109 protein-coding genes and 2 tRNA genes (2 of these 111 running past the window's edge) are annotated in these 112,680 nt (G+C 65.7%); 40 read left to right on the top strand and 71 right to left on the bottom strand.

From position 1 onward, the window contains the following. The 9 genes from ACQR1D_RS13195 to ACQR1D_RS13155 all read right to left on the bottom strand — a co-directional run. Positions 1–507 carry the 5' portion of a class I SAM-dependent methyltransferase gene (locus tag ACQR1D_RS13195; RefSeq protein WP_434838221.1) on the bottom strand. The gene continues 366 nt to the left of window position 1, outside the view, so 507 of the gene's 873 nt are visible here — the first part of the coding sequence; it begins with the start codon at positions 505–507; its stop codon lies beyond the left edge, outside the window. Positions 508–995: 488 nt separating this feature from the next. After that, positions 996–2,273, bottom strand: coding sequence for a hypothetical protein (locus ACQR1D_RS13190; RefSeq protein WP_315805815.1), 1,278 nt, complete (start codon positions 2,271–2,273; stop codon positions 996–998). Between the two features lie 185 nt (positions 2,274–2,458). Further along, a tRNA-Pro gene (locus ACQR1D_RS13185) sits at positions 2,459–2,536 on the bottom strand. Between the two features lie 106 nt (positions 2,537–2,642). Then, positions 2,643–3,206, bottom strand: a complete 564-nt coding sequence (locus ACQR1D_RS13180; RefSeq protein WP_315805816.1) for a MerR family transcriptional regulator — start codon at positions 3,204–3,206, stop codon at positions 2,643–2,645. Between the two features lie 132 nt (positions 3,207–3,338). After that, positions 3,339–3,695, bottom strand: coding sequence for an integration host factor subunit alpha (locus tag ACQR1D_RS13175; RefSeq protein WP_315740211.1), 357 nt, complete (start codon positions 3,693–3,695; stop codon positions 3,339–3,341). A 132-nt stretch (positions 3,696–3,827) separates the two neighbouring features. Further along, positions 3,828–4,802, bottom strand: coding sequence for a beta-ketoacyl-ACP synthase III (locus ACQR1D_RS13170; RefSeq protein ID WP_315805817.1), 975 nt, complete (start codon positions 4,800–4,802; stop codon positions 3,828–3,830). Further along, positions 4,799–5,860, bottom strand: a complete 1,062-nt coding sequence (gene plsX, locus ACQR1D_RS13165) for a phosphate acyltransferase PlsX (protein ID WP_316181524.1) — start codon at positions 5,858–5,860, stop codon at positions 4,799–4,801. Before plsX ends, ACQR1D_RS13170 begins: the two co-directional genes overlap by 4 nt. A gap of 319 nt (positions 5,861–6,179) precedes the next feature. Next, complete coding sequence (locus ACQR1D_RS13160) at positions 6,180–6,803, bottom strand: YceD family protein (RefSeq protein ID WP_316237433.1); 624 nt, start codon at positions 6,801–6,803, stop codon at positions 6,180–6,182. A gap of 4 nt (positions 6,804–6,807) precedes the next feature. Then, positions 6,808–7,344 (bottom strand): ubiquinol-cytochrome C chaperone family protein, encoded by a 537-nt coding sequence (locus tag ACQR1D_RS13155; RefSeq protein WP_315805820.1) that lies wholly within the window; start codon positions 7,342–7,344, stop codon positions 6,808–6,810. A 129-nt stretch (positions 7,345–7,473) separates the two neighbouring features. Between ACQR1D_RS13155 and ACQR1D_RS13150 the strand changes: the two genes are divergently transcribed. The 3 genes from ACQR1D_RS13150 (at position 7,474) to ACQR1D_RS13140 (ending at position 10,403) form a co-directional block, all read left to right on the top strand. Further along, positions 7,474–7,935 carry an outer membrane protein assembly factor BamE gene (locus ACQR1D_RS13150; RefSeq protein WP_315805821.1) on the top strand — a complete coding sequence of 154 codons (462 nt, stop codon included), beginning with the start codon at positions 7,474–7,476 and terminating at the stop codon, positions 7,933–7,935. Between the two features lie 156 nt (positions 7,936–8,091). After that, on the top strand, positions 8,092–9,099 hold the full coding sequence (locus tag ACQR1D_RS13145) for a Bug family tripartite tricarboxylate transporter substrate binding protein (protein WP_316217822.1): 1,008 nt from the start codon (positions 8,092–8,094) through the stop codon (positions 9,097–9,099). 221 nt (positions 9,100–9,320) lie between these two features. Further along, complete coding sequence (locus ACQR1D_RS13140; RefSeq protein WP_434838448.1) at positions 9,321–10,403, top strand: DUF2336 domain-containing protein; 1,083 nt, start codon at positions 9,321–9,323, stop codon at positions 10,401–10,403. 74 nt (positions 10,404–10,477) lie between these two features. On the opposite strand, the gene ACQR1D_RS13135 is transcribed toward ACQR1D_RS13140, so the two are convergent. The 13 genes from ACQR1D_RS13135 to ACQR1D_RS13075 form a co-directional block, all read right to left on the bottom strand. After that, positions 10,478–12,598: a sodium-translocating pyrophosphatase gene (locus ACQR1D_RS13135; RefSeq protein ID WP_316181531.1), complete on the bottom strand. Its 2,121-nt coding sequence runs from the start codon at positions 12,596–12,598 to the stop codon at positions 10,478–10,480. Between the two features lie 202 nt (positions 12,599–12,800). Then, positions 12,801–13,793 (bottom strand): thiamine-phosphate kinase, encoded by a 993-nt coding sequence (thiL, locus tag ACQR1D_RS13130; protein WP_316181533.1) that lies wholly within the window; start codon positions 13,791–13,793, stop codon positions 12,801–12,803. 238 nt (positions 13,794–14,031) lie between these two features. After that, positions 14,032–14,544, bottom strand: coding sequence for a transcription antitermination factor NusB (nusB, locus tag ACQR1D_RS13125; protein ID WP_316181535.1), 513 nt, complete (start codon positions 14,542–14,544; stop codon positions 14,032–14,034). 1 nt (position 14,545) lies between these two features. Further along, the gene (gene ribH / locus ACQR1D_RS13120) at positions 14,546–15,037 is read right to left on the bottom strand and encodes a 6,7-dimethyl-8-ribityllumazine synthase (RefSeq protein ID WP_316181537.1); all 492 of its coding nucleotides are present in this window, start codon (positions 15,035–15,037) and stop codon (positions 14,546–14,548) included. Between the two features lie 182 nt (positions 15,038–15,219). Next, entirely contained in the window at positions 15,220–15,828 is a 609-nt protein-coding gene (locus ACQR1D_RS13115; RefSeq protein ID WP_316237436.1) for a riboflavin synthase, read from the bottom strand. Beyond that, positions 15,828–16,979 (bottom strand): bifunctional diaminohydroxyphosphoribosylaminopyrimidine deaminase/5-amino-6-(5-phosphoribosylamino)uracil reductase RibD, encoded by a 1,152-nt coding sequence (gene ribD / locus ACQR1D_RS13110; protein ID WP_434838222.1) that lies wholly within the window; start codon positions 16,977–16,979, stop codon positions 15,828–15,830. Before ribD ends, ACQR1D_RS13115 begins: the two co-directional genes overlap by 1 nt. Then, positions 16,976–17,461 (bottom strand): transcriptional regulator NrdR, encoded by a 486-nt coding sequence (gene nrdR, locus ACQR1D_RS13105; RefSeq protein WP_011927287.1) that lies wholly within the window; start codon positions 17,459–17,461, stop codon positions 16,976–16,978. Before nrdR ends, ribD begins: the two co-directional genes overlap by 4 nt. A gap of 14 nt (positions 17,462–17,475) precedes the next feature. Continuing rightward, on the bottom strand, positions 17,476–18,780 hold the full coding sequence (glyA, locus tag ACQR1D_RS13100) for a serine hydroxymethyltransferase (protein WP_316181541.1): 1,305 nt from the start codon (positions 18,778–18,780) through the stop codon (positions 17,476–17,478). Positions 18,781–18,966: 186 nt separating this feature from the next. Beyond that, on the bottom strand, positions 18,967–19,371 hold the full coding sequence (locus ACQR1D_RS13095) for a hypothetical protein (protein ID WP_434838223.1): 405 nt from the start codon (positions 19,369–19,371) through the stop codon (positions 18,967–18,969). Positions 19,372–19,553: 182 nt separating this feature from the next. After that, positions 19,554–19,775, bottom strand: coding sequence for a hypothetical protein (locus tag ACQR1D_RS13090; RefSeq protein ID WP_006612770.1), 222 nt, complete (start codon positions 19,773–19,775; stop codon positions 19,554–19,556). Between the two features lie 18 nt (positions 19,776–19,793). After that, complete coding sequence (locus ACQR1D_RS13085) at positions 19,794–20,018, bottom strand: hypothetical protein (protein WP_315805831.1); 225 nt, start codon at positions 20,016–20,018, stop codon at positions 19,794–19,796. 213 nt (positions 20,019–20,231) lie between these two features. After that, entirely contained in the window at positions 20,232–20,744 is a 513-nt protein-coding gene (gene ldtR / locus ACQR1D_RS13080) for a transcriptional regulator LdtR (RefSeq protein ID WP_008962376.1), read from the bottom strand. A 360-nt stretch (positions 20,745–21,104) separates the two neighbouring features. Next, the gene (locus tag ACQR1D_RS13075; protein ID WP_315711435.1) at positions 21,105–21,572 is read right to left on the bottom strand and encodes a DUF6163 family protein; all 468 of its coding nucleotides are present in this window, start codon (positions 21,570–21,572) and stop codon (positions 21,105–21,107) included. Positions 21,573–21,793: 221 nt separating this feature from the next. Here ACQR1D_RS13075 and hemB point away from each other — a divergent pair, with 221 nt between their 5' ends. The 3 genes from hemB (at position 21,794) to ACQR1D_RS13060 (ending at position 24,443) form a co-directional block, all read left to right on the top strand. Then, a complete protein-coding gene (gene hemB, locus ACQR1D_RS13070; RefSeq protein ID WP_315805832.1) occupies positions 21,794–22,855 on the top strand; it encodes a porphobilinogen synthase in 1,062 nt (353 codons plus the stop codon). A gap of 186 nt (positions 22,856–23,041) precedes the next feature. Next, on the top strand, positions 23,042–23,575 hold the full coding sequence (locus ACQR1D_RS13065) for an RDD family protein (protein ID WP_434838224.1): 534 nt from the start codon (positions 23,042–23,044) through the stop codon (positions 23,573–23,575). Positions 23,576–23,666: 91 nt separating this feature from the next. Then, entirely contained in the window at positions 23,667–24,443 is a 777-nt protein-coding gene (locus tag ACQR1D_RS13060) for an arginyltransferase (protein ID WP_315720511.1), read from the top strand. Positions 24,444–24,525: 82 nt separating this feature from the next. Here ACQR1D_RS13060 and ACQR1D_RS13055 read toward each other — a convergent pair whose 3' ends face one another. Continuing rightward, the gene (locus ACQR1D_RS13055; protein ID WP_316181545.1) at positions 24,526–25,908 is read right to left on the bottom strand and encodes an Nramp family divalent metal transporter; all 1,383 of its coding nucleotides are present in this window, start codon (positions 25,906–25,908) and stop codon (positions 24,526–24,528) included. A 200-nt stretch (positions 25,909–26,108) separates the two neighbouring features. Here ACQR1D_RS13055 and ACQR1D_RS13050 point away from each other — a divergent pair, with 200 nt between their 5' ends. Beyond that, positions 26,109–26,900, top strand: coding sequence for a class I SAM-dependent methyltransferase (locus ACQR1D_RS13050; RefSeq protein WP_315805835.1), 792 nt, complete (start codon positions 26,109–26,111; stop codon positions 26,898–26,900). A 102-nt stretch (positions 26,901–27,002) separates the two neighbouring features. Then, positions 27,003–28,226: an MFS transporter gene (locus tag ACQR1D_RS13045; RefSeq protein WP_434838225.1), complete on the top strand. Its 1,224-nt coding sequence runs from the start codon at positions 27,003–27,005 to the stop codon at positions 28,224–28,226. On the opposite strand, the gene ACQR1D_RS13040 is transcribed toward ACQR1D_RS13045, so the two are convergent. The 5 genes from ACQR1D_RS13040 to parC all read right to left on the bottom strand — a co-directional run bounded on the left by ACQR1D_RS13040 (position 28,223) and on the right by parC (position 33,779). Further along, positions 28,223–28,657 (bottom strand): universal stress protein, encoded by a 435-nt coding sequence (locus ACQR1D_RS13040; RefSeq protein WP_315805837.1) that lies wholly within the window; start codon positions 28,655–28,657, stop codon positions 28,223–28,225. The two genes, ACQR1D_RS13045 and ACQR1D_RS13040, sit on opposite strands and share 4 nt — an antisense overlap. A gap of 62 nt (positions 28,658–28,719) precedes the next feature. Beyond that, a complete protein-coding gene (locus ACQR1D_RS13035; protein ID WP_316181550.1) occupies positions 28,720–29,994 on the bottom strand; it encodes an adenylate/guanylate cyclase domain-containing protein in 1,275 nt (424 codons plus the stop codon). 37 nt (positions 29,995–30,031) lie between these two features. Next, on the bottom strand, positions 30,032–30,436 hold the full coding sequence (arsC, locus tag ACQR1D_RS13030; RefSeq protein WP_315805839.1) for an arsenate reductase (glutaredoxin): 405 nt from the start codon (positions 30,434–30,436) through the stop codon (positions 30,032–30,034). A gap of 44 nt (positions 30,437–30,480) precedes the next feature. Continuing rightward, complete coding sequence (locus tag ACQR1D_RS13025; protein ID WP_315805840.1) at positions 30,481–31,443, bottom strand: cation diffusion facilitator family transporter; 963 nt, start codon at positions 31,441–31,443, stop codon at positions 30,481–30,483. Between the two features lie 83 nt (positions 31,444–31,526). After that, positions 31,527–33,779: a DNA topoisomerase IV subunit A gene (gene parC, locus ACQR1D_RS13020; protein ID WP_315805841.1), complete on the bottom strand. Its 2,253-nt coding sequence runs from the start codon at positions 33,777–33,779 to the stop codon at positions 31,527–31,529. A 395-nt stretch (positions 33,780–34,174) separates the two neighbouring features. Between parC and ACQR1D_RS13015 the strand changes: the two genes are divergently transcribed. From ACQR1D_RS13015 to ACQR1D_RS12990, 6 genes are all read left to right on the top strand, one after another. Then, positions 34,175–35,005 carry an alpha/beta fold hydrolase gene (locus ACQR1D_RS13015; protein ID WP_434838226.1) on the top strand — a complete coding sequence of 277 codons (831 nt, stop codon included), beginning with the start codon at positions 34,175–34,177 and terminating at the stop codon, positions 35,003–35,005. 834 nt (positions 35,006–35,839) lie between these two features. Then, the gene (locus ACQR1D_RS13010; protein WP_315803983.1) at positions 35,840–36,058 is read left to right on the top strand and encodes a hypothetical protein; all 219 of its coding nucleotides are present in this window, start codon (positions 35,840–35,842) and stop codon (positions 36,056–36,058) included. 154 nt (positions 36,059–36,212) lie between these two features. Further along, complete coding sequence (locus tag ACQR1D_RS13005; protein ID WP_434838227.1) at positions 36,213–37,424, top strand: ABC transporter substrate-binding protein; 1,212 nt, start codon at positions 36,213–36,215, stop codon at positions 37,422–37,424. Between the two features lie 10 nt (positions 37,425–37,434). After that, a complete protein-coding gene (locus ACQR1D_RS13000; RefSeq protein WP_434838228.1) occupies positions 37,435–39,168 on the top strand; it encodes an FAD-dependent oxidoreductase in 1,734 nt (577 codons plus the stop codon). Continuing rightward, a complete protein-coding gene (locus ACQR1D_RS12995) occupies positions 39,165–39,926 on the top strand; it encodes an SDR family NAD(P)-dependent oxidoreductase (RefSeq protein WP_434838229.1) in 762 nt (253 codons plus the stop codon). The genes ACQR1D_RS13000 and ACQR1D_RS12995 overlap by 4 nt, the downstream gene beginning before the upstream one ends. Before the next feature lie 31 nt (positions 39,927–39,957). After that, entirely contained in the window at positions 39,958–40,746 is a 789-nt protein-coding gene (locus tag ACQR1D_RS12990; RefSeq protein ID WP_315803987.1) for an IclR family transcriptional regulator, read from the top strand. Positions 40,747–40,749: 3 nt separating this feature from the next. Here the strand turns inward: ACQR1D_RS12990 and ACQR1D_RS12985 are convergent, their stop codons facing one another. From ACQR1D_RS12985 to ACQR1D_RS12975, 3 genes are all read right to left on the bottom strand, one after another. Continuing rightward, the gene (locus ACQR1D_RS12985) at positions 40,750–41,373 is read right to left on the bottom strand and encodes a glutathione S-transferase family protein (RefSeq protein ID WP_434838230.1); all 624 of its coding nucleotides are present in this window, start codon (positions 41,371–41,373) and stop codon (positions 40,750–40,752) included. Between the two features lie 111 nt (positions 41,374–41,484). Next, positions 41,485–43,086, bottom strand: a complete 1,602-nt coding sequence (locus tag ACQR1D_RS12980; RefSeq protein ID WP_434838231.1) for an FAD-binding protein — start codon at positions 43,084–43,086, stop codon at positions 41,485–41,487. 1 nt (position 43,087) lies between these two features. Next, entirely contained in the window at positions 43,088–44,749 is a 1,662-nt protein-coding gene (locus ACQR1D_RS12975; protein ID WP_434838232.1) for an acetolactate synthase large subunit, read from the bottom strand. 155 nt (positions 44,750–44,904) lie between these two features. Here ACQR1D_RS12975 and ACQR1D_RS12970 point away from each other — a divergent pair, with 155 nt between their 5' ends. Next, positions 44,905–45,963 (top strand): LysR family transcriptional regulator, encoded by a 1,059-nt coding sequence (locus tag ACQR1D_RS12970; protein WP_316181916.1) that lies wholly within the window; start codon positions 44,905–44,907, stop codon positions 45,961–45,963. Between the two features lie 21 nt (positions 45,964–45,984). On the opposite strand, the gene ACQR1D_RS12965 is transcribed toward ACQR1D_RS12970, so the two are convergent. From ACQR1D_RS12965 to rpoZ, 13 genes are all read right to left on the bottom strand, one after another. Next, a complete protein-coding gene (locus ACQR1D_RS12965; protein ID WP_434838233.1) occupies positions 45,985–46,392 on the bottom strand; it encodes an ACT domain-containing protein in 408 nt (135 codons plus the stop codon). A gap of 9 nt (positions 46,393–46,401) precedes the next feature. Beyond that, positions 46,402–47,388, bottom strand: coding sequence for a glutathione S-transferase family protein (locus ACQR1D_RS12960; RefSeq protein ID WP_434838234.1), 987 nt, complete (start codon positions 47,386–47,388; stop codon positions 46,402–46,404). Positions 47,389–47,541: 153 nt separating this feature from the next. Then, a complete protein-coding gene (locus ACQR1D_RS12955; protein ID WP_315803994.1) occupies positions 47,542–48,588 on the bottom strand; it encodes a DUF2278 family protein in 1,047 nt (348 codons plus the stop codon). A gap of 30 nt (positions 48,589–48,618) precedes the next feature. Beyond that, complete coding sequence (locus tag ACQR1D_RS12950) at positions 48,619–50,367, bottom strand: phospholipase D-like domain-containing protein (protein ID WP_434838235.1); 1,749 nt, start codon at positions 50,365–50,367, stop codon at positions 48,619–48,621. 290 nt (positions 50,368–50,657) lie between these two features. Beyond that, positions 50,658–51,398 (bottom strand): DNA repair protein RecO, encoded by a 741-nt coding sequence (gene recO, locus ACQR1D_RS12945; protein WP_434838236.1) that lies wholly within the window; start codon positions 51,396–51,398, stop codon positions 50,658–50,660. Positions 51,399–51,644: 246 nt separating this feature from the next. Continuing rightward, positions 51,645–52,025, bottom strand: a complete 381-nt coding sequence (locus ACQR1D_RS12940) for a hypothetical protein (protein ID WP_315803997.1) — start codon at positions 52,023–52,025, stop codon at positions 51,645–51,647. A 2-nt stretch (positions 52,026–52,027) separates the two neighbouring features. Then, entirely contained in the window at positions 52,028–52,954 is a 927-nt protein-coding gene (gene era / locus ACQR1D_RS12935; RefSeq protein WP_315803998.1) for a GTPase Era, read from the bottom strand. Continuing rightward, positions 52,944–54,017: a ribonuclease III gene (gene rnc / locus ACQR1D_RS12930; RefSeq protein WP_434838237.1), complete on the bottom strand. Its 1,074-nt coding sequence runs from the start codon at positions 54,015–54,017 to the stop codon at positions 52,944–52,946. The genes era and rnc overlap by 11 nt, the downstream gene beginning before the upstream one ends. Then, entirely contained in the window at positions 54,014–54,775 is a 762-nt protein-coding gene (gene lepB, locus ACQR1D_RS12925) for a signal peptidase I (protein ID WP_315804000.1), read from the bottom strand. Before lepB ends, rnc begins: the two co-directional genes overlap by 4 nt. Before the next feature lie 287 nt (positions 54,776–55,062). Next, positions 55,063–55,482: a holo-ACP synthase gene (gene acpS / locus ACQR1D_RS12920; protein WP_315804001.1), complete on the bottom strand. Its 420-nt coding sequence runs from the start codon at positions 55,480–55,482 to the stop codon at positions 55,063–55,065. Continuing rightward, entirely contained in the window at positions 55,479–56,261 is a 783-nt protein-coding gene (locus ACQR1D_RS12915) for a pyridoxine 5'-phosphate synthase (protein ID WP_434838238.1), read from the bottom strand. Before ACQR1D_RS12915 ends, acpS begins: the two co-directional genes overlap by 4 nt. A gap of 81 nt (positions 56,262–56,342) precedes the next feature. After that, positions 56,343–58,643, bottom strand: coding sequence for a RelA/SpoT family protein (locus tag ACQR1D_RS12910; protein ID WP_315804002.1), 2,301 nt, complete (start codon positions 58,641–58,643; stop codon positions 56,343–56,345). Positions 58,644–58,812: 169 nt separating this feature from the next. Beyond that, entirely contained in the window at positions 58,813–59,205 is a 393-nt protein-coding gene (gene rpoZ / locus ACQR1D_RS12905) for a DNA-directed RNA polymerase subunit omega (protein WP_006612728.1), read from the bottom strand. Between the two features lie 347 nt (positions 59,206–59,552). On the opposite strand from rpoZ, the gene ACQR1D_RS12900 reads away from it, so the two are divergent. Next, positions 59,553–60,206, top strand: a complete 654-nt coding sequence (locus tag ACQR1D_RS12900) for an NYN domain-containing protein (protein WP_315804003.1) — start codon at positions 59,553–59,555, stop codon at positions 60,204–60,206. Beyond that, positions 60,187–60,870 (top strand): uracil-DNA glycosylase, encoded by a 684-nt coding sequence (locus tag ACQR1D_RS12895; protein WP_315804004.1) that lies wholly within the window; start codon positions 60,187–60,189, stop codon positions 60,868–60,870. Before ACQR1D_RS12900 ends, ACQR1D_RS12895 begins: the two co-directional genes overlap by 20 nt. 17 nt (positions 60,871–60,887) lie before the next feature. Here ACQR1D_RS12895 and ACQR1D_RS12890 read toward each other — a convergent pair whose 3' ends face one another. Genes ACQR1D_RS12890 through dapA form a run of 4 tightly spaced genes read right to left on the bottom strand, consistent with a single transcriptional unit; the run spans position 60,888 to position 63,336 of the window. Continuing rightward, positions 60,888–61,469, bottom strand: a complete 582-nt coding sequence (locus tag ACQR1D_RS12890) for a peroxiredoxin (RefSeq protein WP_434838239.1) — start codon at positions 61,467–61,469, stop codon at positions 60,888–60,890. Positions 61,470–61,525: 56 nt separating this feature from the next. Beyond that, on the bottom strand, positions 61,526–61,999 hold the full coding sequence (gene smpB / locus ACQR1D_RS12885) for an SsrA-binding protein SmpB (RefSeq protein ID WP_315804006.1): 474 nt from the start codon (positions 61,997–61,999) through the stop codon (positions 61,526–61,528). A gap of 1 nt (position 62,000) precedes the next feature. Further along, positions 62,001–62,417: a large conductance mechanosensitive channel protein MscL gene (gene mscL / locus ACQR1D_RS12880; RefSeq protein ID WP_316181903.1), complete on the bottom strand. Its 417-nt coding sequence runs from the start codon at positions 62,415–62,417 to the stop codon at positions 62,001–62,003. Positions 62,418–62,445: 28 nt separating this feature from the next. Next, a complete protein-coding gene (dapA, locus tag ACQR1D_RS12875) occupies positions 62,446–63,336 on the bottom strand; it encodes a 4-hydroxy-tetrahydrodipicolinate synthase (protein ID WP_434838240.1) in 891 nt (296 codons plus the stop codon). A gap of 332 nt (positions 63,337–63,668) precedes the next feature. Between dapA and ACQR1D_RS12870 the strand changes: the two genes are divergently transcribed. Then, positions 63,669–66,035, top strand: coding sequence for a transglycosylase SLT domain-containing protein (locus tag ACQR1D_RS12870; RefSeq protein WP_434838241.1), 2,367 nt, complete (start codon positions 63,669–63,671; stop codon positions 66,033–66,035). A 64-nt stretch (positions 66,036–66,099) separates the two neighbouring features. Here ACQR1D_RS12870 and ACQR1D_RS12865 read toward each other — a convergent pair whose 3' ends face one another. Both ACQR1D_RS12865 and ACQR1D_RS12860 read right to left on the bottom strand, forming a co-directional pair. Next, complete coding sequence (locus ACQR1D_RS12865) at positions 66,100–67,629, bottom strand: porin (protein WP_316218310.1); 1,530 nt, start codon at positions 67,627–67,629, stop codon at positions 66,100–66,102. A gap of 672 nt (positions 67,630–68,301) precedes the next feature. Then, on the bottom strand, positions 68,302–69,831 hold the full coding sequence (locus ACQR1D_RS12860; RefSeq protein WP_315804010.1) for a porin: 1,530 nt from the start codon (positions 69,829–69,831) through the stop codon (positions 68,302–68,304). Positions 69,832–70,231: 400 nt separating this feature from the next. Here ACQR1D_RS12860 and ACQR1D_RS12855 point away from each other — a divergent pair, with 400 nt between their 5' ends. Beyond that, positions 70,232–70,753 (top strand): MarR family winged helix-turn-helix transcriptional regulator, encoded by a 522-nt coding sequence (locus ACQR1D_RS12855; RefSeq protein WP_315804011.1) that lies wholly within the window; start codon positions 70,232–70,234, stop codon positions 70,751–70,753. Between the two features lie 64 nt (positions 70,754–70,817). On the opposite strand, the gene ACQR1D_RS12850 is transcribed toward ACQR1D_RS12855, so the two are convergent. Then, the gene (locus ACQR1D_RS12850) at positions 70,818–71,912 is read right to left on the bottom strand and encodes an alpha/beta hydrolase family protein (protein WP_434894134.1); all 1,095 of its coding nucleotides are present in this window, start codon (positions 71,910–71,912) and stop codon (positions 70,818–70,820) included. A 586-nt stretch (positions 71,913–72,498) separates the two neighbouring features. Further along, positions 72,499–74,028 (bottom strand): porin, encoded by a 1,530-nt coding sequence (locus ACQR1D_RS12845; protein ID WP_315804013.1) that lies wholly within the window; start codon positions 74,026–74,028, stop codon positions 72,499–72,501. 743 nt (positions 74,029–74,771) lie between these two features. Here ACQR1D_RS12845 and ACQR1D_RS12840 point away from each other — a divergent pair. The 3 genes from ACQR1D_RS12840 to ACQR1D_RS12830 all read left to right on the top strand — a co-directional run bounded on the left by ACQR1D_RS12840 (position 74,772) and on the right by ACQR1D_RS12830 (position 76,605). Then, a tRNA-Ser gene (locus ACQR1D_RS12840) sits at positions 74,772–74,865 on the top strand. A gap of 404 nt (positions 74,866–75,269) precedes the next feature. Beyond that, positions 75,270–76,004 carry a hypothetical protein gene (locus ACQR1D_RS12835; RefSeq protein WP_316218307.1) on the top strand — a complete coding sequence of 245 codons (735 nt, stop codon included), beginning with the start codon at positions 75,270–75,272 and terminating at the stop codon, positions 76,002–76,004. A gap of 85 nt (positions 76,005–76,089) precedes the next feature. After that, the gene (locus tag ACQR1D_RS12830; RefSeq protein WP_316218306.1) at positions 76,090–76,605 is read left to right on the top strand and encodes a hypothetical protein; all 516 of its coding nucleotides are present in this window, start codon (positions 76,090–76,092) and stop codon (positions 76,603–76,605) included. Positions 76,606–76,626: 21 nt separating this feature from the next. Here ACQR1D_RS12830 and ACQR1D_RS12825 read toward each other — a convergent pair whose 3' ends face one another. The 11 genes from ACQR1D_RS12825 to ACQR1D_RS12775 form a co-directional block, all read right to left on the bottom strand. Next, positions 76,627–77,022: a tyrosine-type recombinase/integrase gene (locus ACQR1D_RS12825; protein ID WP_410051457.1), complete on the bottom strand. Its 396-nt coding sequence runs from the start codon at positions 77,020–77,022 to the stop codon at positions 76,627–76,629. Between the two features lie 297 nt (positions 77,023–77,319). Continuing rightward, positions 77,320–77,673 carry a hypothetical protein gene (locus ACQR1D_RS12820; RefSeq protein WP_315804076.1) on the bottom strand — a complete coding sequence of 118 codons (354 nt, stop codon included), beginning with the start codon at positions 77,671–77,673 and terminating at the stop codon, positions 77,320–77,322. A 126-nt stretch (positions 77,674–77,799) separates the two neighbouring features. After that, entirely contained in the window at positions 77,800–78,066 is a 267-nt protein-coding gene (locus tag ACQR1D_RS12815) for a hypothetical protein (protein WP_315740271.1), read from the bottom strand. A 61-nt stretch (positions 78,067–78,127) separates the two neighbouring features. Further along, the gene (locus tag ACQR1D_RS12810) at positions 78,128–78,388 is read right to left on the bottom strand and encodes a hypothetical protein (protein ID WP_434838243.1); all 261 of its coding nucleotides are present in this window, start codon (positions 78,386–78,388) and stop codon (positions 78,128–78,130) included. A gap of 1,069 nt (positions 78,389–79,457) precedes the next feature. Beyond that, entirely contained in the window at positions 79,458–80,936 is a 1,479-nt protein-coding gene (gene gatB, locus ACQR1D_RS12805; RefSeq protein ID WP_434838245.1) for an Asp-tRNA(Asn)/Glu-tRNA(Gln) amidotransferase subunit GatB, read from the bottom strand. Positions 80,937–80,940: 4 nt separating this feature from the next. Next, the gene (locus ACQR1D_RS12800) at positions 80,941–81,237 is read right to left on the bottom strand and encodes a hypothetical protein (protein ID WP_434894133.1); all 297 of its coding nucleotides are present in this window, start codon (positions 81,235–81,237) and stop codon (positions 80,941–80,943) included. Further along, the gene (gene gatA / locus ACQR1D_RS12795) at positions 81,228–82,703 is read right to left on the bottom strand and encodes an Asp-tRNA(Asn)/Glu-tRNA(Gln) amidotransferase subunit GatA (protein ID WP_434847085.1); all 1,476 of its coding nucleotides are present in this window, start codon (positions 82,701–82,703) and stop codon (positions 81,228–81,230) included. Before gatA ends, ACQR1D_RS12800 begins: the two co-directional genes overlap by 10 nt. Continuing rightward, the gene (locus ACQR1D_RS12790) at positions 82,700–82,936 is read right to left on the bottom strand and encodes a hypothetical protein (protein WP_434894132.1); all 237 of its coding nucleotides are present in this window, start codon (positions 82,934–82,936) and stop codon (positions 82,700–82,702) included. The genes gatA and ACQR1D_RS12790 overlap by 4 nt, the downstream gene beginning before the upstream one ends. Before the next feature lie 80 nt (positions 82,937–83,016). Then, on the bottom strand, positions 83,017–83,304 hold the full coding sequence (gatC, locus tag ACQR1D_RS12785; protein WP_315804081.1) for an Asp-tRNA(Asn)/Glu-tRNA(Gln) amidotransferase subunit GatC: 288 nt from the start codon (positions 83,302–83,304) through the stop codon (positions 83,017–83,019). A 120-nt stretch (positions 83,305–83,424) separates the two neighbouring features. Beyond that, complete coding sequence (locus tag ACQR1D_RS12780; RefSeq protein WP_315804082.1) at positions 83,425–84,501, bottom strand: NAD(P)H-dependent flavin oxidoreductase; 1,077 nt, start codon at positions 84,499–84,501, stop codon at positions 83,425–83,427. Between the two features lie 9 nt (positions 84,502–84,510). After that, complete coding sequence (locus ACQR1D_RS12775; RefSeq protein WP_434894131.1) at positions 84,511–85,497, bottom strand: NAD(P)H-dependent flavin oxidoreductase; 987 nt, start codon at positions 85,495–85,497, stop codon at positions 84,511–84,513. A gap of 105 nt (positions 85,498–85,602) precedes the next feature. Here ACQR1D_RS12775 and ACQR1D_RS12770 point away from each other — a divergent pair, with 105 nt between their 5' ends. Next, entirely contained in the window at positions 85,603–86,493 is an 891-nt protein-coding gene (locus ACQR1D_RS12770) for a LysR substrate-binding domain-containing protein (protein ID WP_434838247.1), read from the top strand. A 226-nt stretch (positions 86,494–86,719) separates the two neighbouring features. After that, a complete protein-coding gene (locus tag ACQR1D_RS12765) occupies positions 86,720–87,655 on the top strand; it encodes a cyclase family protein (RefSeq protein ID WP_434838248.1) in 936 nt (311 codons plus the stop codon). 46 nt (positions 87,656–87,701) lie between these two features. Here ACQR1D_RS12765 and ACQR1D_RS12760 read toward each other — a convergent pair whose 3' ends face one another. Beyond that, the gene (locus ACQR1D_RS12760) at positions 87,702–89,291 is read right to left on the bottom strand and encodes an ABC-F family ATP-binding cassette domain-containing protein (protein WP_434838249.1); all 1,590 of its coding nucleotides are present in this window, start codon (positions 89,289–89,291) and stop codon (positions 87,702–87,704) included. 171 nt (positions 89,292–89,462) lie between these two features. Here ACQR1D_RS12760 and ruvX point away from each other — a divergent pair, with 171 nt between their 5' ends. Further along, positions 89,463–89,948: a Holliday junction resolvase RuvX gene (gene ruvX / locus ACQR1D_RS12755; protein WP_434894130.1), complete on the top strand. Its 486-nt coding sequence runs from the start codon at positions 89,463–89,465 to the stop codon at positions 89,946–89,948. Positions 89,949–89,951: 3 nt separating this feature from the next. After that, positions 89,952–90,875 (top strand): AEC family transporter, encoded by a 924-nt coding sequence (locus ACQR1D_RS12750; protein WP_316218301.1) that lies wholly within the window; start codon positions 89,952–89,954, stop codon positions 90,873–90,875. Positions 90,876–90,884: 9 nt separating this feature from the next. Here the strand turns inward: ACQR1D_RS12750 and ACQR1D_RS12745 are convergent, their stop codons facing one another. The 3 genes from ACQR1D_RS12745 to ACQR1D_RS12735 are packed head-to-tail and all read right to left on the bottom strand — an operon-like array spanning position 90,885 to position 94,097. Then, positions 90,885–91,709: a CPBP family intramembrane glutamic endopeptidase gene (locus ACQR1D_RS12745; RefSeq protein WP_434838251.1), complete on the bottom strand. Its 825-nt coding sequence runs from the start codon at positions 91,707–91,709 to the stop codon at positions 90,885–90,887. Next, positions 91,706–93,349 carry an acyl-CoA dehydrogenase family protein gene (locus ACQR1D_RS12740; protein WP_434887046.1) on the bottom strand — a complete coding sequence of 548 codons (1,644 nt, stop codon included), beginning with the start codon at positions 93,347–93,349 and terminating at the stop codon, positions 91,706–91,708. Before ACQR1D_RS12740 ends, ACQR1D_RS12745 begins: the two co-directional genes overlap by 4 nt. Positions 93,350–93,371: 22 nt before the next feature. After that, positions 93,372–94,097 (bottom strand): M15 family metallopeptidase, encoded by a 726-nt coding sequence (locus tag ACQR1D_RS12735; RefSeq protein WP_316218297.1) that lies wholly within the window; start codon positions 94,095–94,097, stop codon positions 93,372–93,374. Positions 94,098–94,248: 151 nt separating this feature from the next. Between ACQR1D_RS12735 and ACQR1D_RS12730 the strand changes: the two genes are divergently transcribed. From ACQR1D_RS12730 to dprA, 5 genes are all read left to right on the top strand, one after another. After that, positions 94,249–95,202, top strand: coding sequence for an aspartate carbamoyltransferase catalytic subunit (locus ACQR1D_RS12730; RefSeq protein WP_434884870.1), 954 nt, complete (start codon positions 94,249–94,251; stop codon positions 95,200–95,202). Between the two features lie 23 nt (positions 95,203–95,225). Beyond that, entirely contained in the window at positions 95,226–96,527 is a 1,302-nt protein-coding gene (locus ACQR1D_RS12725) for a dihydroorotase (RefSeq protein ID WP_434894129.1), read from the top strand. 30 nt (positions 96,528–96,557) lie between these two features. Continuing rightward, positions 96,558–97,154: a glycerol-3-phosphate 1-O-acyltransferase PlsY gene (plsY, locus tag ACQR1D_RS12720; RefSeq protein ID WP_434838254.1), complete on the top strand. Its 597-nt coding sequence runs from the start codon at positions 96,558–96,560 to the stop codon at positions 97,152–97,154. A 213-nt stretch (positions 97,155–97,367) separates the two neighbouring features. After that, on the top strand, positions 97,368–98,711 hold the full coding sequence (locus tag ACQR1D_RS12715) for a patatin-like phospholipase family protein (protein ID WP_434894128.1): 1,344 nt from the start codon (positions 97,368–97,370) through the stop codon (positions 98,709–98,711). A 63-nt stretch (positions 98,712–98,774) separates the two neighbouring features. Beyond that, complete coding sequence (dprA, locus tag ACQR1D_RS12710; RefSeq protein ID WP_434838256.1) at positions 98,775–99,893, top strand: DNA-processing protein DprA; 1,119 nt, start codon at positions 98,775–98,777, stop codon at positions 99,891–99,893. A gap of 3 nt (positions 99,894–99,896) precedes the next feature. Here the strand turns inward: dprA and ACQR1D_RS12705 are convergent, their stop codons facing one another. Beyond that, a complete protein-coding gene (locus tag ACQR1D_RS12705; RefSeq protein WP_434838257.1) occupies positions 99,897–100,295 on the bottom strand; it encodes a winged helix-turn-helix transcriptional regulator in 399 nt (132 codons plus the stop codon). 97 nt (positions 100,296–100,392) lie between these two features. On the opposite strand from ACQR1D_RS12705, the gene ACQR1D_RS12700 reads away from it, so the two are divergent. After that, positions 100,393–101,004: an FMN-dependent NADH-azoreductase gene (locus tag ACQR1D_RS12700; protein ID WP_316181865.1), complete on the top strand. Its 612-nt coding sequence runs from the start codon at positions 100,393–100,395 to the stop codon at positions 101,002–101,004. Between the two features lie 77 nt (positions 101,005–101,081). Here ACQR1D_RS12700 and ACQR1D_RS12695 read toward each other — a convergent pair whose 3' ends face one another. Continuing rightward, positions 101,082–101,855 (bottom strand): SDR family NAD(P)-dependent oxidoreductase, encoded by a 774-nt coding sequence (locus tag ACQR1D_RS12695; protein ID WP_434838258.1) that lies wholly within the window; start codon positions 101,853–101,855, stop codon positions 101,082–101,084. A gap of 141 nt (positions 101,856–101,996) precedes the next feature. Between ACQR1D_RS12695 and ACQR1D_RS12690 the strand changes: the two genes are divergently transcribed. Beyond that, the gene (locus tag ACQR1D_RS12690; protein WP_316181862.1) at positions 101,997–102,440 is read left to right on the top strand and encodes a winged helix-turn-helix transcriptional regulator; all 444 of its coding nucleotides are present in this window, start codon (positions 101,997–101,999) and stop codon (positions 102,438–102,440) included. Positions 102,441–102,453: 13 nt separating this feature from the next. Here the strand turns inward: ACQR1D_RS12690 and ACQR1D_RS12685 are convergent, their stop codons facing one another. Continuing rightward, positions 102,454–102,663: a hypothetical protein gene (locus ACQR1D_RS12685; protein ID WP_315712655.1), complete on the bottom strand. Its 210-nt coding sequence runs from the start codon at positions 102,661–102,663 to the stop codon at positions 102,454–102,456. Between the two features lie 225 nt (positions 102,664–102,888). Here ACQR1D_RS12685 and topA point away from each other — a divergent pair, with 225 nt between their 5' ends. The 4 genes from topA to ACQR1D_RS12665 are packed head-to-tail and all read left to right on the top strand — an operon-like array spanning position 102,889 to position 109,282. Continuing rightward, positions 102,889–105,660, top strand: coding sequence for a type I DNA topoisomerase (gene topA / locus ACQR1D_RS12680; RefSeq protein ID WP_434838259.1), 2,772 nt, complete (start codon positions 102,889–102,891; stop codon positions 105,658–105,660). Positions 105,661–105,664: 4 nt separating this feature from the next. Further along, the gene (gene rnr / locus ACQR1D_RS12675) at positions 105,665–108,040 is read left to right on the top strand and encodes a ribonuclease R (RefSeq protein WP_434838260.1); all 2,376 of its coding nucleotides are present in this window, start codon (positions 105,665–105,667) and stop codon (positions 108,038–108,040) included. Then, positions 108,037–108,483, top strand: coding sequence for a DUF983 domain-containing protein (locus tag ACQR1D_RS12670; protein WP_434838261.1), 447 nt, complete (start codon positions 108,037–108,039; stop codon positions 108,481–108,483). Before rnr ends, ACQR1D_RS12670 begins: the two co-directional genes overlap by 4 nt. 40 nt (positions 108,484–108,523) lie before the next feature. Then, positions 108,524–109,282: an NUDIX hydrolase gene (locus ACQR1D_RS12665; protein WP_434838262.1), complete on the top strand. Its 759-nt coding sequence runs from the start codon at positions 108,524–108,526 to the stop codon at positions 109,280–109,282. Between the two features lie 15 nt (positions 109,283–109,297). Here the strand turns inward: ACQR1D_RS12665 and ACQR1D_RS12660 are convergent, their stop codons facing one another. Continuing rightward, entirely contained in the window at positions 109,298–109,651 is a 354-nt protein-coding gene (locus ACQR1D_RS12660; RefSeq protein ID WP_434894135.1) for a Rid family hydrolase, read from the bottom strand. A 382-nt stretch (positions 109,652–110,033) separates the two neighbouring features. On the opposite strand from ACQR1D_RS12660, the gene ACQR1D_RS12655 reads away from it, so the two are divergent. The 3 genes from ACQR1D_RS12655 to ACQR1D_RS12645 all read left to right on the top strand — a co-directional run. Continuing rightward, a complete protein-coding gene (locus ACQR1D_RS12655; protein ID WP_316237474.1) occupies positions 110,034–111,359 on the top strand; it encodes an LLM class flavin-dependent oxidoreductase in 1,326 nt (441 codons plus the stop codon). Positions 111,360–111,478: 119 nt separating this feature from the next. Then, positions 111,479–111,646 (top strand): 50S ribosomal protein L33, encoded by a 168-nt coding sequence (gene rpmG, locus ACQR1D_RS12650; RefSeq protein ID WP_006611239.1) that lies wholly within the window; start codon positions 111,479–111,481, stop codon positions 111,644–111,646. Positions 111,647–111,868: 222 nt separating this feature from the next. Next, on the top strand, positions 111,869–112,680 hold the 5' portion of the coding sequence (locus ACQR1D_RS12645; RefSeq protein ID WP_434838263.1) for a protoglobin domain-containing protein. Its footprint extends 541 nt past the window's final position; 812 of the gene's 1,353 nt are visible here — the first part of the coding sequence; its start codon is at positions 111,869–111,871; its stop codon lies off the right edge, out of view.

Below are 112,680 nucleotides of genomic sequence, written 5' to 3'. Positions count from 1 at the left end.
CGCCCACGGGTTGTCGCGCAGCTCGCCCCAGCAGGCGAACGCGACGCGCCCTTCCGAATGCAGCGCATTGCGGATGTTGAGCACGGCGCGCACCGGATTGGCGAAGTACATGACGCCGAGCCGCGAGATCACGAGATCGGCGCTGGCGGCCTTGAAGTGGTGCACCATGGCGTCGCCCTGCACGAAGCTCACCGGCGCCTCGGCCGGGGCGAGTTCGTGGGCCGCGGTCAGCATGGCCGCGGAGACGTCGAGGCCGAGCACGCTGCCGCCTGGGCCGACCTTCTCGGCCGCCGCGATCAAGGTCGCGCCGCAGCCGCAGCCGATGTCCAGCACCCGCTCGCCCGCCTGGATCGCCGCGCGCTCCAGCAACGCCTCCTGCACCGGCACCAGCATCGCATCGATCTCGGCGCGGCGTGCGACCCAGCGCCCGCCGCCGGCGCCATTCCAGAAGGCGATCTGCTCGGCATTCTCGAAATGCCCAAAGGAGGCGTCAAAAGTATCCGTCATCTCGGTCAGCCGACTCGCCCCGATCTCGAATTGATGACGCAGATGCGCCCAGGCACCACACTGCGCTGCATGATAGTAGAAAGCGGTCGTCGGATTTGGAAGTCATAGGCAGGGACGAGTTCGCCCTGTGCCGAAACACGAACTCTATGAGACTGGGCGCCAGCCGCACGACCAGGTTGCTCGCCACGCGTTCGCTGCATCGCGAAGTATAGAGCAGGACTAGGATTTCACCGATACTCGGATCTCAACATGCAAAAGCCTCCGCTCGTTGCGGAGGCCTTCTTGCGCCGGGCATCAATAATACCATACCTGCTCAGCCAGCAGAACGCCGTTTGCGCCGAATCTCTTCCCGAGCGCTCTCGCGCTCCTTTTGCAGCTTGCCAATGATCCGCCCCGACGCCTTGTCAGCTTCTTCCTCGGGGCTGCCCACGGCCCGTGTGCCACGCAAATAGTCAAGCACGGTGCGGCGGATGCGAATGGCTCTGTGCTCAGACCGATGTTCCATCAGAATTCACCTTCTGAAGCTGGAGTGCCTTACGGATACCAAAGTCGGGATTCAACGACGAGTCGAAATAATGTTTCCGCTTTGCCCAGACGAGACCATCACCTTTCGAGATCACCGCAACATCGGTTGGCCCTCCGACTGATTCCAACGGTGAATCAACGCGTCGTCGAAGGGACGTTAGTTCCACGAGAGCCTCGGCCATATCAGCCATCTCTTCTTTTGGAAGAGTCGCAACCACTTTCATAACCGGCTGAACCAAGCTCTTGTCGCGATACTCTTCAAACTCTTTATCGAGATCCCGTACGATTTTAGAATTTTCTCTTCTTTGCAAGCCGCGCTCCACGGTTTTTTCATCCTGATCCGATACGTATGTCCCGATCAGAGTGTCGGATTTGTCGTCCAGGAGACGCTTCAGGGCTCGACGCAACCAGCGCGTGTGTTGCGACAATACGCCTTCGAGAAAAAGGATGGCTATGTCATCTTGCCCGAAGGGAATGATTACCCCGTTAGACTCATCTTCACCGTTACAGTTGTGGCTATTGGTTTCATCTTGCCAAGCCCTGAGTTGCCCTTTGTGTTTGCCATCGACAACGTAAGACACGAGTGATGGAAAGAATTCGCTTGAGCCGAAACCAGCAACGACCACGCCTGTATAGAAGTCAGAGCTAAACCTCCGTCGAAACCCCGCGTAGAAGAGTTCAACTAGATTGTTTATTATCTTCTTCGGTACATGTTCGTGGATTTCCTGTTTCACCAAGCCCGCTATCGTCGCCTGATATTGAGCGCGAAAGTCCTTCAAACTTAGATCAACAGCGATCTCCGGAAGGCTTTGCATCTGCTCCTTGCCTCTCGCTATTCTGGCCGAAAGCGCCTCTCGAAATTCCTTTCTGGTTTTGCATTCCGGCATCTGTTTCTTGATGAGTTCAAGATGCTTCACGAACCCGATTACAATGCTGATCTCTTCTTCGGCACTCGCGGAGAATCTTGGATCCCTCAAGTAGCCGATGAAGTCGTCCGCACATTCCTGAACAGTATTGAACGTTTTTTGTCCCACCGCGAGACGATACGTTTTTACGATTGTTTCCCAAGGGTAGCCGATCAAATCACCGGCGCCGTAGGCCATGATTGCAATGTCATTGTAGGGGGATAGAGAAAAAAGCTTATTTGCGGTTTTCCAAACCTTGCGGCGACCGACCGTAACCGCGCTGTCGGCCGCGAGAACAAGCGCCTGCTTGTTCATGATGGCTATCTCGGTGGTCATTGGAGGACCTTCAGCAGCGGTGCAGCGCTATAGTCCGAATCTTCAACGATTCTCCCCGATCCTAGGGAGATTTGGGCAATCATGGATTGATAGCAACACCAAAATCACTTGAAGCGCCAGCATCAGCGCTCGGATTCAAAGAACATACAACAAATCCGGGCCCCTCAAACACCCGGTCAAAAAAATGGTCGGAGCGGCGGGATTCGAACCCACGACCCCTAGTCCCCCAGACTAGTGCGCTAACCGGGCTGCGCCACGCTCCGATGGCCGTTCCTGTAGCCGTGATCAGAGCGCGATGCAAGGCACGCTGGGAGGGTTTCATGGGGGCGATGGCCCCGAATCCGCCCCTGATCGCCGGGGTGTCCCGCCTCAGACGTCCTTCATCGCGCGGTCGAGCAGCGCGCGGCAGTCGAGCAGGTCCTTGAGCACGCCCTGGAGCTTGTCGCGCTCCTCCGGCTTCATGCCGGCGCGGGTGGGCGGGCCGACGCGGAAGGTGTCGAGGATGTCGTCCTCGGTGTCGACGAAGCGGAAGTCGATGCCCTCCTCGTCGGACGCCTCCTCCTCCTCGTCCTCCGATTCGACCTCGGCCTCGCCGATCGGCTCCTCTTCCATCATCGCCTGGCCGAGGGTCTCCTCCATCGCGCCGAACGAGACCGCGGCGGAGCTGTCGGCCAGTCCCTGGACCGACTTGACGCCGTGCTCCTTGAGGATCCGCTGCACACCCTTGATGGTGTAGCCTTCGCCGTACAGCAGGCGGCGGATGCCCTTGAGCAAATCGACGTCGTCGGGCCGGTAATAGCGCCGGCCGCCGCTCCGCTTCATCGGCTTGATCTGGGCGAACCGCGTCTCCCAAAACCGCAGCACGTGCTGCGGGATGTCGAGCTCCTGCGCGACCTCGCTGATCGTCCGAAACGCATCCGGCGCCTTGTCCAAATGCCCGTTCCCCTTCGACCGTGCTGCCAAGAAAGTGGGAGACTACGCTGATTCGACTGGACGAACTGCACGCGGGACGAAGATAACGCGTCGATACCGCCTCGCCGGACGATGCGGCGGGCCAGCCCGGCCCTATTCCGGCTCGGCGCCGAACTCGGCGCTGGCCTCGCCGTTCATCTTGCCGTTGCCCTGCTGGCCGTTGATGCGCTGCTTGAGGATCGCGGACGGCTTGAACACCATGACCCGCCGCGGCGAGATCGGCACTTCCGTGCCCGTCTTCGGGTTACGTCCGATGCGCTGACCCTTCTTGCGCACCATGAACGACCCGAACGACGATAGCTTGACCGTCTCGCCGCGCTCGAGGCAGTCGGTGATCTCCTTCAAGACCAGCTCGACGAACGCAGACGACTCCGTCCGCGACAGCCCCACCTTCTGGTAGACTGCCTCGCAGAGATCGACGCGTGTGACTGTTTTTCCGGTTCCCGCCATCGCCTGCCCCAAACTCTCGGCGAATAATTCGCTCCGGAAATTAAGAGGTTAAGCGGCGGTGGTCAACAGCAGCGTGAATAGAAGTACGGGCCCTCATGCCGATCTAAGGCGTAATCCCGCCGCGCGGCAGGCTCACCAGCGCACCAAAGCCGAGCCCCAGGTGAAGCCGCCACCCATCGCCTCCAGCAGAACCACGTCGCCCTTCTTGATGCGACCGTCCTTGACGGCCACGTCGAGCGCCAGAGGGATCGAGGCAGCGGAGGTATTTCCATGCCGATCGACCGTCAACACCACCTTCTCCGGCGCGATGTGCAGCTTGTGCGCCGAAGCATCGATGATTCGCTTGTTGGCCTGGTGCGGCACGAACCAGTCGATGGTCTCGGCCGACAGGCCGGTGGCATCGAAGGCGTCGACGATCACGTCGGTGATCATGCCGACCGCGTGCTTGAACACCTCGCGGCCTTCCATCCGCAGATGCCCGACGGTCTGGGTCGAGGACGGTCCGCCATCGACATAGAGCTTGGCCTTGTGGCGACCATCGGACCGCAGGTGAGTCGTGAGCACGCCGCGATCGGCCGAGGTCCCCCCCTGCTCCTGAGCGTCGAGGACCAGCGCGCCGGCGCCGTCGCCGAACAGCACGCAAGTGGTGCGGTCGTTCCAGTCGAGGATGCGCGAGAAGGTCTCGGCGCCGATCACCAGCGCGCGCTTGAACTGGCGGCTGCGCAGGAAATTATCCGCGGTCGCGAGCGCATAGACGAAGCCCGAGCACACCGCCTGCAGGTCGAACGCCGCGCCATGATGGATGCCGAGGCCGTTCTGCACCGCCACGGCCGTCGCCGGAAAGGTGTTGTCCGGGGTCGAGGTGCCCAACACGATCAGATCGATCGACTGCGGATCGACATCGGCCGCGGCCAACGCGGCACGAGCCGCGTTGATCGCGAGATGCGAGGTGAATTCGCCGTCGGCTGCGACGTGGCGCTCACGAATGCCGGTGCGCTGCACGATCCACTCATCCGAGGTCTCGATGCGGCTTGCCAGCTCGGCATTGGTCACGACCCGCTGCGGGAGGTAGGAGCCACAGCCGAGCACGACCGAACGAATTGTCACGAGACAGCCTCCTGGGCGACGGGTTCGGACGCCGGTGCGCCGCCGTCGGGATTGAGTGTTTGATTGATCTTGGTCAGGAGATCGTAGCGGGCCATCTCATAGCCAACCCTGACCGCCGAGGCAAAGCCCTCGGCATCGGTTCCGCCGTGGCTCTTGACCACCATCCCCTTGAGCCCGAGCACCACGCTGCCGTTGGATTTGCGCGGGTCGAGCCGGGCCCGCAGGGCGGCGAACGCGCCGCGTGCCAACACGTAGCCGACCCGGGCCAGCAGACTGGCCTGGATCGCGCCGCGCAGGAAATCCGTGACCTGGCGCACCGTGCCCTCGGCCGTCTTCAGCGCGATGTTGCCGCTGAAGCCCTCGGTCACGACCACGTCGGCGGCGCCCTTGCCGATGCCGTCGCCCTCGACGAAGCCGATATAGTCGAGCTGCGGCAGGTTCATCGCACGGAGCTGCTCGGCCGCCTCGCGGATCTCCTCATGGCCCTTGATCTCCTCGACACCGATGTTGAGGAGGCCGACGGTCGGCCTGGGCTTGTTGAACAGCACGCTCGCCAGCGCGCCGCCCATCACTGCCAGCGCGACGAGGTGGTGGGCGTCGCCGCCGATCGTCGCGCCGAGGTCGAGCACCACCGATTCGCCGCGCGCAGTCGGCCAGATCGCGGCCAGAGCCGGCCGGTCGATCCCGTCCAGCGTGCGCAGGCAGAAGCGCGCCATCGCCACCAGCGCGCCGGTGTTGCCTGCGGACACGGCGACGTCGGCCTCTCCCTTCTTCACCGCCTCGAGCGCGAGCCACATCGACGACGTCTTGCGGCCGCGCCGGAGCGCCTGGCTCGGCTTGTCCTCCATGCTGACGGCGACATCGGTGTGAACGACGCGCGAGACTGCCTTCAGCCGCGGATGCCGGTCGAGTTCGGGAACGATCTTGGCACTGTCGCCGAACAGCAGAAACTCCGCATCCGGATGGCGGCTCAGCGCGATCGCGGCACCGGGGATGACGACGGCCGCGCCGAAATCCCCGCCCATGGCGTCCAGCGCGATTCGAACCTTTTGAGGCATGACGTCCCGGAAACCTGATCTCGAGCTTTGTCTCGTCTTGGCCGTGATTTGGTTGGCCGTGTTTGGCGGTCGTTCAGAGGCATTGCGCGGCCGATGGACAGGCCAGAGGCCGTCCGGGCCTTTTCGTCGCACCCCGACCCGGGCGCGACAATAGCGTCTCTCCGTGTCGAAACAACCTCCCGGGAGCGATGCATTTTGCAACCGCCGCGCCGGTCCGGGACCGGTAGCGCCCCGTCTTTTCGTTCGAAATCAGCGGCTTGAGAGAATTTTGACAAGCTTTGTGACAGGATCGCGCGGCAGCGGCCTGCACAATTGCGCGTCAATCCTCACCCGTTTTCTTCGCTTTGACCGCGCCCGGCCCGACGGCATCTGCCGGCTTCAGCGCCTTCAGCGCGGCGAAGGGATGGTCCGCCGGATCGGAGGCCTCGGCGGGCTGCTCGAACACCGCGCCCGGTTTGCGCGGATACGGATCGATCCCCAGGAACAGCGCGTCGGCGGCGAGGCGGCCGAGGTCGATCTGCCCACCGACGATCGGCTCGGGCGGATCGGCCGTCTCGACCTCGCTGTTCGGGTCGTCCTCGACCAGGTCGGCAAGCTCCGGAATCTGCTCCGGCGGGGCAAACATCTGGTCGATCGGCTCGTCGATCTCGGTCTCGATCGGATCGAGCGTGACGACGCAGGTCTGGCCGATCCGGGCGCGCACCCGGCCCTCGACATGCACCTTGCCGTCACGCTTCAGGGCCACGTCGAACGAGGCTTTGGCCGAAAGCACCTCGCGCAGATCGGCGATCTCTGCCAACGCCCGGCGCGTGGCCGGATCGGCCTCGATCTCGCGATGCAGGCCGGCGTCCGGGATTTGCGCCACGATCACCGGCGGCGCGCGCCAGGGGTCCTTGGAAGGGTCTCGCGCCGTTTCGCGCGACGTGTCTCTGTCTCTGGTCATGTCGCTAGTCCTGCTGAACCGGCCGCGGGAAGCTCCAGCCGGCGCCGAGCAGCCTGTTGTCGTCGAGGGCGGCGAGGTCGGCCGCCACCCGGGCCGCATAGGCGGCAAGTCCGGCCGCGCTGTCGGGATGCTCGCCGTTCAAGATATTCTTCTGCAGCGCCTCCGCCAGCCGGGCCTCGCTCTCCGACCAGGCCAGATCATAGGCGGCGGTGCGGCCATAGAACGCCTCGCCGAACTTCTGCATGCGCTTCGGAACGGTCAGATCACCCACCCCCATCTCGCGGAGATTGTCGTCCATGTCGTCGCAGAACCGGTCGAACAGGGCCTGCGACAGCGCCGACCCCACCCCGCGCAGCCGCCGCAGCACCAGCCAGAGGTGCAGAATCAGCAGATCGAACCGTCCTTCCACCGTGTCAGGGACATTCAAGTGTCTATAAAACAACGGGTCTCGGGTTTGTGCCACGATCGCGCCATAGATCGGCTCGATGGTCCCGCGCGGGGACGGTCGGGATTTCCTGAGATGGTTGAATGGCCAGAGCATGACGGTTCCGCGGTCGAGTTTCCCTGACCCTGTTCAGGGGCATGTTGCAATCCGCAAGTTTGCCCGGTACGTCAACGCCCTGCCCGACGCAAGGGGACGGGATCCGATCTGAAGAAGATGACCCAGACAATGCGAACGACTGCCCGCCTGCTCACCCGTGGCCTGAGCCCCCGTCTGCGCACCCTTGGTGCGATCGCGCTGACCTGTCTGGCGCTCGGCGCCTGCACCGGCGAGCAGTTCCAGAAGGGCTACATCATGCCGCCGGGCGCGCTGGAGCAGATCCCGATCGGCGCCAGCCAGGACCAGGTGCTGATCGTGATGGGCACGCCATCGACGGTGGCGACGCTCGACGGCGAGGTGTTCTACTACATCTCGCAGCGCGCCGAGCGCCCGGTCGCCTTCATGAACCAGAAGGTGGTCGATCAGCGCGTCATCGCGATCTATTTCGACAAGAACCGCCAGGTCCGCCGCCTCGCCAATTACGGCATGAAGGACGGCAAGATCTTCGACTTCGTCAGCCGCACCACGCCGACCTCCGGCCAGGAGCTCAGCTACCTGACGCCGCTGTTCAAGCTGCTCAGCTTCAACTGATCCCGACCCGATCGCCGCAGTCCGGAATATGATTCCGGGCGACGGCACAAAGCCCGTGAACTGCGCTGATTGGCGCAGCTCGCGTGCAATTCGCCGGCTTGCTCTGGCGCTGCAATCTTCCCTACCCTGCCGCAAAACAAGAGCAGGGAGGAATCATTGGCTCATCGCATCGCGCTGTCGCGCCGCAAGCTGTTGTCGGGCGCCGCGGCGCTCTCGACCGCCGCCATCCTGCCGCGCGCGAGTCTCGCCGACTGGCGCCCGACCGAGACGATCAAGCTGATCGTGCCGGCCGCGCCCGGCGGCAGCACCGACGTCATGGGCCGGCTGCTCGCGGCGCATCTGCAGACCGCCTGGGGACAGTCGGCCGTGGTCGAGAATCGCTCCGGCGGTGGCGGCACGATCGGCGCCGCCGAGGTCGCGCGCAACACCAAGGGCGACGGCCATACGGTCCTGATCGGCAACCCCGGTCCGAACGCGATCGCCTATTCGATCTTCCGCAACCTCGCCTACAAGCCGGATCAGTTGCAGGCGGTCTCCAACATGATCCGCATCCCGAACATCGTCTCGGCGCATCCCTCCACCGGCATCAAGTCGATTCCCGAGCTGATCGCCTATCTCAAGGCCAATCCCGATAAGCTCAACTACGCCTCGTCCGGCGTCGGCCAGAGCCCGCATCTGACGGGCGCCTGGTTCCTGCAGCTCACCGGGCTGAAGATGACGCACATCCCGTTCCGCGGCGCCGGCCCGGCGCTGCAGGCTGCCCTGGCGGGCGACGTCCAGATCCTGTTCGACAATCTGTTTCCATCGCTGCCGCAGGTCCAGGAGGGCAAGCTCACCGGCCTTTGCGTAACCACACCGGAGCGCAGCGCCAATGCGCCGGAGCTGCCGACGATGCGCGAGAGCGCGCCGGAGCTCGCCAAGTTCGACGTGTCGTCCTGGTTCGGCGTATTCCTGCCCAAGGCCTGCCCGCCGGAGATCGTCAGCGCGCTCAACCTGCAGGTCAAGGCGATGCTGGAGCGCGAGGACATCGCCAAGAACATCGCGGCCATGGGCGCGCGGGCGGACTACGGCACGCCGCAGCAGTTCGGCGACTTCGTCCAGGCCGAGACAGCCAAATTCGCCTCGATCATCCAGAAGGAAGGCCTGCAGATGGATGTGCAGTAGCCCTCGGAGCCCGGCCGGCCACGTCGCAGCGGAGTATTGCAACAGGGCTCGTGGTGTAACGGCACCTTAAGCGGGATGGTGCGATAGATGGTGGCCGCGCGCCTTTGATCTGGTCCTGAGATACCGTCAAGCGGATGCCTGGCCGACCACCTTCGCGTGGATGCGGTCCGAGCACCGTCCGAGGGGCAGGCGCCGGCGATGTCCATCGCATGAGCCGTGCCTTGCCCAACGACGTCCTCCACCAACTCGAAGACATTCTCGCCAGCCGCTACGTCTCGCGGCGCGCGGAGATTCTGGAGCGCGTCACCGACCTGTTCGTCTTCGGTTCGGGCAAGTTCAACGAAGAGCATGTCGATCTGTTCGACCACGTGCTGTTCAAGCTGCTCGACAACGTCGCCATTGCGGCGCGGGCGCAGCTCGGCAGCCGGCTCGCGGGGCTGCCCGACGCACCGCTACGCCTGCTCCGGCTGCTCGCGAGCGACGAGACGATCGCGGTGGCAGGTCCCGTGCTGCGCCAGAGCGATCGGCTCGACGAGGAGACCCTGGTCGCGACCGCGCAGACCCGGGGCCAGGAGCATCTGCTCGCGATCTCCGACCGCAAGATCCTGACCGAGTCCGTCACCGATGTTCTGGTCGATCGCGGCAATCAGGCCGTGGTGTCGAACACCGCCAACAATGGCGGCGCGCGCTTCTCCGATCACGGCTTCTCCGGCCTGGTGACGAAGGCGTCCGACGATCCCAACCTCGCCTTGAAACTCTGGAGCCGGCCCGACAGTCCGCGCGAGGTGCTGGTGCGGCTGTTCGTCGAAGCCTCCGACGCGGTGCGCAGCCAGCTCGCCAGCGCCGACGCGGCGCGCGCCGAGATCGTCGAACGCGCCGTTGCGCAGGCGTCGGACCAACTGCAGGCGGCAGCGCGGACGCGCTCGGCCGATTTCGTCACCGCCAAGGACTATGTCGAGCTGCTGCACGCGACCGGCCAGCTCCACGAGGCGCAACTGCACGGTTTCGCCAAGGAAGGCAGCTTCGACAAGGTCACGCTGGCGCTGGCGCTGATGTGCAAGCTGCCGCTCGACGTGGTCGAGCGCGCCTTCGTGCGCAAGCAGCCGGACCAGCTCCTGGTGCTCGCCAAGGCGCTGGACCTGTCCTGGGTCACGACCACGACGCTACTGTTCATGCAGGCCAACGCGAGCGGCAGCGCGCGCCCGCAGCTCGATCAGCATCTGGCGAGCTTCTCGCAGATGCAGCCGCGAACCGCTCAGAGCACGTTGCAGTCGTATCGCACGCGGCAGCGCGCAGCCGAGTAGCAAACAACACAGTCTCATGAAAAACCCCGCGGCTCACGCCGCGGGGTCTTTATTCGTCAGGACAATTGCTCCGCTCAGTGCGCGAGGATCGCCAGCAGCAGCAGGGCCACGATGTTGGTGATCTTGATCATCGGGTTCACGGCAGGGCCGGCCGTGTCCTTGTAGGGGTCGCCGACGGTGTCACCCGTCACCGCCGCCTTGTGGGCATCCGAGCCCTTGCCGCCGAAGTGGCCGTCCTCGATGTACTTCTTGGCGTTGTCCCAGGCGCCGCCGCCCGAGGTCATCGAGATCGCCACGAACAGGCCGGTGACGATGACGCCGAGCAGCATGGCGCCGACGGCGGAGAACGCCGCCGACTTACCGGCCGCGCCGCCGCCCGCGATCGCGTAGATCAGGAAGTAGACGACGATCGGCGACAGCACCGGCAGCAGCGAGGGGATGATCATCTCCTTGATCGCCGCCTTGGTCAGCAGGTCGACAGCCTTGCCGTAGTCCGGCTTGTCGGTGCCCTGCATGATGCCCGGCTTCTCGCGGAACTGCCGGCGCACCTCCTCGACGATCGCGCCGGCGGCACGGCCGACCGCGGTCATGCCCATCGCGCCGAACAGATATGGCAGCAGGCCGCCGAACAGCAGGCCAACCACGACGTAGGGGTTGTTCAGCGAGAAGTCCGGCTTGATGCCGGCGAAGTAAGGATGCTTCGCGGAGTCGGCGATGAAGAACTGCAGGTCTTGGTTATAGGCCGCAAACAGCACCAGCGCGCCGAGACCGGCGGAGCCGATCGCGTAGCCCTTGGTGACCGCCTTGGTGGTGTTGCCGACCGCGTCGAGCGCGTCGGTCGACTTGCGGACCTCCTTCGGCAGGCCGGCCATTTCGGCAATGCCGCCGGCATTGTCCGTGACTGGACCGAAGGCGTCGAGCGCGACGATCATGCCGGCCAGCGCCAGCATCGTCGTGGTCGCGATCGCGATGCCGAACAGGCCGGCGAGGCTGTAGGTGACCAGGATGCCGGCGATGATCACGATCGCGGGCAGCGCGGTCGATTCCATCGAGATCGCGAGGCCCTGGATCACGTTGGTGCCGTGACCCGTGACCGAGGCCGAAGCGATCGACTTCACCGGGCGGAAGTCGGTGCCGGTGTAGTATTCGGTGATCCAGATGATCAGGCCGGTCACGACGAGGCCGACGACACCACAGACGAACAGCGCGGTGCCGGTGTAGTCGACGCCATCGAGCTTGCCGAAGCCGATCAGCCACGCAATGGCAATCGCGACGCCGGCGAGCGAGAGCACGCCGGTCGCGATCAGGCCCTTGTACAGCGCGCCCATGATCGACTGGCTGGCGCCGAGCTTGACGAAGAAGGTGCCGGCGATCGAGGTGATGATGCAGATGCCGCCGATGGCGAGCGGCAGGGTCATCATGTTGGCGAGCAGCGATGACTTGGCGAAGAAGATCGCAGCCAGCACCATGGTGGCGACCGCGGTCACCGCGTAGGTCTCGAACAGGTCGGCGGCCATGCCGGCGCAGTCACCGACGTTGTCGCCGACGTTGTCGGCGATGGTCGCGGGGTTGCGCGGATCGTCCTCAGGAATGCCGGCTTCGACCTTGCCGACGAGGTCACCGCCGACGTCGGCGCCCTTGGTGAAGATGCCGCCGCCGAGACGGGCGAAGATCGAGATCAGCGATGCGCCGAAGCCGAGCGCGACCAGCGCGTCGATCACGGTGCGGCTGTCGGGCGCGAGCTTCATGAAGCCGGTGAGAACGCCGAAGTAGATCGTGACGCCGAGCAGCGCCAGACCCGCGACGAGCAGACCGGTGATGGCGCCGGCCTTGAAGGCGAGCTCGAGGCCGCCTGCGAGCGAGGTGGTCGCAGCCTGCGCGGTGCGGACGTTGGCGCGCACCGACACGTTCATGCCGATGAAGCCGGCGGCGCCGGAGAGGATCGCGCCGATCGCAAAGCCGACCGCCACGAGCATGCCGAGGAAATACGCAAGGAGCACGAAGATCACGACGCCGACGATTCCGATCGTCGTATATTGGCGGCGGAGATAGGCCTGCGCGCCCTCACGCACGGCCGCCGCAATTTCCTGCATGCGCGCATTGCCGGCGTCCGCACCCAGGACCGATGAAGTGGCCCAGATCGCATAGACGATCGACAGCGCTCCGCAGAGCACGATCACCCATAAAGCTGACATTTAGTTTCCTCGGCTCTTTGCTTTTTTGAACTACGTCACGCCGCGATGGTGCGACGCACGCCCCCTATCAGGCCGCTCCGGGCGGAGCCGCCTCGAACATCATGAAGCTTGCCAAAATCGCCATGATGACGCAACGCCGCGACGCCTGAACCGCTCCAAATTCAGACGCTTCTTTGGTCGCATTGTGCGGTGCAAATAGGTGTCAGAAGTGGCTGAAGGACAAACGCGTCAGTGTGACGGGACGGCCCTGCCCGTCCAGGAAGCGCGGGGCTCGCGCCCCTTCGACGATGGCGCCGATGTCCGTGACGGCAACGCCCGCCGTCTCGGCTGCAGCACGGAACGCTGCGCATCGCGCTGCGGGAACAGTGCAGAGGATCTCGTAATCGTCGCCGCCCGAGATCATGCTTTCAAGCTGCGCGGCCCCGACAGCAAGCAGCTTCGCCGCTGCCGGCGATCGTGGAATGTGGGACAGCGCGATGTCGGCGCTCACGGAAGAGGCGGCGCAGAGCTTGGTCAGGTCGCCTGCGAGGCCATCAGAGACGTCCATCGAGGCGGTCGCACAGTCTCTCACGGCCGCCGCCAGTGCATTGCGCGGCTGCGGCGTGCGATAACGACCGATCAGCATATCCCGCGCGGCGGGATCGTCGGCCAGCGCCGTAGCCTCGGCTGTGCCCGTCAGCATGCGCAGACCGAGCGCGGCATCACCGATCGTCCCGGTGACCATGACCCGGTCGCCGGGACGCGCGCCGAAGCGATGCACCATCCGGCCCCTGGGCACCCGCCCCCAGGCCGCAATCGAGATCATCACGGGACCGGGCGTCGACACGGTGTCGCCGCCGAGCAGCGGACAGCCGAACGCGGCGGCGTCCTCGCCGAGGCCACGCGCGAACTGCGTCAGCCAGGCGTCGTCCTTCTCGCGCAGCGCGAGCGTCAGGACGAAGCCAGCGGGCACGGCGCCCTTGGCGGCGAGATCGGACAGGTTCACCCGCAGCGCCTTGCGCGCGATGGTGTCGGGGGGATCGTCGGCGAGATAATGGACGCCTTCGACGATGGCGTCGGTCTTGACGACGATGTCGTCCCCATCGGCGGGAATGATCGCAGCGTCGTCGACGAGACCGAACGCGCCGGGGTCGGTCGCCAGCGGCTTGAAATAGCGGGCAATGAGGGAGTCTTCGCCGGAGGGGTTTTGGGTCACAGCCCCCCTCCCCGCTCTCCGCTGTCATCGCCCGGCTTGCCGCCTTCGCTAAAGCTTCGGCGCGCCCTTGCATTCGTCGCCGCGCCGGAGCCGATAGACGAAGGCGGGACCGGGCGATCCAGTACGCCGCGCTCGTCTCTGGAATGCTGGATCACCCGCTTTCGCGGGTGATGACAGTCGAGGAAAGACACTGGCATCGCACCGGTTCGCAGCGATCGTGCTCCGGCGCCCCCCATCGCTACTTCGGCCCCATCTCGTCGCCGCGGTATTGCCGGGCGAGTTGCTCCAGCACGGCGTTGACCATGCCGGTCTCGTCGCGCTCGACGAAGGCATGGGCGATGTCGACATATTCGGACACGACGACCTTGGCCGGCACGTCCTTGCGCCGCTCCAGCTCATAGGCGCCGGCGCGCAGCACGGCGCGCAGGATCGCCTCGATCCGCTGCAGCGGCCAGCCGCGCTCCAGCGCCGCGTCGAGCACCGGATCGATCTTGGTCTGGTCGCGCACCACGCCGGAGACGATGTCACGGAAGAAGGCAGCCTCCGCCGGCAGATACTGCTCGCCCTCGACCTCGTTGCCGAGCCAATGGCTCTCGAACTCGGCCAGCACGTCGTTGATGCCGGCGCCAGCAATGTCCATCTGGTAGAGCGCCTGGACGGCGGCGAGCCGCGCCGCGCCACGGCGGTTGGCCTTGCGGTCGTTGTTGGCGCGGACCGGGCCCTTGAACGGTCTGTTGCTGCTCTCGGCCATGTCAGCCTCGCGCCAGACGGCGTTTGATGCGCAGCACGGCAAGCGCGGCGCGGGCGGCATCACCGCCCTTGTTCATCTCGGAGAGGCGGGCGCGCGCCCACGCCTGGTCCTCGTTGTTGACGGTGAGGATGCCGTTGCCGAGCGGCAGGCCGCGCGCCACCGACAGATCCATCAGGGCTCGCGAGGACTCCTGCGACACGATCTCGAAATGGATGGTGTCGCCGCGGATGACGCAGCCGAGCGCGATCGCCGCATCATAAGGCTTGCCGTTCTTGGCGGCAGCATCGAGCGCAATGGCAATAGTCGCCGGAATCTCCAACGAGCCGGTGACGGTGAGAACATCATAGCCCACGCCCGCCGCCTTCAGCTCGGCGGTGGCGCCCTCCAGCAGGGCGTCCTGAAGGTCGTCGTAGAAGCGGGCCTCGACGATCAGCGCCCGGGCGCCGGAGATGTCGGTCTGGTCTTTGAGCGGCGCGCGCCGTGCGTCTGCCATGGTTCTGTTTCCATTGTCTCCAGGTGCCTCGCCCCAAGGGAGCGGCGATCCGGCCGCGTCGCGAAGGGCGAGATGAAATCGGCCTCATGCCGCGAGACGACACATCGGCGCCTCCTCGCCACGAGGGCTGGCCTTGTAGGCGCGGGCGCCCGCAAAGCCAAGACGGAAAGCCCCCTTCGAGGCTACTTCATTTCCGTGAGGCGCGCGGCATAGCGCGCCATCAGGTCGACCTCGAGATTGACCTCGCTGCCGGCCTGCCAGGACGACAGCGTCGTGACCGACAGCGTATGCGGAATGATCAGCACCGAGAAGGCCAGTTCGTCGACGGTGTTGACCGTGAGCGAGACGCCGTCGAGGGTGACTGAGCCCTTGGTGGCGATGAAGCGCGCCAGATCCCGCGTTGTCTTCAGCACGAACCGCGCCATATCCGGCAGGTCGTCGCGGCTGACGATGGTCGCGATGCCATCGACATGGCCTGCGACGATGTGGCCACCGAGCTCGTCGCCGATCTTCAGGGCCCGCTCGAGGTTCAGCTTTGTGCCGACGCGCCAGTGCTTGGCCGTGGTCAGTGCCAGCGTCTCTGCTGCGGCGTCGACCTCGAACCAGGTCTTCCCATCGGTGACGCCGGACTGCACGACCGTGAGGCAGACGCCATTGTTGGCGATGGATGCGCCATCGGCGATGCTGGCCTGGTCATAATGGCAGGCAATGCGCAGCCGGTGCAGCTTGCCCTCGGTCCGCGGCGTCAGGCTGGCGATCTCGCCGATGTCGGTGACGATGCCGGTAAACATTACGCGCGCTCGTAAATCGTAAGGGTGTCGGGATCGAGCGTTTCGCTAGCACGAACGCGATAGGCCGGCGACTGCGTGATTGCGGTCAGCGGCAATGCGTCCAGCGCAGCGATGCCGTCGGCCCCGATCTCGCCGGGACCGCGCAGCAGCCAGATTTCATCGACCAGGCCACTCGCCATGAAGGATGAGGCGACGCGGCTGCCGCCCTCGATCATCAGGCGGGTGATGCCCTTCTCAGCCAGCGCCTTGAGCACGGCGGGGAGCTCCAGCGCCGAGGGCTCGGCCTGCGGCGGCACGCCGATCACCTGGGCACCGGCAGCACCGAGCTTAGTCGCCGCCGCGGGCTCGGCAAGCGCTGACGCGACCATCCAGAGCGGCGTGGTTCGCGCTGATTGCACCAAACGGCTGGTCATGGGCAGCCGCAACATCGGATCGAGCACCACCCGGACCGGCGAGCGGGGCTCCATGCCGGGCAGCCGGCAGGTCAGCAGCGGATCGTCGGCGATCGCGGTGCGCACGCCGATCAGGATCGCGTCGCTTTGGGCACGCAACAGATGCACGCGCGTCCGCGCCGCCTCGCCGGTGATGGCGACCGGCTTGTTGCCGCTGGCCGCGATCTTGTCGTCGGCCGAGACGGCAAGCTTCAGGATCACATGCGGCCGGCCATCGCGGATGCGGCGGAAATGGCCGGCATGGTCACGCCTCGCGTCCGCAGAGCAGAGGCCGACTTCGACCTGGATGCCGGCAGCGCGGAGCTTCGCATGCCCCTGCCCTGCGACCTCGGGATTGGGATCCTCGATCGCGGACACGACGCGGCTGATTCCGGCTGCGATGACGGCATCGACGCAAGGCGGCGACTTCCCGAAATGCGAGCATGGCTCCAGCGTCACATAGAGTGTGGCGCCCTTCGCGGCCTTGCCGGCGCGATTCAAGGCCTCGGGCTCGCCATGAGGGCGTCCACCGGGCTGGGTCCAGCCGCGGCCGATGATGACGCCGTCCTTGACCACGACGGCGCCGACCGCCGGGTTAGGCCAGGTCCGCCCCTGCCCGCGACGGCCGAGCGACAGCGCGAGCTGCATGAAGCGGCGGTCGGCGTCCTTCTGCGCCTTCAGCTTCTCGCCGACCTGATCGACCAGGACCCGGAAGATCATTTGCGGACCGGCGCCAGCCGCGGCGTCTCGTCCTCGGCCGAGAGCTCGCCGAGCACGGCCTCGAAGTCCTTGGCCTCCCGGAAATTGCGGTACACCGAGGCGAAGCGGACATAGGCGACGTCGTCGAGATCGCGCAGATGCTCCATCACGATCTCGCCGATCGCCTCCGAGGACACCTCGGACTCGCCGCCGCTCTCGAGCTCGCGCACGATCGCCGAGACCATCTTCTCGACCCTTTCAGGATCGACCGAACGCTTGCGCAGCGAGATCTGCACCGAGCGCATCAGCTTGTCACGGTCGAACGGAACGCGGCGGCCATTGCGCTTGATGACGGTGAGTTCGCGCAGCTGCACCCGCTCGAAGGTCGTGAAGCGGAAGTTGCAGGTGACGCAGACCCGCCGCCGCCGGATCACCGAGGAATCCTCGGTGGGGCGGGAGTCCTTCACCTGCGTATCGAGGCTGTTGCAGCTCGGGCAGCGCATTGTGGCTTCAAGCCTTACTGATAGATCGGGAACCGGTCGGTCAGCGCCTTCACCTTCGCCTTGACCGCAGCTTCCACCAGCGGCGCGCTGCCGTCCGGCGCCTGCGCGATCGCGTTCAGCACCTCGGCGATCAGGCTGCCGACCTGCTGGAATTCAGCGACGCCGAAGCCACGGGTGGTCGCGGCAGGCGTACCGAGTCGCAGGCCGGAGGTGACGAACGGCTTCTCGGGGTCGAACGGAATGCCGTTCTTGTTGCAGGTGATGCCGGCGCGGACCAGCGCCTTCTCCGAGACGTTCCCCTTCAGGCTCTTCGGCCGGAGGTCGACCAGCATCAGATGGTTGTCGGTGCCGCCGGAGACGATGTCGAAGCCCTGGGCGCGCAGCGATTCCGCCAGCGCCTTCGCGTTCTCGACGATGTTCTTCGCGTAGACCTTGAACTCGGGCCGCAGCGCCTCGGCAAAGGCCACCGCCTTGGCCGCGATCACGTGCATCAGCGGGCCGCCCTGCAGGCCCGGGAAGATCGCCGAGTTGAACTTCTTGGTGAACTGCTCGTCGTTCCACAGAATCAGGCCGCCGCGCGGACCACGCAGCGACTTGTGCGTGGTGGTCGTGGTGACGTGAGCGTAGGGCACCGGGGAGGCATGGACGCCACCCGCAACGAGACCGGCGAAGTGCGCCATGTCGACCAGCAGATAGGCGCCGACGCTGTCGGCGATCTCGCGGAAGCGCTTGAAATCCCACGGGCGCGAATAGGCGCTGCCGCCAGCGATGATCAGCTTCGGCTTGACCTCCTCGGCCTGCCTGGCGACCGCATCCATGTCGATCAGGTGGTCGTCGCGGCGCACGGTGTAGTGCGCGGCCTTGAACCACTTGCCGGACATGTTGACCGGCGAGCCGTGGGTCAGATGGCCGCCGGCGGCGAGGTCGAGGCCCATGAAGGTGTCGCCGGGCTGCAGGAGCGCCAGGAACACCGCCTGGTTCATCTGGCTGCCCGAGTTCGGCTGGACGTTGGCGAAATTGGCGCCGAACAGCTTCTTGGCGCGGTCGATCGCGAGGTTCTCGGCGACGTCGACCCATTCGCAGCCGCCATAATAGCGCGCGCCCGGGTAGCCCTCGGCATACTTGTTGGTCATCACCGAGCCCTGGGCTTCCAGGACCGCGCGGCTGACGATGTTCTCCGAAGCGATCAGCTCGATCTCGTGTCGTTGCCGACCGAGTTCACCCTTGATGGCGGCAGCGATCTCGGGATCGGCCTCGGCCAGGGTGGCGGAGAAGAAGGAATCGACTGACGAGGCGGGCTTGGCGCTGGAAGCGGTCATCGGCGGAATATCTCCACGTCCGCAAGGCCTTGGGCGGCCGGCGGTCGGTTCAGTGAAGGCGGTCGGAAAAGACCCCTGCCCTTACCATACGGGCGGCGGCAGGCCAAGGGACAGACCAAGCGGTTGCGGGTCAAACCGGATATTTGCGCCAGATATGGTGGACGGCCGCTGGAGCAAGCCCCCTGCTCAGGCCCCGCCACAGGAGTGCCAGCTTTCCGACATCTGCCAGGTTTTCTTGGTCCGGAGATTGGTCGCCTTGTAGATTCGTCCCCGGTCATCGCCGGGCGGGCATTTCTTCGGCTTCCAGACGGTGCAGAGCCGCACGGGATCGCCCAGTTTGGAATGCGCGACGGCGGCATTCCATGCCGAGTCGATCTGCTCGGCGCCGTTCTGGTACAGCACGTGGACGCCCTGATCCATTATGGGCTCACCATACTCGTCGAGCTTCTCGCCGAGCTTGAACGGGGTCGGCGACAGCGGCTCATCGAACCGACCAGCAATTTTCGTGATCGTCGTCTCCGCGCAGGCTCCAACTCGGGCCAGTGCTTCTCGACTGTTCGGTCCCTTCTGGGGCCAGACCGTCTCAGCCATGCTCCTCGTGGGCAGACTCAGCTCTCCCACGCGAAGGCCAAGAGTCCCGCCGTGGCAATAACTCGGGACACCAAACGCATCGATTCCCCAAAAACAAACAACCTGCATGAAACCGGACGGTCTCATACAGGTTGTCGGTATCATGAGGCAAGCGTCGCGCGAGCCATCGCGCGCCGACGACATCAGAGGCCGGTGTAGCCGGCCTTCACCGGATCGACGCGGCCGTCGAGCTGGCGCAGGTAGGTCAGGCCGCACACCGTGAGACGATGCGGGTCACGCTCGCCGGCTTCGAACAAGGTCTGGATGTAGGCGCTGACCTTGCGCCGCGCTTCCTCGCTGGCCGCCGCGGTGCGGTTCGCCAGCAGGTCGTAGGTATGCATGATCCGATCGATGGCAGCTTCCATATCATCCCCTCTTGATGGTCAGGCCGCAGAGGCCATCTCGAACATCGAGATCGCCTTGTTCGCGAGTCTGAGCTTGTTGAATTCTCCGCGGTGAATCAGCTGTACGATCATGTCGACGAGCTGCTCGTTCGGCGTGATGGTATCCGTCATCGCCCCCGACAGCCGCAGGTAGTTGGCCGCGATCGCATAGGCGTCGCTCACCAGCTCCACGTTCATGACCTGCATTCCGTAATCGTGCAGCATCACCCGACCTCCGCGGGAGACAAGTCCGAGAGGCGATATTGGTTCCAGTTCGGAGTGGATGTTTTTCGCAACAGCGAACGAAGTGAGCCACGACAAAAGAAAAAAGCGCCGGCCCAGCAGGGGCCGACGCAAGGTCGAACTCAGAGGATCGAGGGCTGTCCGGTCTTGGCTCTCGATGTCTGAGGCCGGATCAGCCGAAACGATGAAGCCGGCTCAGAGACGATACAGGATCTGGTCGGTCCAGAACCGCTCGAGGCGGTGCAGCGACTTGTTGAGCGTTGAGAACTCCTCGCTCGAAATGCCGCCGACCTGCTCCACGGTCTTGACGTGCTTCTGATACAGCGAGTCGACGATGCGGCGGATCTCCTGGCCCTGGGGGGTCAGGCGGATGCGGACCGAGCGGCGATCGACGCGCGAGCGCTGGTGATCGAGGAAGCCGAGCTCGACGAGCTTCTTCAGGTTGTAGGAGACGTTGGAGCCGAGATAGTAGCCGCGCGTGCGCAGCTCGCCCGCGGTCAGCTCCTTGTCGCCGATGTTATAGAGCAGCAGCGCCTGGACCGAATTGATGTCGGAACGACCACGGCGGTCGAACTCGTCCTTGATGACGTCGAGCAGGCGGCGATGCAGCCGCTCCACCAGCGTCAGAGCTTCCAGATAGAGCGACTGGACGGTGCCGCCCTGGCCCGGCGCAGCAGTCTCCACGGCCGTCGCAACGGCTTTCATCATGACACTTCCCCTGTCGTCGTTTTTGTCGACTTATTCGACGAAACTTTTGTCCCGTCTGATAGAACGAACTTAAGGGGCGTGCTTTGAAGATCGCCTTAAATAAGAGCATAAAGAGAGAATGAATCGCGGAGAGTGAATCCTCTTTTAATTCAGTAATTACAGAGGCTTTTGCAATAGTCCGTTGACGGTCGAGGCGCGATGTTCGCGCTCTGTTTCACCCACCTGTCGCATTACAAAACACGCTTGGGTAGCGCCGCTAAGGTCTCTGTAACAGCTGTGGCAGGCGCTCTTAAGGTGTTCGAAACATTACTTGCATGGCGCTGAAAAGATTTACAGCGTGCAACGAATTTTCCTCACCACCTACGGTGGCCGCTCGCGGGCCGCCATCCAGGCCAGCACGAGGTAGGCGGCGAGCATGATCGCCTCGCCCGCGACCACCAGCAGATTGCCGCCATAGATGCCGGGGAACATCAGCTCGATGACCGCCATCGACACGACCGTGGTGAGCCACACCACCGCGCCCCACGGCGTCGCCAGCCACAGGCCGACCGCGGCGACGAGTTCGATCACCGCGAAATAGACCGTCGCCGCCTGCCAGGCCATCGCCTGGTTCTCGAACGCGTCGTCCTCGCCGCCGATGAAGCCGGTCACCTGGGCCCAATGATAAAGGCCCTTGGCGATCGAGAGCATGGCCATGACCCGCAGGAACAGCACCAGCCGCCGCGTCCAGACATTATCGTCGCTCTCGCGCCGATCCGAGGACATGGCGGCAATCGACATGGCGGCGTTGTCACGCGCCAGATCTCGCGCCGAGGGAATCTCAGCCATGGCAGCTCGAGCAGAACAGGCAGGTCGTCATTGGGGCCTCTCAAGACCAGGAGCATGGCGATTCTTGGCCGGCCGGCACCGTGAAATCAACCGGGCCGGAAATCAACCGGGCCGCTTGCGTCAGGTCAAGTGACGGGCGGCGGCCGAAGTGCTACAGATTGTTGGAATTACAACAAATCAAATCCTCCGGCTCGCCGGCCAGCTCAAGGAGCCAGCACCCCATGGCGATCAAATTCGGGCGCCCGATCGACCTGCGCGACACCGCGCGCAACCCGGCCACTGCACCGACACCGGCGCTCGATCTCACCATCCGCCCCCGCCGCAACCGCAAGGCCGAGTGGGCTCGCCGGCTGGTGCGGGAGAACGTGCTCACGACGGACGATCTGATCTGGCCCCTGTTCGTGGTGCAGGGCGACCGGACCCGCAGCACCGTCGCCTCGATGCCGGGCGTGGAACGGCTCAGCGTCGACGAGATCGTCCGCGATGCCGAACGCGCCGCCAAGCTCGACATCCCCTGCATCGCGCTGTTCCCCTACACCGAGCCGTCGCTGCGCGACGAGCACGGCTCCGAGGCCTGCAACCCGGACAACCTGGTCTGCCAGGCGGTGCGCGCGATCAAGAAGGAGTTTCCGGAGATCGGCGTGCTCTGCGACGTCGCGCTCGATCCGTTCACCAGCCACGGCCATGACGGCTTGATCCGGGACGGCCGCATCCTCAACGACGAGACGGTCGCGGTGCTGGTGCGCCAGGCCCTCGTGCAGGCCGAGGCCGGTTGCGACATCATCGCGCCGTCGGACATGATGGACGGCCGGGTCGGCGCGATCCGCCAGGCGCTGGATCAGGCCGGCTTCCTCGACGTGCAGATCATGGCCTATGCGGCCAAATATGCCTCCGCCTTCTACGGCCCGTTCCGCGACGCGATCGGCTCGGCCAAGACGCTCACCGGCGACAAGCGGACCTACCAGATGGACAGCGCCAACTCCGACGAGGCGTTGCGCGAGGTCGAGCTCGACATCGCCGAGGGCGCCGACATGGTGATGGTGAAGCCGGGCATGCCCTATCTCGACGTCGTCAGGCGCGTGAAGGACACCTTCAGCATGCCGACCTTCGCCTATCAGGTGTCGGGCGAATACGCGATGATCGCGGCGGCCGCCAACAATGGCTGGATCGACGGCGACCGGGCGATGATGGAGAGCCTGCTCGCCTTCAAGCGCGCCGGCGCCGACGGTGTGCTCACCTATTTCGCCCCGCAGGCTGCCGAGCGGCTGCGGCAGCAGCGCTGAGCGGGCGCCTCGGGATCTGGGTCTGCGGCGGTCTTCCGGGCGCGCCGACTATGTGCGCGCGCCGGCTTACAAGCGGGCTTGCAAATCGCGAAATCGCCGGAAATTTGCCGCGCCCCATGCACGAACGGCTCTTGCAAGCGGAAGTGGGGTTCCCATGTCCTCTGAGCCAATCCGGAGGGCAGATTCATGGCGTATACGGGTTCAAGCGATAGCAATGGCGGTGCCGGTGCCCGGCCGCACGCCTACGACCCCTATCAGCAGCCGGAATTGTTTCGCGGTGTGCTGACGCGGCGGATGATTGCATTCCTGATCGATCTCCTGGTGCTCTCCGTCCCGGTGATCCTGGCGGTGATCTTCATCGCCGTGTTCGGCCTGGTCACGCTGGGGCTCGGCTGGGCGTTGTTCTGGCTGGTGTCGCCGGCCGCGGTGATCTGGGCGATCGTCTACTACGGCGCCACGATCGGCGGCCCGAGCTCGGCGACGATCGGCATGCGGGTGATGGATCTGGAGCTCCGGACCTGGTACGACGCGCCGGGCTACTTTGTGCTCGGTGCCGTGCATGCGGTCTGCTTCTGGATCTCCGTCTCGGTGTTGTCGCCGCTCGTGCTGCTGATCGGACTGTTCAACGGCCGCCGCCGGCTGCTGCACGACTTCGTGCTCGGCACCGTCGTGATCAACACGTCGGTGCGCTCGCAGCTGGTTGAACCGGCTCGCACGTGATGAGACGTCAGGTGGCGCAGCAAAAGCGATTGACCGGCCGCCTCCGGAGCGCAATTCTGTTGATGATCGCCTCGGAGGCTCACGACGTTCCTTGACCCAGCATTCGCGTGACACCCCGCAATTCTACCTGACCGCGCCATCGCCCTGCCCGTATCTGCCGGGCCGGCAGGAGCGCAAGGTGTTCACGCATCTGGTCGGCGACAAGGCGACCGATCTCAACGACCTCCTGACCCATGGCGGCTTCCGCCGCAGCCAGTCGATCGCCTACCGGCCGGCCTGCGACCAGTGCCGCGCCTGCGTGTCCGTCCGCGTGATCGCCAACGAATTCCGCCCCTCGCGCAACTTCCGCAAGGTGCTCGCGCGCAATTCCGATCTGGTCGGCGAGCAGCGCAGCGCGGTGCCGACGTCGGAGCAATATTCGATCTTCCGCGGCTATCTCGATCAGCGCCATCGCCATGGCGGCATGGCCGACATGACGGTGCTCGATTACGCAATGATGGTCGAGGACAGCCATGTCGAGACGCGAATCATCGAGTACCGCCGCCGCAATCTGAGCAACGGTCCGAACGCCCGCGGTGGCGAGCTGGTCGCGGTGGCACTGACGGACGTGCTCAGCGACGGCCTGTCGATGGTGTACTCGTTCTTCGACCCGTCGGAGACCACGCGCTCGCTCGGCACCTTCATGATCCTCGACCACATCGCCCGGGCGCGGCGCCAGGGCCTGCCCTACGTCTATCTCGGCTACTGGATCGAGGGCTCGAAAAAGATGGACTACAAGAGCCGCTATCTGCCGCAGCAGCGGCTCGCGGCGGCCGGATGGCTCCGCGTGGATGCCGAGGGCGACACCGCGCCGGAGCCGCAGGAATGAAGAAGCGAATGGCGAATAGGGAGTAGCGAATAGGGATTTGAACGACCGCTATTCGCTACTCCCTATTCGCTACTCGCCTCCATCAACCTATCGCCAGATCCCACACCAGCTTGGCATTGAGCGCGATGATCACCACCGCGATCAGGCTCGCAATCGCCGTCAGCCAGCGCGGCGCCACGAACTGCCCCATCTTGGCGCGGCTCGCGGTGAGCAGCACCAGCGGCACGATGGCGAACGGCAGTTGCAGGCTGAGCACGACCTGACTGAGGATCAGGAGCTGCCCGGTCGCCTTCTCGCCGGCCCAGATCGTCACCACCACCGCCGGCACGATCGCGATCATGCGCGTGATCAGCCGGCGCAGCCAGGGCGCGATCCGCCAGTGGAGGAAGCCTTCCATCACGATCTGGCCGGACAGGGTCGCGGTGATCGTCGAGTTCAGGCCGCAACACAACAGCGCGATTGCAAACAGCGTCGGTGCCAGCGTCGATCCCAGGAGCGGCGCCAGGAAGGAATGCGCCTGGTCGAGCTCGGCCACGTCGCGCTGTCCGGTACGGTGGAACGTTGCCGCCGCCAGGATCAGGATCGAGGCGTTGATCGTCAGCGCCAGGCACAGCGCGATGGTGGAATCGATCGTGGAAAGCGTGATCGCCTCGCGCTTGTCCTCCGGGCTGTCGCCGTAGCCGCGCGTCTGGACCAGGCCCGAATGGAGATACAAATTGTGCGGCATCACGGTCGCGCCGAGAATGCCGAGCGCCAGATAGAGCATCTCCGGATTGGCGATCAGCTGACCGCTGGGCACGAAGCCCTTCACCACCTCGGCCCAGTCGGGCTCGGCCATCGCGATCTGGATCGCGAAGCACAGCGCGATGATGCCGAGCAGCGCGACCACGAAGGCCTCGATCCAGCGAAAGCCGAACGCCTGCAGCGCCAGGATCAGGAAGACATCGAGCGCGGTGACGCAGACGCCGATCGACAGCGGCAGCCCGAACAGCAGGCTGAGACCGATCGCCGTGCCGATCACCTCGGCGAGATCGGTGGCGGTGATCGCGATCTCCGCCGACAGCCACAGCGGCACCGAGACCCAGCGCGGGGTGGAGTCGCGACAGGCCTGGGCGAGGTCGCGGCCGGTGGCGACGCCGAGCCGCGTGCAGAGCGACTGCAGCACGATCGCCATCAGGTTGGACAGCAGCGCGACCGAGAGCAGGACGTAGCCGAATTTGGAACCGCCGGCGAGCGACGTCGCCCAATTGCCGGGGTCCATATAGCCGACGGCGACAAGGTAACCGGGTCCGAGAAAGGCCAGCAGCTTCCGCCAGAGCGACCCTTTTGTTGCGGTTCGTACCGTCGCGAACATGTCGCCGAGCGACGGATCGCCGCGCTCGCCGCGCCAGCCTGCGTTCATCAGGCGGTCGCTCGGCGGAACCATGGCGTGCAGTTGCGAAAGGTCTGACGATTTTGCGTCCATGACATCATCCTGGACGAAACCGAGCTTTAATGCAACTTATTTGCAAGTGCGTCTCCCGCCTATGGCTGCGCCTCGCAGAGAGGCTAGAAATCCTCCGATACCGCTTCATCATCGCGAGAGCCTGTTGCTGCCGATTCGCGCGCGGCCCTCGCGGCGTGCCGCCGGCGACGGGTGCCACTGCCCCACTGACGGGATCCAACATGCTCTCCCCCCAACTCGGTCTCCGACCGGTCACGAACGCGCCCGTGCCCTGCAAGATCTGTGACGGTCCTGCCTCTCTCTACGGCGTGGTCGACATGAACCGCCCCTGCCAGACGGCCCATGCACATCGCCCGCCGCTGGCCGGCGTGCCGATCTACTACCGGCGCTGCTCGGATTGCGGCTTCCTGTTTACGGACGCCTTCGACGACTGGGGCATCGAGCAGTTCAAGACCCACATTTACAACGACGGCTACGAAGCCGTGGATCCAGACTATCGGATCAAGCGGCCAACCGACAATGCGGCGGCCGTGGCCCGCTTCTGGGCGCCGCACAAGGCCGGGATGCGGGTGCTCGACTTCGGCGGCGGCAACGACCTGTTCTGCACCGGCCTGCGCGCTCAAGGCTTTGCCGAAGCGGTCACCTATGATCCGATGGTGGCCGAGCACGCGACCCGCCCCGATCGCAAGTTCGATCTCGTGACCTGCTTCGAGACCCTCGAGCACGTGCCCGATCCGCTGGCGACGATCGGAGCCATGGCGGCCTGCGTGGCCGAGCCCGGCGCGGTGTTCTACTCCACATTGACCCAGCCGGACGATTTCGACAGCCAGGGCATGTCCTGGTGGTACGTCGCGCCGCGCAACGGCCACATCTCGATCTACACCCAGCATGCGCTGGCGCTGGCCTGGCACCGGTTCGGCTTCAAGACGGCGCCGCTGAATGCGGGCACGCATCTGGCGTTCCGCACGCTGCCTCCGGAATGGGGATTGGCCGAGGCACCGACCGCGGCATAGGCCGTCCGCCGCGCGAGGGGCGATGCAGGAGATCAGGAAGCGGGTGGGCGCAAGGAGGCGGCGTAGTGATGATGGCCGCATCATCACAACAGGTTCCTGTTCATGTCTCCCTCCGCCCTGCCCGCCGCCTTCCACCGCCTCGCCTGGTCGAACTTCACCGCGCAATCGGCCGAGCAGATCGCGCTCGCCGCAGCACCGATCGTCGCGGTGCTCGCGCTCGGTGTCGGCGAGGGCGAGACCGGGTTGCTGCAGACGGCGCTGACCGCGCCCTTCGTGCTGTTCGCGATCCCTGCGGGGCTGCTCGCCGACCGGATGCCGAGACGGCTGCTGATGGCCATGGCCGAGACGCTTCGCGCGCTGGCGCTGCTCGCGATCCTCATCGCCTTGGCGGCCGGCGTGCTCACGCTGCCGCTGCTGGCGGCGCTCGGATTCGCAGCGGTGTGCGGCACGGTCGTGTTCAGCGTCGCCGCGCCGGCCGTGGTGCCGAGCCTCGTCGCCCCGGCCCAGTTGGCGCCTGCCAATGCGCGCATCGAGCTTGCCCGCACCATCGCCTTTGCGGCGGGGCCCGCGCTCGGCGGCGTGCTGGTCGGCTGGATCGGCGGCGCGCCCGCCTTCGGCTGCGCCGCGGCGCTCTCGCTGGCCGCAGCCATCTGCCTGGCCGGCATCGCCGAGCCCGCTCGCGCGCCCGTGCCGCGCCGCCATCCGCTCGCCGACATCAGGGAAGGCGCCGCCTTCGTGCTGCATCATCCGTTGCTGCGGCCGGTGTTCGTGACCCAATTCATCTTCAACACGGCGCATTTCCTGCTGCTCGCGGTGTTCGTGCCCTATGCCGTGCACCGGCTTGGCCTGTCGGCGGGAGGCGTCGGCACGGTGTTGTCGATGTTCGGCATCGGCATGGTGTGCGGCGCGCTGCTGGCGACGCGCATCATGCGGCTTCTGCCGTTCGGCACCGTCATCGGGCTCGGCCCCGTCACCGGCTTCACCGCAGCGCTGGTGATGGCGCTCACCACGGTCGTCCCTTCGCCTCTCCTGGCCGCGCTCAGCTTCTTCCTGCTCGGCGCCGGGCCGATCCTCTGGGTGATCTCGACCACGACGCTGCGGCAGTCGGTGACGCCGGCCGGCCTGCTCGGGCGGGTCTCGGCCATCAACATCCTGAGCTACGGCGCCCGTCCGCTGGGCTCGCTGCTCGGCGCGGTCGTCGGCGGCCGCTACGGCGCCGACATCTGTCTCTACCTCGTCGCCGCCATCTTCGGCCTGCAGGCGCTCGTCATCCTCGCCTCGCCGGTCGTCGCGATCGCGCGCCAGCCGGAGCCGCAGCCCGCCTAGCGATAGACCAGGATCGGCACGGTCGAATGCGTCAGCACCTTCAAGGTCTCGCTGCCCAGGATCGCCGACACGCCGCGCAGCCCGTGCGAAGCCATCAGCACCAGATCGCAATGCTGCTTGCGCGCGGTCTCGACGATCGCCTCATAGGGCTTGTCGTGCTCGACGCACAGCGTGGCGCAGGCCACGCCGGCCTGCTCGGCATCGTCCTTCACATGATCGAGATATTTCGCGGTCTGATCGGCCACCAACGACTTGTATTGCGCGAGCGCCTTGGTCGCAGCGTGGGGATCGACGACCAGCGAATGCAGCGGCGTCGACACCACCAGCGCCGTGACCTTGGCGCCGGTCGCCTTGGCGAGCGCGATGCCGTGCTTGATCGCGGCCTTGGACAGATCGGAGCCATCGGTCGGCAGCAGAATATGTTTGTACATGAGCTTTCATCTCCCGGCGGAGAATGCTGGGCAGACTCGCTTCTGCTGGGCATTGACGTGGGTCAAGGGTGCGACATCTCGTCCGCCAGGTAGTTCTCGTAGGCCCGCGTGGCCGAGGCGCTGCCGGCAATGTCCGGATCCAGCGTGAACAGATCCTGCGCGCGGCCGATGCCGCGCAGCGCGTAGCGCCCGGTCGACACCAGATAGCGCCGACCTTCGCCGTCGAGCCCCTCGCAGAATTCGGAGGATGCCAACAGTTCGCGATCGACCGAGCGGCACATCGAGGCGATGCGGCTGACCTCGTTGACGGCCGGTCCCACGACGGTGAAGTCGAGCCGGTCCTCGCTGCCGATATTGCCGTAGAACACCTCACCGACATGCAGGCCGACATAGGCCGAGGTGACAGGCCGTCCCTCGCCGGCGCGCCGTGCGTTCAGCTTCAGGATGTTCAGCCGAAAGCGATGCTCGGCGCGCAGCGCGGCGTGACGGGCCGAGGCCATGTCGCCGCCGGTGAAGATCGCCAGCACGCCATCGCCGATCAGCTTCAGCACGTCGCCACCGGACTCGTAGATCGCGTCGATCGACGCCTCCGCATAGTCGTTGAGCAGCGGGATGATCTCGTCCGGCGAGATGCTCTCGCTGATCGCGGTCGAGCTGCGCAGGTCGGAGAACCACAGCACGGCATTGATGCGCTCGGTGACACCGCGGGAGATGCGGCCGCGCAGCACCTGCTCCGACGCATCGCGGCCGAGATAGACGCGGCCAAGGGTTCGCACGATGTCGACCTGCTGCGCGGATTTGATCGTCAGCGCGAGCAGCGGGACAAGGTCGCGCAATGCGCCGACCTGCGTGTCGGTGAAGCCGCCGTCACGCCGCGTCAGCCAGTTCGAATAGAAGCAGTCCATCTGGCCGAGCGTGCCGGCTTCGCCGAACCGGTGCACGAAGGCGAGATAGTGCCGATGCCCCTGTGCGGTAAGCTCCTCGATGATCGGAAAATCGAGATGCGCACAATTCAGGAAGTCGATGCTGAACTCGTCATGGCCGTTCTCCAGCATGTGGTGGAAGACCGAGCGCCGCCAGTTCTGTGCCGCCTCTCCCTCATTGCTGGAGCCATATTCGAAGCTGTCGGCCTCGTTCGTGTCGAAATCGTTCCAGCGGAAGCCACGCCCCTCGAAGATCGGATGCAGCGTGTCGATGATCGCGAGGCTGCGTGACAATTCGAGTCCGGCCGCGCGGCAGCGCTCGCAGAAGCCGCGCAGGATCTCGTTTTCCGGCATGCCGGTCAGGCTCTGAGCCACGAGCCAGTTCGCCACTTCGAGACGGGTCGCCGTATCCATGGTTTCAACTCACCAACGCGTCACGATCCGGAAAGCTTCAGCCAGGCCGGCTCACCACCTCGCCGTCCTCCTTGGTGAAGGAGGAGACGGGATGATCGAGCAGGTCGAGCACGAGTTCGGACGGGCGGCAGAGCCGCGCGCCCTTGCTGGTCACCACGATCGGCCGGTTGATCAGGATGGGGTGCGCGAGCATCGCCTCGATCAGCTGGTCGTCGGTCCATTTGGGATCGCCCAGCCCAAGCTCGGCATAGGGCGTTCCCTTTTCGCGCAGCACGTCGCGCACCTTGACGCCCATCGCGTTGATCAGCGCGATCAGCTGCTCGCGGCTCGGCGGCGTCTTCAGATATTCGATCACCTCGGGCTCCTCACCCGAGGCGCGGATCATTGCGAGCGTGTTGCGCGACGTGCCGCAGGCGGGATTGTGGAAGATCGTCACGGGCATGGGCTGTCCAGTCGTTGCGTGCCGAGGGCACATTCGCGTACTGCTCACACCACGTCGGCGGGAGCGAGCTTGCAGGCGCAGCCATCGGCCTCGATCTGCAGGGTGGGATGCTGGATATTGAAGCGATGGGACAGCTCAGCGCAGACGCGATGCAGGAAGGCATCATCCGTTCCGCCTGCCCTTACCAGATGCGCCGTCAACGCGGTCTCGTTGGTGCTCATCGCCCAGACGTGGAGGTCGTGCACCTCGCTGACGCCGTCGAGGGAGGCGAGATAATCGCGTACCGCCGGCAGGGCGATGTCGCGCGGCACGGCGTCGAGCGCCAGATTGACGCTGTCGCGGGCGAGATCCCAGCCGCTCAGGAGCACCACGAGCGCGATGATCAGGCTGACCACCGGGTCGACCCACAGCCATCCGGTCCAGATCGTCACCAGCGCCGCGATGACCACGCCGAACGACACGGCGGCGTCGGCGGCCATGTGCAGGTAGGCGCCGCGAATATTCAGGTCGGTGTCGCGGCCACGCATGAACAGCATCGCGGTGGCGCCGTTGATGACGATGCCGAGCGCAGCCACCCACAGCACGGTCGTGCCGGCGACCTCGTCCGGATTGCGCAGGCGGTCGAAGGCCTCGACGGCGATGCCGCCGACCACGAGCAGCAGCAGGCCGGCATTGATCAGCGCGGCCAGGATCGAGGCGCGGCGATAGCCATAGGTGTGGCGGTCGGTCGGCCGCCGGCCCGACAGCCACAGCGCGCCCCAGGCCAGGAGCAGCGACATCACGTCGGAGAGATTGTGGACGGCGTCCGAGATCAGCGCCAGCGAATGCGCGGCATAGCCGAAGATGAGCTCGGCGATGACGAAGGCCGTGTTGAGCGACACGCCGATCGCGAACGCCGTGCCGAAGCTGGCGGGCGCGTGGCTGTGGCCGGCGTGGCCATGGGCGTGCGGGGAGCCATGATCATGGGAATGATCATGGTCGGGATGATGAGAATGCGAGTGCGCCATCCAACATGTCTCCGGGCGATCGCGCACCTCGCGATCGCCCGCTGTCTGATATAGACGGCCGCCGGACGGATACTATTACGTCGCTACTCGATCGGCCGGTTGAACTTGTTCGACTTCGGCAGGCCCTGCGCGATGCGGCCGGCATCGGCGCGGTTGCCACGGTAGTCGGCCAATTCCTTCCAGCTCAGGCCCTGGTCGCGGCCGGCGGAATCCTTCCAGGCGAGCCCCTGCTTCTGCTCGAACGTCGTGACGTCGGACAGCTGCGCGCTGGTGTATTTCTGCAGCCGGACGCCGCGGCCACGCGCCATCTCCGGCACCTGGTCGAGCCCGAACACCACCATCTTGTGGTTGGTGCCGATGACCGCGACCTGATCGCCCTGGACGGTGGTGATCGCGCGCGCTTCCGCCGGTGCGGTCACGTTCAGCACCTGCTTGCCCTTGCGGGTGTTGCTGACGCAATCCTCTTCCTTGACGATGAAGCCCTGGCCGTCGGACGCCGCCACCAGGAACCTGCGCTCGCCCTTGGTGACGAACATCGACACGATCGAGGCATCCTGGTCGAGATCGATGAACATGCGGATCGGCTCGCCATGGCCGCGGCCGCCGGGCAGCTTGCCGACGTCGAGCGAGTAGAACTTGCCGTTGCTCGCAAACAGCAGCACCTTGGACGTATTCTCGGCAAAGAACGCCTGGCCGAGCTGGTCGTCGGTCTTGAACTGCAGGTTCGACAGATCGGCGACGTGGCCCTTCAGCGTGCGCACCCAGCCCTTGTCCGAGACGACGACCGTGACCGGCTCGCGCTCGATGAAGGCCTCCTCGATCGCGGCGAGGTCATGCTCCGGCGCATCGGCGAAATTGGTGCGGCGCTTGCCGAGCGGCGTCTTCGGCCCGAACAGGTCGCGGACCGTCTTGACCTGCTCGCCGACCTTGGCCCATTGCAGTTGCTCAGAACCGAGCAGCGCATTGATGCCCTTGAGCTCGCCGCGCAGGTTCTTGTCCTCGGTGCGGATCTCCATTTCCTCGAGCTTGCGCAAGCTACGCAGGCGCATGTTGAGGATGGCCTCGGCCTGCACCTCGGTGAGCTTGAAGGTCTTCATCAGGACCGGCTTCGGCTCGTCCTCGGTGCGGATGATCCGGATCACCTCGTCGATGTTGAGATAGGCGATCAGATAGCCGCCTAGGATCTCCAGCCGGTTCTCGATCTGCTTCTTGCGGTAGTTCGAGCGGCGCAGCAGCACGTCGCGCAGATGATCGAGCCATTCGCGCAGGCACTCGGCGAGACCCACCACCTTCGGGATCTTGCCCTTGATCAGCACGTTGAGGTTCAGCGGAATCTTGCTCTCGAGATCGGTGAGCCGGAACAGCGATTCCATCATCAGCGCCGGATCGACGTTCTTCGACTTCGGCTCGATCACGAGCCGCACGTCCTCGGCGGATTCGTCGCGGACGTCGCCGACCAGCGGCAGCTTCTTCTCGTTGAGCAGCTCGGCGATCTTCTCGACCAGGCGCGACTTCTGCACGAGATAGGGAATCTCGGTGATGACGACGATCCAGGTGCCGCGGTTGCCCTCCTCCTGCTTCCACTTGGCGCGGACGCGGAACGAGCCGCGGCCGGTGGTGTAGGCCTCGATGATCGATTCCTTTGAATCGATCACGGTGCCGCCGGTCGGGAAGTCCGGGCCCTTCACCCAGCGCAGCAGCGCGCGCGACTTGGCGTCGGGCTTCTCGATCAGATGCAGCGCGGCGTCACACAGCTCGGCGGCGTTGTGCGGCGGGATCGAGGTCGCCATGCCCACCGCGATGCCCTGCGCGCCGTTGGCGAGCAGGTTCGGGAAGCCGCCGGGCAGCACCACCGGCTCCTTGGACTGGCCGTCATAGTTCGGCCGGAACTCGACGCCGTCCTCGTCGATGCCTTCGAGCAGCAGCCGCGCGACGTCGGTCATGCGCGCTTCGGTGTAGCGATAGGCCGCCGGATTATCGCCGTCGATGTTGCCGAAATTGCCCTGGCCGTCGACCAGCGGATAGCGCGAGGAAAAGTCCTGCGCGAGGCGGACCATCGCGTCGTAGATCGCCTGGTCGCCATGCGGATGGAACGAGCCCATCACGTCGCCGACGATCTTGGCGGACTTCTTGAACGCGGTGCCGGGATCGAGCCGCAGCAGCCGCATGCCGTAAAGGATGCGCCGGTGCACCGGCTTGAGGCCGTCGCGCGCGTCGGGCAGCGCCCGGTGCATGATGGTCGAGAGCGCGTAGGCGAGATAGCGCTCCTCCAGCGCCTCGCGCAGCGCGACCTCGTGAATCTCCGCCGGCTCCGGCGGAATCAGTGATTTTCCCATTAGCGTTGAGCTTTCAGTGGGTTAGCCCAGGAGCTTGAGCTGAATTGAACGATTTGGGAACACGCTTTATGCGATGACGCGCCGGGGCGCAATGACGGCCCTGCCCGGTTCCAGGAGGAAAAACCGGGTGTCCGGCCGCGGAACCGCAAAGCAGCCCGCAAATCATGCAGGTCATGCGCCGCCGACGCATGCCGCTACGCTCAGGATTGGGCAGCCATCGCGCGTCCCGTTGAGATGCAACGATGTCGCACACGAGTCTGTGTTGCTGAGATCGTCACCCTCCGTCGCTAAGGTAGCAGCGGACATCCTTGGTTGCGTATCGACGCGACGAGGAGCGCCATCACGCCGCGCCTTGAACGCGGCAGATTCCATCCAGTGAGAAAGGCAGACATCCCATGAGCTCAGGATTCGTGACGACATCGGGCGGCACGCAGATCTTCTACAAGGATTGGGGCTCGGGCCGGCCCATCGTCTTTCATCATGGCTGGCCATTGTCGTCCGACGATTGGGACGCGCAGATGCTGTTCTTCCTCGACAAGGGCTTTCGCGTCATCGCGCATGACCGCCGTGGCCATGGCCGCTCGAGCCAGACCGAGACCGGCAACGAGATGGACACCTACGCGGCCGACGTTGCGGCGCTCGCCGCCAAGCTCGACCTCAGGGACGCGGTTCACGTCGGTCACTCCACCGGCGGCGGCGAGGTCGCGCGCTACGTGGCGAAGCACGGCAAAGGCCGCGTCGCCAAGGCCGCCCTGCTCGGCGCGGTGCCGCCGGTCATGGTCAAGTCCGACAAGAACCCCGGCGGACTGCCGATCGAGGTGTTCGACGGCTTCCGCGCCGCGCTCGCCGCCAATCGCGCACAGTTCTTCCTCGATATTCCGACCGGCCCGTTCTACGGCTTCAACCGCGACGGCGCCAAGATCTCCGAAGGCGTGATCCGCAACTGGTGGCGCCAGGGCATGATGGGCGGCACCAAGGCGCACTATGATTGCATCAAGGCGTTCTCGGAAACCGACTTCACCGAGGATCTCAAGGCGATCGACGTACCGGTGCTGCTGATGCATGGCGAGGACGACCAGATCGTCCCGATCGACGATTCCGCGCGCATTGGCATCAAGCTGCTGAAGCATGGGACCTTGAAGACCTATCCGGGCTTCCCGCACGGCATGGCCACGACCCATGCCGACGTGATCAATGCGGACCTGCTGGCGTTCATCAAGGGGTAGCTCGCGCTCTGGTGAATGAGCAGCCGGAGGCCGGTGAGGCGGCAGACCTCACGTCTTGCACGTCATGGCCGGGCTTGTCCCGGCCATCCACGTTGCACCGCGCACGCCGAACGACGTGGATGCCCGGGACAAGCCCGGGCATGACGAGTGCGTGGCAGCTCCTCGTCCACCATCGCTTCAATGCCTTTGCTGAAGACATGGTCAAACCTTCTCGCGACGCGATCAGCGTCCGAGCTATCACATCGATCACCCTCTCCAATCAGAGGGCGCAGGGAAGGCCGGACCTCGACTGAGGCCCGTGGCCCGCCTGCGAAAAAAATGCAGGCGGCAGGTACCACAGGTCAGCCGGACGACCCGGCCCTCCCTGCGCGATGGGCTTACGATTTATACGCAGTCTCCCCGGTGTCCGGGCTTGTTAGCCACCGTCGTCAGCGCGATGCCTGAGGCATCCATCGCCGGCTTGACGCCAGCATCGGGGCGCCAGGACGCTGCGATTTCATCGTCCTGCCGGACTCGTTCGTCCACGCGCATAGAGCACGCTGCGATCCGACAGGCCACCGCTCCCCGCCTCGCGTATCGTGACGATCGCGCGTAACGCCCCTTCGGTGAGGCGGGATGGGCGGAAGCATCGTCCTGATTTGCCCGACGACACAAGCTGATCGGCCTGCGGCAGATTGGCTCGACGGGCAGTTTGCGCATGGCAGATCAGCGATTCTGCTGATCCGAAGCTCGGAAGAGCCGGAACCGGAGCCGCGGCTGGCGCGTTGCCGACAACATCAACACGCGTTGCGTCAACCGATTTTCGACTGAAGCCCCTGCTGCGGACAGTTCTGCATGAAGGATTTTTCAGACGCTGCGTTTTCGCCTGATGTCATCGTGCTGATGACGCAGGCCCTCGACAGTGCCATCGCCGCGCTGCCCGAGCCGGTGAGCTCGACCCATGTCACCCTGCTTGCCGAATCGGTGCTGCGTGCCGCCAAGACCGGAGAGCGGGATCCTGCCGCGATGCAACGACTGGCGCTGCTCGAATTGCAGATCATGCCGCGCGTGTAGGGCGCATCGCGCTCCCCAGCCGCCATCCGATATCCGCGACGACCTCCACAGTCGTTGTGCGCTGCATCGCACCCATTCGTAATTGACAAACCAATTCGTCAATGTCTAACTCGCTGCCACCGCCGACAGAGCGGGGCAAACGGGGAGGATCTTCATGCGACGGCAGATGCTGGCCTGCGCGTTCCTGGCAACGACGTCATTCATTGCGACCAACGCATCGGCTCAAGTCTCCGACGACGTGGTGCGGATCGGCGTGCTCACCGATCTCTCGAGCTGGGGGCGCGACAACAGCGGGCCGGGCTCGGTCGAGGCGGCGAAGATGGCGGTCGAGGAATTCGGGCCCACCGTGCTGGGCAAGCCGATCGAGATCATCAGCGCCGATCACCAGATGAAGACCGACGTCGGCACCACGGTCGTGCGCGACTGGTTCGACAACGGCAAGGTCGATGCCGTGGTCGACATTCCCAATTCCGGCATCGCGATCGCCGTGCACAACATGGTGCGCGAGCGCAACAAGATCGCGCTGCTGTCAGGTCCGGGCGCGAGCTCGCTGACCGACGAGCTGTGCAGCCCCAACACCGTCCACTTCACCTACGACACCTATGCGCTGTCGAAGGTGACGACCTCCGCCGTGATCGGCCAGGGCGGCAAATCCTGGTACTTCATCACCGCGGACTATGCGTTCGGCCAGCAACTGGAGAAGGACGCGACGCGCTTCATCAAGGAGCTCGGCGGCACCATCCTGGGCGGCGTCAAGCATCCGACCAACACCGCCGATTTCTCCTCCTTCGCGCTGCAGGCGCAGAGCTCGAAGGCCGACGTCGTCGCCTTCGCCAATGCCGGCCAGGACACCGACAACGCCATCAAGCAGTCCGGCGAGTTCGGCCTGGTCAAGGGCGGCCAGAAGCTGGTCGGGCTGTTGATGTTCGACACCGACGTGCATGCGATCGGGCTCGAGGCGGCGCAAGGCACCTACATGACGACGGCGTCGTACTGGAACATGGACGATGCCACCCGCGCCTGGTCGAAGAAGTTCTACGCCCGCGCCAAGGTGATGCCGACGATGATCCAGACCGGCGTCTATGGCTCGGTGCTGCACTATCTCAAGGCGATCAAGGCGGCCGGTACAGACGATCCCAAGGCTGTCATGGCGAAGATGCGCGAGCTGCCGATCGAGGATACCTTCGTTCACGGCGGCAAGCTTCGCGAGGATGGTCGCGTCATCCGCGACATGTATCTCGCCCGCGTCAAGAAGCCGTCGGAGTCGAAGGAGCCGTGGGACTACCTGGAGATCGTCAAGACCGTAAAGGGCGAGGATGCGTTCCGGCCGGTCTCCGAATCCAAGTGCCCGCTGCTGAAGAAGTAGGAGCGCGCGCATGAGCGGAGCAGATCACCAGGCCGGCGACACCCATGATTGCGACGTGCTGGTGGTCGGCTCGGGCTGCGCCGGGCTGTCGGCGGCGGTCACCGCCGCCCATGCCGGGCTGAAGGTCGTCGTGACCGAGAAGGAGCCGCGGTTCGGCGGCACCACGGCGCGTTCCGGCGGCTGGCTGTGGATTCCCGGCACGTCGCTGGCCAAGGCCTGGGGCATCGACGAGCCGCCCGAGCTGGCGCGCAGCTATCTGCGTCATGAAGCTGGCAACAGTTTCGATGCGGCGCGGGTCGACGCGTTCCTGAGCAAGGGCCCGGAGGCGGTCGACTTCTTCACCAGCAAGACCGCGCTGAAGTTCGACATGCCGCTGACCTTTCCCGACTACCACGCGGAGGCGCCGGGCGGCACCCAGGGCGGCCGCTCGATGGTGACGCGCCCGTTCGACGGCCGCGAGCTCGGCGACCATATCAAGGATCTCGGCCAGCCGCTGCCCGAGCTCACCGTGTTCGGCATGATGCTCGGCTCCGGCAAGGAGATCATCCATTTCATGCGCGCGACCAAGTCGCTGGCGTCCGCGTTCTACGTCGCCAAGCGGCTGTCGAAGCATGCGCTGGACGTGCTGCGCCACGGCCGCGGCATGACCTTGACCAACGGCAATGCGCTGGCGGGGCGGCTCGCGAAGTCGGCATTCGATCTCGGGATTCCGCTGTGGCTGTCGTCGCCGGTGGCCGAGCTGATCCGCGACGGCGAGGCCGTGCGCGGCGCCGTGGTGATGCGCCAGGGCCGACGTATCCGCGTCAATGCGCGGCTCGGCGTGGTGCTGGCCTGCGGCGGCTTCCCGCATGACGTCGACAGGCGCAAGGCGATGTTTCCGCATGCGCCGACCGGACAGGAGCATGTGTCGCCCGGCCCTGTCGGCAACACCGGCGACGGCCTGCGGCTCGCGGAAGCCGTCGGCGGCCGGGTCGAGGATGGCCTGCCGCATGCGGCGGCCTGGGTGCCGGTCTCCGTCACCACGCGCAAGGACGGTAGCAAGGGCGTGATGCCGCACTTCATCGACCGCGCCAAGCCGGGCGTGATCGCGGTGACCGCGGATGGCGTGCGCTTCGCCAATGAAGGCAACTCCTACCACGACTTCGTGCAGGCGATGGTCAAGGCGGCCAAGCCGGGACGCGAGATCGCGGCTTGGCTGATCACCGACCACCGCTCCTTGCGCCGCTATGGCCTCGGCTGCGTGCCGCCGTTCCCGATGCCGCTCGGGCACCATCTCAGCACCGGCTATCTCAAGCGCGGCGCGACATTGGCCGAACTCGCGAGCACGACGGGCATCGATCCGCGGGGGCTGGAAGCAACCGTCGCCGCCTTCAACGCCGATGCGGCGCTGGGCCAGGATCCGGCCTTCGGCAAGGGCTCGCGCGCCTATAACCGCTACCAGGGCGATGCGCTGCACGGACCGAACCCGTGCGTGGCGCCGATCAAGGACGGGCCGTTCTACGCGATCAAGATGGTGATCGGCGATCTCGGCACCTATGCCGGCATCCGCACTGACGAGCATGCCCGCGCGCTCGACGCCCAGGGCCAGCCGATCGAGGGGCTCTATGCCGCCGGCAACGACATGGCGAGCATCATGGGCGGCAACTATCCGGGTGCCGGCATCACGCTGGGACCGGCGCTGACCTTCGGCTACATTGCCGGTCGGCACCTCGCGGAACGCGCGGGCCAAAGGAGCGCCGCATGAGCGACCATCAGATGTTGGCCGGAAAGCTGGCGCTGGTCACCGGCGCCGCCAATGGCAATGGCCGTGCGATTGCGCTGGGACTCGCGGGCCGCGGCGCCGATGTCGTGATCACCGACATCGACATGGAGGGTGCGGAGCGCTGCGCCGCCGAGATCCGCGGCCATGGCCGCAAGGCGTGGGCCTACAAGCTCGATGTCACCGACGCCGCAGGCTGCGCGGCATTGGCCGCGCAGCTACGCGCCGAGGTCGGACCGATTTCCATTCTCATCAACAATGCCGGCATCATCATCCGAGAGAATATCGACTCGCCGCGGGCCGCGCAGAACTGGCAGCGGGTGATCGACGTCAATCTCAACGGCGTGTTCAACGTCACCTACGCGTTTCTCGCCGCGCTGCGCAAGACGCGCGGCACCATCGTCAACATCGCATCCGTCGCGTCCTTCATCGGCATCAGCAACACGCTCGGCTATTCGCCTTCCAAGGGCGGCGTGAAGTCGCTGACCCAGGCGCTGGCGCGCGAGCTCGCCGCCGACGGCATCCGCGTCAACGCCATCGCGCCCGGCGTGATCGCCACCGCGATGACGGAGACGACCCGCAACGATCCAGAGCGGCTCGCAGGCTTCATGAGCCGCACGCCGCTCGGCCGCGTCGGCCAGCCGGAGGAGCTCGCCGGCCCCGTGGCATTCCTGGTCTCGGACATGGCGTCCTACGTCAACGGCGTGACCCTGCCGGTCGACGGCGGCTTCCTGGCGGTGTAGGCACGGCGCCGAACCAGGGGCACAACAAGACATGGGACGAGAGAGCCGCGGCATCCAATCGATCGAGGTCGGCGGCACCTTGCTGCAGGCGCTGGCGCGCAGCGGCGAGCCGATGATGCTGCGCGACCTCGCGCGCGAGGCCGGGCTGCCGCCGGCCAAGGCGCATCCCTATCTCGTCAGCTTCTCGCGCATCGGTTTGATCGAGCAGGACGAAACCACCGGACGCTACGAGATCGGCCCGCTCGCGCTCGAGCTCGGACTGATCAGCCTGCGGCGGCTGTCGGCGGTGCGGATCGCCACTCCGAAGATCGCGGCGCTCGCCGGCGCCATCGATCACGCGGTCTCGCTCGCGGTGTGGGGCACCAATGGCCCCACCGTGGTGCGGCTGGAGGAGCCGAGCCATCCGGTGCACATCGTGATGCGCGTCGGCTCGATCATGGCGCTCTTGGAAACCGCGACCGGCCGCGCCTTCGCGGCGTTCCTGCCGCCGAAGACGGTGAAGGCCGCGCTCGACGCCGGCCTCGACCGTCTCGGTGTCGGCTACAATCCGAAGCGCGCACTGAGGAGCCCGAAAGTGGCGGAGATGCTGGCCGAGGTGCGCGCGCAGGGCCTGGCGCGCGCCGTCGGCGATCCCCTGCCTGGCGTCAATGCCTTCGCCGCGCCGGTGTTCGATCACGCCGGTCATGTCGCGCTGGTCATCACCGCGATGGGACCAGCCGGCACCTTCGATGCCGGCTGGCAGTCGCCGCTCGCGAACCGCCTGCGCGCCTGCGCGGCCGAGATCTCCAAGCAGCTCGGCCACGGCATCGCGCAGCCGTGAGCCTCAGGCCGCGACCGAGCGCTTCTCCGGCCACGGATCGGCCCACGCCGGCAGCCGCATCAGCCCGTCGAGCCAGCGCACGATGTTCGGAAACGTCTCCATCGGCATCTCGGCCTCGCGCCAGTCGGTCGCCATCGAAGCGGCCGCGAAATCGGCGATGGTGAGCCGGTCGCAAGCAATGTGGCTATGCGACCTGAGATGCGCGTCGAGCACGGCGGCGAACGTCTTCAGGTTCGGCACCTTCGCGACCAGCGCGGCACGGTCCGGCGCACCGATCCCGAACGTCTTCTTCACGATGTGCTCGAAATAGAACGGCCCGACCGCGGGCGCCCAGTGGCAATCAGTCCACGCCAGCCAGCGCAGCACCTCGATCTGCTCCTGCGGATCGCGCGCCGGCCACATGTCGCAGCTCTCGCGAATGCAGAGCTGCGCCATGATCGCGGTCGACTCCCACAGCACGGTGTCGCCGTCGACCAGCACCGGCGCCTTCATGTTGGGATTGAGCGCGGCATAATCCGGCGTCTTCATTTGGCCGGTGACATCGATGAACTCGGCCGGGACGCCGAGATGCTTCACCAGCGCCAGCACGCGGCGCGGCGCCTGAGCCTTGATCCAGTAGATCTTCATGACGGGTCTCCATCTCATGTGCCTCGAAGACGAACGTAGCAGCACCGGATCGACAGTGACCGAGCAATAATTCAGCGGCGGTTCCGCTGACTCGTACGGTTCCCGTAGCCGTCACATCGCGCGCACCGCCGCCCGTGCGGTGAGAATGCAACCCGGCAGGAACGTGCCCTCCAGTGACCGCTTACCCGACGCGCCGCCGCCGCCGAAACCGGCGGCTTCGCCGACCGCGTAGAGGCCGCCGATCGGCGCGCCCGTGGTGTCGAGGACCCGGCTCTGCAGATCGGTCTTGAGGCCGCCGAGGCTCTTGCGGGTGATGAGTTGCATATGAATGGCGATGTACGGCCCGGCGCCCGGCGCCTGCAGCGGCGCAGGCTTGCAGGTGCGGAGCTTGTCCGGCCCCCATTGCCGCGCATGCAGAATGCGGCGCAACTGGTCGTCGTTGTGGAGCTTGTCGCCATTCCCAAAGTTCGCGTCGAAGGCGTCGGCGGTGGCCTGGAGCACCTCCGGCTTCACGTCGCCGGTGCCGGTCAGCGCATTCATTTTGGCGGCGAGGCCAGCCAGCGTCTCGTCGACCAGGAAATGCCGGCTCTCGCGCTGCATCTGCCGCACCAGGCGATGATTGCCGAGCAGCGTCTCCTTGAGGAACATCGGCATCTGCCGGTCGCGGATGCGCGGATTGTGCTCGGCGCCGGAGATGGCGAATTCCTTGGCGGCGATGCGCCAGTTCAACAGATGCCACGTATACGGCTTCTCCTGCGCCGCGACGCGCTGGCACAGATCATGGGTGTCGAAGCCGGTCACCAGCGGCTCGGGCCCGATCCGCTCGCCGCGATGGTTGAGCCACAGCGCCGATTTGCACGGCACCAGCGACAGGCCATGGCCCTCGAAATGCGGAAACGGATGCGGGATGCCGGCGGCGTAGTTCCACATCTCGCCGGCATGGGTGATCTCGGCGCCCACGCTATCAGCCGCGTGGTGATGCAGCTTGCCGTCCGAGAACGGATGCGCGCCATTGAGCATCGCCTGCGGCAGCGGCCGGCCTTTGACCCAGTTGGCGCGGGCCTCGGCGTGGCTGCCATTGAGACCACCCATCGCCAGCACTGTCAGCGGCGCCGCGATGCGGATTTCCGCGCCCGTCTGCTCGTTGACGGCAACAACGCCCGCCACGGCGCCGCCGGCGCGATCGAGGCTGACGGCGCGATGGCGATGCAGCACGGTCAGCCGGCCGCCACTGTCGGCCGCGCGCATCGCCGCGATCATCACGCGCGTGAGCCGCTGCGAGGTGCCCCAGACGACGTGATAGCGCGGCAGCGCATTGCCGTCACCCTGCCGGCCGCGCTCGACCCAGTTCACGGCCGGCATGAAGGTCACGCCATGCGACAGCAGCCAATCGTAGACCTCGGCGCGCGAATGCTCGACGTAATAGCGCGCCCATTGCAGCGGCCAGTGCTCGGCCGCGTCGAGCTCGCCGAACCTGATCCAGTCGCGCAGCGCGATCTCGGGCGTATCCGGGATCTTCATCCGCGCCTGCAACGGCGTGCCGACCAGCGCCATGCCGCCGAATGCCCACAACGCCAGCCCGCCGAACCGCTCCTGCGTGTCCCGGTCCACGATGGTCACCGACTTGCCGGCGCGCAGCGCCTCCAGCGCGGTGACGATGCCGGCGAGACCACCGCCGGCGATGACGACGTCGGATTGCAGCGTCGCGCTCATGTCACGGCGCGATCTTGCGCTTGAGCATCCGCGCCACCGGCAGCGGGACGCGGTCGAGCGATCCCAGGAGATGCGGCAGGAGCTTCAGCTTGAGGCCGGTCAGCGCCGGCGGCACCATCGCCTCGATCAGATGCGGCCCCGGCCGCGCGAGCGCCCCCTGCAACGCGCTGGTGAATTCGTCCGGCGTGGTGACGCGGGTCGATCGCACGCCCATGCCGTCGGCGATCTGTGCGAATTTCAGAACCGGCCCGTGCAAATCGAGCTGCGCCCGCGCCTTCGGTCCGATCTCATCGGCGCCGACCCGCTCCAGCTCGACGTTGAGCACGGAGTAAGAGGCGTTGTTGAAGATGATGGCGGTGACGTTGAGCCGCTCGCGCGCGATCGTCCATAGCGACTGGATCGTGTACATCGAGCTGCCGTCGCCGATCAGCGCGATGACCGGCCGGTCCGGACAGGCGATCGCAGCGCCGATCGCATTCGGCAGCCCCTGCCCGATGGCGCCGCCGGTCAAGGTGATCAGATCGTGGCGCGGCGCGCCCGCGGTGAACTTCGACAGCATCAGGCCGGAGCTGATCGCCTCGTCGACGACGATGGCGTTCTCGGGCAGGAGATGACCAACGGCCTTGCAGACCTTTTCCGCGGTCAGCTTCTTGCCGCGCGGACGCCCGGGCCGCGAGGCCGGTGACAATGCCGGCGTGGCGCTGTTGGCCTCCAGCGCGGCCGCAAGCTTGATCAGGCTGCCCGCGGCGCATTGCGCCGGCGTCGACAAGGTCAGCACCTTGCAGCCGTCATGCGGCAGATAGCTCTTCTTGCCGGGATAGGCGAAGAACGACACCGGCGCCTTGGCGTCGACCAGGATCAGCGTGTCGATCTCCTTGAGCTGGATCTGCGCCATCTCGGCGAGATAGGCGATGCGCTCGACGGCCGGCAGGCCCGCTCCCCGCTGCATGCGCGTCGGAAAGGTCTCGGCGTAGACTTTCACGCCGCAGGCCGCCGCGATGCGCGCGGCCGCCAGCAGCGACTCCTCGTGCAGCGCGGTGCCACCGAGCAGAAAAGCGCTGCGGCCGCCCGCCCTGATCGCCTCGGCGACCGCCTGCACGGTCGCATCGTCGGCGGCCGCCGGCGGCTCGATCACCGGCGCCGGCTCGGCGACGCCGCCTTCCCCCCAGGACACGTCGGCGGGCAGGATCAACGTCGCGACCTGTCCGGGCCAGGAGCACGCCGCCTTCACGGCCGCCACCGCGTCGCGGCACAATTCCGACGTCACCTGCGAGGTCCAGACGAATTCCGGCGAGACGTTGCGCGCGACGGTCTCGATGTCGGACTGGAGCTGCGCGTCATACGGGACATGGTAGGTGGCGTGGTCGCCGACGATGTTCACGACGGGCACCTTGCCCTTGCGCGCATTGTGCAGATTGGCGAGGCCATTGCCGAGGCCGCAGCCGAGATGCAGCAGCGTTGCCGCCGGCGTGCCGGTCATGCGGGCGTAGCCGTCCGCCGCGCCGGTCGCCACGCCTTCGAACAGGCACAGCACGGCGCGCATCTCCGGCGCGGAATCCAGCGCCGCGACGAAATGCATCTCCGAGGTGCCGGGATTGGTGAAGCAGACCCGAATGCCGGAATTGACCAGGGTCCGTATCAGAGCTTGCGCGCCGTTGGGCATGAGAAGAGCCTGTTGCCGGGAGACTGCCGCAGCGCGGGGCGACTTGGCCAACCCCGCCATGGCATTTCCCCTGTTTGTATTTGCGCCATTTTGGAATTGACGGTCTCAGAAATCCAATGAATTGTTATGGCTGGATCAATGATTTCGGCTCATCGATGTACACCCCCACCCTGCGCCAGCTGCAGCAGTTGGTCTACCTCGCGGAAGAGCGGCATTTCGCCCGGGCGGCCCAGCGCGCCCACGTCACGCAGTCGGCGCTGAGCCGCAGCTTGCAGACCTTGGAGGACGCCGCCGGGATGCGGCTGTTCGACCGCAGCTCGCGCTCGGTGGAGATCACCCCGGTCGGCGAACGGCTGGTGGCACGGGCCCGGTCGCTGTTGTCTGGCGCCGACGATCTCGGCCGCGAGATGCGCCTGCTCCGCTCGGGAGATGCCGGCGAGGTGACGGTGGGCGTCGGCGCCTTCACCGGGCTGACGCTTCTGCCGGATGCCATGGCGCGGCTGTATTCGGAGCACCCGTCCGTGCGCATCATCGTGGTGCAGGACAATTGGCGCGCCCTGATGGAGGTGCTGCAGCAAGGCAAGCTCGATTTCTTCCTCGCGCACATCACCGACATCCGCGCCGACGACAGCCTCGACATCGAGCCGCTCGGCGGCCTTCCGGGATACTTCTACTGTCGGGCGACTCATCCGTTGGCACGCCGACGGGAGCTTTCGGCACGCGAACTTGCCGGCCAGCACTTCGCCTCCGTTGCGCTGCCGCCGGAATTCAGCAGGCGCTTGGAAGCGCTCATCGCTGCGCCGGAGGGCCGCGGCTTCGACGTCGCGCTCGAATCCGAGAACGCGAGCCTGCTGGTGCAAATGGCCATTCGCTCCGACATCGTGCTCGTCGCGGGCGACGCCGTTCTCACCCACGAGCTGGCCTCCGGTCAGTTGATCCGCCTCAACGTGGCCGAGCTGAAAGAGCCGCGCGCATCGGATCTGCTGATGGCGCAGTTCGGCATCCTGCGGCTGAAGGGGCGGACCCCGTCGCCCGCAGCGATGATGTTGATGGACCTGGTGCGCGCGCAGGCCGAGCGAACGCTGATCGCGCCACGCCGGCCTCCGGCCCCCCGCGCCGCGCGTGACACGAAGCGGTCGCCGGCCACGACACGCAAGAAACCGAGTGGACTCCGGCGAGGCCGATCGCATCACGTCGGCAGAAGCAAAGCCTGACTGATCGCCGTCCTGCCATCGCTAGGTGGCGGCGCTGCGAGACAGCTCATGCAAGAGCAGCACGGCTTCCTTGCCTCGTGCTTCCGGCACGAACAGATGATCGTGGTGAAACGCCGAGACCGCGTTGACGCTGATGCCGGCGGCCGCGAGCTTCGTCGTCACCGCGGCAAGGAAACCCACCGCATCAAGCGCTGATAGCACCGAGAGCGTGATCAGGCGCGAGGCGAACCGGCAGGGCAACCCTGCCCGCCCTGCTTCCTCGCGCCGCACGATGAGCGTGATCGCTTCGCGCTCCCGGAACAGCATGAGGGGCGTCAGCCCGGCCGGGATGTCCTGATGCGTGTCGACAGTGCAGAACACGAACACGCCGTCCTGCAGCTCGGGAGCCATCGTGCGCAGCAGCGTATCGAGGTTGCGTTCACCCGCCATGGATCCTCGTCAATTCGTCGCCAGGCGCTCGCGCCCATGCGGCGAGGTGAAATCCTGCCGCGGCCCGACCGGGACGATGCCGGTCGGATTGATGGTGCGATGGCTCTCGTAGTAGTGCCGCTTGATGTGCTCGAAATTCACCGTCGCGGCGATCCCCGGCCATTGGTAGAGATCGCGCGTGTAGGCTGCGAGGTGCGGATAGTCGGCGATGCGGCGGATGTTGCACTTGAAGTGGCCGACATACACCGCATCGAAGCGGATCAGGGTCGTGAACAGCCGGATGTCGGCCTCGGTCATGGTGTTGCCGAGGAGGAAGCGGCGCGCTGACAACCGTTCCTCCAGCCAGTCGAGCGTGGCGAACAGCGGGCCGATCGCCTCCTCATACGCCCCTTGCGTGGTCGCGAAGCCGCATTTGTAGACGCCGTTGTTCAGCGTGTCGTAGACGCGCGCATTGATGGCGTCGATCTCGTCACGCTGGGCTTGCGGATAATAGTCACCTTGCCTGGCGCCGACGCCGTCGAACGACGAATTCAGCATGCGGATGATTTCGGAGGATTCGTTGTTGACGATGGTGCGCTTCTGCTTGTCCCACAGTACGGGCACGGTGACGCGGCCGGAATAATGCGGCTCTGCGGCGGTGTAGACCTGGTGCAGAAGGCCGGCGTGATTGACGCTGTCGGCCACGACGCCCGGACCCTCGGCAAAGGTCCAGCCCTGCTCGCGCATCAGCCAGTGCACGACCGATACCGAGATCATGTCATCGAGCCCCTTCAGGGCGCGCATGATCAGGGTGCGGTGAGCCCACGGGCAGGCCAGGCTGACATAGAGATGATAGCGGCCCGCTTCGGCCGCGAAGCCGCCGGTGCCGGACGGGCCCGGACGGCCGTCAGCCGTGACGAAGCTGCGGAATGCAGAATCCTTGCGGATGAAACGGCCGCCGGACGCCACCGTGTCGTACCAGACGTCGTGCCATTGGCCGTCGACCAGGACTCCCATGACGTTCTCCTCTCACGCCGTGACCTGCGCGGGGGGCAGCAATGTGCCGCCCTCTTGCCTTGGCCCTTACGTGACAGGAGTACACGTCACCCCGCCTCTGCGCCAGCAGAGAGCCCACGCTTCGACGAGACGGCTCCGCCGCGCGACACGCGGTCACGACTGGAACGGGATGGTGCGGCCCGGCTGCGCCGCCTGTTCCCGCGTATAGGAGACGCCGTGCACCTTCACGCCTGCGGCATTCAACAGCGTGATGATGCCGCCCCGGTTCGACAGCGCGACCGGCGCGACGATGGGCACCACCAAGGTGGCGCCGCGCGCGATCGTGCCGCTGAGCTGCATGGCGTTCTTCTGCTTGTCCTTGATCTGCCAGCCGGTGAGATCGACGTCGACATCGGCGGTGTTCAGCAGCGTGACCGTCTCGTGCTCCGGCGTGCGCACGTCGTTGACATAGGCCGCGATGATCCGCACCAGCCCGTCGGGCACGTCGAGCGGCGGAATGTGGTCGCGGTCGGGCGGCGTATGCGGCGCGTTCGGGTGATCGGGATCGGGCGGCAGGATGACCCCGCCGCTGACATCGTCCGAATGCCAGGCCTGGGTCTGGAACTTCAGGAAGATGGCGACCCATTGCTGCTGGTCGGGAAACTCGAAGATCAGTCCACCGTCCTGCCAGGGACCGTTGTCCCCGGCGTATTTGCCGGCCGGATTGCCCTGGTTGAAATGGATATCGTGGATACCGCGGCCGGGCTTGAAGCCGAAATAGCGGTCGGCCTTCTCCTCCGGTCCCCATGCGACGCCGAAGGCATAAATGAGAGCCGTCTCGTCGGACATGGCGCGCTGAACGTAGGCGTCGATTTTCTCGTTGAGATCGTTGTCGGGGCCCGCGGCCGACAGCGGCAGCGGCTTGAGCTCCCACGGCTGCATCAGATTGCCCCGGATGAAATCGAGCGCCACGCCGCCGGGCTTGCTCTCCAATGGATGCAGCCCCTCCGAAAACGCCTTCAGGCCGTCGACGATCGGATGTTCGAAGCGCGAGCGGACCAGGAACTCGACCTCGCTGCCATCCTGGGAACGGACATTGATGGCGATGCGATAGAGCTCACCGTCGGCGGAGACCTGCACCTGATAGTGCGGACTGCTTCCCGACGCCAGACGATTGTTGATGGGCCGACCCTTGAGAAGCGAATAGTCGTTCAATGGCATGGTCGTCTCCAACTCTGTCCGTAACGATATCTAGGACGAGAACAGCAATCGATCGCGTTCGGCCTGCGAGCCGTCGACGTAGAAGCGCTCGAACCAGGCCGGCTTGCCGGACAACGCCGTCGGCTTGCGCAGCGTGATCGCCGCAGGCGCGGACGCGGAGCGCTGCCGCTCGGACTTGCCCTTGAACGCATCGCGCATCCGGTTGCGAAACTGCAGGTGATCGAACACGCGGGTGGCCTCGATCGCATAGGAGGTGGCGATCTTTCGGTCCTCGATCATGATGAGGTGGTCGCCGTTGCCCTTCTCTCCGCTCGGCGAGAAGTTGCTCGATCCGGTGAACACTTTCGCGGTCGGCAGGCTGAAATCGGTCACCAGGAATTTGTGATGGATGTTGCGGCCCTTGCCGCCGGACCATTCGCTGCGGAACGGCTCCGGCGCCTTGCTCGCGAGATAGGCGAAATCGACGAGACCGATCGAGCCGTCGGGCTTGCGCAGCTCCAGGGCGCCGCGCTTGTCGACCGTGCCGTAGCTGAAGATCGGCCGCTCCATCACGCGGTCGAACGCCTCCTTGGTCGGACCGTCGCCGAGCTGGCTCAGAAACGCGACCGAGTAGAACACCGACGAGGTGGCCTGATCGATCGCGGCCCGGATCGGATTGAGCGAGAGATCGGTGGCCTGGTGCGGTGAGAAGCAGAGCTGTACGGTCGGCTTTCCCTCGGTATGGACGGCGTGCCACTTCTTGGAGAAATCATTCTTCCGGAAGACCGAGGGGTCCTCGAAGGCGATGTCGAACATCTCGCCGAACAGCCCGGCGACATCAGGCGAATGAAAGACCAGCATGTTGTTGGCCTGAATATAGAGGCCGCGGAAGGTGAAATTGGTCGAGCCGCACAGCACTTTCTCGGGCTTGCCGTCGCGGCGCGTGATCAGGACCTTGCTGTGCTGGAGGTTGCTGAAATGCGTGCGCAGCACGGCAGCACCCGCCTGCTTGAAGCGCTTGGCGCTGCGCGACTCCGCGCTGCCCGGCAGCTTGTGACTGTTATCCTTGGCGTTGGAATCGTCGATGATCGCCCGCAGCCGCGGACCGAACTGCTCGAGCTGGCCGATCACATCGGGCTCGTTGAGGTCATAGGCCATCACGTCGAGCGTGAGCCCGGGATCCGCAAGGGCCTCTTTCAAGAAGCCGAACAGGAGGTCGTAGGCCTCGAACCCCAGCCACTCATAGACGCTGTCGCCGGCCTCGTTGGTGAGGTCGAGCTTGTCGAAGCCCGGCCCGTCGCGGCTCTCGACGGGAATGATCTCGGCATTGTTGCCGAACTGATCGCGATAGGCCTGAGACGAGGCGAAGTTGCGGGTGAAACCGACGTCGACCAGGCCGTCATAGGTCACGGCGCTCTGCGTGATGTCGAGCGTGAGGCTGGTCCCCGCCACCAGCGTGCCGTCGTTGCGCATGTGCTGCTTGGCGACACGATACGTATAGACGCCATCCTTGGGCCGGTAGGGAAAATGGATCCAGCGGAATTTCTGGAACGGCGCCTCGGTCGACGGGAAATTGCGGTTGCCGTCGACCGCCGCGCCGGCTCCCGCCGGATAGGAAAACGCGATCCTGTTGCGCAACTGAGAAAAATCCCGTGCGCCCGGCGACTTCACTTCGATCGAGAATCCGACCAGGTCGGGTTCGGGCTCGGCAACGTCGAAGCCGATCATCGTCATGCGCTCGCCACGCCACAGCTTGGACGTGAACCCGTTGCTGGATTTGCGGTTCTCGAAATCGCTCATGATCGAAATGCCCCACGGTGATGAAAAAAGGCGCGCACGAAACGCATCTCGTCGAAGGGCTGCAATCTTCGCCAGGACCCGCGGCCGACGCAACCTCAAAATGATCTGAGAACTATCATCAACCAGGATTGTTGCACGATCCTGCGTCGGTCGTGTGAAGACGGATGTGAATGACGTCACAATCGGAGACGGTATCGGGATCAGCTTTGCCGCGATGCCCGCGGTGTCGTCAGTCTCGACGTTGGCGAACGAGCGCGCGGGCACATGACGAGGAACGTCGAAAACGAGCCCTATCGCAAGGCGGGCCTTGCCCGCGTCACCGCGTTGATGAAGCCCTCGCGGGCGTCGGAATGGCCCTGCCCGCGCGGCTCCAGCACATGACGCAGAAGGAACAGGCCGGTCAGCCGGAAACCGTCGAGCAGATCCTGCTGCGACCAGCCATCGCCCTGCTCGCCCTCGCGCAGGAAGGGCGGCATCGGCAGCAGGCGGTCGGCCCATGGCGCGCCGGCCGCGCGCGACACCGCGCCGCCCGACTTCGGCGATACGTAGATCAGGTCCGAGGTCTCGCCGGTCGCAGCGCAGGAGTCGAGATCGAGCCCGAAGCCGAGTTCGGCGAGGATCGCCAGCTCGAAGCGCACGATGTGGACAGCGGCGCTGCCCACATCCTCGAAATCATCGAGCGCATGTTCGAGCCGCAGATACATGTCTTCGTGCGGATCGCGCTCCGGCAACAGCCGGGCCAGCGAGGCAAGATGCGTCACGCCGTAGGCGCCGTGTTGCGCGGAGATCAGCCCCGCCGCCCGCAAGGTCAGCGCGTCGATGGCGTACATGCCGAGATGCTCGTCGAGCCGCGCGCGCCAGATCGCGCGCACCGTATTGCCCGGCTGCAGCACCGGCCGCATGCGCTTGCCGCTGGCCCCGCGCACGAGACCGAGATGCCGGCCATGCTCGCGGGTCAGCAGCTCGACGACAGCCGAGGATTCGCCGTGCCGCCGCACGCCCAGCACGATGCCATCGTCGGTCCATTCCATCTCACGAGCCGCCCAAATGATTCCACACGCGCTTGCCTCCTAGTGCCGGCCGCGGGTGGACAATCAACGTAGCTTGTGCGCGCTGCCGCCACAAAACTCGTCATTGCGAGCGCAGCGAAGCAATCCAAAGTCGGATCGCAGCCCTGGATTGCTTCGCTGCGCTCGCAATGACGTCTTGGTGGCCTTCTGCGCTAGCCCCCAACCTTGGTGGGCGCGCCGCGCTCTACGGCCCTTACGGTCAAAGCGTCACGCGTTGAACCAGCCGCGCGCATCGCCCGTGAACGAGTAGTACAGACCCATCGTCGTCAGCGCGCAGGAGATGACCTCGATGCCGGCATCGAGCGTCATGCCCTTCTGGCCGATCACCTGCACCAGGGAGATGTCGGACAGCACCAGCGCCCCCAGCAGCACCCAGCGCGGCCAGTTCCTGCGGCGCTGCGCCGCCAGATAGACGAAATAGAACAGCAGCAGGATGACCACCCCGTTGAGCACGGTCTGCGCGGTGATCATGTCCTCGGTCATGTCGAAGGTCGGCGTCCGGTCCGACACCGCAACGGACAGCGCGTCCAGCATCAGCGAGATGTAGAGCAGCACTTCGAACCACAGCACGTTGCGCGGCACGCTCATTGTCATTCCCTGGGGAACTCGAGCCCCATCTCCCGGTAGCGGTCGGGATCGTCGCCCCAGTTCTCACGCACCTTCACGAACAGAAACAGGTGCACCGGCACGCCGGTGATCTCTGCGATTTCCTTGCGCGCCTGCGCGCCGATCGACTTGATCGTCGCGCCGCCCTTGCCGAGCACGATCTTGCGCTGGCTGTCGCGCTCCACGAAGATCGTCTGCTCGATGCGGATCGAGCCGTCCTTGCGCTCGGTCCAGCTGTCGGTCTCGACCGTGGACTGGTAGGGCAGCTCCTGATGCAGATGCGAATAGATCTTCTCGCGGGTGATCTCAGCCGCGAGGTGCCGCATCGGCGCGTCCGACATCTGGTCCTCGGGATAATGGAACGGACCGGGAGGCACCATCTCCGCCAAGGCCCGCCTGAGATCGTCGACGCCGTCGCCGGAGATCGCCGAGATCATGAAGGTGCGCGCGAACGACAGCTTCTCGTTGGCGGCCGCGACCAGCGCCAGCAGCTTCTCGCGCGGCACCAGGTCGACCTTGTTGACCACCAGGATCTTTTCGTGCGCGACCGCAGCCGCCTTGTCGATGATGGACTGCGCCTCGTCGTCGATGCCCTTCTTGGCATCGAGCAGCACGCAGACGACATCGGCGTCGTGCGCCCCGCTCCAGGCCGTCGTGACCATGGCGCGGTCCAGCCTGCGCTTCGGCGCGAAGATGCCGGGGGTATCGACCAGGATGATCTGAGACGCCCCCTCGATGACGATGCCGCGGATCAGCGCCCGCGTCGTCTGCACCTTGCGCGAGACGATCGTGACCTTGGAGCCGACCAGGGCGTTGACGAGCGTCGACTTGCCGACATTGGGCGCGCCGATCAGCGCGACGAAACCGCAGCGGGTCCCGGCAGCCGGCACCGATTGTTGTTCAGCCGTCATTGCTGCCGCCGCTGACGCCTTCGCGCTCGATCATGACAGATGCCGCCACCTTTTCTGCCGCGCGCTTGGAGCCGCCGATGCCTTCGGCCGGCTCCAGCCCCGGCAGGTCGACGGCGACACGGAACTGCGGATCGTGATGCGGGCCGGTGCGCTCCACCTCCCGGTAGACCGGGGTCGGCAGGCCCTTGCCCTGCGCCCATTCCTGCAGCACCGTCTTCGGATCGCGCAGCGGGCGCCGCGGCTTGTGCATGCGCTCGGTCCAGTTGCGCTCGACGAAGCCCGCCGCGGCGGTGTAGCCGCCGTCGAGGAAGATCGCGCCGATCACCGCCTCGCAGACGTCACCCAGCACCGACTTGCGCAACCGCGCCCCGGCGCCGGCGCCGACCGCGCCGAGCTTGATGTCGTCGAGCAGGCCGAGCGACTTGGCGACGTCGGCGCAGCTCTCCTTGCGCACGAGATCGGCGAGCCGCTTCGACAACTCCCCCTCGTCCGCGCTCGGAAACGAGCGGTACAGCATGTCGGACACGATCAGGCCGAGCACGTGGTCGCCGAGAAATTCGAGCCGCTGATAGCTGTCGCCGCGCTTCTTGGACGATTTCAGCGCCGAGACGTGGGTGAAGGCGGTGCTGAGCAGCGACGGATCGGCAAAGTGATGGCCGATGCGCGCCTCGATCGCCGCATTGGCGGCCTTGTCCGCGGCCTTGGCGCCCTTGGCGGCGCCGGTCCCCGCGCTCTTGGCACGGCGGCTGCCCTTCGCCTTGCTGCGCGGCTTGCCATCGGATTCGGCCTCGGCAACGAGCGCGGTCGGGTCCACCCCATCGTCGGTCGGGCCAGCGGGCCCCGATTCGGACTCGACGGTCTTCATGTCTGGCTTGGAGACCGGCTTCGCCTCGGTCCTGGAATCGGCCTTTGGCTCGGTCTTGGGCTCGCTCTTCTGCTCGGGCTTGATCTCAGACTTCGGCCGCGACACAGCCTTGGGCGACGCCTCCAGCGCACCCGTGCCGGGTTGCGGGCTCGATGCGGCAGCCTGCGTGGTCTGGATATCGGGTGAGTCGTCGATCATCGCACGAATTTGAAGATTCGATTCCAGCGCACCGATACCGGCCAGCGCCAGAACGCCCAGGCATGCTCGCCTTCGGCAATGGAAAAGAAGATCAGCTGCGCACGGCCGACGATGTTCTCGAACGGCACGTAGCCGACCTGGCTGAGGAAGCGGCTGTCGGTCGAGTTGTCGCGGTTGTCGCCCATCATGAAGAAGTTGCCGGCCGGCACGGTATACACCGCGGTGTTGTCGACATAGCCGTTGTCGACGCAGTCCAGCGTCTCATAGCTGACGCCGTTCGGCAGCGTCTCCTTCCAGCGCTTGACGCGCGCGGTCGAGTCCGGCTGCCCGCAGGGATCCTCGCCGATGAAGTCGGACAGCCGCTCGCGCTGCACCGGCTTGTCGTTGATGTAGAGCAGCCCTTCGCGCACCTGGATGCGGTCGCCAGGCAGGCCGATCACGCGCTTGATGTAGTCGGTGGTATCGTCCTTCGGCAGACGAAACACGACGATGTCGCCGCGGTTCGGCTCCGAGCCGAAGATGCGGCCCGAGAACAGCGGCGGCGACAGCGGGATCGAGTAGTGGCTATAGCCGTACGAATATTTCGATACGAACAGATAGTCGCCGACCAGCAGGGTCGCCTTCATCGATCCCGACGGGATGTTGAACGGCTGGAACAGGAACGTACGGATCACCAGCGCGATCAGTAGCGCATGAACGACGACACGAACGGTTTCACCGAGGCCGCTCTCAGTCTTGGTTCCGGAGGTCACGCTCATCGCTCTTTCAATGTCCCTTGGCGAATGGTCCGACGATTCGCCAGCCGTTGCCGAACACCCCTCCGTCCGCGAACACCATACCGTTCCGCGGCTTAAGGGAGTCTGTCCTGATTCTGGTGGTTAAGGCCAACTCCGGTTTGACCCAGAATCCGCCCGTGATGCAGCCGGTTCGATCCCGGCGGGTTTTAGACGACTGCGCGGGGCCGCGCAATCAATCGCCGCATCAAAACTACATAACTCGCTGAAATCGATCGCATTTTTGTTTTTCCTGCTGGGGCGGCCGCCCGTCAGGATGTCTCGCGGCGCACCGCCGAAATTATGACGAAGGCTTGCGCCAGCGGCCAGTCGTCGGTGATCGACAGGTCGATGCGCGGCTCGTGGCCCTCGGGGGTCAGCGCCTTCAGCCGTTCGGCCGCGCCCCCCGTGAGCTGCATGGTCGGCCGGCCGCCGGGCAGATTGACGACGCCCATGTCGCGCCACCACACGCCCTGACGGATCCCGGTGCCGAGCGCCTTGGCGCAGGCCTCCTTGGCAGCGAACCGCTTGGCGTAGGTGGCGACCACCATCTTCTCGTTCTTGGCCCGCCGCTCCGCCTTGGCGCGCTCGGCCGCGGTGAAGATCCGGTTCAGGAAGCGCTCGCCGTGCCGGTCCATCACCTCGGCCACGCGGCGGATGTCGATCAGGTCGGAGCCGATGCCGATGATCATGCCGCCGTCCCCAACCGCGCACGGCCGCGATCCATCGCCGCGCGCATGGTGCGGACGGTCTCGGCGAGGCCCACGAACAGCGCCTCCCCCATCATGAAGTAGCCGATGTTGAGCTCGACGATCTCCGGCAGCGTCGCGATCCGCTCGGCGGTGGCATAGTCGAGCCCGTGGCCGGCATGGACCTCGAGCCCGGCTGCATAGGCCTGCCGGGTGCCGGTGACGATCCGCTCCCACTCCGCGTCCGCCTTGTCGTGGTGGCCGTCGGTGATGGCATCGCACCAGCCGCCGGTGTGGATCTCGATCACGGGCGCGCGCAGCCGCGCCGCCATCTCGATCTGCGCCGGATCGGCGGCGATGAACAGCGACACCCGGATGCCGGCATCGCCGAGCCGGGCGATCGCCGGCGCTAGCGCGTTGTGCTGGCCGACCACGTCGAGGCCGCCCTCGGTGGTCAGTTCCTCGCGCCGCTCCGGCACCAGGCAGCAGGCATGCGGGCGCGTCGCAAGCGCGATCCGCACCATCTCCTCGGTGGCCGCCATCTCGAAGTTCAGCGGCTTGGAGATCTCGGCCTTCAGCCGCGCCATGTCGTCGTCGCGGATGTGCCGGCGGTCCTCGCGCAGATGCGCCGTGATGCCGTCGGCCCCGGCCTCGATCGCAAGCAGCGCGGCACGCACCGGATCGGGGCTGCGGCCGCCGCGGGCATTTCGCAAGGTGGCGATGTGGTCGACGTTGACGCCAAGGCGCAGCTTCGGAGGATGTGACTTCGACGGATCGGACATGGGCCGGCTCGCAGGACTTTCGAGTAGACTACGGCTTGTTTAGCTCATCCCGAAGCAGAACGCCGCAGCCATCCCCGCAGATTAGCCATTCACCCGGTCGACCCGCGCCACGATGGTCTTGGCGCGCAACTGGTTGATGATCGCCGAGAGATGCTTGAGGTCATAGACCTCGAGATCGATCGTGAGCTCGGTGAAGTCAGGCGAGCGGCGGCTCATGCTGATGTTGTCGATGTTGCCGTCATGCTCGGCGATCACGGTGGCGACCTGGGCGAGGCTGCCCGGCTCGTTGACGTTCTCGACGCGAATGCGCGCCGGAAAGCGCTGCGGCGAGGTCTCGTCGACGTCCCAGCGCACGTCGAGCCAGCGCTCTGGCTCCTCCTCGAAATCCTTCAGCGCCGGCGACTGGATCGGATAGATCGTGATCCCCTCGCCCGGCGTCACGATGCCGACGATGCGGTCGCCCGGCACGGCACCGCCGTTGGGCGCGAACTTCACCGGCAGGCCGGAATTGAGCCCGCTGATCGGGATGGCAAACGGGCCGCGGTGGGGCTCGGTCGGAGGCGCGGCAGCCTTGGCCGCCGGCGCGGCGGCCATCTTCTTGGCGCCGTAGCGCACGACGCGCTCTTCCTTGTAGTCCGGATACATTGCGCGCGCGACGTCGGAGGCCTTGATCTCGCCGCGACCGACCGCCGCCATCACGTCCTCGATCGAGGCGCGCGCCAGACGCGGCAGCGCGCCCTTGAGCTTGTCGTCGGCATATTCGAGCTTGGTCCGCTCGAACAGACGTTCGACGATGCGCCGGCCCAGCCCGGCATATTGATCGCGCACGGCGGTTCGGGTGGCGCGCCGGATGGCGGCGCGTGCCTTGCCGGTGATGGCGAGCGTCTCCCAGGCCGAGGGCGGCGCCGACTGCGCGTCCGAGGTCAGCACCTCGACCTCGTCGCCGTTCTGCAGCTCCGACGACAGCGCGGCGAACTTGCCGTTGATCTTGCAGCCGACGGCGCTGTTGCCGACGTCGGTATGCACGGCATAGGCGAAGTCGATCACGTTTGCGTGGCGTGGCAGCGCGATGAGCTTGCCCTTCGGCGTGAAGCAGAACACCTGATCGTGAAACAGCTCGAGCTTGGTGTGCTCGAGGAACTCCTCCGGATTCGCGCTCTCCGACAGGATGCCGATAGTGTGGCGCAGCCAGGCGAAGGCATTCGATTCGCGCTTCAGCCGCTCCGTCGGCGAGGCGATGTCGTCCTTGTAGAAGGCATGGGCCGCGATGCCGAGCTCGGCGATCTGATCCATGTCCTCGGTGCGGATCTGCAGCTCGACGCGCTGCTTGCCCGGGCCAATCACGGTCGTGTGGATCGAGCGATAGTCGTTCTGCTTCGGCGTCGAGATGTAGTCCTTGAACCGGCCGGGCACGACAGGCCAGGTCGTATGCACGATACCGAGCGCACGATAGCAGGATTCGAGATCCGGCATGATGACGCGAAAGCCGAAGATGTCGGACAGCTGCTCGAACCCGATGGATTTGCGTTCCATCTTGGTCCAGATCGAGAATGGCCGCTTGCGGCGACCGAACACCCGCGCCGTCAGGCCATGCTCGCGAAACTTGCGGGCCAGCTGGCTCTCGATCTCGCCGATCAGGTTGCGATTGCGCTCCGCCAGCGCATCGAGCCGCTGCATCACCACGCTGTACGCCTGCGGGTCGAGCGTCCGGAACGAGAGATCCTCGAGCTCCTCGCGCATCTCCTGCATGCCCATGCGGCCCGCGAGCGGCGCGTAGATGTCGAGCGTCTCCTCAGCGATCCGCCGCCGCGACGCCTCCGGCACGAACTCCAGCGTGCGCATGTTGTGCAAGCGATCGGCGAGCTTGACCAGCAGCACACGCACGTCGTCGGCGATCGCCAGCAGGAGCTTGCGCAGATTCTCGGCCTGCTTGGCCTCGCGCGAAACCAGCTCGAGCCGTTTCAGCTTGGTCAATCCCTCGACGAGCGCACCGATCTCGGGGCCGAAGAAGCGGTCGATCTCGGCGCGGGTCGCCTCGGTGTCCTCGATCGTGTCGTGCAGCAGCGCCGCGACGATGGTGGCGTCGTCCAGCTTCAGGTCGGTCAAAATGGCCGCGACCTCGAGCGGATGCGTGAAATACGGGTCGCCGGACGCGCGGGTCTGCGACCCATGCGCCTTCATGGCGTACACATACGCGCGGTTGAGCAGATCCTCGTTCGTATCCGGATTGTAGGAGCGGACCCGTTCCACGAGATCGTACTGTCGCATCATGCGGGAGCGCGGCTTCGGCGGCCGCGGCCGCTCAGCCGGCGGCGAAGGCGCCAACGCGGCCGATTCGGCCGCCGCCTGCATCTGCTGAGGAGTGTGGCCCGAAACCACCATGGAAAATGACTAAACCTTTATCTTCGTGACCAAATCTGCCGGATGGCAGGCGTTTGTCGCAGCCCTATGGTAATCACGGAATCACGTTCAAATGCAAAGGCCCGGACGTGGTCCGGGCCTTCACATTCTCACAAGTTAGCTGGAGCTCGCGCTGACGGTGACGAGACCGTCACTCGTCCTCTTCCGGCTGCTCTTCCGGCGGAGCGAGGCCCTCGAGGCCCTTCAGCAATTCTTCCTCGGTCATGCGCTCGACGGCGACCTCGGTGTCGTCGGCATCGACGCTGGCACCGGCCGAGCCGATCAGCGGCACCGTGTCCGGCTCCGGCTCGTCGACCTCGACGAACTTCTGCAGCGAATGCACCAGTTCTTCCTTCAGATCCTCGGGAGAAATGGTCGAATCCGCAATTTCCCGGAGTGCGACGACGGGATTCTTGTCATTATCTCTATCAATTGTAAGTTGTGATCCCGACGAGATCATGCGCGCGCGATGCGCGGCCAGGAGAACCAGGTCGAACCGGTTGTCGACTTTATCGATACAATCTTCCACAGTGACGCGCGCCATTGTCGCTCCGGTCCTTTGTGTGCTTAATATGCTGATTATGCTGGGCTAGTTATAGAGGCTGGCTGGCTTTCGCAAGGCAAAACTGGCGTCAGGGTTCGGTAAGGGGCAAGGAGTACCGAATTCGGCAACCTTGACTGGCGCTCCGTCCAGACCCGCGGAATTCGGGCCTTGGACAAGAAAACGCTTCATTACGTCGTCACAAGTACGCCTTTGTTGCCCCGATCACTCCGGTTTGCGGTAACCTCACACCAGATGGACCGCCGACGCCTTGGCAGTATCTTGAAATGGAGTGCGCGACCGACTGGAGTCGCGCCCAAAATAGAATCTAACTGAACGCGAGACACTGAATGTCATCTTCGACCAACAAGATTGCGCTCTTCATTGACGGCGCCAACCTATACGCCACGGCCAAGACGCTCGGCTTCGACATCGACTACAAGCGCCTGCTCAAGGAATTTCAGAGCCGCGGCACGCTGCTCCGCGCATTCTATTACACCGCGATCATCGAGGATCAGGAGTACTCGTCGATTCGGCCCTTGATCGACTGGCTCGACTACAACGGCTATACCGTCGTCACCAAGGCGACGAAGGAGTTCATCGACGCCAGCGGCCGACGCAAGGTCAAGGGCAACATGGACATCGAGCTCGCCGTCGATGCCATGGAGCTCGCCGAGCATATCGACCAGATGGTGCTGTTCTCGGGCGACGGCGACTTCCGCTCGCTGGTCGAAGCGATGCAGCGCCGCGGCGTTCGCGTCACCGTGATCTCGACCATCTCCAGCCAGCCGCCGATGATCGCCGACGAGCTGCGCCGTCAGGCCGACGTCTTCACCGACCTCATGGAGTTGCAGTCCAAGCTCGGCCGCGACCCGTCGGAGCGCCCCGCCCCGCGCGAGCCGCGCCACCATTCCCCGCAATTCCTGCAGCGCTCCACCACGCCGGCCGCCCGCGCCACGACCACCGCCACCACCACGCCCAACGATGACGATTTCGAGGACTAGGCGGACGGGCACTCAGCCTGCGCCGCCTGCCCTGTCTTCGACCAATCCCGATCGAGACTGTCCGCTGTGCCCTCGCCTCGTGGAATTCCGCGAGGCGCAGCGCGCGCGCGAGCCGTCATGGTTCAACGCGCCTGTGCCGTCGTTCGGTGATCCCGATGCGCGGCTGTTGATCGTCGGGCTCGCGCCGGGGCTGCAGGGCGCCAATCGGACCGGGCGTCCCTTCACCGGCGACTATGCCGGCGAGCTGCTCTACGGGACGCTGCTGCACTACGGATTTGCGAAGGGCCGATTCGAGGCACGTCCCGACGACGGGCTGACGCTGGTGGATTGCCGAATCAGCAACGCGGTGCGCTGCGTGCCGCCGCAGAACAAGCCGCTGCCCGCCGAGATCAACCAGTGCCGAAGCTTCCTCGGCGCCACCATCGCCGCGATGCCGCGGCTGCGCAGCATCGTCGCGCTCGGCCGCATCTCCCACGACACGCTGCTGAAGCTGCTGGGCCTGCGCGCGGTCGCGGCGCCCTTCGCCCACGGCGCCGTGCACCAGGCCGGCGGGATCAGGCTGTACGACAGCTATCACTGCTCACGCTACAATACGAACACCGGCGTGCTCACGACCGAGATGTTCCACGCCGTGTTCGCGCGTGTGAAGGCGGATCTGGATTAGGTCGGTCCGCCCCATCCTCACGCGGCGACGCGGTTGTCCTTCAGCCACGCCAGCACGTCGCCCGCGTTCCTGTCCGGAGGAAACACCGGATAGAACACGTGGGTGATGCAGGCGTCGTCCACGATCATGGCAAGCCGCTTGATCATGGTCAGCCCGGCGATCTCCATGGTCGGCAACCGCAGGGCATTGGTCAGCTCGAGCTTTTCGTCCGACAGCACCGGAAACGGCAGGTGCAGGCGCGAGGCCATCTCGGTCTGATAGGCATTGCTCTGCGTCGACAGGCCGAACACATGCGCGGCGCCTGCCGATTTCAACTCGCCGAACAGGTCGCGGAAGCTGCAGGTCTGCGGCGTGCAGCCGCGCGCACCCGGGATCATGTCCCAGTCCTCGACCAGCGACACCTTGCCGGGTTCGCCGGTCCGCGGATAGGCGAACACGACGGTCCGTCCCGGCAGATCGGACAACGTGACCAGCATGTCGTCGGTGGCACGCAGTCCGATCGCGGGAATGATCGTCCCGACCAGATGATCGGCTGCGCCGTCGTCGGTCGGAGCCGGAATCCGGCTCCAGTCGACATCCAAGAGGTTCTTCTGATTCATCGGATGCTGTCCCAAGGCTCAGGCGTGCCGCCGAGGAGCGCGCGGCAAAGGTCTCGTTAGCCGCGCGCCCGCAGCAGCCGGCCCTTCTCGCGGCCCCAATCGCGCTTCTTTTCGCTCTCGCGCTTGTCGTGCAGCTTCTTGCCCTTGGCGACGGCGAGCAGCAGCTTGGCGCGGCCACGCTCGTTGAAATAGAGCTTGAGCGGGATCAGCGTCATGCCTTCGCGCTCGACCGCGCCCATCAGCTTGTTGATCTGCTTGCGATGCAGCAGCAGCTTGCGCGGCCGCTTCGGCTCGTGATTGAAGCGGTTGGCCTGCAGATATTCGGGAATGTTGGCGTTGATCAGCCAGATCTCGCCGTCGCGCGAATCCGCATAGGATTCCGCGATCGTCGACTTGCCGCTGCGGACCGACTTCACCTCGGTGCCGGTCAGCGCGATGCCGGCCTCGATGGTGTCCTCGATCGCATAGTTGAACCGCGCCTTGCGGTTCTCTGCGGCGACGGTGATCTTGGGCTCGTTCTTGTCTGCCACGTCAGGCCTTCTTCAGGAGATCCCTGATTTCGGTCAGAAGCTCGACCTCGGGTGTGGGCTTCGGCGGAGCGGCCGGCGCAGCCTCCTGCTTCCGCTTCAACGTGTTCATCAGCCGGATGACGATGAAAAGAACGAAGGCGACGATCACGAAGTTCAGCGTGATCGTCAGGAAGCTGCCATAGGCCAGCACCGCGCCCTGCTTCTTCGCATCGGCAAGGTTGCCGGCATTTACCGCTTTGGACAGCGGGATGAAGTAGTTGGAGAAATCAAGGCCGCCGGTGACCGCGCCGATGATCGGCATGATGACGTCGCCGACCAGCGAGTTGACGATGGCGCCGAACGCCGCGCCGATGATGACGCCGACCGCGAGGTCGACGACGTTGCCCTTCATCGCGAATTCACGGAATTCCTTCAACATGCTCGCATCCCCCTCAAGATACGTCGGCTCAGTTGATCAGTCCGGCATGAACCATCGCCTCGCGCACCGCGACCCGGGTCGGCTCCGACACCGGCACCATCGGCAGCCGCAGCTTCTCCTCGATCTTGCCGAGCAGCGACAACGCGTATTTCACCGGCGCCGGGTTGGACTCGATGAACAGGTTGGTGTGCAGCGGCATCAGCTTGTCGTGGATCTTCAGCGCGGTGGCGACATCGCCCTTCTGCCAGGCCTGGTGGAATTCCGAGCACAGCCGCGGCGCGACGTTCGACGTGACGGAGATGCAGCCATGGCCGCCATGCGCCATGTAGCCGATGATCGTCGCATCCTCGCCCGAGAGCTGGTTGAACTCCTCGCCCATCGCGGCGCGCTGCTGCGACACCCGCACCATGCTGGCGGTGGCGTCCTTCACGCCGGCGATGTTCTTCAGCTCGAACAGGCGCTTCATGGTGTCGACGGACATGTCGATCACCGAGCGCGGCGGAATGTTGTAGATGATGATCGGAATGCCGATCGCGTCGTTGATCGCCTTGAAGTGCTGATACAGGCCTTCCTGCGTCGGCTTGTTGTAATAGGGCGTCACCACCAGCACCGCGTCCGCCCCCGCCTTCTCGGCGTGCTGGGCGAGCTCGACCGCCTCTTTGGTCGAATTGGAGCCGGCGCCGGCGACGACCGGCAAGCGTCCCCGGGCCTCGGCAATGCACCACTCGACCACCCGCTTGTGCTCGTCATGGCTGAGCGTCGGGCTCTCGCCCGTCGTGCCGACCGGCACGAGGCCGTTGGTGCCCTCGTCGATCTGCCAGTTCACCAGGCTTCGGAAGGCGGCCTCGTCGACGGACCCGTTCTTGAAAGGAGTGACCAAGGCGGTGAAAGAACCCCGGAAATTCGTCTTGGCTGCCATGAAACTCCCTCCCAAACGCCGTTTGGCCCCTGTGCGAGCCACTTCATACCGGGTCTACCGACGGGGCGGAAGGCCCGCCCGCGGTTGGGCTGCCTTCTCAACAGGCACCCGAATCGCTCTGCCGCGCCCGCGACAGCCCGGCCCGCACACTTCGCACCGGGCAACCACCCTTCTCGGAACCCCCGCGCGGCCGCACGCCGCCCTTCGGTCGTGATTTCGCCGCGGTGTTGGCGCAGGTTGCAATCCTTCCCTGTATATTTAGGATTTGTTCACCTTTTCGATAGACCCATGTTGGTCAGGGGATCGAAGTCATCCGCCGCAAAAGGAACGCCGTGCCCTTTTCTGCCCGCGCCACTGCATTGCGATCGACCGCCCTGTCGGTGTCACTCTCGGTGTCCTTGGCCGCCGGCCTGACACTGGGATGGGCTCTCGCCGGACATACCGCGCTCGCCAAGGACCAGAGTGCTGCGTCCAAGGCTTCGGGATCCAAGGTTCCAGGATCCAAGGCTCCCGCGGCCAAGGTTCCCGTGCCGAAGGTGCGTCCAATCGCGCGCAGCGTGGCCCCGAAGACGAACACCCACGAGGCCGCCGGGGCCAAGAGCAAGGTCGACGCGCGCGCCGAAGCGAAGGCCGAGGTCAAGAACAGCCCCAAGGGCGCCGGCGAGTCGCCGCGCTCGGCCCCGAGGGACATCACGCCCGGCGCGGCGGCTGCCAGCCTGCCGGCCCGCCAGCATGCCGCCCTGCCCGCCTCCCGCAAGCCCCTGGTGCCGGCTGCGATCGCCGCGACGTCCTCGACCTCGCAGTCCGACAAGGAGGCGCTCGAAAACGTGATCGAGCTCGTCCGCAAGCGCAAGCCCGGCGATGCCACCGAGGTCGTGCAGGCGATCTCGGATCCGGTGGCGCGCAAGCTCGCGGAGTGGGTGATCCTGCGCAGCGACAACAACAATGCCAGCGTCGAGCGCTACCGCGCGTTCATCACCGCCAATCCGTCCTGGCCGTCGCAGAGTTTCCTGCGGCGCCGGCTCGAGGCCGCGTTGTGGGACGACAAGCGCGACGATTCCGTCGTCTGGTCCTGGTTCGAGAACGAATCGCCGCTGTCGGCCAAGGGCAAGTTCGCGCTGGCCCGGGTGATGCTCAATCGCGGCGACCGCGCCAACGCCGAGCGGCTGGTGCGCGATGCCTGGCGCAACGACGCGATGTCCGAGGAGACCGAGAACAACGTCCTGGACCAGTACGGCGCCCTGCTATCCGGCGGCGATCACAAGGCGCGGATGGACACGCTGCTGTATGGCAGCGAGCATGAGGCGGCGATGCGCGCTGCCCGCCGGCTTGGCTCGGGCCACGTGGCGCTCGCAAAGGCAAGAATTGCGACCTACCGCAAAGCCTCCAACAGCCAGAGCCTGCTCGATGCCGTGCCGCGCGAGCTGCACGGCGATGCCGGCTACATCTTCAGCCGCATCCAAGTGCTGCGGCGCGACGAGAAGTTCGCCGAGGCGGCGCAGTTGATGCTCAGCGCGCCCAGGGATCCCGGCCGCCTGCACAATCTGGACGAATGGTGGATCGAGCGCCGCCTGCTGGCGCGCAAGATGATCGATACCGGCGATTATCGCAGCGCCTACCTGATCGCGCGGGACGCGGCGCTGCCGAACCGCGACATCTACAAGACCGAGCAGGAATTCACCGCCGGCTGGATCGCGTTGCGCTTCCTCAACGATCCCGCCACGGCGGCCCAGCACTTTGCGCGCATCGGCATCGGCAGCGTCAATCCGACCACCCTGGCCCGGGCCGGCTATTGGCAGGGCCGCGCGGCAGAAGCGATGGGGCGCATGCAGGAGGCGCGCGCGGCCTATATGTCGGCGGCCGAGCAGTCCACGAGCTATTACGGCCAGTTGGCGCGGGCGAAGCTCGGCCTGCCGCAGCTCGGCCTCAATGCCGCGCCGAGCGGCCGCGGGCGCGGCGTCGAGCGGCTCGAGGTGGTGCGCGCGGTGCAACTGCTGTACGAGCTCGACGAGGGCGAGGTCGCGATCCCGATCTTCGCCGACATGGGCGACAACGGCGACCCCGACGTCCTGGTCGGAATCGCGGAAGCCGCCGCGCGAAACAGCGATGCGCGGGCGATGCTGCTGGTCGGCAAGGCCGCGCTCAATCGCGGGCTGCCGTTCGACCACTACGCCTATCCGGTCACCGGCATTCCTGCGTTCCGCTCGCTCGGACCGGAGGTCGAGCCGAGCGTGGTCTTCTCGATCGCGCGTCAGGAGAGTGCCTTCAACCAGGCGGTGGTCTCGCCGGCCCAGGCCTATGGGCTGATGCAGGTCACGCCGGATGCCGGCCGCTACGTCTGCAAGCGCGCGGGCGTCAGCTTCGATCTGAACCGGATGAAGACCGACCCGGTCTACAACGCGCAGCTCGGCGCGGCCGAGCTCGGCGGCCTGCTCGAGGACTATCGCGGCTCGTACATCATGACGTTCGCGGCCTACAATGCCGGCCGCGGCAGCGTGAGGAAGTGGGTCGAACGCTATGGCGACCCGCGCGATCCGAAGGTGGACGCGGTGGATTGGGTCGAGCTGATCCCCTTCGCGGAGACCCGCAACTACGTGCAGCGGGTGATGGAGAACCTGCAGGTCTATCGCGCCCGCTTCGGCGGCGGCTCGCGGCTACAGATCGAGGCCGATCTGCGCCGCGGCGCTGTGGTGGAGTAGCGAAACCGACATCGGATCGTCGTCAATCGCTATTCGCTACTCCCTGCTCCCTATTCGCCTCCCATCACCAGTTGCGCTGAGCGCGCAGCAGCAGCGAGACCGAATCCTGGTCCTTCAGCTGATAGGTCGTGGCCGGTTTGGCAACCGCCGCAACCGCCGGCGCATTGGCGACGCCCGCGAACTTCTGATCCAGCCGGGTCCAGGCGACGTCAGCCGAGAAGGTCAGATTCTTGACCGGCGTCCAGCGCGTGATCACACCCAGAGTCGAGATGTTGAAGTCCGGGTTGCAGTTCGCACCGACGATGCCGAGAGCGACCATACCCGCACCGTTGCAGATCAGGCCCTTCGCTGTCGCATTATAGCGCACGGCGCTCCATGAGCCGTACACCGCGGTGTTCCAAGCCGGATCCCAGTTGTGGGTGAAGGCGCCGCGGACGCCGTAGGTCGTCGTCAGCTGCTGCTGGGTATTCGCCCCGAACACCGAATCCGACACGCCCGCGAAGCCCAGGCTCTGGAAAGCCCCCGCCATGTTGCTGCCGCCGTACATCGCGTAGTTGATCGGCGCGAGGCTCTGGAAGTTGTAGCGGCTGGCACCGTTGGTGTAGACGCCCTGCAGATTGATGGTGTCGCCGGCGCCGGTCGGGATATTCTTGATCGACAGGGCGAGCTGACCGGCGTAGCCCCATTTGTCGGCGGGATGCCCGGTCGTCTCGTTGGCACCGAAGAAGGCGGCGTGGTTGTCGTGCGCCGCGAAGGACGCCTGGAACAGGCCCCAGGCCTGATCGACGCGCACCATGCCGACGATGTCGGGCGCGACGTTGCCGCCGAAATTCGACGTACCATAGCTGCCGGTGAGCACGCCAGCGGCCGTCTGTCCCGCCGTATTCCAGATCTGCGACTGCGAATACTGCGTCGCATCCTGGGCCGAGATCGCGGCCGTGATGCCCGAGCCGAAGTCCGCGGTATAGGTGAACTGGTTGACGCCGGTGATGGTGCCGCCGCCGCCGGTCAGACCGTCGAAATTGTTGCCGGGGTAGTTGGCCCAAGGTGCGTCGAACTGCGACACGGCCTTACCCATGGTGAAGCCGGCGAACTGGATGAAGGCATAGAAGACGCCGATCCCGCCTTGCGCGATGTTGCCGTCAGCCTGCGCTCCAGGCGCGCCCGCCGTCGAATAGGCGGTTGCCCCCGTGGGGGAGCCGGTCCCGGCATAGCTGCCCCCGGTCCACTGGAAGACACCGTCGAAGAAGGTGCGCACGACGCCATATTCGGTCGCGGTGCGGGTGTCGATGTTGAGGTCGGCGCGCGAACGCGTCGTGTAGTAGTTGCTGAGACGATTTCGCCCGCCGGCGACGCCGTTCACGGCATTCTGGAAGATCGTATTCGTACCGAAGCCGGCCTCGGCACGCAGGTAGCCACCGAGCTTGATGCAGGTGTCGGTACCCGGAATGTAGAAAAATCCGGCGCCGTACATCGAGCAGACCCTGACATACTCGACCGCTTTGGCCTTGATCGGAAGGTCGGCGGCCTGAGCCCCACCCATGGCGAGCAACGCCGCCCCTGAGCCCAGAACAAGGCTCCTCACAGTCTTCATACTAACCTCCAAATTGCTCAGTTCAGACCGGCCCGGCTCGACATCGAACGACCGCCCCAACGGTCAGCCCGTCTCCAGCTGCACCACAGTGCTCGCGCATAGCGTTGCAGTGGGAACGATCGCGAGGCAGAGTTGGTGCTTTATCGGACCATTCTCGTGACCGGCCGGATCACGCATGTGGCGCGGCCGCGGCACGGCACACGGTCGCCAGATCCCCAAGAGTAATGTGTCAGGGAAGACTTTCGCCGCCGAATGCGTGTCGCGCTCGTGGCGGGAATGCAGCAGGACGCGCGTCGAGAAGCGCGGCGAGCGCGAGGCTCCAATTTTCTGGCTCTGTCATCCCGGCGATCGTGACACGGGCCCTCGCCTGCCCGGGATCACGCAGGCCAAGCTTGGCTCAAACGTGCGGTCGAACCGAGCGCCCGCCGACCGCCTCTCACGCATGTTTGAGCCGGATGGCCACGAGGCGGTCGCGAAATTCCATCCAGATCGCACTCCGTCGCGTGGCCGCGCGGTGTGGTTCTCGGGCGGGTCTGCAGCATGTTTGTCAGCGACAGAGCGGAGCGGCGAGGAATGCGGATCTCGGCGCCGGAGCACGCGCTGGCGAGGCAAAGAAAAACCCCCGGCAGTTGCCTGCCGGGGGTTCGTCAAACCGTCGTCAGACGATCTGGATCAGAAGTTGCGCTGAGCGCGGAGCAGCAGCACAGCCGACTGCTGATCCTTCAGCTCGTACACCGCGGCCGGCTTCGCGACAGCAGCAGCAGCCGGAGCGGTGACCGAACCGGAGTGCTTCTGGTCGAGCCAGGAGTAGGCGAAGTCAGCCGAGAAGGTCAGGTTCTTGACCGGGGTCCAGCGCGTGATCAAGCCGAGGGTGGCCAGATCGAAGTCCGGATTACAGGTCGAACCCGCGTTGAAGGCCGCGACAACGCCCGGGCTGGTGCAGATCAGGCCCTTGGCCGTGCCGTTGTAGCGGACGGCAGCCCACGACCCGTAGATCGCAGTGTTCCAGGCCGGATTCCAGTTGTGGGTGTACGCACCGCGCATACCGTAGGTCGTGGTCAGCTGCTGCTCACCACCGGTCGTGAAGACCGAGTCGCCCACACCGGCAAAGCCGATGCTCTGGTAGGCGCCAGCCAGACCCGTGCTGCCGTACATCGCGTAGTTGTTCGGCATCAGGCTCTGGATGTTGTAGCGGCTCGCACCGTTGGTGTAGACGCCCTGCACGTTGATCGTGTCGCCAGGTCCGGTCGGGATGTTCTTGATCGACAGGGCCAGCTGAGCCGCCCAGCCCCACTTGTCGGCCGGGTGGCCGGAGGTCTCGGACGCGCCGTAGTAAGCGACGTGGTTGTCATGCGCCGCGAACGACGCCTGGAACAGACCCCAGGCCTGGTCGACACGGACCATGCCGACGAAGTCCGGAGAGACGTTGCCACCGTAGTTGCTGGTGCCGTAAGCACCACCGATCACGCCAGCCGCCGTCGAACCCGCCACGTTCCAGAGGTTGTTCTGGTAGTAGGCGCTCGCATCCTGAGCCGAGACCGAGGCCGTGATGCCGGAGCCGAAGTCAGCAGTGTAGCTGAACTGATTGACGCCGGTGACCGTGCCGCCGCCGCCGGCGAGACCGTCGAAGTTGTTGCCCGGATAGTTGACCCAGGGCGTGTCGAACTGCGACACGGCCTTACCCATGGTGAAGCCGGCGAACTGGATGAAGGCATAGTACACGCCGACCGAGCCCTGCGCGATATTGCCGTCGGCCTGTGCGCCCGGCGCACCAGCGGTCGAGTAAGCGGTCGCACCGGTGGCCGAACCCGTGCCGGCATAGCCGCCGGAGGTCCAGCTGAAGGTCAGGTCAGCGAAGGTACGGACCACGCCGTACTCGGTCGCCGTGCGCGTGTCGATGTTGATGTCCTGACGAGCGCGGGCCGTGTAGTAGTTGCTCAGGCGGTTATGCGCACCACCCTGGCCGCTGTACGTGCCGTTGAAGTCGCTGTTCGTGCCGATCGCCGTTTCAGCACGGAGATAGCCACCGAGCTTGATGCAGGTGTCGGTGCCGGGGATGTAGTAGAAGCCCGCACCATACAGGGAGCAAACCTTCACATACTCGACCGCTTTGGCCTTGATCGGAAGGTCGGCCGCCTGAGCCGCGGACATGGCGAGCAGAACTGCCGCCGAGCCGAGGACAAGGCTCTTAACCGTCTTCATTTAAACCTCCAAGTTGCTCTTTTGAGAAAGAACCGGACCAAGATCCCCCAGGACGATCCGCTTCCTCTGCTCCCGAAAAACCGCTTCAGCCGCTTCGCGCCATCGGACACACCCGCATCACGCGAGGGACTTAAGCGAACCACCTGTCACGGGACGATCGAGTAACCCCCCACCGTCGCCAGGAACTATGCCTTCGCTCATTCGGTAAGCAAAATAGTTTATGCAGTCAGGTAATTGAATGAAGCCGAAATGTGTCTTGAGGGCAACACAATGGCAGCTTGTTGTGCAGCGCACGGGGGACGGCGCATGTCCTCCTAGATAAGTGATTTTGTTGCGGATTTTTTTTCTTTAGGGTCGAGCTTCGTACTGGAACTCCTGAGCAATGGCGCCCTTGAAGAACATGTCTGCCGCACCTGTGGAAGCGGACGCGCAACCGCAGACTGCCGAACATCTGCCGAAGAATCGCGACGCCATTCTTCGCTTCGCCAGGGAGATCTCCACGATCAACGTCCATCTGGAGGAGCTGAGGTACTTCTGGGCCAAGCGAATCGGCATCAGTGGCCCGCAATGGATGATCCTGATGGCGATCTCCGAGCTGGATCAAGGCGAGGGAGTCGCCGTGAATGCGGCGGCCAAGCGGCTGCACGTCGACCCTTCGTTCGTCACGACGCAGTCGAAGCTGCTGGAGAAGAAGGGCTTCATGGAACGCAAGCCCGCCCCCAACGATGCGCGCGTGGTCCGGATGTCGCTCACCACCAAGACATCGGAGCAGTTCGCCGAGCTGGAAGCCCAGCAGGCGCAGATCTTCAGCTTCATCTTCGAGGAATTCGACGCTCGCGAGCTGGCGACCTTCACGGACAAGCTGGCTGGCCTCAAGGACCGTTTCGAGAAGGCCAGCGCGCGACTCACGATGGGGCTCTGAGGCCCAAGAGGCGGTCACGGCCCGACCGCCTCTTGCAGGCAGCGGGCCCAGACATGCGGTCGCGTCAGCCTGGAGGCCGCTGAGACCCCGCCAGACGCCTGCCGATCCAGTCAAAGACGAAGGCATCGGCTTCGAGCCAATCGGCGCCCGCGCTGGAGACGATCTTCAGAGTGATGTCCGGGTGCTCGCGCTTGATCTGCGCGATCAGCCGGGTTGCGATGTCGGCTCGAAGCCAGCCACGCTCCGGCACCGTCACCAGCAGCGGACACATGATCTGCCGCGCCGCCAGCCCTTCGGTCGCGATCGGCGGCCTGCCCCGCTCACACGCACCGGGTCGGCGCGACAGGAAGACACGCTCGTGAATATCCCACAAGCCGGCGTCGCAGACCGCCGCAGCATAACGCGGATCGAGTGCGATGCCGCGCGCGACAAAGGACGAACTCCAGTCGTCGGCCAGAATCGCGATCCGGCCTTCGTCCACGTCATCGCGGGACGTCACGTAGTCCGTCACGCTCGCGATGGCCGATTCGAGATCGCGACGGCCGACGATCTCCTCGAAGCGGCAGTCCGGTCCGCTGCCCAGCAGATCGACCACCAGCAGCGCCAAGCCGCGCTGCTCCGCATGGGCTGCAAGCTTGAACAGCGACGTTTCCTTGCGACGGCCGGGCTCACCGATGCAGATGACGGTGGGCGCCCTGCCCGCCTCGCCACGCGCCGGCAGGAAATAGGCTTCGAGCGGATAGTCGGCGCGCCAGTGGATTGTGACGACCTCTCCCTGCGGATCGGCACAGCGCAGGAATTCGCGCGCACATTCGCGCATGCGGGACAGCACGACGTCCTGGCGGGAACGCGAGCTGCTGAACGGACAGGCCGCAGCCTCATAACAATCCACCGCGCGCGACCATTTGCGAAACGCCAGCTCGGGACGGCCGCTGCTCATGGCGTCGGCGGCGGCAGCCTTCATGGCGTCCGCGCATTGCATCCACTCGCGATACCAGGACTCGTCGTCGCTGGCGTCGATCCGCTGCGCAACCGCCAGACATTCCGCAAGATCCGCGCAGCCTTCCGGCCGCGCCTCCAGCAGCCGCGTGATGGCGCCCGCCAGATCGTCTTGCTCGGACCACGGACGCAGCACTCCCACAGAGCCTTCCGAACTCATCTTTGGACTCATTCCTCACTGGCGTGACGGTGTGGCCCCGTCATCTGACGGTCATGGTGACCATCCGGCATTTCCCGGTCAAGCCGATGCACAACGATTTTTGGTGAGACGATGGATGTATGCGCTGATGGCACGCGCCTGCGGAGATCACGCTGAGGCTCTGCAATCGAGAGGCAACGTCAGATCTAGGGTGCCGAGGAGATCCCGATGTGAAAAAGCCTCCGGCGGGGCATCGCCGGAGGCTTCCTGGAGTCTAACATCGTATGATCGTCGTCTTGCGTCTGCGGTGTCGTCCTCACGAGGACGAATGATTACTCAGGCATGAGAAAATTAGCTTATCAACTCATCTGTTTTCAACACCATTTTTAAAAAAATACCAGCGTGCAGCCAACCTACTGAAACGAATGCGACTTTCGAGCTACAGGCAATCGAAGCTCTGCTCAATTGGCTCGATCCATCGATCTGGCATCGATCGCTTCTCGAGCGCACCGGACCCGGAGTCACTCCGGAATGAGCGCCCGCACACAAGCAAAAACCCCCGGCAGTTTCCTGCCGGGGGCTCTTGAACCCGATCAGACGATCAGGATCAGAAGTTGCGCTGAGCGCGGAGCAGCAAGGACACCGAGTTCTGGTCCTTGAGCTGATAGACCGCAGCCGGCTTGGAAGTCGTGGTCGTAGCCGGGGAAACAATGTTGCCCGAGTACTTCTGGTCGAGGTTGGTCCAGGCCACGTCGGCCGAGAAGGTCAGGTTCTTGACCGGGGTCCAGCGGGTGATCAAGCCCAGCGAGGAGATGTTGAAGTCGGGGTTGCAGGTGAAGCCTGCGCCCGCGATCGCACCCATCGCCGCGCTGCCGCAGATCAGGCCCTTGGCAGTGCTGTTGTAGGACACGGCAGCCCACGAACCGTAGATCGCGGTGTTCCAGGCCGGGTTCCAGTTGTGGGTGTACGCACCGCGCATACCGTAGGTCGTGGTCAGCTGCTGCTCACCGCCGGTCACGAAGACCGAGTCGCTGACGCCAGCGAAGCCGAGCGTGCCGTAGACACCAGCCGTGCTGCTGCCGCCGTACATCGCGTAGGTGGTCGGCACCAGGCTCTGAGCGTTGTAGCGGCTCGCACCGTTGGTGTAGACGCCCTGGATGTTGATGGTGTCGCCGGGGCCGGTCGGGATGTTCTTGATCGACAGGGCCAGCTGAGCAGCCCAGCCCCACTTGTCAGCCGGGTGACCGGTGAGCTCGGTGGCGCCGTAGTAGCCGGTGTGGTTGTCATGCGCCGCGAACGACGCCTGGAACAGACCCCAAGCCTGGTCGACACGAACCATGCCGACGATGTCCGGGGACACGTTGCCACCGAAGGTGTTGGTGCCGTACGAACCGCCGATGATGCTGGCCGCGGTGATGCCCGACACGTTCCACATGTTGGTGGTGTAGTACTGGCTCGCGTCCTGCGCCGAGATCGCCGCAGTGATGCCCGAGCCGAAGTCGGCGGTGTAGGTGAACTGGTTGACACCGGTCACGGTGCCGCCGCCGCCCCACAGGCCGTCGAAGTTGTTGCCCGGGTAGTTGGTCCAGGGCGCGTCGAACTGCGACACGGCCTTACCCATCGTGAAGCCGGCGAACTGGATGAAGGCGTAGTACACGCCAATGCCGCCCTGAGCGATGTTGCCGTCGGCCTGAGCGCCAGGAGCGCCAGCCGTCGAGTAGGCAGTCGCGCCGGTCGCCGAGCCCGAGCCAGCGTAGGTGCCGCTGGTCCAGGTGAACGTCAGGTCAGCAAAGGTGCGGACCACGCCGTACTCGGTCGCGGTGCGCGTGTCGATGTTGAGGTCCTGACGAGCGCGGCTGTAGTAGTAGTTGCTCTGGCGGTTCATGCCGCCGGCAACGCCGTTGACCGCGTTGTTGTACTGGCCGTTGCTGGCGAACGACGTTTCAGCACGCAGGTAACCGCCCAGCTTGATGCAGGTGTCGGTGCCGGGGATGTAGTAGAAGCCAGCGCCGTAAAGCGAGCAGACCTTCACATATTCGACCGCCTTGGCCTTGATCGGAAGGTCAGCTGCCTGAGCCCCGGACATGGCGACGAGAGCGGCCGCCGAGCCCAGGACAAGGCTCTTGATCGTGTTCATAATGTTAAACCTCCAAGTTGCTCAGTCAGGGAAGGTTCCGCCTCCGCTGGGTGAGAGACACCCTTGGGGTTGGACCCGTTATCCCTCTTCGACCCGTCGCTCAGCCGCTTCGCGCTATCGGACACACCCGCATGAACGCGAGGGACTTGAGCGAACGACCTAAACGGGACGACGTCGGGATGCCCCCCTTCGTCGTGCGAGCAGAATTACCGAAGGCCTTTGCACACGCAACAAAGGAACCATCATTGCGGCGCCCAAGCGGCGCCTTTTCGGACCGGTGTTGCACAAAAGGCACGGAACCGTGGTTCTGCGGGAACACCTAAGTCGCTGTTTATGTTGTCGTTTTGTCACAACGCAATTTGAGGTGCTTAAGGCCGCGAGCACTCGCCCGCCCGGAACCCGCCCCAAGTCAGGCGCCGGGGCCGTGAATCCAGCCACGCGCTGAACGAGAATCGGGCCGGACGACAATGCCGTCTGCGCCCCTGCCACCGGCCGCCTTTGCCGACGACCCTCTATATTAGGGGTCCCCCGCGTCAGGGATCATCGAGGGGGCTCGCACCGCCCGTCGACTTCGACGCGTACCGCGGCCGATCAAACGGCAGGTCCAGCCCGGATCGATGGGCCGAAGGTGAAGACCACCGTCCGTACCGGTCCGGCGAAGCCGCGGCCCTGTGAGGATTTCGAAACCGCATGCAATCTGCCGCTTGCGGCTCAGCGCGGCGTCGGGCATACCGACCGTCGCCGGAGACGTGGCCGAGTGGCTGAAGGCGGCGGTTTGCTAAACCGTTATAGGGTTGTAAAGCCCTATCGAGGGTTCGAATCCCTCCGTCTCCGCCAGCCAATTTTTTCAATCACTTGGCATCGATCGAGCCGGCCGGAAGCGCTCCGCAGATGGCGCGGATCGGTGCGGTTTCCACCGACACAAAACCCGGCACAGTCTGTTTGCAGTCCGTTCACGGTACACCATGCGCACCCGGACCCTCGTCCGCCTGATCCGGGACGGCTCCTCCAGCTTCGAGGTCCGGACCTCGCTGGCCGGCGCGGTGCTCGACCAGCCGCGTCGAGAAGATTGCAAACAAGATCCTCGTCGCTGGCTGCCAGTGACCGGATGGTCTGCATAGGCAAATCTCGGCCGGCCGCCTTCGCAATCAACGCAAAAGCACGCTTCCGATCTCGTCAACGGGACCGCGTTCGCGGAACCAATCGTGTAGCAGGAGATTTGTGGCGCAGGAGATTCATCCATGCGTCTCGATATCGAGCCTCGGCGCTTTTCGGTGGTCGTGCGCCATTCTGAAACCAAAGCTGGATCTCTGGGACCCTTAGCGTTCCGTAGCGACGCCCATGGAAGTTTGCTCCTAGAATTCACCGCCGAAGTCGACGAGTCTGCCGCTATGCAGGCGTGGTCGCTCCTTTGCTCTAACTCCATTGAAGATTTCGACCACCGAATTCGGCAGTGCAGCAATTTTCCCTACGCTGATACAACGAAAATGCTCCTCCAAGTGCTGGCTGCCGAAAGAGAGGGCATGCCGTTCTTCGTAGGCGACGCTATCGAAGCACTGAACGCCGACACTTACACCACAGCACATAAGCGCCTGGAGCTGGCGATCCGAGAGGGTCTGGTCGAGAGAGGCCCAAAACTGGGGCGAAACGTACCGATTCTGCCGACCGAGAAGCTCAAGCAGATCCTTCAAGAACATGCTGAGGCTCGCCTCCGCAACACGCAAACCTTCTTCACGACGATTCAGTACCGTCCCTACGAGTTGTCTCGCGCCGAGTTTGACCAAGTTGCGAAGACCAGGGTGGAGTACGCCTGCGTCGTTATGGACGTGAACTTAAGAGCAAAGGGATCAATGAAGGGCGCTGAACTTGCCATCACCGTCACCATAGGTATCCGAGTTGGCTTTGTGACCTACAACTTTGGTTCCGAGTTTCCGACCAGGCCGACTGCCAAAAGCCGGCAACTATCTCATCGATGATCTATACAGTTTTTTCCAATGTCACGTCGTGATGCTGACTGTAGTCGAGAGGGCGGGCAATGTTGCCCATACTTGGAGCCCTCAAATGAGATACGCAACCTTGCTGCTGGCAGCCGCCTCCGCTGCAACTCTCGCGTTGAACATGATTGCCCCGGCGTCTGCCAATATGCCGAGCCCCAACTTTGCCAACTGGCCTGATCACACCAAGACAATCCGGCTCGGCTCAGATATCCCAAACACCAGCCAGCACTACGCCACGTTTACTGTGACGCCGAAGGGCAATGGCAAGTTCTCGATCGATCTGCGGGCCGAGAATGGTCAGCGGGGCAGCAAAACGGACGGCACGTTCATACTGACGTTTCTTGCCGGCGACCGCGAGATCAAGACGGTCAGCCAATATGTTCGGATCGACCGCCAAGAGCTTACGCTTCGACACCAGGTGACGGAGGTTCATCTGGACGACGTCGATCTCGGCTCGGACGAACCGTCGATCACGCGCATTAGAGTGGACGCAGTTGGGCGCTGGACCCCGCCAGAGCGCCGGCAACCGCCCCCTCCGGTCGTGATTTCGGTCACGGTGCCGGACGCGTTCGGCAAATAGAAGCTGGAAAAACATCAGAAACTAGATGCGTGCGCCCCCTCCAGGATAGCGCGCATCTAGCGAAGCTGGGTTAGGCGCTCCTCGACTCAGTGAAGGGCTTTCGCAATATGCCGCCCAGTCGGCCATCAGCCGTCGACGCTTCTCCCGCATGTCACCGCGGCGGTAGGCCGCCTCTACCTTATCCGAAACCGAGTGTGCCAGAGCCATTTCCGACATCTGATTTGGATAGCCGGTCTGCTCCCAGCACCAGTCTTTGAAGGTCGACCGGAAGCCGTGGACGGTCACGTCTTCGCCGAAGCCCATGCCCTGCAGCAGCTCGAGCATGGCCATGTTCGAAAGGGCGGCGCCCCCTCCGCCGTACATGCCGGGCTTCTTCGCCTTGGCGACCTTGAGCGCCGTCAACGTTCCGCCCGCCATGCGATCCGCTCCTACCCGCCCCTGTACCCAGACCAGAAATCCGGATCTGGGCAGACGACCACAGCCAATGAGGGACGATCAAATCAGAAAAACGTTCTACCCACAACGAGTTATCGGACACCCACGGACAGGGGCAAACATAGGGGAAACTCCTCCGTCTCCGCCAGCCACCCTTGGGTGCGGCCAACAGGCCCCTCCCCCCTGATCATCCGCATCAAAGCCGAGCCGTTCACGCACCTGCCGGATCGCAACGGACCCTGGCCGCCGTGATCACGGTTGCCGCTCAATCCGCGCGGCTCAATCGAACAAGCCACGGCTGATGTTGATCACGAAGGCGGCAGGCACCCCGATGATGGTGCCGACGAAGCCATAGCCGAGCGCAGCCCACCATGACGCTGCGCCTCCTGCTCCCATCGCGGCACCATAGATGGCGCCGAGACCGGCACAGAGGGCGGTCACCACGACGAGGCGGCGGTCATTATGGGCCTCGACCCGCAGACGCTTCAATTCGCGCCGGCTTTGCACCGCAGGCCCGGCCGGCTCGGTCGATCCACAATGCGGGCACGCCACTGCGCTGAAGGAGACGCCGCTGCCGCAGTCATGGCAGTCGATCAGCTCTTGCCGCCGCGCCTGTCGCCGTGCCTGGCCCATGCCGTCAATCCCGCTTGTCTGCGTCACACCGAACGACAGATAGGAGATTTATGGGCGCGCGACGAGGCCCGCTTCCGACGAGAATGAGCGATCGGGCGAGATCCGCCAAGCCGCGGCTTGGCTCGCTCAGTGCGCGGTCATCCAGGCGCGCGCCTCGCGCTGCGCGGTCGCGATCTCGGCGTCCGACATCTGCTCGGCGACCTCGCGGCGCATAGCCACGGCATCGACGCGGCCCCTGAGGGCGGCGAGATTGAACCATTTGTGCGCGGCGATCAGATCGACCGCACCGTCGCGACCGCTCGCATAGAGCATGCCGAGCTCAAACAGCACATCGCCGCTGGCGCCCTGCTCCGCGGTGGTCACGTCATCGAAATTGAGTTGTCCCTGAAACATCGTCGCTCTCCTTCGCTTCGAGGAGGCGGCCGGTCACCCGAGCACGCCCCCGTCCAACTGTTCAACGCCTGGTTATCCCCATGCCGTCTCGCGGCTTATGCGCGAAGGATGACCGATCAAGTTTGAAAGGCAGTTTAAACATCGTGCTGAACGAGCCCTGAACACGGAACCCCGCATTTTCCGGGGCCGGGTTCAATGCATTGATTCGAAATGGATTCTTCAACCCGGCAAAGAGCGGTTTACCGTTCTGTTTGGCAAACTCATAACCATCCGCGAAAGCGCCTCGCCGCGCTGGCGCGGAGCGCACCACGCCGCTGGTCAACAGCCGCACCGCGACTGGACACGTCCCGACAGCACGTGCGGGAGATTGCGCAGCGCGCGCACGCCTGCGCCGAGCTGCCGACGATGCTGTTCGTCTATGGGGAGGTTGGAGGCACACAGTCGCCAAGGGCGCGGTGCTCAGGGATCGAGGGCGTCGGCGAACACGTCAGGATCAGATCCCACTCTGGCTGATAGCCGCTCGTGAGATTGCAGACCGGAAACGCGATCCGCACCGAACGAAGAAATCCTGTTTCTTCTGCCGGACCGCACCGCGAGCGAAGCCGCTCTCAAGTTCGATCCGACCGTTGACCTGATGTCTCGCCGACACCCTCTATCGTCTGTTGGAGCTTCAGGAGATCCGCCCGGCTCTCGAGGAGCCATGCAGACCTAACGTTCCAACGACGTGCCGGCATCAGCTGCCGGACTCATCTCGCAGAGGACTGCGAGAGTTACTTCTTCTTGGCGACCTTCTTGGTCTTCTTGGCAGTCTTCTTCGCCGCGGTCTTCGCGACCTTCTTCACTGCCTTCTTCGCCTTCTTCGCTTTCTTGGCCATGTTGCCCTCCGATGTGAGATGGCTTAGTCGATGCGTGCACTCGGGAATCGAGCTGCACTCCTCATCGATACACCAACGAGTGAAAAAAAACAGCTTCCGGCTTAAGGAAGTGTTGACAGGCGCGCGCGCACGCGGCTGGCGCAACGCGCGAAGCAGCGCATCGATCGATCGCGAAAATCCAAACGTCGCTCTGCGCAAGGCCGCGATCGCTACTAATCGCGATTGCGCAAAAAGCCTGTGCTGCAAGTATTTTTCTGAACAGCTGTAGGACACGTCGCACGCGGCGATGCCGGCGTGCCGGCGTGCAGACTCGCATGGTGAGAGCAACGCGCGGACTCTGAGTCGTAAATTTTGGCAACGAAAAAATTTTCATTGCACACGTCCTCGTGTGCGTCCGAACGCTCGGCAACGGTGGCTTTTTTGCGAATCGCATGCGGCGATTCGCCGGACCGCGACGCCAAAACAAACGGCGCGCACCAGGTGCGCGCCGCTGGAACGAAGACGAGCGAGCGTCGTTCAGATGCCGAGCTTGCTCTTCAGGAGATCGTTCACCGCCTGCGGGTTGGCCTTGCCGCCCGACGACTTCATCACCTGACCGACGAACCAGCCGGCGAGCTGAGGCTTGGCCTTCGCCTGCGCGACCTTGTCCGGATTGGCGGCGATGATCTCGTCGACGACCTTCTCGATCGCGCCGAGATCGGTCACCTGCTTCATGCCGCGGCTCTCGACCAGCTCGCGCGGGTCGCCGCCTTCGCTCCAGACGATCTCGAACAGGTCCTTGGCGATCTTGCCGGAGATCGTGCCTTCGCCGATCAGCGCGACGATCGCCGCAAGCTGAGACGCCGAGACGGGCGACGACGCGATGTCGCGGCCTTCCTTGTTCAGCCGGCCGAACAGCTCGTTGATCACCCAGTTGGCGGCGAGCTTGCCGTCGCGCGCCCGGTCGGACAGCGCCTCCAGGACGGCCTCGTAGAACGCGGCGCTCTCGCGCTCGGCGACCAGCACGGAGGCGTCGTAGGGCGACAGGCCGAAATCCGCGATGAAGCGCGCCTTCTTCTGGTCCGGCAGCTCCGGCAGCGCCGCCTTCAGCTCGTCGACGAAGGACTGCGAGAACTCCAGCGGCAGCAGGTCCGGGTCGGGGAAGTAACGGTAATCATGCGCCTCCTCCTTGGAGCGCATCGAGCGCGTCTCGCCCTTGTCGGGATCGAACCGGCGGGTTTCCTGCTCGATCGTGCCGCCGTCCTCGATGATCTCGATCTGGCGCCGCGCCTCGGCCTCGACCGCCTGGCCGATGAAGCTGATCGAGTTGATGTTCTTGATCTCGCAGCGGGTGCCGAGCGGAGCCCCCGGCTTGCGCACGGAGACGTTGACGTCGGCGCGCAGGGAGCCCTTCTCCATGTCGCCGTCGCAGGTGCCGAGATAGCGCATGATCGAGCGCAGCTTGGTCACATAGGCCTTGGCCTGCTCGGCGTCGCGGATGTCAGGCTTGGAGACGATCTCCATCAGCGCCACGCCGCAGCGGTTGAAGTCGATATAGGACAGCGACGGCGACTGGTCGTGCAGCATCTTGCCCGGATCCTGCTCGATGTGCAGGCGCTCGATGCCAACAGTGGCGGTCCTGCCGCCGTCGAGCTCGACCGTGACCTCGCCCTCGCCGACGATCGGGTCCTTGTACTGGCTGATCTGGTAGCCCTGCGGCAGGTCGGGGTAGAAATAGTTCTTGCGGTCGAACACCGAGCGCAGGTTGATCTTGGCATTGAGCCCGAGCCCGGTGCGCACGGCCTGCCGCACGCACTCCTCGTTGATGACCGGCAGCATGCCCGGCATCGCCACGTCGACCAGCGAGACGTGGCTGTTGGGATCGCCGCCGAAGGCGGTGGAGGCGCCCGAGAACAGTTTCGACTTCGAGGTGACCTGGGCATGGATCTCCATGCCGATCACGACCTCCCAGTCGCCGGTGGCGCCCTTCATCAGCTTGCCGCTGGTTGCCGTCATGGCTCTAACTCCCAAGCAGTGCGGAGACGATCCGCTCGAATTCGATAACCAACGCATCTTTCTCGACCGGCTGCCCGGCCTGGCGATACCAGTAGCCGGCATTGCCGAGGTCGCCCTCGACGCGATGCAGATGTGCGTGCGCCCAGGCCGCGTCGCGGCCGGGCTCGTCCTGAATGATCTTGTGCGCCCGGTCCCAGTCGCCCTTCGCCAGCCACCACAGGCCGGTGAGCACCGGCGTCAGGCCGGCCGCGGGCGCGTCGCCCGCGAGGCTCGTCTTGAAATCGGCGACGCTTACCACCACCGAACCGGCGTGAAGCGTCCCGCCGCCTGCTCGATGACCTCGCCGAGCGAGAACAGCGTCTCCTCGTCGAACGGCCGGCCGATCAGCTGCAAGCCCAGCGGCAGCCCCTGGCTGTCCTTGCCGGCGGGCACCGCGATGCCCGGCAGGCCGGCCATGTTCACGGTCACCGTGAAGATGTCGTTGAGATACATCTCGACCGGATCGGCGCCGCCCTTCTCGCCGATGCCGAAGGCGGCCGACGGCGTCGCCGGCGTCAGGATCGCACTCACGCCCTGGGCGAAGCAGTCCTCGAAATCCTTCTTGATGAGGGTCCGGACCTTCTGCGCCCGGATGTAATAGGCGTCGTAATAGCCGGCCGACAGCACATAGGTGCCGATCATGACGCGTCGCCGCACCTCGGGCCCGAAGCCCTCGGCCCTTGTGTTCTCGTACAGCTCGCCAATCGACTTGCCGGGCACGCGCAGACCGTAGCGGACACCGTCGTAGCGGGCGAGGTTGGAGGACGCCTCGGCCGGTGCCACGATGTAATACGCCGGCAGCGCGTATTTGGTGTGCGGCAGCGACACCTCGACGGTTTCTGCGCCGGCGGCTTCCAGCCACTTGCGACCCTCGCTCCAGAGCTTTTCGATCTCGGCCGGCATGCCGTCGAGCCGATACTCCTTGGGAATGCCGATCTTCATGCCCTTCACGGACTTGCCGATCGCGGCCTCGTAGTCCGGCACGGGGATGTCGACCGAGGTGGTGTCCTTCGGGTCGTGGCCGGCCATCGAGCGCAACAGGATCGCCGCATCGCGGGTCGAACGCGCGATCGGGCCGGCCTGGTCGAGCGAAGAGGCGAAGGCGACGATGCCCCAGCGCGAGCAGCGGCCATAGGTCGGCTTGATGCCGACGGTGGCGGTGAACGCTGCGGGCTGGCGGATCGAGCCGCCGGTGTCGGTCGCGGTCGCGCCCATGCACAAGAGCGCAGCCACCGCCGAGGCCGAGCCGCCGGACGAGCCGCCCGGCACCAGCGTGGTGTTGGAGCCCTCGCGGCGCCAGGGATTGCCGACCGGGCCGAAGCACGACGTCTCGTTCGACGAGCCCATCGCGAACTCGTCATTGTTGAGCTTGCCGAGCATGACGGCGCCGTCGCGCCACAGCTGCGAGGTCACGGTCGACTCGTAGGTCGGCACGAAATTGCCGAGGATCTTCGAGCATGCGGTGGTGCGGACGTCCTTGGTGGCGAACAGGTCCTTGATCCCGAGCGGAATGCCGGCCAGCGGCCCGCCCTCACCCTTGGTGATCTTGGCGTCGGCGTCGCGCGCCATCGCGCGCGCCTGGTCCGGCGTCTCCATCACGAAGGCATTGAGCGCCCGCGCCTCCTCGATCGCCTTGAGATGGGCGTCGGTCAGCTCGAGCGACGTGAAGGTCTTGCTCGCGAGACCCTTGCGAGCCTCGGCGAGCGTCAGCGAAGTCAAATCGGTCATCTGTTGATCGGGCTGCAGAAGAACGGGGAGAGCGTCTTGTCGTCGGCGGCGTCGTCCGCGAAGAACTTGTTCTTCGCAGGGGAGGCTTTCTTGGTATTGGCGGCCGCTTCGAGCTGGTCGAGGATCTCGTTGACGGCCTTGTCCGGGTCGGCGGCCTTGCCCTGCCGCTCCATGGCGTCGAGATAGTCCATATAGGCCTTGTAGGCCGCTTCATCGTCGCAGAGCAGGCACATCGGCGTTGGCTCGCTTGTCGGTTTGAAGGAGCGGATCACGCGCGACGGGCGCGCGGACCTGCCTCGGCTATTCCACCTGGCTATTCCACGACCTTCGGCACGAGAAAGAAGTTGTTCTCGGTCATGGGCGCGTTCTTGACGATGTCGTCGGCGATGTCGCCGTCGGTGACGACGTCCTGGCGCTTCTTCATCGCCATCGGGGTCACCGAGGTCATCGGCTCGACGCCCTCGACATTGACCTCCGAGAGCTGCTCGACGAAGGCCAGCATCGCATTGAGCTCGCCCTGCAGATGCGGGACCTCGGCGTCAGTGACAGCGATCCGCGCCAATTGCGCGATCTTGCGGACGGTGGCGGCATCGACCGACATTATATAGGGCCTCACGGGAAACAGTGAACCCGCCCTATAGCAGAGCCGGCTTTCGCGCCGCAACCGGCAGCCTCCGGACTTTCCCAGGGCACCGCCCCGCCCGTGACGCCGCCTTTGGCGTCAGCCCGCCAGCTTCGCAAGCCGCGCCAGCGCCTGTTCGGCCAGCGTCCGCGTCAGCTCGGCCCCCGGCAGCTCGCGGCCGAGCGGCAGCGCCTGCCCGGCCCAGAGATTGGTGAAATCGACCTTGCCCTGCTTCTCCGCGGCCGCCTTGAGCGGGCCGAGCGCGGTCGCGGCATGAGGAAACGCCGGCGCGTCCGGCGAGATCGGCCCGACCTCGCGCATCACCCGGTTGGCGACGCCGCGCGCGAGCCGGCCGGTCATCACGTTGGTAATAACGGTGGATTCGTCATCGGCGGCGGCAAGCGCGGCACGCGCCAGCACGCTGACCTTGGATTCGGGGCAGCGCAGATAGGCGCTGCCGATCTGCACGCCGGAGGCGCCGAGCGCGAACGCCGCGGCGATGCCGCGCGCATCGGCGATGCCGCCCGCCGCGATCACCGGGACATCAACCGCATCGACGATCTGCGGCACCAGCGCAAACGTCCCGACCTGCTCGGCGAGCTTGTCGGTCAGGAACATGCCGCGATGGCCGCCCGCTTCCGCACCTTGCGCGATGATGACGTCGGCGCCGTTCCGCTCCAGCCACACCGCCTCGCGCACCACGGTCGCGGACGCCATCACGACAGCGCCTGTCGCCTTCACGCGGGCCAGCAGCGACGGCTCGGGCAGGCCAAAATGGAAGCTGATGATCTCCGGCTTCAACTCCTCGACGACGGCGCACATCGCGGCATCGAACGGCGCACGGTTCGCGGCCGGGACCGGAGCGTCGGGATCAACGCCGTACTCTTGATAATATGCGCCGAGCCGCTTCTTCCACCCGGCCTCACGTGCCGCGTCGGCCTCGACCGGCGTGTGGCAGAAGAAGTTCACATTGATCGGCGCCGAGACGCGCTGGCGGATGATGTTGACCTGCTCGCGGGCCTTGTCCGCCGAGAGCATCGCGCAGGGCAGCGAGCCGAGCCCGCCGCCTTGCGCCACCGCGATGACGAGATCGGCGTCCATCACGCCGGCCATCGGCGCGAGCACGATCGGGTGCTCGGTCTTGACGAGATCCAGGAAGCGGCGGTCGGGCCACATGATTTGCTCCTATTGCTTGGCGAAGACGGCGGACGAGTTGCGCCGCCCTTGCAGGATCTGCTCGGCCTCATCGACGATGCGCGCGACGATCTCGGCGGCCGGCGGGATATCATGGATCAGGCCGACCGCCTCGCCGGCAATGACCGCGGCGATGTCGAAATTGCCTTCCGCCCTCGCCTTCACATAGTCGGCCGACACGCGCTCGACCTGCTGCAGCAGCTCGACCTCGCGCGCTATCCAGCGCCGCGCATGGTCGTTGACCAGGCAGCGTCCGGTAAACGGCGCCGGCCAGACATTGTTGCGCGACAGGTCGAAGACGATGCCGCGCACGGTCTCGCCTGATTTTGCCGCGCATATGCGGCGCTTGGCTTCGTCTGCACCGGCAGCTTCCTGGCTGGCATAGAAGCGCGTGCCGAGCAGCACGCCATCGGCGCCGAGCGTGAGCATCGCGGCAAGGCCGCGGCCATCGGCGAGACCACCGGCGGCGGCCACCGGCACGCGACCGGCTGCGAGATCGATGATGGCCGGCACGATGTCGAGCGTGGTCCGCGAGGCGCCATGGCCGCCTGCTTCGGTTCCTTGCGCGATCAGGACATCGGCCCCGGCCGCGAGCGCCTGCTCGGCCATGGCCTCGTCCTGCACCTGGCAGATCAAGCGCGCGCCCGCCTGCTTGATCGCCGGTGCAAAGCGCCGGGGATCACCGAACGACAGCATCACGGCGGTGGGCTTGGCCGCAAGCGCGATCTCGAGCAACTCCGGCTGCTTCGCCAGCGACCAGGTGATGAAGCCGATGCCGAACGGCGCACGCAGGCCATCGAGCTTCGCTGTCTCCTGCATGAGCCAAGCGCGGTTGCCATAGCCGCCGCCGAGAATGCCGAAACCGCCGGCACCGCTGACGGCGCGCACCAGCCGCGCATCGGCAATCACATCCATCGGCGCCAGCAGGATCGGATGATCGATGCCGAGCCTCTCCGTCAGCACGGTTCTCAGCGGCATGAAGACTCTCCTGTGCTCTGGACCCGGACATTAGGCGCGGGTAGCATTCTCTGAAAATGAATAGTTGAGAACTCTGCCATCGCAGATTCAAAACGGAGAGCGGCCGTGGAACTGAGCGACCTGCAGACCTTTGCCGCGGTGGCGCGCGCCGGCGGCATCACGCGCGCCGCGGAGGTGCTCAACACGGTCCAGTCCAACGTCACGCAGCGGATCAAGGCGCTGGAAGCCGAGATCGGCACCGCGTTGTTCGAACGCCACAGCCGCGGCATGACCCTGACCGGCGCCGGACAGCGCCTGCTGCCCTACGCCGATCGCATCGCGGCGCTGTCGCGCGAAGCGGTTCTCGCCGCGCGTGACGACGGCGAGCCGCAGGGGCCGCTGATGATCGGCTCGATGGAGACGACCGCCGCGGTGCGCCTGCCGACGCGGCTCGCCGACTTCCATCGCCGCTTTCCCGCCGTCGCCCTCAGCCTGCGCACGGCGCCGACCGCGGATCTCGTCGCGAGCGTGCTCGACGGCACTCTCGATGGTGCCTTCGTCGCCGGTCCGATCGACCATCCCGACCTCGCCGGCGTCGTCGCGTTCGAGGAAGAGCTGGTGCTGGTGACGGCCCGGCGCTTCGAAAGCCTGTCCGCCTTACGCGCGGCGACCGCGGCGTCGGGACCAACCGCGCTGGTGTTCAGGACCGGCTGCACCTACCGGCAGCGGCTGGAGCAGGTGTTCAACGATTTCGGCTGGCCCGCCGCGTCCCGGATCGAGCTCGGCACCCTCGACGGCATGATCGGCTGCGTCGCCGCCGGCATGGGCGTCGCGCTGCTGCCGCACGCGGTGGTGACGCGGCACGCGATGAGCGGCAGCGTCGGGCTGCACACACTCGATCCGTCCCATGCGCAGGTCGAGACGCTCTTCATCCACCGCCGCGCGGCGCATCGCAGCAGTGCGCTGTCGGCCTTCATGGAAGGCCTCGGCTGCCGGGATCACGACATCGCGGCGTAAGACGTTCGCCCAGAGATTGTGCACAGGCGTCCCAGCCACAAGACACATTCCACAGCACGGAATCAACGCCACCTCCGCAAAACACTGCCATTTCGACCGATGCGACGTTCGGGCGCTGTGCAGCGCACGCATCCGAAAACATTTTGTCCGGCAGCCCTGCACTACGTTAGGATGCAGCGCTGGCCAGCGCGAAAACAACAAACATCAACATGTCGGAGGAAATGCGATGCGCAACGCGTTCGTGTTGGGCTGCTCGATTGCCATGATGGGTGCGATCGGGACAGCCCAAGCCCAGGACTGGACGAAATCGAAATGGGGGCCGAACGACGAGATCGGCGCCGCCAACTACATCACGCCGGAGCTCGTGGTCAAAGCCGCCTCGCTGGTGAAGACCGGCAAGACCTATCCGCTCGGCATGATCATCGACTCCAAGACCCCCGCCTACCCGCCGCGCTCGTTCAAAATCACGGTGGTGCAGCCGGGACAGGCGGGCATTCCCGGACTCGGGCCCAACAAGGCGACCTACAATGACGACATCGTCGAGGGCTGGGTCGGTGTCGGAAGCCAGATTGACGGTCTCGGCCATCTCGGTATCGAGCACGTCTATTACAACGGCAACAAGCTGCTCGATTTCGCCGATCCGACCGGCCTGAAGAAGCTCGGCATCGAGAAGGTGCCGCCGCTGGTCGCACGCGGCGTGCTGCTCGACATGGCCGCCTATTATAACACCGACGTGGTCAAGGAAGGCACGGCGTTCAACGTCAAGGAGATCGAGGAGGCCGCCAAGAGACAGGGTGTCGAAATCCGCCAGGGCGACATCGTCATCTTCCACACCGGCTGGCTCGGTCTGATCGGCAAGGACGACAAGCGCTACGGCGCCGGTGAGCCGGGTCTCGGCGTCGAAGGCGCGAAATACCTGACCTCGAAGGGCGTGGTCGCCGTCGGCGCCGACAATTGGGCGGTGGAGGCGATCCCGTTCGAGTCCAACAACCTGTTCGAGGTGCACCAGATCCTGCTCGCGATGAACGGAACCTACATCCTGGAGAACATGGACACCGCTGAGCTCGCCAAGGACAAGGGCTACGAGTTCCTGTTCGTCCTGGGCCAGCCGCGCTGGCGCGGCGGCGTCCAGGGCATGATCAACCCGATCGCGATCCGGTAGCTCATTGAATCGCATCTGCTTTGCGGGCACGGTCTGCCGTGCCCGCTCAGCCATTCACGACGAACTCCCCGGCAATGCCGATCGCCGCAAGAAATGACGGGTCGTGGCTGACGACCAGCAGCGCGCCGTCGAAGTCGCGCAGCGCCCGCTCCAGGATCTCGATCGAGAAAATGTCGAGATGATTGGTCGGCTCGTCGAGCAGCAACAGCCATGGCGGACGCTCGCCGCCGAACGTGCAGGCAAGGCCCGCACGCAGGCGCTCGCCGCCGGACAGCGTCTCCACCGTCTGCTCGGCGTCGCGGTTGCGGAATGCGAAGCGCGCGCAGGCTGCATGCGCCGCTTCGGCGCCGAGCGCCGGATGGAGGCGGCGGAAATTGCCGATGATGCTGTCGCTGCGATCCAGCAACGCGACGTGTTGATCCAGCATCGCGATACGCCCGTCGGCGCGCCGGACCGTTCCATCGGTCAGCGGAATCGCGCCGATCGCGGCCCTGAGCAGCGTGGTCTTGCCTGCGCCATTGCGTCCGGTGATCGCGATCCGCTGCCGGCCCCTGACACCGAGCGTCCAGGGACCGAACCTCCTGTCGCCGGCGCTCACGACCGCGTCCTCCATCGCAAGCAGCTCGGTGCCGGCGCCGAGCCCGGTCGGCGGCAGGACCATCGAGAGCGGCGTCAGCACCTCCACATGTTGTCGCGCCTGTTCTGCTCGCTCGGCCGCTTCGGTGATCATGCGCTCGGCGAGCCGCTGCGATCGCCCGCCGGTCGTCTCGGCCCGCTCGGCTCGGGCGCCCAGCATGATCCTCGGGGCCGAGCCGGCGGTGGCGAAAGCACGGCCGGCCTTGTCCTTGCGCGCCTTGGCTTCGCGCTGGCGCTGCACGGCGCGGCTGACATCCCGCACATGCGCATCGGCGCGGTCCAGCGCGATCGCTGCACGCGCCCGCGCATCCTCCCGCGCCTGCGTAAACATCGTCCAGCCGCCACCGACGATGTGGACCCCGACCGGGGTGAGCTCCACGATCCGGTCCATCATCTCCAGCAGCGCGCGGTCATGACTGGCGACCAGCACGCCGCCGCGCCAGCGCCGCATCAGCCGGCCGACGGCGTCGCGGCCCTCGGCATCGAGATTGTTGGTGGGCTCGTCGAGCAGCAGCAGATCCGGCGCCTCGATCAGCAGCCGCGCGATGCCGATGCGCGTCCGCTCGCCGCCGCTGAGCGAGTCCATCGAGCGATCGAGCGCAATTCCGGCGAGGCCCGCCTCGGTCAGCGCGTCATCGACACGACTCGGCAGGCTCCAATCCGCGCGCGCGAGATCATCGGCAAGATCGGCGTCCTGGCTCTTTCCCGCGACGATACGGCCGATGACCGCAAGATCACCGGCGACGCCGAGCGCCTCGTCGACACGCAGACTGGGATCCCAGTGCTGCGCCAGAAGGCCGAGCGCCCCGCTGCGCGTCACCGCTCCGGCCGCCGGCTCCGAGACGCCAGCGACGATGCGGAGCAAGGTCGACTTGCCGGAGCCGTTGCGGCCGACCAGACCGACGCGCTCGGCGCCGATCGAGAGCGTGAGATTGTCGAAGAGAGGATGACCGTCAGGTGTCGCGGCGGCGACCGCGTCGAGCGTGAGACAGAAGGACATTAGCGACCGTGATGGCAGAGGACACAAAGCGGCGGGCAATGTTGGTCCTGCGATCCACGGCACCACTCCTGTTCACGGTACGATGCTCCATATAGAACGATGGCAGCGGAGCGACAAGCCATGCGCCTGCCGTGCTGGCTCGGGGGATGCACCCGTGCTAAGCGGCGCGCCATGCCCGCTCCCATCCTTCCCCTCATCGAAGCCGCCGGCCGCTGGCCCGAGCGCGGGGCGCTCGTCGGCCTCGATCTCGGCACCAAGACCATCGGCGTCGCCGTGTCGGATCCCGACCGGCGGCTCGCCACCGGCGTCGAGACCATCCAGCGCAAGGCCTTCAAGGCCGACGCGGCGCGACTGCAGGCGATTTGCGCCGAGCGCAAGGTGGTCGGCTTGGTGCTGGGCCTGCCGATCAACATGGACGGCAGCGAAGGGCCGCGGGCGCAATCGACGCGGGCGTTCGCGCGCAACCTCGCGGGCATCACCGACCTGCCGATCGGCCTCTGGGACGAGCGGCTGTCGACGGCCGCCGCCGAGCGCGAGCTGATCGGCATGGATGTCAGCCGCGCCAAACGCGCCGAGGTGATCGATACGCATGCAGCGATCTTCATCCTGCAGGGCGCGCTCGATCGGCTTGCGACCTTGCGCCAGTCCGGTCGCTAGCTCATGAGCCCCGTCGCCGCGGCGCTCGCGCCGGTGTTCCTGCTGATCGTCGTCGGCTTCGGCCTGCGGCGCAGCCTGATCCGGCTGGATACGCAATGGCACGGGCTCGAGCGGCTGACTTATTATGTGCTGTTTCCGGCGCTGCTGCTGCAGAGCCTGGTGAAGGCCGATCTCGGCAAGGTGCCGGTCGCAGGCATCGGCGGCGCCCTGTTCCTGGCGATGCTCGCGATGTCGGCGCTGTGCCTCGCGCTGCGGCCGCTGCTCACCCGCTCCGGCATCGATGGTCCGGCTTTCACGTCGATCTTCCAAGGGGCAACCCGCTGGCAGACCTACGTCGCGCTGAGCGTGGCGGGCAGCCTGTTCGGCCCGACCGGGCTCGCGGTGGCCTCGGTCGGCATGATCGCGATCATCCCGATGGTCAACGTATTCAGCGTCGCCGTGCTCGCCCACTATGCCTCGCCGACCCGCCGCTCGATGCGCGAGATCCTCGCCACCATCGTCCGCAATCCGCTGATCTGGGCCTGCATCGCCGGGCTCGCGCTCAACGTGGCGCATGTGCCGCTGCCAAAGCTCTGGCACGATGCCGCCGATGCGCTCGGCCAGGCCTCGCTGCCGATCGGTCTGCTGGTGACCGGCGCCGGTCTGCACTTCGAGGGCTTGCGGCGCGCCGGCCCGGCCGCCGCGCTCGGCGTCGTGCTCAAGCTGGTCCTGATGCCCCTCCTCGCTATCGGGCTTGCCGGATGGTTCGGCGTCACCGGCCCGAGCCTCGTGGTGGTCGCGATCTGCGCGGCGGTGCCGACCTCGCCGAGCGCCTATGTGCTGGCGAAGCAGATGGGCGGCGATGCGCCGCTGCTGGCGCAGATCATCTCGCTGCAGACCGTGCTGGCCGCGCTGACCATGCCGCTCGCGATCGCCTGGGCGAGCTGAACACCGCGCTCAGGAGTGGCCGCTGGCGAGCCACATGGTTTGCACCGTGGCGGCGAGGTTGTTGAGCCCGTGCAGCACCATGGTCAGATAGGTGGAGTGGGTTCGAGAGCGCAGATAGCCGAACCACACGCCGAGGGAAAACACGTTGAGCAGCGCGAACCAGTCGTACTGGAGATGCAGCACGGTCCACAGCAAGGACGACAGCACGATGGCGCCGGGCACCTGCAGGAAGGTGTCAGACCAGCCGCGATAGAGAAAGCCGCGCGCCATGAGCTCTTCCGAAACCGGCGCCGCGACGCAGAAGGCGATGACCAGCAGCCAGACCACGCCGTCGCCTCTGGCGGTCTTCAGGATGTCCACCATGAAGCTCGACGACGTGTCTCCGCGGCCGGTCAGTTGCGAAACCAGCTCCCAGCATCCCAGGATCACAACCATGCCGACAAAGCCAAAGCCGAAATTCTTCCAGCCGGTCCAGCGCAGGCCCAGATAGTCGGCGAACGACATGCGGGTGTGGCGGACGGCAAAATAGATCGGGATCAAAATGGCCGGAACGCCCATGATCGCCGACAGCGAGACCGTGAGCGACCGGCTCGCGATCTGGATCATGGCCAACTGAAACGCGGCCATGCTGTCGATTGGCCCCTCATGGCGCAGCAGGAAATAGACGATCGGAGTCAGCTGGCCGATGAAGAACACGACGATGATCAGGAGGCCCCACAGCAAGGTGCGCCAGAAGCCGAGCGTGCGCGGCTGATGCTGCGCCGGAGCGACCTGCTGCGGCGGGTTGCCCGGATCGAGGGAATCCATCACGGCGGCTTCGGGAGTGTCGGTCAAGGCAGCGCGCGCTCCAGCAAGGTACGGATGTCCGAGGGATCGAGATCGATGGCGCCGTACATGCTCGGGTGAACGGCGGAAAGACGCGTCGCGGCGAACAGTTCGGCATGGCGAGGCGTGGCCACGTTGAGCGCGGCACAGGCGGCGAGCAGCGCCAGTTTCTCCACCGCGAGCCGGGCAACGCGCTCGGAATCCGGTCGGCGGAAGCTGGTCTCGATGACAGCGAGCGCCTCCGCCGCACCGGGCAACCCGCTGGTCTCTGCCTTCAGATGCATCAGAACATGCGCGGCAGCCTCCGTCTCGCGCGACAGCGCGCGCAGCACGTCGAGGCACATCACGTTGCCCGAGCCTTCCCAGATCGCATTGACCGGCGACTCCCGGAAGTGGCGCGCGAGAATGCCGTCCTCGACATAGCCATTGCCGCCCAGGCACTCCATCGCCTCATACAGGAACGGCGGCGCGCTCTTGCAGACCCAGTATTTGATCGCGGGCGTCAACAGCCGCATGTAGGCGGCTTCGCTCGCGTCAGCCGGCGTGCGGTCGAACGCGCGGCACAGCCGCATCACCAGCGCCACCGTCGCCTCGACATGGAGAGCCATGTCGGCGAGCACCGCCTGCATCAAGGGCTGGTCGGCGAGATGCTTCTGGAACACGCTGCGATGGCGCGCATGATGCAGCGCATGCGCGAGCCCCGAGCGCATCAGGCCGGCAGACGAGATCGCGCAATCCTGCCGCGTCAGTTGCACCATCTGGATGATGGTGCTGATGCCCCTGCCCTCGTCGCCGACCCGCTCGGCATAGCTGCCTGCGAACTCCACCTCCGACGAGGCATTGGAGCGATTGCCGAGCTTGTCCTTCAAGCGTTGAAACTGGATCGCGTTCACCGCGCCATCCGGCGTGAAGCGCGGCATGAAGAAGCAGGTCAGGCCGGCATCGGCCTGCGCCAGCACCAGGAACGCGTCGCACATCGGCGCCGACATGAACCATTTGTGCCCGGTGATGCGATAGCCATCGGTCGTACGCTCAGCGCGCGTCATGTTGGCGCGCACGTCGGTCCCGCCCTGCTTCTCGGTCATGCCCATGCCGAGCGTCATGCCGCGCTTTTGCCACCACGGCGCAAACGCCGGATCGTAGTCGCGCGTGCCGATGAGGGGCATCGTCCGCGCCAGCAGGTCAGGCTGCGCGGCCAGCGCCGCCACCGAGGCCCGCGTCATCGTGATCGGACAGAGGTGTCCGCTCTCGACCTGCGAGGCGATGTAGAACTTCGCCGCGCGTACCACCTCCGACGCGCCGCCAACAGGATGGCCCCCGGCGGTCCATGTCGAATTGTGCAGGCCGGCCTCGACCGAGCGCGTCATCATCTGATGATAGGCCGGATGAAACTCGACGACGTCCCGCCGAAAGCCCTTGGCGTCGAAGCTGCGCAGCTTCGGCGTGTTCTCATTGGCGAGCCGGCCCTGCTCGGCCATCGCAGCCGAGCCCCATCGCTTGCCGAAAGCTGTCAGCTCCTGCTCAGCCCCGGCACCACCATTGGCCTTGACGGCGTCGGCCAACGGCCGGTCGGCCGTGAACAGGTCGACGTCCTCGAACGGCGGCGACTGGTTGAAGACCTCATGGGTCGCGAAGGAAGACTGCGTCATGGCCGTGCCCTGCAGAGATCGATCATCGGCGCGGCCGAATGGGAAAAACATAAGTGGTCGCGCCAGCGCCCGGCAGCGAAAAGTGCCACCACTCCTTGGCATAGTTCACAAAACCTTGCCGCGCCATCACCGCAACCAGTTCGTTGCGCCAGCGGCGCTGCTCCGGTGTCAGGTTCTGCGCAGCGGTATGGGCCTTCACGTCGGAACAATCGTAGCCGGTTCCCATGTCGACGCTGCCCTCGGGCGCGCGTAGCGCTGCGGGCGCGGTGCAGTCCGCGTAGTCCTTGGCCGGGTCGAACGCCGCGGAATTGTCGGCCGCGAGCTCGACCAGCGTGAGATCGAGCGCCGCACCCGTCGAATGGCTCGAACGCAGGGCGATATAGCCGAGACGGAACAGGTCCTGCTTGGCAACGCGCGGAGTGTAGCGGCGGCCGGCCGTGGTCTCGACGCCGTCCTGGGACCAGGCCAGCATCTCTGCGACCGCACGCACCGGCCGGTAGCAGTCGAGCATCTTCAGCGACAGGCCGCGCTGCCGCAGCTCGGCCTGAGCCGCCTGCAGCCGCCGCGCCACGTCACGCGTCACGACGCATTCGGCCGCCTCGTAGCCCGGCAAGGGTCGGCCGACGAAATTGTTGCTGCCGGCATAACGGATGTCCTGGAGGATCGTCGGGTCGATGTCGCGGAGATAGACGAAATCGAACGGCAACGCGGCCGCGCAGGCCGGCACGATCGCCGCCAGCAGGATCAGCGCATATCGGAGCGGGCCTCCTCCGACGACGGCCCGCCAGCCCCCGGTTTGGAGGCCCCTGAGAGGCTCGGAAGACGGAACGGGGGATAACTCGGAACCCCGGCTTTCGGCCTTGCCCCCCATGGAAACCGCGCCTATAGCTCTGGCTTTAATGGCAACCTCTCCGAAATCGACTTTCGTCCTCGGGCACCGGCATTTGCTGGGAATCGAGGGCCTTTCCGCCCACGACATCACCGGCCTCCTCGACCTGTCCGAGGAGTATGTCGAACTGAATCGTCAGGTCGACAAGAAGCGCACCGTGCTGCGCGGCCGCACCCAGGTCAACCTGTTCTTCGAGGCCTCGACCCGCACGCAATCCTCGTTCGAGCTGGCGGGCAAGCGGCTCGGCGCCGACGTCATGAACATGTCGGTGTCGTCCTCGTCCATCAAGAAGGGCGAGACCCTGATCGACACCGCGGTCACGCTCAACGCGATGCATCCGGACATTCTGGTGGTCCGCCACCACGCCTCCGGCGCGGTCGAGCTGCTCGCGCGCAAGGTCGACGGCTCCGTGATCAATGCCGGCGACGGCGCGCATGAGCATCCGACCCAGGCGCTGCTGGATGCGCTGACGATCCGCCGCAACAAGGGCCGCATCGAGGGGCTGGTCATCGCGATCTGCGGCGACGTGCTGCATTCGCGCGTGGCGCGATCCAACATCCTGCTGCTGAACACGATGGGCGCGCGCGTCCGCGTGGTCGCACCCTCCACGCTGCTGCCACCCGGCATCGAGCGCATGGGCGTCGAGGTCGCGCGCGACATGCGCGAGGGGCTCAACGGCGCCGACATCGTGATGATGCTGCGGCTGCAGCGCGAGCGCATGAACGGCTCGTTCGTGCCGTCGTCGTCGGAATATTTCCAGTATTTCGGGCTCGACCAGAAGAAGCTCGCCTACGCCAAGTCCGACGCGCTGGTCATGCATCCGGGGCCGATGAACCGCGGCGTCGAGATCGAATCCATCGTTGCCGATGGCGCGCAGTCGCTGATCCGGGAGCAGGTCGAAATGGGCGTCGCCGTGCGCATGGCCGTGCTCGAAGCACTGGCCCGCAACCTGCCCAACGCGTGATACAGAAGTCGGGACCAAACGCCATGCTGACCGACCGCCGCCCGATCCTGCTCGCCAATGCGCGCGTGATCGACCCCTCCCGCGACTTCGACGGCCCCGGCGACGTGCTGATCGCCGACGGCGTCATCCGCGACCTCAAGCGCGGCATCGGCGCCGCGGGCGTGCCCGAGGGCACCGATGTCGTCAACTGCGCCGGCAAGATCGTGACCCCGGGCCTGATCGATATGTGCGCCTTCGTCGGCGAGCCGGGTCTGGGCCATCGCGAGACCTTTGCCAGCGCCAGCCAGGCCGCCGCGACCGGCGGCATCACCACCATCATCTGCCAGCCCGGCACCGAGCCTGTCATCGACAATTCGGCGACCGTCGACTTCGTGCTGCGCCGCGCCCGCGACACCGCGATCGTCAACATCCAGCCGATGGCGGCGCTGACCAAGGGCCTGCGCGGCGAGGAGATGACCGAGATCGGGCTGTTGCGCGCCGCCGGCGCCGTCGCCTTCTCCAACGGCCACAGCAGCGTGATGAACGCCCAGGTGATGCGCCGCGCGCTGACCTATGCGCGCGATTTCGACGCCCTGATCGTGCATCACACCGAGGATACGAACCTCGTCGGCGAAGGCGTCATGAACGAAGGCGAGTTCGCCTCGCGGCTCGGCCTCTCCGGCATTCCGCCCGCAGCCGAAGCCGTCGTGCTCGAGCGCGACATGCGTCTCGTCGCACTCAGCAAGGGCCGCTATCACGCGGCCGCGCTGAGCTCGATCGACTCGCTCGACATCCTCAGGCGCGCCCGCGAGGCAGGGCTCACGGTGAGCGCGTCGGTCTCGATCAATCATGTCACCCTGAACGAGAACGACATCGGCCCCTACCGCACCTTCCTCAAGCTGACGCCGCCGCTGCGCACCGAGGTCGACCGCCGCGCGCTGGTCGAGGCGCTGGCCTCCGGCCTGATCGACGTCATCATGTCGGACCACACGCCACAGGACGTCGAGGTCAAGCGGCTGCCGTTCGCGGAAGCCGCCAGCGGCGCGGTCGGACTCGAGACGATGCTGCCGGCGGCGCTGCGGCTGGTGCACAATGGCGAGCTCAGCTGGACCGCCCTGATCCGCGCGATGTCGACCCGGCCCGCCGAGCTGCTCGGCCTGCCCGGTGGCACCTTGCGGGCGGGCGCGCCGGCGGACATCATCGTGATCGATCCGGACGTGCCCTGGATCCTCGATCCGGCAGACCTCAAATCGCTGTGCAAGAACACGCCGTTCGACGAAGCCCGCTTCACCGGCCGCGTGGTCCGCACCATCGTCGGCGGCCGCACCGTGTTCGAACATGTCTGACGCCAGGCGAAGCGTCGAAGGAGTCGCGTGATGGGTTCCGAAGCCTTCCTGCCGGTCGCTCTTATCATCGGCTATCTCCTCGGCTCCATCCCGTTCGGCCTGATCCTTACCAAGCTCGCCGGCACGCAGGATCTGCGCAGCATCGGCTCCGGCAACATCGGCGCCACCAATGTGCTGCGCACCGGCCGCAAGGGGCTGGCGGCGGCGACCCTGCTCGGCGACGCTCTCAAGGGCACGGCGGCCGTGATCATTGCGGGCTATCTCGGCGGCCCGAATGCCGCGATGGTCGCGGGCCTCGGCGCCTTCCTCGGTCACTTGTTCCCGGTGTGGCTGAAGTTCCGCGGCGGCAAAGGTGTCGCCGTTTACATCGGTATTTTGATCGGACTGTTCTGGCCGGGCGCGATCTTCTTCTGCCTCGTCTGGCTCGCAACCGCCTTCGCGCTCCGCTACTCATCACTCGCGGCACTCGTCGCCAGCGTGCTGACGCCGATCGTGCTGTGGGCTTTCGGTCACACCGCGCTGGCCGCCTTGTTTGCTCTGCTCACATTGTTGCTCATTTACATGCATCGCGAAAACATCAAGCGATTGCAGGCCGGCACCGAGAGCAAGATCGGCGCGAAGAAGTAACTACTCCGGGCAAATACGGGTAACGTGTGGTTCGTGCTGAAATCGCAGCGGCAACGCAGCAACACCTGTGCTTCATCAGCTAACAAGTCAACGCCGGACCCTGGCGTGAATCATGATTGCCTGTCATGATTCCGGCATCTGATTACGCAAGACCCATTCAAGCGGTTCGTCGCCACGCGCGATGATCGCACTGATGAGGAGCCGGCGCAGCAAATGTCCACCCCGGTCCGTTCCAGCGCCAGCGCCAGCGCCCTCCTCTCCGCCGCTCAGATCTGGTTGACGGATGCGTTCGGCTCCACCAGCGAACCCGCCGCTCCCTCGCCGGCGACAGCGGTCGAGCCCGCGACGAGCGTCGGCGTAGGCGCGGCTGAAGATCTGGTTCCTGAGAGCGCAAACGCCGCGATGGAGCCTTCGACGAGCACGCCGCAGGAAAGCACCGCCGCCGTCAAGCTTCCCATGACCGGGGCGGCGGCTGCCGCCGAGCCCAAGCCTGCGGAAACGCCGGAGCGATCGCTCGCCGAGACGATCGCCAGCGCCACCCTGCCGCCGCCGCCGCGAACATGGCCGCCGCGCAAGCTGTCGCTGGCCCTGCAGGGCGGCGGAACGTTCTCGGCCTTCACCTGGGGCGTGCTGGATCGCCTGCTCGAGGAACCCGGTTGCGATTTCGACACCATCAGCGGCGCCAGCGCCGGCGCGGTCAACGCCGCGCTGCTCGCGAGCGGGCTCGCCAAGGGCGGCCGCGACGAGGCGCGCAACCGGCTCGCGTTGTTCTGGACCCGGCTGATGGAGGAGGCGTCGTTCCGATCGCTGCTGGTGATCGGCGCGTACTCGCCGGCGAGCAGCTCGGTGTCATTCGGCGCGGGGCTGCGCGGCGGACGCGCCGACCCGCTCGATCTCGACCCGCTCCGCGACATCCTCCGCGAGACGATCGATTTCGACGCCGTGCGGGGCCCGGCCGCGCCCCGCCTGCTGGTTGCGGCGACCCGGGCCCATGACGGCCTGCCGCAGATCTTCCGCAATGCCGGCATCACGCCGGATGCACTGCTCGCCTCCACCTGTCCCGCGCAACTGCACGCCGCTGTCGACATCGAGGGCGAAGCGTATTGGGACGGCGGCTACGTCACCAATCCGCCGCTGATCCAGATCGCGCATGAGTCCAGCGCCGCCGACCTGCTGGTTGTTCAGGTCACGCCCGCGCGCGACGGCCATGTCCCGATGACCTCGGCCGCGATCGATCGCCGCCTCGACCAGATCGCCGGCAATGCGGTCCTGAACGCCGAACTCGCGGCGCTCGAATGGGCGCGCAGCGACGGCCTGCATCCGCCGCGCGTCCATCGGCTTGCGGCCGAGGACGAGATCGAAGCCCTGGCACAGCGCGATGCGACCGATCTCGGCAGCGGCTTCATCGAGCTGCTCTACCAGCGCGGACGCGACGCCGCGGAACGCTGGCTGCGCGAAGCCCCGGCCGGCACCACGCCGGCCATCCCCGACGAGCAGCCCGCGCTGGCGTCTCCGGTGTCCGTGTCCGAGGACGTGCGCGACGTCGCGCCGGCGTAGCGCGCCCTCTTCCCTGCGTCTTCGGGTTGCTCCATTCTAGCCTCCGGGTTTGGGGGGCTATGCGTGGACGCCATCAACACGACGATCGAGCTGAGCGACACCGAGCGGCGCGACCGGCTGCGGCTGATCCGTTCCGACAATGTCGGCCCGCGCACCTTCCGCTCACTGCTCGACCATTTCGGCACCGCGCGCGCCGCGCTCGACCGGCTGCCCGACCTGGCACGCCGCGGCGGCGCGGCCGGAGCCGGCCGGATCTGCACGGTCGGCGAAGCCGAGGCCGAACTCGACGCCTGCAAGCGGCAGGGCGTCGACCTGCGGGCACCGGACGAGGACGGCTATCCGCCCCGACTCGCCACCTGCGACGATGCACCTCCGCTGCTGGCGGTGCGCGGCGCCCGCGAGACGCTGATGCGCCCGATGATCGCCATCGTCGGTTCGCGCAACGCCTCCGCCGCCGGACTCAAATTCGCCGGCCAGATCGCCCATGAGCTCGGCCAGGCCGGCTTCATCATCATCTCGGGGCTCGCCCGCGGCATCGATCAGGCCGCCCATCGCGCGAGCCTCGGCAGCGGCACCGTCGCGGTCCTCGCCGGCGGCCATGACCGGATCTATCCGCCGGAGCATGTCGATCTGCTCGGCGCCATCATCAGTGGCAGTGGCGCCGCAATCTCCGAGATGCCGCTCGGACACGAGCCGCGCGCCCGCGACTTTCCCCGCCGCAACCGGCTGATCTCAGGCGCCTCGCTCGGCGTCGTCGTCGTCGAGGCTGCGCATCGCTCGGGCTCGCTGATCACGGCGCGCATGGCCGGCGAACAGGGACGCGAGGTCTTCGCCGTCCCAGGCTCGCCGCTCGATCCCCGCTGCGCGGGCACCAACGATCTCATCAAGCAGGGCGCCACGCTGGTCACCGAAACCGCCGACATCATCCAGGCCGTCGGCCCGATCATGGAGCGGCCGCTGCCCTTTTCGCTGCGCGAGCCGGACGAGGAGTTGTTCGCCCCCGATCCCGAAAGCCACGACCGCGCGCAGATCACAGCCCTGCTCGGCCCGACGCCGGTGTCGATCGACGACCTGATCCGGATCAGCGGCCTGTCGCCGGCCGTGCTGCGCATGGTGCTGCTGGAGCTCGAGCTCGCCGGCCGCCTGGAGCGCCACGGCGGCGGGATGGTGTCGCTGATCTGACTCTCAGTCCGCATCCCTGCGCGCGTCGAAGCGCGTGCGCGCGCGCTCGATCTGCTCCTGGTGCCGGATGGCCCATTGCCCGAGCGCCTGCACCGGCTGCGACAGGCCGCGGCCGAGATCGGTCAGCTCATAATCGACCCGCGGCGGGATGGTCGGAAACACCGTCCGCGTCACCAGCCCGTCGCGCTCGAGGCCGCGCAGGGTCAAGGTCAGCATCCGCTGGGAAATCCCGCCAACGAGCCGCTTCAGCTCGTTGAAGCGCTTCGGGCCGTCCTGAAGCATCATGATGACGAACACGCTCCATTTGTCGCCGACACGCGCCAGGATCGAGGCCGCGCCCCGGCAATCATCATGACTTGGCTGCGTCGGGAGATCGGGATCATCGCTGTTCGCAAGTGTCACGGCTGTGCTCGGGTTTCAAGAATGTGCGTTCTTGTGAGGTTACAGCACAGTCACTCATAGTGCGCCAGTTACAAACCAATACTGAGGTGACTGACCTATGACCCAACTCCTCCACATCGACTCCAGCGTGCTCGGCGCGAACTCCGTCAGCCGTCAGGTATCCGCCGCGATCGTCGGCCGTTTCCGCCAGATCATGCCGGGGCTGGAGGTGATCTACCGAGATGTCGCAGCCGAGCCGCTGTCGCATCTGTCAGGAACGCATGTCGCCGTCGCTTACGGAGCGCCCGTCGAGGATCCCGCGGTGGAAGCTGATGTCGCTGCCGGACAGGCCGTTCTGGAAGAGTTCCTGGCTGCCGATATCGTCGTGATCGGCGCTCCGATGTACAACTTCTCTATCCCGAGCCAGCTCAAGGCATGGATCGACCGCATCGCTGTCAAGGGTAAGACCTTCAGCTATGGCCCAAACGGCCCGCAGGGTTTGGCCGGTGGCAAGCGCATTATCGTGGCGCTCTCGCGCGGCGGCCATTACGGCGCGGACACGCCGATGGCGGCATTCGAACACCTGGAGACCTATTTGCGCAGTGTCTTCAGCTTCATCGGCGTCACGGATCTCGAATTCGTTGCGGCCGACGGTGTCCAGATCGGCCCGGAGCATCGCGAGCAGGCTCTGGCGAAGGCGATTCAAACGGCCGGCGGTCTCGCCGCTTGAGTCCCTCGGTGGCTGCCGCCGGCAGCCACCGCTTGCAACCCCGGGGCAGGTCTCAAACCGCCCACCGACCCGGCCGGTCAACCCCGATAGATCGGCGCACCGGCCGGCGAGCTCGTGGCGCCGCCATCGACGAACAGCTCCTGGCCTTGGACATGCGCGGCGTCGTCCGAGGCCAGGAACAGCACGGTGCCGGCGATATGGTCAGGCTCGCCGATATGACCGAGCGGGGTGGTCGCCGCGATTCTGGCCTCGAACATCTTTTCGGCATCCGGCGTCGCGACCGCGGCGCCCCAGATCGGCGTCCGGATCGCGCCCGGCGCGACCACGTTGACACGGATGCCGCGCGGCGACAGCTCCGACGCCAGCACCCGGGCCATCGCGCGCACCCCGGCCTTGCTCGCGGCGTAGGCCGAATAGCCGGGATTCCCGAGCACGGAGATCACCGAGCCATTGAGGATGACCGAGGCGCCGTCCTTGAGATGTGGCAGCGCCGCCTGCACGGTGAAGAACACGCCCGTCAGATTGGTGCGGATCACCTGCTCGAACACCTCGAGCTTGGTTGCCCCGGCCGGCGTCGAGCCGGGGATGCCGGCATTGGCGAACAGGATGTCGAGCTTGCCGAAGCGTTCTGCGGCGGTGGCAGCCGCGGCCTCGGTCGCGGCGATGTCCGTGGCATCGGCCACCAGCGCCAGCGCGTTCGGCCCGAGCTCGCGCGCCGCAGCCTCCAGCCGCCCGGCATCGCGCCCGGTGATCGCGATCCTGGCGCCTTCGGCGACGAAACGGCGGGCGGTCGCAAGCCCGATGCCGCTACTGCCGCCGGTAATCAGTGCCGTCTTGTTCGCAAGCCTCACATCCGTCTCCATATGGTTGCATAATTAAACCGATGGACGACATAGGCTGACTGGTTTTATAATGCAACCACACAAGTGCGTGAGCGGGCTCGAGCGCCCCGGGCATCAGCCGCCCCTGGGTGACAGGACAAGGATCATGTGATGGTCAAGCGCACCAGTCTGGAAGGCGACGCCTGCCCGATCGCACGGTCGCTGGATGCGATCGGCGACTGGTGGTCGTTGCTGATCATCCGCGACGCGTTTCTCGGCGTGCGCCGCTTCAGCGCGTTTCAACGCAGCCTCGGCATGGCCAAGAACATCCTTGCGGCGCGGCTGCGGGCGTTGGTTGATCGCGGCATCCTGACCACCGAGCCGGCCTCGGATGGCAGCTCCTATCGCGACTACGTGCTGACGCCGAAGGGCCGCGGCCTGTTTCCGATCCTGGTCGCACTGCGGCAGTGGAGCGAGGAGTTCGACGAGCACCCCGACCAGATCGCCACCGCGCTCGTCGACCGGGCGAACCGCAGGCCGGTTCGCAAGCTGCTGCTCACTGCGGAAGACGGCCGGACGCTGGCGCCGGAGGAAACCGCTCTCGCCCCGCGGTGAGCGCGGCCGGCCGTCAGCACAGCCTGCGGCGGCTGCGCAGCCTGAGATGCTCCTCGGCCTCCAGGTTCGCCATGCGCAGGAGGTAGTCGAGCATGTCGAGGCGATGGCGCTGCGCCAGATGCGACAGGCTGGCCGTCACCTCGGCGATCAGCGCCGCCGCGGCGTCGGGATCCTCCACCATCGCCTCGACGTCCGGGTCGCTTTTGTCCGCTGCCTTGGCCAACAACTGTCACCCAGCATAAGGAATTTGACGAAAAACAACCTCAAAAGAGCGCGGATCTCATCGTGCTCCGTACAACCTGATAGGTACTTCGCCGACCCAACGCAATCGCCTTTCAACATCCCTCGATTTGACAGGAACCCCCTCACCACCCATGTTCGGGTCAACGCAGCCGGCGCGAATCCCGCGAAGCCAGCTTCAATCCTTCCACTAAGCCATTGGAAATACATGAATATCGTCATCGTGGAGTCGCCTGCCAAGGCCAAGACGATCAATAAGTATCTGGGCTCCTCCTACGAGGTTCTGGCCTCTTTCGGTCATGTCCGCGACCTTCCGGCCAAGAACGGCTCCGTCGATCCGGACGAGAATTTCCGCATGATCTGGGAGGTCGACCCCAAGGCGGCCGGCCGACTCAACGACATCGCCAAATCGCTGAAGGGTGCCGACCGACTGATTCTCGCCACCGACCCTGATCGCGAGGGCGAAGCGATTTCCTGGCATGTGCTGGAGGTGTTGAAGGAGAAGCGGGCGCTCAAGGATCAGAAGATCGAGCGCGTCGTCTTCAACGCCATCACCAAGCAGGCCGTCTCGGAGGCGATGAAACATCCGCGCCAGATCGACGGTGCGCTTGTCGACGCCTACATGGCGCGCCGCGCACTCGATTACCTCGTGGGCTTCACTCTCTCTCCCGTGCTGTGGCGCAAGCTGCCGGGCGCCCGCTCGGCCGGACGCGTGCAGTCGGTCGCGCTGCGTCTCGTCTGCGATCGCGAGCTGGAGATCGAGAAGTTCGTCCCGCGTGAATATTGGTCGCTGATCGCAACCTTGGCGACGCCGCGCGGCGACATCTTCGAGGCGCGCCTCGTCGGCGCCGACGGCAAGAAGATCCAGCGGCTCGACATCGGCACCGGCGCGGAGGCCGAGGATTTCAAGAACGCGCTCAACGCGGCGAGCTACACGGTCGCGACCGTCGATGCCAAGCCGGCACGGCGCAATCCGCAGGCGCCCTTCACCACCTCGACGCTGCAGCAGGAGGCGAGCCGCAAGCTCGGCTTTGCGCCGGCGCACACGATGCGCATCGCGCAGCGGCTCTACGAAGGCATCGACATCGGCGGCGAGACCACCGGTCTCATTACCTATATGCGAACCGACGGCGTGCAGATCGCGCCGGAGGCGATCACCCAGGTGCGCAAGGTGATCGGCGAGATCTACGGCAACAAATACGTCCCGGATAGCCCGCGCCAGTACCAGGCCAAGGCCAAGAACGCCCAGGAAGCGCACGAAGCGATCCGTCCGACCGACCTGTCGCGCAAGCCGGCCGAGCTGCGCAAGCGGCTCGATGACGATCAGGCCAAGCTCTATGAGCTGATCTGGACCCGCACCATCGCGAGCCAGATGGAATCGGCCGAGCTTGAGCGCACCACCGTCGACATCATCGCCAAGGCGGGCGCGCGCACCCTGGAGCTGCGCGCCACCGGCCAGGTCATCAAGTTCGACGGCTTCCTCGCGCTCTATCAGGAAGGCCGCGACGACGAGGAGGACGAGGACAGCCGCCGCCTGCCGCAGATGAGCCCGAACGAACAGCTCAAGCGGCAGAATCTCGCGGTCACCCAGCATTTCACCGAGCCGCCGCCGCGCTTCTCCGAGGCCTCGCTGGTCAAGCGCATGGAGGAGCTCGGCATCGGCCGTCCCTCGACCTATGCCTCGATCCTGCAGGTGCTGAAGGACCGCGGCTACGTGAAGCTGGAGAAGAAGCGGCTGCACGGCGAGGACAAGGGCCGCGTCGTGATCGCGTTCCTGGAGAACTTCTTCCGCCGCTACGTCGAGTACGATTTCACGGCGGATCTCGAGGAGCAGCTCGACCGCATCTCCAACAACGAGATCGCCTGGCAGCAGGTGCTGAAGGATTTCTGGACCGGCTTCATCGGCGCCGTCGATGACATCAAGGACCTGCGCGTCGCGCAGGTGCTCGACGCACTCGACGAGATGCTGGGGCCGCACATCTATCCGCCGCGCGACGATGGCGGCGATGTCCGTCAGTGCCCGACCTGCGGCACCGGACGACTCAACCTCAAGGCCGGCAAGTTCGGCGCCTTCGTCGGCTGCTCGAACTATCCGGAATGCCGCTACACCCGCCCGCTCGCCGCCGACAGCGAGGCGACCGCCGATCGCGTGCTCGGCCAGGATCCGGACACCGGCCTCGACGTCGTCGTCAAGGCCGGCCGCTTCGGCCCCTACATCCAGCTCGGCGAGCAGAAGGATTACGCCGAGGGCGAGAAGCCGAAGCGCGCCGGCATCCCGAAGGGCACCTCGCCTGCGAGTCTCGAGCTCGACCACGCGCTGAGGCTGCTGTCGCTGCCGCGTGAGGTCGGCATCCATCCCGAGACGGGTCTGCCGATCATCGCCAATCTCGGCCGCTTCGGGCCGTTCGTGAAGCACGACAAGACCTATGCGAGCCTGGAGGCCGGCGACGAGGTGTTCGACATCGGCCTCAACCGCGCCGTCACCCTGATCGCCGAGAAGATCGCCAAGGGACCAAGCAAGCGCTTCGGCGCCGATCCCGGCAAGGCGCTCGGCGAGCATCCCTCGCTCGGCGCCGTCGCCGTCAAGGCCGGCCGCTACGGCGCCTATGTCACCGCCGGCGGCGTCAACGCCACCATTCCCGGCGACAAGGAGAAGGACACGATCACCCTGGCCGAGGCGATCGCGCTGCTCGACGAGCGCGCCGCCAAGGGTGGCGGCAAGGCGAAGGCCAAGGGCAAGGCGGCGAAGCCGGCCAAGTCTGCCAGCAAAGCGGCGGCCAGCAAGGCCAAGCCGAAGACCGGCGGCGGCGACGACACGCCGAAGCCGGCGAAGAAGGCCGTGGCGAAGAAGGCGGCCGCCAAACCGAAATCAGACTCCACCAGCAAGGCGCGTGCGCCGGTCGCCAAGGCCGCCAAGACCTCGGCGAAGCCCGCGACCAAGGCGACGCCCAAGAAGAGCGCTGGCAAGGCCCGCGGATGAGAAAATGAGCAAGAAGCGCGACATCGGCTTCCCTCCGCGGGAGGCCATCGTCGCCTACATCCGCGCCAATCCGGGCAAGGTTGGCACCAAGGATATCGCCCGCGAGTTCGGCCTGAAGAACGCTGATCGCGCGGCCCTCAAGCAGTTGCTACGCGAGCTCGTCGCCGACGGCACCGTGAAGAAGAGCGGCCGCAAGACCGTCGTCGAGACCGCCACCTTGCCGGCCACGCTGGTTGTCGACATCACCGGGCGCGACAGCGACGGCGAGCTGATCGCCAAGCCCGCCGAGTGGGACGAGGCCGAGCAATCCGAGCCGCCGCGCATCCGCATCCACACCCCGCGCCATGCCGGGCCCGGCTCGGCGGCCGGCGTCGGTGACCGCGCGCTGCTCCGCGTCGAGCCGATCAAGGATGAGGCGGGCGTGTCCTATCGCGGCCGCGTCCTCAAGGTGCTCGATCAGGCGCGGCCGCGCGTGCTCGGCATCTTCCGGACTAATCCCGGCGGCGGCGGCCGCCTCATTCCGGTCGACAAGAAGCAGGCGGGACGCGAGCTCTCCATCGCCCCCGCCGACACCAAGGACGCCAAGGACGGTGATCTCATCAGCGTCGACCTGCTGCGCGGCCGCGGCTACGGCCTGCCCTCCGGACGTGTGAAGGAGCGCTACGGTTCGGTCGCGACCGAGAAGGCAATCAGCCTGATCGCGATCCATGCCCACGAAATCCCGATGGATTTCTCCGCGGCGGCCGTGGCAGAGGCCGAAGCCGCGCAGCCCGCGAGCTTGAAGGGGCGTGAGGACTGGCGCGAGCTGCCGCTGGTCACGATCGATCCGCCCGATGCCAAGGATCACGACGACGCCGTTCATGCCGAGCCGGATCCCGATCCGAACAATGCCGGCGGCTTCATTCTCCATGTCGCGATTGCCGACGTCGCCTACTACGTGCGGCCGGGCTCGGCGCTCGACCGCGACGCGCTGATCCGCGGCAACTCGGTGTATTTCCCCGACCGCGTCGTGCCGATGCTGCCCGAGCGCATCTCCAACAATCTGTGCTCGCTGGTGCCGGGCGAGGCGCGCGGCGCGCTCGCGGTGCGCATGGTGTTAGGCGCGGACGGCCGCAAGCGCTCGCACTCGTTTCATCGCGTGCTGATGCGCTCGGCCGCCAAACTGTCCTACGCGCAGGCGCAGGCCGCCATCGACGGCAAGCCCGACGACGTCACCGGCCCCCTGCTCGAGCCGATCCTCAAGCCGCTCTACGCGGCCTATGAGGTCGCCAAGCGCGGCCGCGACGCGCGCGATCCGCTTGACCTCGACATTCCCGAGCGCAAGATCCTGCTGAAGACCGACGGCACCGTCGACCGCGTCGTCGTGCCGGAGCGCCTCGATGCTCACAAGCTGATCGAGGAGTTCATGATCTCGGCCAACGTCGCCGCGGCGGAGCTTTTGGAGAAGAAGGCGCTGCCTTTGATCTACCGCGTGCATGATGAGCCGACGGTGGAGAAGATCCATGCGCTGCAGGAGTTCCTGAAGACGCTCGACGTGCCCTTCGCCAAATCAGGCGCGCTCCGGCCGTCGCTGTTCAACCGCGTGCTGACCCTGGTCGCCGGCCAGGACTACGAGCATCTCGTCAACGAGGTCGTGCTGCGCTCGCAGGCGCAGGCGGAATATTCGACCGACAATTACGGGCATTTCGGCCTGAACCTGCGCCGCTACGCGCATTTCACCTCGCCGATCCGCCGCTACGCCGACCTCGTCGTGCATCGCGGCCTGCTGCGCGCGCTCGGCCTCGGCGACGGCGCCCTGCCCGACAGCGAGACGCCGGATCATCTCGCCGAGGTCGCAGCGCAGATCTCGGTGACCGAGCGGCGCGCGATGAAGGCCGAGCGCGAGACCGCCGACCGCCTGATCGCGCATCATTTGGCGGACCGCGTCGGCGCCACCTTCCAGGGCCGCATTTCCGGCGTCACCCGCGCCGGCCTGTTCGTCAAGCTCGATGATACCGGCGCCGACGGCCTGGTTCCGATCCGCACCCTCGGCACGGAATATTTCGACTATGACGAGACGCGACATGCGCTGATCGGCCAGCGCAGCGGTGCCATGCACCGGCTGGGTGACGTCGTCGACGTCCGTCTGGTAGAAGCTCAGCCGGTGGCCGGTGCGCTGCGCTTCGAGCTGCTGACCCAGGCGGATGTGCTGGTGTCGCGGCATCCGCGCGGCGCAGGACCCCGGCGAAAGAATAACGTCGGGAAGAACGCCAAGGCGACCAAGCGGGCCAAATCCGAGGCTCGGCCGAAGCACAAAGAAAAAAGCCGCAAGAAAAGCCCAGCGGCAGGGGCAAAACGCAAGCCCGGCACATCGAAGAAAGGCAGATCGTGGACGCCATGACCTCAACGCCCCGCACATTGCCCCCGCAGACCTGGACGCGTGACGCCGGCGCCGTCGAGAAGCGCGACGTTTGGACCGCGATGAAGCGCGGCCTGCGCGGCCGCTGCCCGCGCTGCGGCGAGGGCAAGCTGTTCCGCGCCTTCCTGAAGGTCGCGGACAATTGCGACCGCTGCGGCCAGGATTTCTCCGGGCATCGCGCCGACGATCTTCCCGCCTATCTCGTGATCGTCATCGTCGGCCACATCGTCGTGCCGCTGGTACTCTCGATCGAGACCAACTACGCGCCGCCGGTGGCGCTGCAGCTCGCGATCTATCTGCCGGTGACCTTGGTCGCCTCGCTCGCTTTGATTCAGCCGGTCAAGGGCGCCGTCGTCGGGCTGCAATGGGCATTCCGCATGCACGGCTTCGACGACAATCCCGTGGAAGGCATTCCACCGGTGTGAGCGACCAAACGATCAACAAATAAGAAAAAGCGGGGAGGACATGAGCGATACGGCACAGGCGAGCAGCGCGCCGGCGGGCAAGCCCGCCGAGAAGGAAGCGGACCATCATCCCTACACCAAGCCACGCGATGCTGCGACCTTGATCCTGGTCGACCGCAGCGGCGCGGTGCCGAAGGTGCTGGTCGGCAAGCGCCACGACAAGGTCGTGTTCATGCCGGGCAAGTTCGTCTTCCCCGGCGGCCGCGTCGACAAGACCGATCATCGCATTCCCGTGGCAGCGCCGATGCCGGCGGAGCTCGAAGCCAATCTGTTCAAGGGCAAGCCGCAGACGACGGCCTCGCGCGCGAAGTCGCTCGCCGTCGCCGCGATCCGCGAGGCCTGTGAGGAAACCGGTCTCTGTCTCGGACGCAAGGTCGGCGGCCCCGCGCCGAAACTGGACGGGCCATGGGCGCCATTCGCCGACGCCGGCCTGCTGCCCGACCCGTCGGGGCTGTTCCTGATCGCCCGCGCCATCACCCCGCCCGGCCGCATCAAGCGCTTCGACACCCGCTTCTTCACCGCCGATGCCTCCGCCATCACCCATCGTGTCGAGGGCGTGATCCATGCCGATGCCGAGCTGGTCGAGCTGGTCTGGGTCGAGCTTGGCTCCAGACCGCTCGCCGATCTGCATCCGATGACCAAGAACGTGCTCCACGAGCTCGACCGCCGCCTCGCCACCGGGCCGCTGCGCCACGACGCTGACGTGCCTTTCTTCCATTTCTATGGCGGCAAGATGCAGAAGGACGTGCTGGGCGCGTGAACGCAGCGTATTCGATCATCCATCGTGGATGATTGCGGTCGCCTCGATTTCGACCCGGGCGTTCGCGGGCGTGAGACCCGCGACCATCACCAGCGTGCTGGCCGGCCGAACCGCGCCGAACGCTTCGCCATGCGCGCGGGCAACGGCGTCGATGTCCGCCATGTTAGTCACGTACACGACCGTCCGCACCACGTGACGGAGCTCCGCTCCCGTCGTCTGCAGGGCTTCGGCAATGATGCCGATCACGCTTTGCGCCTGAGCGAAGACATCACAATCCAGATCAGAACCGCGCGCGGTCGTCCCGGAGACGAAGACGTGGTTGCCGACGCGGACGGCGCGTGCATAGCACGTAGACGTCCTCGAACGTATAGCCTGAGGTGATATTGAGCCGTCCTGACATTTCGAATACTCCCTCGCGACGGATGTGAAAGGCGCCGGCGCCGTCCACCCGTGCTACGGGTGCTGGTCGCAGCGAGCGGACAAAGGTGTCGTCCCGGCGAACGCGGCCCATACCGCGGAATCTCTCGATCGGCCCCGATGGCGGAGACTGTGCCTCCCATGCCCTTCACGGAGTATGGATCCCGGCGTTCGCCGGGACGACACTGTTGGTTTGATCGACGGCGTGGCTCACCTTGGAATGTGCGTGCTACCTCCGCCACCAAAAACGAAATCGTGTTCTGCGGCGGGTGGCTGACACGCATCAGCCGAGTTCCTATCTGCTGACGAGAGCAATCATCCCGGACGCCCCCACATGGCCCCTCGTCAACTCAAGCTCGGCGCCTTCATGCGCCCGGTCTCCATCCACACCGGCGCGTGGCGCTATCCCAGCGCCTGGCCGGACGCGAATTTCAACTTCGCGCATCTCAAGCAACTGATCCGCAAGCTTGAGGCCGGCAAGTTCGATGCCTTCTTCATGGCCGATCATCTCGCCGTGCTGAACATGCCGATCAACGCGCTGAAGCGCAGCCACACCGTGACGTCGTTCGAGCCGTTCACCCTGTTGTCGGCGCTATCGGCGGTCACCGAGAACATCGGCCTGATCGCGACGGGATCGACCACCTTCGACGAGCCCTATCACGTCGCCCGCCGCTTTGCTTCGCTCGACCACATTTCCGGCGGGCGCGCCGGCTGGAATATCGTCACCACATCGAACCCGGATGCCGCGCTGAATTTCGGCCTCGACGATCACATGGAGCACGCCGAGCGCTACAAGCGCGCCCGCGAGTTCTACGACGTCGTCACCGGCCTGTGGGATTCCTTCGCCGACGATGCCTTCGTGCGCGATGTCGAGAGCGGGCTGTTCTTCGACCCTGCGAAGATGCATGTGCTCGATCACAAGGGCAAATATCTGAAAGTCCGCGGACCGCTCAACATCGCCCGCCCGGTGCAGGGCTGGCCGGTGATCGTGCAGGCCGGCGCCTCGGAGGACGGCAAGCAGCTCGCGGCAGAGACGGCCGAGGCCGTGTTCACCGGCGGCGGCAGCCTCGCGGATGGAAAGACACTCTATGCCGACATCAAGGGCCGCATGGAAAAGGTCGGCCGCGATCCGGAGCATCTGAAGATCCTGCCCGGTGCCTTCGTCGTGGTCGGCGACAGCGTCGACGAGGCCAAGGAGAAGCGCGCTTTGCTCGACAGCAAGGTGCATGACGACAGCGCCATCGCCTCACTCTCGGTCATCCTCGGCACCGACGCCTCCGGCTTCGATCCCGATGGCCCGCTGCCGCCGATTCCCGAGACCAACGCCTCCAAGAGCGGCCGCCAGCGCCTGGTCGACGTCGCCGCGCGCGACAAGCTCACGGTGCGGCAACTGGCGCAGCGGGTCGGCGGCTACGGCGGTCTGTCCTTCGTCGGCACGCCTGCGACGATCGCCGACCAGATGCAGGAGTGGCTGGAAAGCCGTGGGTCGGACGGCTTCAACATCATGTTCCCATTCCTGCCGGCAGGGCTCGACGATTTCGTCGACAAGGTGATTCCCGAGCTGCAGCGCCGCGGGATCTTCCGGACGGAGTATGAGGGGCCGACCTTGCGGGAGAATCTCGGCCTGCCCCGGCCGAAAAACCGCTTCTTCCCAGCCTAGGCCCCCCAGAATCTGGCCCTCAAACCTTGACTTTGGGGGCTGGCTGGGTAGGTTGCCGGCCAACGGCGCCCCCTCTTTGGCCGGTGCCCACCCTATCCCCGATTCCAGAGGTTCAAGACATGGCCAAGGCGGTCACCATCAAGGTCAAGCTCGTGTCGTCGGCCGACACCGGCTTCTATTACGTCGCCAAGAAGAACTCGCGCACCATGACCGACAAGATGGTCAAGAAGAAGTACGACCCGGTCGCGCGCAAGCACGTCGAATTCCGCGAAGCCAAGATCAAGTAAGATCGCGGTCTGCTGCGACTTCAACGGGGCCGTTTCGGCCCCGTTTTTTATTGGGCCGATGCCTCCACTCCTGCGGCACGGGCCATCTCCCATCTGATCGGTCCATGGGCCGCGGCTGAATCCGGTTCCCGACTTAAGGAGCCATCAACCAAACCCGTGCGATTTGGGGTAGCGGCGCACCCTCAGTAGCGTCTCCCTCCTTATCTTACCGGCAGACCAGCGATGACCGATCTTCAGACTTTGCAATCCCGGCTCGATTTCATCGGCATCGACCATGCGACCCGGGAGACGCTGCGGGAGCTGCGGCCGCTGATCGGCAAGGTGCTGCCCGGCCTGCTGGACCAGTTCTATGCCCATGTCGGCAAGGTCCCGCATCTCGCCAAGATGTTCTCCAGCCCGGCCACGATGCGGCACGCCAAGCAGGCCCAGCACGATCACTGGATGTCGCTGGCGACCGCGAAGTTCGACGATGCCTATGTGAAATCGGTGACCCGGATCGGCGAGGCCCACAACCGGATGGGGCTGGAGCCGCGCTGGTACATCGCCGGCTATTCGCTGATCGTGACCGGGCTGCAGAAGGCGATCGAGACGGAGATCGCGGACGGCTGGTTCGGCGGCCAGGCGGCGCGCGAGAAGAAGGCCGCGCTGCAGGCTGCGATCACCAAGGCGGCGATGATCGACATGGATCTCGCCATCTCGGTCTATCTCGATGCGGCCAAGACCGAGCAGCACGCCGCCATGCAGCGCATGGCCGACGAGTTCGAATCCACCGTCGGCCAGATCATCAACAAGGTCCATGCCGACGCGCGCACGCTCGAGGTCTCGGCCAACACGCTGACCAAGACCGCCGAGCAGACCCAGCATTTGTCGGCCAGCGCGGCCTCGGCCTCGGGCCAGGTCTCGACCAACGTGCAGTCGGTCGCCTCGGCCGCCGAGGAGATGACCTCCTCGGTGCATGAGATCGGGCGGCAGGTCAGGGAATCGACCACCATCGCCAAGGAGGCCGTTCGCCAGATCGAGCAGACCGATGTCGG

This window comes from Bradyrhizobium sp. HKCCYLRH2047, assembly GCF_051168175.1.
In the GTDB taxonomy this organism is placed as follows: domain Bacteria; phylum Pseudomonadota; class Alphaproteobacteria; order Rhizobiales; family Xanthobacteraceae; genus Bradyrhizobium.
This window is presented reverse-complemented; position numbering and strand designations above follow the sequence as displayed.

Bases quoted from the DNA above. Each gene is read 5' to 3' on its own strand.
- ACQR1D_RS12910 (WP_315804002.1), bottom strand. From the start codon at position 58,643: ATGGTGGTTTCGGGCCACACTCCTCAGCAGATGCAGGCGGCGGCCGAA.
- ACQR1D_RS12830 (WP_316218306.1), top strand. From the start codon at position 76,090: ATGAGATACGCAACCTTGCTGCTGGCAGCCGCCTCCGCTGCAACTCTC.
- ACQR1D_RS12765 (WP_434838248.1), top strand. From the start codon at position 86,720: ATGCGCAACGCGTTCGTGTTGGGCTGCTCGATTGCCATGATGGGTGCG.
- ACQR1D_RS12730 (WP_434884870.1), top strand. From the start codon at position 94,249: ATGGCAACCTCTCCGAAATCGACTTTCGTCCTCGGGCACCGGCATTTG.
- ACQR1D_RS13085 (WP_315805831.1), bottom strand. From the start codon at position 20,018: ATGCTGCACGATTACGGAATGCAGGTCATGAACGTGGAGCTGGTGAGC.
- ACQR1D_RS12780 (WP_315804082.1), bottom strand. From the start codon at position 84,501: ATGTGGCCCGACCGCCGCTTCCTGGATCTCGTCAAGACCGAGCACCCG.
- ACQR1D_RS13115 (WP_316237436.1), bottom strand. From the start codon at position 15,828: ATGTTTACCGGCATCGTCACCGACATCGGCGAGATCGCCAGCCTGACG.
- ACQR1D_RS12960 (WP_434838234.1), bottom strand. From the start codon at position 47,388: ATGGGAGTCCTGGTCGACGGCCAATGGCACGACGTCTGGTACGACACG.
- ACQR1D_RS12700 (WP_316181865.1), top strand. From the start codon at position 100,393: ATGACCCAACTCCTCCACATCGACTCCAGCGTGCTCGGCGCGAACTCC.
- plsY (WP_434838254.1), top strand. From the start codon at position 96,558: ATGGGTTCCGAAGCCTTCCTGCCGGTCGCTCTTATCATCGGCTATCTC.
- ACQR1D_RS12665 (WP_434838262.1), top strand. From the start codon at position 108,524: ATGAGCGATACGGCACAGGCGAGCAGCGCGCCGGCGGGCAAGCCCGCC.
- ldtR (WP_008962376.1), bottom strand. From the start codon at position 20,744: ATGATGAAAGCCGTTGCGACGGCCGTGGAGACTGCTGCGCCGGGCCAG.
- ACQR1D_RS12915 (WP_434838238.1), bottom strand. From the start codon at position 56,261: ATGTCCGATCCGTCGAAGTCACATCCTCCGAAGCTGCGCCTTGGCGTC.
- arsC (WP_315805839.1), bottom strand. From the start codon at position 30,436: ATGCCCGTGACGATCTTCCACAATCCCGCCTGCGGCACGTCGCGCAAC.
- ACQR1D_RS12750 (WP_316218301.1), top strand. From the start codon at position 89,952: ATGAGCCCCGTCGCCGCGGCGCTCGCGCCGGTGTTCCTGCTGATCGTC.
- ACQR1D_RS13160 (WP_316237433.1), bottom strand. From the start codon at position 6,803: ATGACCAGAGACAGAGACACGTCGCGCGAAACGGCGCGAGACCCTTCC.
- ACQR1D_RS12790 (WP_434894132.1), bottom strand. From the start codon at position 82,936: ATGTGCCTGCTCTGCGACGATGAAGCGGCCTACAAGGCCTATATGGAC.
- ACQR1D_RS13015 (WP_434838226.1), top strand. From the start codon at position 34,175: ATGAGCTCAGGATTCGTGACGACATCGGGCGGCACGCAGATCTTCTAC.
- ACQR1D_RS12895 (WP_315804004.1), top strand. From the start codon at position 60,187: ATGACGATTTCGAGGACTAGGCGGACGGGCACTCAGCCTGCGCCGCCT.
- ACQR1D_RS12980 (WP_434838231.1), bottom strand. From the start codon at position 43,086: ATGAGCGCGACGCTGCAATCCGACGTCGTCATCGCCGGCGGTGGTCTC.
- ACQR1D_RS12815 (WP_315740271.1), bottom strand. From the start codon at position 78,066: ATGTTTCAGGGACAACTCAATTTCGATGACGTGACCACCGCGGAGCAG.
- ACQR1D_RS13005 (WP_434838227.1), top strand. From the start codon at position 36,213: ATGCGACGGCAGATGCTGGCCTGCGCGTTCCTGGCAACGACGTCATTC.
- rpmG (WP_006611239.1), top strand. From the start codon at position 111,479: ATGGCCAAGGCGGTCACCATCAAGGTCAAGCTCGTGTCGTCGGCCGAC.
- ACQR1D_RS12965 (WP_434838233.1), bottom strand. From the start codon at position 46,392: ATGGCGGGTGAACGCAACCTCGATACGCTGCTGCGCACGATGGCTCCC.
- ACQR1D_RS12955 (WP_315803994.1), bottom strand. From the start codon at position 48,588: ATGCCATTGAACGACTATTCGCTTCTCAAGGGTCGGCCCATCAACAAT.
- rnr (WP_434838260.1), top strand. From the start codon at position 105,665: ATGAGCAAGAAGCGCGACATCGGCTTCCCTCCGCGGGAGGCCATCGTC.
- ACQR1D_RS12865 (WP_316218310.1), bottom strand. From the start codon at position 67,629: ATGAAGACTGTGAGGAGCCTTGTTCTGGGCTCAGGGGCGGCGTTGCTC.
- ACQR1D_RS13190 (WP_315805815.1), bottom strand. From the start codon at position 2,273: ATGACCACCGAGATAGCCATCATGAACAAGCAGGCGCTTGTTCTCGCG.
- ACQR1D_RS13075 (WP_315711435.1), bottom strand. From the start codon at position 21,572: ATGGCTGAGATTCCCTCGGCGCGAGATCTGGCGCGTGACAACGCCGCC.
- parC (WP_315805841.1), bottom strand. From the start codon at position 33,779: ATGGGAAAATCACTGATTCCGCCGGAGCCGGCGGAGATTCACGAGGTC.
- ACQR1D_RS12860 (WP_315804010.1), bottom strand. From the start codon at position 69,831: ATGAAGACGGTTAAGAGCCTTGTCCTCGGCTCGGCGGCAGTTCTGCTC.
- ACQR1D_RS13090 (WP_006612770.1), bottom strand. From the start codon at position 19,775: ATGGAAGCTGCCATCGATCGGATCATGCATACCTACGACCTGCTGGCG.
- ACQR1D_RS12670 (WP_434838261.1), top strand. From the start codon at position 108,037: ATGACCTCAACGCCCCGCACATTGCCCCCGCAGACCTGGACGCGTGAC.
- ACQR1D_RS13045 (WP_434838225.1), top strand. From the start codon at position 27,003: ATGTCTCCCTCCGCCCTGCCCGCCGCCTTCCACCGCCTCGCCTGGTCG.
- hemB (WP_315805832.1), top strand. From the start codon at position 21,794: ATGGCGATCAAATTCGGGCGCCCGATCGACCTGCGCGACACCGCGCGC.
- mscL (WP_316181903.1), bottom strand. From the start codon at position 62,417: ATGTTGAAGGAATTCCGTGAATTCGCGATGAAGGGCAACGTCGTCGAC.
- ACQR1D_RS13010 (WP_315803983.1), top strand. From the start codon at position 35,840: ATGAAGGATTTTTCAGACGCTGCGTTTTCGCCTGATGTCATCGTGCTG.
- ACQR1D_RS13065 (WP_434838224.1), top strand. From the start codon at position 23,042: ATGGCGTATACGGGTTCAAGCGATAGCAATGGCGGTGCCGGTGCCCGG.
- acpS (WP_315804001.1), bottom strand. From the start codon at position 55,482: ATGATCATCGGCATCGGCTCCGACCTGATCGACATCCGCCGCGTGGCC.
- ruvX (WP_434894130.1), top strand. From the start codon at position 89,463: ATGCCCGCTCCCATCCTTCCCCTCATCGAAGCCGCCGGCCGCTGGCCC.
- plsX (WP_316181524.1), bottom strand. From the start codon at position 5,860: ATGCCTCAAAAGGTTCGAATCGCGCTGGACGCCATGGGCGGGGATTTC.
- ACQR1D_RS12855 (WP_315804011.1), top strand. From the start codon at position 70,232: ATGTCTGCCGCACCTGTGGAAGCGGACGCGCAACCGCAGACTGCCGAA.
- ACQR1D_RS13150 (WP_315805821.1), top strand. From the start codon at position 7,474: ATGCGAACGACTGCCCGCCTGCTCACCCGTGGCCTGAGCCCCCGTCTG.
- ACQR1D_RS12950 (WP_434838235.1), bottom strand. From the start codon at position 50,367: ATGAGCGATTTCGAGAACCGCAAATCCAGCAACGGGTTCACGTCCAAG.
- ACQR1D_RS12820 (WP_315804076.1), bottom strand. From the start codon at position 77,673: ATGGGCCAGGCACGGCGACAGGCGCGGCGGCAAGAGCTGATCGACTGC.
- nusB (WP_316181535.1), bottom strand. From the start codon at position 14,544: ATGGCCGAGAGCAGCAACAGACCGTTCAAGGGCCCGGTCCGCGCCAAC.
- ACQR1D_RS12900 (WP_315804003.1), top strand. From the start codon at position 59,553: ATGTCATCTTCGACCAACAAGATTGCGCTCTTCATTGACGGCGCCAAC.
- ACQR1D_RS12655 (WP_316237474.1), top strand. From the start codon at position 110,034: ATGGCCCCTCGTCAACTCAAGCTCGGCGCCTTCATGCGCCCGGTCTCC.
- ACQR1D_RS12835 (WP_316218307.1), top strand. From the start codon at position 75,270: ATGCGTCTCGATATCGAGCCTCGGCGCTTTTCGGTGGTCGTGCGCCAT.
- ACQR1D_RS13040 (WP_315805837.1), bottom strand. From the start codon at position 28,657: ATGTACAAACATATTCTGCTGCCGACCGATGGCTCCGATCTGTCCAAG.
- gatA (WP_434847085.1), bottom strand. From the start codon at position 82,703: ATGACCGATTTGACTTCGCTGACGCTCGCCGAGGCTCGCAAGGGTCTC.
- ACQR1D_RS12715 (WP_434894128.1), top strand. From the start codon at position 97,368: ATGTCCACCCCGGTCCGTTCCAGCGCCAGCGCCAGCGCCCTCCTCTCC.
- ACQR1D_RS12985 (WP_434838230.1), bottom strand. From the start codon at position 41,373: ATGAAGATCTACTGGATCAAGGCTCAGGCGCCGCGCCGCGTGCTGGCG.
- ACQR1D_RS12850 (WP_434894134.1), bottom strand. From the start codon at position 71,912: ATGAGTTCGGAAGGCTCTGTGGGAGTGCTGCGTCCGTGGTCCGAGCAA.
- rnc (WP_434838237.1), bottom strand. From the start codon at position 54,017: ATGATCGACGACTCACCCGATATCCAGACCACGCAGGCTGCCGCATCG.
- ACQR1D_RS12990 (WP_315803987.1), top strand. From the start codon at position 39,958: ATGGGACGAGAGAGCCGCGGCATCCAATCGATCGAGGTCGGCGGCACC.
- ACQR1D_RS13035 (WP_316181550.1), bottom strand. From the start codon at position 29,994: ATGGATACGGCGACCCGTCTCGAAGTGGCGAACTGGCTCGTGGCTCAG.
- dapA (WP_434838240.1), bottom strand. From the start codon at position 63,336: ATGGCAGCCAAGACGAATTTCCGGGGTTCTTTCACCGCCTTGGTCACT.
- ACQR1D_RS13025 (WP_315805840.1), bottom strand. From the start codon at position 31,443: ATGGCGCACTCGCATTCTCATCATCCCGACCATGATCATTCCCATGAT.
- ACQR1D_RS12825 (WP_410051457.1), bottom strand. From the start codon at position 77,022: ATGGCGGGCGGAACGTTGACGGCGCTCAAGGTCGCCAAGGCGAAGAAG.
- ACQR1D_RS13000 (WP_434838228.1), top strand. From the start codon at position 37,435: ATGAGCGGAGCAGATCACCAGGCCGGCGACACCCATGATTGCGACGTG.
- nrdR (WP_011927287.1), bottom strand. From the start codon at position 17,461: ATGCGCTGCCCGAGCTGCAACAGCCTCGATACGCAGGTGAAGGACTCC.
- ACQR1D_RS13135 (WP_316181531.1), bottom strand. From the start codon at position 12,598: ATGTCAGCTTTATGGGTGATCGTGCTCTGCGGAGCGCTGTCGATCGTC.
- ACQR1D_RS12760 (WP_434838249.1), bottom strand. From the start codon at position 89,291: ATGTCCTTCTGTCTCACGCTCGACGCGGTCGCCGCCGCGACACCTGAC.
- rpoZ (WP_006612728.1), bottom strand. From the start codon at position 59,205: ATGGCGCGCGTCACTGTGGAAGATTGTATCGATAAAGTCGACAACCGG.
- ACQR1D_RS12940 (WP_315803997.1), bottom strand. From the start codon at position 52,025: ATGAGCGTGCCGCGCAACGTGCTGTGGTTCGAAGTGCTGCTCTACATC.
- ribH (WP_316181537.1), bottom strand. From the start codon at position 15,037: ATGGCAGACGCACGGCGCGCGCCGCTCAAAGACCAGACCGACATCTCC.
- ACQR1D_RS12975 (WP_434838232.1), bottom strand. From the start codon at position 44,749: ATGCCCAACGGCGCGCAAGCTCTGATACGGACCCTGGTCAATTCCGGC.
- ACQR1D_RS12970 (WP_316181916.1), top strand. From the start codon at position 44,905: ATGTACACCCCCACCCTGCGCCAGCTGCAGCAGTTGGTCTACCTCGCG.
- ACQR1D_RS13050 (WP_315805835.1), top strand. From the start codon at position 26,109: ATGCTCTCCCCCCAACTCGGTCTCCGACCGGTCACGAACGCGCCCGTG.
- ACQR1D_RS12775 (WP_434894131.1), bottom strand. From the start codon at position 85,497: ATGCCGCTGAGAACCGTGCTGACGGAGAGGCTCGGCATCGATCATCCG.
- ACQR1D_RS13095 (WP_434838223.1), bottom strand. From the start codon at position 19,371: ATGGCTGAGACGGTCTGGCCCCAGAAGGGACCGAACAGTCGAGAAGCA.
- ribD (WP_434838222.1), bottom strand. From the start codon at position 16,979: ATGATCTTCCGGGTCCTGGTCGATCAGGTCGGCGAGAAGCTGAAGGCG.
- era (WP_315803998.1), bottom strand. From the start codon at position 52,954: ATGACGGCTGAACAACAATCGGTGCCGGCTGCCGGGACCCGCTGCGGT.
- ACQR1D_RS12740 (WP_434887046.1), bottom strand. From the start codon at position 93,349: ATGACGCAGTCTTCCTTCGCGACCCATGAGGTCTTCAACCAGTCGCCG.
- gatB (WP_434838245.1), bottom strand. From the start codon at position 80,936: ATGACGGCAACCAGCGGCAAGCTGATGAAGGGCGCCACCGGCGACTGG.
- ACQR1D_RS12690 (WP_316181862.1), top strand. From the start codon at position 101,997: ATGGTCAAGCGCACCAGTCTGGAAGGCGACGCCTGCCCGATCGCACGG.
- lepB (WP_315804000.1), bottom strand. From the start codon at position 54,775: ATGAGCGTGACCTCCGGAACCAAGACTGAGAGCGGCCTCGGTGAAACC.
- ACQR1D_RS12725 (WP_434894129.1), top strand. From the start codon at position 95,226: ATGCTGACCGACCGCCGCCCGATCCTGCTCGCCAATGCGCGCGTGATC.
- ACQR1D_RS13175 (WP_315740211.1), bottom strand. From the start codon at position 3,695: ATGGCGGGAACCGGAAAAACAGTCACACGCGTCGATCTCTGCGAGGCA.
- gatC (WP_315804081.1), bottom strand. From the start codon at position 83,304: ATGTCGGTCGATGCCGCCACCGTCCGCAAGATCGCGCAATTGGCGCGG.
- ACQR1D_RS13055 (WP_316181545.1), bottom strand. From the start codon at position 25,908: ATGGACGCAAAATCGTCAGACCTTTCGCAACTGCACGCCATGGTTCCG.
- recO (WP_434838236.1), bottom strand. From the start codon at position 51,398: ATGGAATGGACCGACGATGGCATCGTGCTGGGCGTGCGGCGGCACGGC.
- ACQR1D_RS12845 (WP_315804013.1), bottom strand. From the start codon at position 74,028: ATGAACACGATCAAGAGCCTTGTCCTGGGCTCGGCGGCCGCTCTCGTC.
- ACQR1D_RS13155 (WP_315805820.1), bottom strand. From the start codon at position 7,344: ATGCTCTGGCCATTCAACCATCTCAGGAAATCCCGACCGTCCCCGCGC.
- glyA (WP_316181541.1), bottom strand. From the start codon at position 18,780: ATGACCGCTTCCAGCGCCAAGCCCGCCTCGTCAGTCGATTCCTTCTTC.
- topA (WP_434838259.1), top strand. From the start codon at position 102,889: ATGAATATCGTCATCGTGGAGTCGCCTGCCAAGGCCAAGACGATCAAT.
- ACQR1D_RS12995 (WP_434838229.1), top strand. From the start codon at position 39,165: ATGAGCGACCATCAGATGTTGGCCGGAAAGCTGGCGCTGGTCACCGGC.
- ACQR1D_RS12890 (WP_434838239.1), bottom strand. From the start codon at position 61,469: ATGAATCAGAAGAACCTCTTGGATGTCGACTGGAGCCGGATTCCGGCT.